The sequence below is a fragment of the Pedobacter sp. GSP4 genome (assembly GCF_051857575.1).
GTDB lineage: Bacteria > Bacteroidota > Bacteroidia > Sphingobacteriales > Sphingobacteriaceae > Pedobacter.
In genome coordinates, this window is record NZ_JBPZIR010000001.1 from 747346 (window position 1) to 862688 (window position 115343).

Consider the following 115343-nt stretch of genomic DNA (forward strand, 5'->3'; position numbering starts at 1 on the left):
TCTGCACCGTTCGAATTTGTGAATGTACTGGATAAAGACATGATCAAAGGGGTTTTTCAAAAATACAAACCTACACAGGTTTACCTTTTAGCAGCCTTATTATCTGCCACGGGCGAACAAAATCCAAAACTAGCATGGGATTTAAATATGAACGGCCTGCTAAACGTATTGGATCTAGCTTTAGAGTATAAAACAGCAAAGGTGTATTGGCCAAGTTCAATCGCAGTTTTTGGACCTAATTCGCCAAAAGATAATACTTCACAATATTGTGTAATGGACCCTAATACGGTTTATGGAATTAGTAAATTGGCTGGTGAGCGTTGGTGCGAATACTACAACCAAAAATACGGATTAGATGTACGCAGTATCCGTTATCCTGGTTTGATTAGCTGGAAAGCTGCTCCGGGTGGTGGAACAACTGATTATGCAATCCATATTTTTCATGATGCGCTGAAAAAAGGAAGTTACCAAAGCTTTTTAAGTGCCGAAACCGAATTGCCGATGATGTACATGGACGATGCCATCCGCGGTACCATCGAATTGATGGATGCACCAGCGGATCAGATTTCGGTACGCAGCAGCTACAATTTTGCCGGCGTAAGTTTTACCCCTGAGGTTTTGGCTGCCGAAATCAGAAAACATATTCCAGATTTTACCTTATCTTACGCAGCTAACGACCCCCGTCAGCAGATTGCAAACAGCTGGCCACGTTCTATCGACGATAATTACGCTGCTAAAGATTGGGGATGGAAACCAGAGTTCGATTTATCGAAACTGACAATTGACATGTTAAATAATTTAAAAAAATAATATTTTGGTTAACTGTTTAAATCGGTTAATTGTTTAAATCGTTGTATGGCGCAGTTAACCGATTTGGACAATTAAACAGTTAACCAATCAGAACTACAAAATGGGAAGAGCATTCGAATTTAGAAAAGAAAGAAAATTTAAGCGTTGGGCCAAAATGGCGGTTCAGTTTACGCGTATTGGTAAAGATATTGTAATGGCGGTTAAGGAGTCTGGGCCTCATCCAGAAACCAACTCGCGTTTGCGTACTGCCATGCAAAATGCGAAAGCCGTAAACATGCCTAAAGATAGGGTAGAGGCTGCTATTAAGCGTGCATCTGATAAATCGTTGGCCAATTACGAAGAAATTGTGTACGAAGGTTATGCGCCGCACGGCGTTGCTGTTTTAATTGAAACGGCTACCGATAATACCAACCGTACCGTAGCAAACGTTCGCAGTTACTTTAACAAAACCAATGGTACTTTGGGTAAAACCGGATCTCTGGATTTTGTTTTCAACCGCAAATCTATTTTCCGTTTCGCACCGGTTGATGGTTTGGATTTGGAAGAACTGGAGTTCGAATTGATTGATGCAGGTTTAGAAGAACTATACGTTGAGGCTGATGAAGAAGGTAACGATATTGCTGTTGCACAGGGTGCTTTCGAAAACTTCGGCTCTTTACAAAAAGCATTGGAAGAAAAAGGCATCGAGTTAAAAAGCTCTAAATTAGAGCGCATTGCCTTATCTCATCACGAAGTTACAGAAGAGCAAGCTGCTGATGTTTTAAAGCTAATTGATAAACTGGAAGAGGATGATGATGTGCAAGCGGTTTACCACAATATGGCTGAGTAATTTTATTTGGCATTTTATAAAAAAGGTCCCGATGTAAAATCGGGACCTTTTTTGTTTAGACCTCGCAGGTTTTTAAAACCTGCGAGGTCTGGATACCTGATATTTGATTTTTCTTAGAATTTATTTAAGTTTAAGCATGATCAAGACAATTCCGTTAGCGTATGAAACTTATTATCATATATACAATAGGGGAAATAATAGTGAGATCATATTCCGGGAAGAATCAAACTACCTATATTTCCTAAAATTATTAAAGAAATATATTTTACCTGTAGCAGATGTTTTTGCCTATTGTTTATTAAATAATCATTTTCATCTTTTAATTAGGGTAAAAGAGGAAGATAAGATTACTGTGAACATAGAAAGAAATTTTTCTAATCTCTTTAATGCCTATGCAAAAGCTTATAATAAAAGGTTTGACCGTAGTGGAAAACTTTTTGAAGAACGTTTTAAAAGGAAGGAAGTAGAGGATGAATCATATATTACCGAACTGACTATTATATTCATTCCAACCCACAAAAGCATGGAGTATTGAAAGATTTCAGGGCTTATGCATACTCTTCCTATGCTGCTATATTGTCAGATAAGCCTACATCTTTAAAAAGAAAAAAAGTTATTGATTGGTTTGGAGGATTGTCTTTCTATGAAGAATATCATGAGAAGAAACATCAACAACTTAATGATAACCTAGAGGGTTAATAAGTATTTGTATTTAGACCTCGCAGGTTTTTAAAACCTGCGAGGTCTAATAAGCTATTTCTTATGCGAAAACAACCAAGGCAACAACTCCGGTTCGGCAAATGTGCTATCCCAGCTATTGTGGTTTGCATTTGGGTAAAGCGTAAATTTCACCTCATAGCCAACAGTTTTTAGGCGTTCGGCAATGGCAATTGAAAATGCCGGATCCACTACATCATCTTTTGCCCCATGGAAAATCCAAAGAGGGGTTTTCTGGTATTTTTTAATATTGTTGGTATTATCGCCTCCACATATGGCTATGGCTGCAGCAAACTTGCGGCGTTCTCTTCTTAACAGCTCGTAAGTGCCCATGCCTCCCATTGATAAGCCACCAACGTAAACCTGATCTTTGTTTACATAAGGTTTTTTGAGGAAATCTTTAACCATTCCCTGCAGGGCATGCATAATTTTGGTCGGCTTGCCACCTTCAACAAAACTGATTTTTCTTTTGCCCTTGGCGTCTTTTTCAAAGTTGGCATTCGCCCAAAAGTCATTTGCGGGACATTGCGGAAAAACAACAATCGCCGGGAAATTCTTGCGCACATCACTTTTCAAGAATAGTTTTCCGCCATGTACCAACTGACTGGCGTTATCATTGCCTCTTTCGCCGCTGCCATGCAAAAAGAATATAATTGGATATTTTTCGTCCGGGTTAAAATTTTCGGGAAATAAGATCCTGTAGTAAATAGAATCTTTGCCTTTGATAAAACTTCCCTTGTCGTATTTTTTAAAATCCTGAGCGTTTAAAAAGAGTACCGAAAAAAGAATGCAAATGGTGAGAAAAATCTTTTTCATTTAACAAAAATAGAAAACCCTGGCTACTTTGCAATAGCACAGGGTTTATAACCAAACCTAATTGTCTTTATTTCAGTGTAAAAGAAGCTTCTTTTACATCGCGCGAATTCGTACCGATAAACACTTTAAAATCGCCAGGTTCTGCCACAAATTTCAAATCTGAATTGTAGAATTTAAGATCGTTCTCCGTGATATTAAAAGTAATCGTTTTGCTTTCGCCAGCTTTTAAACTTACTTTCTGGAAACCTTTTAGCTCTTTAACAGGGCGGGTAATGCTGCCCACTAAATCTCTGATGTACAACTGAACAACTTCTTTACCATCATATTTGCCTGTATTGCTGAGGGTAACAGATGCTGTAATTGATTTTCCTTTAGCTAAGGTATTTGCGCTCAATTTAATATCGCTGTAATTAAAAGTGGTGTAACTTAAACCGAAACCGAAAGGATATAATGGATCGTTGCTTACATCCAAATAGTTGGAGCGGAATTTTTCAAACCATTTTCCATCAGCCAACGGACGGCCGGTATTTTTATGTGCATAATAAAGTGGCACCTGACCAACATTTTGCGGGAAAGTAGCACTCAATTTTCCCGATGGATTAACCTCACCAAAAAGTACATCAGCAATGGCGCTGCCGGCTTCACTGCCTGGAAACCAAACATTTAAAATGGCAGGGATATTTTCTTCTTCCCATTTTAATGCTAACGGACGGCCTGTAAACAGCACCAAAACCACTGGTTTACCCGTTTTAGCCAAAGCTTTTAACAGGTTTTTCTGTGTTTCAGGAATCTGGATATCGGTAACACTGCTGCTTTCTCCGGTAAATTCAGAACTTTCGCCTATGGTAGCTAAAATTACATCCGATTTCTTGGCAACTTCTAAAGCTTCTTTAATCATGTCTGCTTCTGAACGTGAATCGTGCTTGTATGTAGGGTTGTGGATGTTTACATAACGGTGCTCCAAAGCAGAATCGGCTAAGAAGTTCGATCCGCGGGCGGTTAATATTTTGGCATCGTTGCCTAAAGCATTTTTTAAACCTTGAAGTACAGTTACCGATTTATCAAATAAAGCTGCAACACTCCAGGTGCCGTACATATTGGCGGTATTATCGGCCAATGGACCAATTAAACCGATGGTGCCCGATTTTTTAAGCGGTAAAATGTTATTGTTATTTTTTAAGAGTACAAAGCTTTCTGCTGCAATTTGGCGTGCTACCTGGCGGTTTTCTGGACTGAAAACTTCTTTCTCAGCCCTTTGTGCATCGCAGAATTTATATGGATCGGTAAATAGGCCCAATTTATATTTTGCCTGTAGAATTAAGCGACAGGCGCGGTTAATTTGATCAATGTTCACTTTCTTTTCGGCAAGCGATTTTTTTAACGTGCCCAAAAAGCCTTCTCCAACCATATCCATATCTACGCCGGCATTTAAGGCCAGGGCAGAAACGGTTTGCAGATCGCCCATGCCATGTGCAATCATCTCAGGTATACCGGTATAATCGGTTACTACGAAGCCTTTAAAGCCCCATTGGTTGCGTAAAACCTCTGTCATAAGCCACTTACTCCCCGTTGCGGGTATTCCATCAACTTCGTTAAATGAAGCCATAATACTCGCTGCACCGGCATCAACAGCTGCTTTGTAAGGTGGTAAGTACTCATTGTACATCCTCACTTTGCTCATATCTGTTGTGTTGTAATCTCTTCCACCTTCGGCAGCTCCGTATAGGGCATAGTGTTTTACACAGGCTAAAATTTCGTTATTGGCCTGAAGTTTACCTTGATAACCTTTAACCATGGCTGCTGCGATTTTAGAGCCGAGGTAAGCATCTTCTCCGTTTCCTTCCGAAATTCTTCCCCAGCGCGGATCGCGTGAGATATCGACCATAGGAGAGAAGGTCCAGTTAATACCACTGGCACTGGCCTCGATAGCAGCAACCCTTGCCGATTTTTGTACAGCTTCCATATCCCAGGTAGCACTCATGCCCAAAGGGATTGGAAAAACAGTGTTATAGCCATGAATTACATCCATTCCAAATAGCAATGGAATTTTCATCCTGCTGTTTTCTACTGCAACCTTTTGTACCGCCCTTATTTTTTCGACACCCTTGATGTTGAACAAACCGCCCACCTGACCTTCTCTGATCTTTTTACCAATATCACTGCTATTGGCCTGTCCGGTGGTAATATCACCAGAACTGGGCAAATTCAATTGACCAATTTTTTCATCAACCGTCATCTTCGCCATGAGGTTATTGATGAAGGTATTCATCTTGGCCTCATCAGCCGAAACAGGTTTTTTAGTTTGTGCTGATCCGTTCAGTACAAACAGGGTTAAAAAAACAACCAGGATATTCGCTCTATTCATTGTATGTGTATTTTATTCTTTTTTCTTATCGTGTTTTCGTTACAAACGATTAACTATTTCCACGCGCGTTAGAAACGCCCGTGAGCTATTTATTTTAATCAACTTTTTTTACTTCGGTTTTAGCCGAAACGCCATTCTCATTTATGGCCTCGATAGTGAAATAATATGGTTTTTGGCTATCCATTGCCTTAAACCAGTATTCGTTAAAATCGTGGATCATAATGCAGTTGTAAAGTTTATCGGCAGCTGTTCCGTAATACAGGTTGTAGGCAAATGCATTATCAACAGGCTGCCATTTGATATAGGCACTGCGCTTGTCTTTTTCGGTTCGCAATACAATTAGGTTTTTTACCTGCCCAGGCTTTTCTCCATTTCCATTGCCAAAAACACGCAGGCCACTAATGGCAAATTTTCCTGTTGGCATATGGATATTTACCATTTTGATGAACCTGGTTTTTACAGCCTTCGGAAGCTCGATATAATCGTGCGGTACATCCGTTTTATTCTGACTTTTATCAACCAAAACCGTCCATTTTTTACCATCAGTAGAGGAAAGGATTTTATATTGATGAAAAATACCTATCTGCTTACCAATAAATTCGGCATCCTGATCTGCATAATTGATCTGAATCGCATTAACAGTGGCCAAGCTGCCCAAATCGGTTTGTATCCATTCGCCATTGTTTGCTGTTTTAGCGCTCCAATAGGTTTTTATGCTTTCGTCAACTGCATTGTTGGCCTGAAAACCGCCCAGTGTTGAAGAAACGGTTACCGGTTTTTTGTAATTGATTAACATCCAGCCTGGTCCTGCGGGCCCATTTTCTTTCCTTTCGGAAGGTAGGTAAAGTGGATAATCCCCAAATGCGGTATTGGTCCACATTACATCATCTTTATCGAAACCTGTTGGCCAAATGCCCATTCTACGTTCCCACGTGTTTTTTACGCAGATAATACTGGTAGAAATGTGCCAATAGTTTTTGCTATTATCCTGAAAGGTTGCCCCATGACCAGCTCCGCGAGAAAATCCTCCGCCCTTATAACTCAAGGGATCGGATTGCGGTGTAGCCTGAATACCATCAAAAAGCGGCTTACTGCCAACCACAACCCCGTCAGCATAGCCACTGAACTCGGTTCCGGGTGCGCCATACTGGAAATAGTACTTGTTGTTGTGCTTGGTCATCCAGGCGCCTTCGGCAAAGGGATCGAGAAAAGTATCGTCCATGTATTCGCCAAAGCGTTGCCAGCCATACCGCCAGCTTTGCAGCAGGTACATTGGGGTACGTGTTCCTTTGGGCTTAAAGGTTTTCCTATCCAGCTCTACACCGTACATAGGGTAGTTGTTGCTACTTCCGTTGTACATGTAAAACCTTCCATCATCATCGGTAAAAAAAGAAGGATCCCAACCACCAATTTCTAGCGAATCGACCAGTGGGAACCATTTGTTACCTTTTGGATCGGTACTGCCCCAAAGCGTAAAGTTTTTGGTGTAAGTACTGCCAAAAACCACCATCGTATCCCCAACAATGCCCACGCCTGGCGCGCAGAGTTCATCTTTGGTTTTGTTCCATGGGCGGAGAAATTTTCTTTCCACAAATTTCCAGTTCAACATATCTGGGCTGTGCCAGTAACCCCATTGATTGGTGCTGAACAGATAAAAATCTCCTTTATAATTTACAATTACCGGATCGGCAGTGGCGCGGTGTTTTCCCCATTCGGTAAAAGATTCGAAAGGTGTATAACCATAATCCACATTAATCGGGTTGCAATAGGTTTTTTGCTGGCCCGAAGCCCCTAATGCCATGCAACTTAATATGATGAGTAAAATATGCTTCATGTGTATGTTGTTAGGAATCAGTTTAATGATCCTGATAATTTTTAGCGTTCAATCTGCCCAAAGCTTTATTTATCTGTGCTTTTTTCAAATCCAAGTTTGGTTAAACCCTTTTGAACATCGGTGTTGCTCATAAATAACTTCCAAAGTAACCTCGATCTATAATTTTCGATCATAACAACCATTGGCCCCTGATCTATTCCTAAATATCTTTTTGGGTACCAGTTGTCTGTTTCAGAAAAAGCATCGTAGAAACCATATTTCCCCCAAACTTTATCGCCCAGGTTTTCGTATAAATGGCGGATCACTTTCATGGATTCTTTTGGTGTATAGGGGATTGATGAGATGGCCGCAGTTGGAGAAATTACGCCAAAATCTTCCTGTGGATTATGCGCTGCGTAGCCTTTAACTGAATAACTGGCAGTTAAGCCCCAGTTGTTTTCGCCGTAACCTTTAAATCCTTTAGGGTTGGCCACACAATAATCGTGGATGGCCAGTGTATGGTTTACATTGTTTTGCCAGTAATCGGCATAACGGTCTTTTAAGCCCTTTGGGTTTAACCCCAAGTACGAGTAATGCGCCCAGAATAATGGACCAACTGAGTTTTTCTGTCCTTGATAGTCTAACGTGAAGGGATGACCATAAACTTCGAACTTGGTTTTAATTTCACCATTTCTGGCCCAGCCCTGATGGTAAACTTCGGCCGGAACGGTATGTGTTGGAGAGGAGGCCGCCAAAACATACATGATTAGACATTCGTTATAACCTTTAACGGGGAAATTCATTTCCCATTTATATTCTGGCGACCAGTGCCAGTACAATACGTTTTGACCTCCATTGCGGTACCAGTTAAAATCGATTCCTTTCCAAAGTTCATCTGCTTTTTTGGCCACAGCTTTTTCTGCTGCGGTTCCGTTTTTATAATACGCATCAATGCAGATTAGGGCCTGTGCAACAAACGAAGTTTCTACTAAATCGCCACCATTATCTTTTCGGCCAAAAGGGCGTACTTTTCCGGTTTCGCCATATATCCAATGCGACCATGCTCCATGAAAGCGGTCTGCTTTAGCCAAGAAATCAAGTATTTTGTTTAACCTATTCAGTCCATCCTTTTTAGTTACATAGCCCCTGTCAATTCCGCTTAAAATGGCCATTAAGCCAAAGCCGGTAGCTCCTGTAGCCACCGTACTTTTATCGTTTTCGGGATAAACATTATCAACATGGTAACGCTCTCTACCTGCTCCGGATGTTGGTTCTGCACCATCCCAGAAATATTGAAAGGTTTGTTTTTGTACCAGATCCAAAAGCTGATCGTCAGTTAAATTTTTCTTAATGCTGAGATCGGGGTTATAGGATTGCTTTTCTTCCTGGGCACAGGATGTACATGAAATCAGTACCAGCGAAAAAAGAAATATGTGTTGAAATTTAAACTTCATTTGTGTGTTGTAATGTTAAAGGTTTGGACCGCTAAAACCGAGGCCTTTCATACCGGATTTAATTTCGGGGGCACTCATAAATAAGTTCCAGATCAGTTTGGTTCTATAATTTTCAATCATCACCACAATCGGCCCTTGGTCTATCGCTAGGGTAGAAGAGGCAAACCACTGGTCTTTTAAAGAAAAAGCATCGTAAAAGCCGTAATCGCCCCAGGTTTTATTGCCCAGTTTATAATAAAAATATCTAAGTGCCTGCATCGATTCGGTTGGGGTATAAGCCATAGAAGATAATGCAGCAGTTGGTGCAATTACACCAACATCGTTACCAGGCGAACTGGCCGTATATCCGTTTGGAATGTCGCTTGCCGTTAAACCCCAGCAGTTTTCGCCGTAACCATAATTGCCTAATGGGTTGGCTTTACAATAGTTATAATTGATTAAGCTATGTGCCTTGGTCTGCGTTTCGTAATTGGCATAGGCATCGGTTAAACCTGTTGGATTAATGCCCATAAAAGAATAATGGGAGAAAAATAAAGGTCCGCTATTGGCCGTACCCAATGGCAGTTGAACGCCATAATAACTGTTGCCGTTTTTCATGGCGCCGTTTTGTGCCCAACCGTTATCGTAAACAGTTTTAGGAATGGAGAAAGTAGGAGAGGCGGCGGCCATTACATAGGTAATTAAGCATTCGTTCCAGCCTTTAATGGGTAAATTCATATCCCAGTTATAGTTTGGGCTCCAATGCCAGTACAGGGTATTGCTGTTGTCTTTACGGTACCAGCTCCACTCAACACCGTTGTAGATGTTGTTAATATCAGTTCTTAATGTCGTTTCGGCAGCATCTGCTCCATTAAAATATTGCCTAGCAGTAATTAAACCAGCCATTAAAAAAGAAGTTTCTACCAAGTCGCCGCCATTATCTTTTACACTGAACGGAATTACTTTGCCGGTATTTCCATCCAACCAGTGTGGGTAAGCCCCATGAAAACGCTCAGCTGTTTTTAAGAAAGATACCATTTTCTGTATCCTGGCCAATCCATCGGCCCTACTGATAAAATTACGGCTGATGCCAGTTATCAGGGCCATAATTCCAAAGCCCGAGCCACCAGAAGTAACGGTATTTCCTGAGGTGTTTCTTTCTCTTGCCAGGCCGCTTGTAGGGTGGCCAAAATCCCAGAAATATTTAAAGGTTTGTTTTTGAACAAGGGTTAGCAGCTCATCGTCGCTAATGCGGGCAAATTTATCGGTATCGTCTAATCCAATGCCCAGGCTAATGGTTACAGGATTAATCAACTTTCCATTTGTTGAAGATTTTAGGGCTCCACTGATAATTAAAGTATATGTTGCAAAGGATGAAAGTGCAGTTTTAGGGACAATTACAATTGTTTTATCGGAGTTTTGCAATTGTTGGTTGTAGGGAATAGCTATTCCGTTAGCGTCGGTTAATTTAACCGCTTCAGCTATGGTTGAACCATTAACAGGTTCAGTAAGGTTAATTTTTACTTCTGGTAAATTATTTAAACCATTATAAATTAATGTGCCATTATATTTATCATTAACGGTAAATGATAGGCTTGTATCATTTACGCTTGGAGATACGTTACCGTTTTTTTTGCAACTGAAAATTAAAAGCATTGCAATGGCTGCCGGCAGATAAAAAAGTTTTGCTTTGAGCGAATTGTTAAGTAGCTGTGTTTTTAACATTGATAGATTTTTGAATAAGCACATGGCAAAATACCATGTGCTTATATGAAGAATTATTTTCCGGCAAGGCCTAAATTGTACAAAGTGTTAATGTAGGCTTGTGGTAGAACAGTATTGTAAACCCTAACCTCATCTATAGAGCCGGTCATAGCACCAAAACTGGTATCTGTGCTTACGGTTTTTCCAGCAATTAGGTTATAATTTGCGCCCATTATTACCTCACTTGGCTCAAATGAATTGAAAAGGCTGGTTCCTGTTCCCCTATTTGGGTAATTTCCAATCTTAACTGCATTTGCCCAAAGGTCAAACACTCCTGAAGAACCATCGTAGGTAATGAGCAGGTGTACCCATTTAGTAGCGCCAATTTTAGGCGAAAGGTTAGCGGCACCGAAATTATTAACATTATCCTGGCGACCACCGCTTACACTCGTAAAATAAGGATGTATCTGTATATAGTCGGTATTGGTTGCAGGGTTTGCATTTGTTTCTAAAATGAAATCCACATTACCATTAAACATTCCCGGCCTTGCGATTTGAAACAGCATGGTTTTTTTAGATCCATTATTTAAAATCTGAACCCATTCGCTTATGGTAAAGCTTTTTAGTGCTGCAGTTTTTAAAGCATCGAATTGTTTGCCGTAATATAAATAACCAGCACTTAAGCCTAAGGCCTGTCCTCTAACACCACCCGGAATAAATGAATCATTTAAAGTTGATGTTGGTGCCGAACTGCTTTTCAGTTCGTTTTTAGTTCCATCAAAAGACCAATAAGCCACTAAATTTTTAGGATAAATTTCATCTGAAGAACTGAAACCATCAATTTTTCCTTCATAAGCAGACGGATCTACATCAGGAAGGTTATTTGGATTATCACTCTTTTTGCAAGATGAAAATATTGCAGAGCAAACAGCTATGCCGAATGCTAAGCGTTTTATATTTAAAGTTGAAACTTTCATTGTTTAATTTTTATGGTTTAATAACCAGAGTTTTGAGTTAAAACGCCTTTACTTAAATCTATCTGAGCTTGAGGAATCGGCAATAAATTATCGCGCGAAGCAATAAAATTGGTTTTTCCAGCGCTCGGTAAAACTGATCCAGAGATCCCCCATCTTACTAAGTCCAAGAAACGGTCGTGCTCCATAGCAAGTTCAATCCTTCTTTCTTTTCTGATGGCTTCTCTTAAAACGGCTTGATCTGTAGTTACAACATCAGGTAAAGTACCTGCCACGGCTCCGATTCTTGCTCTTGCACGCACGCTGTTCAATGCCGCTAGCGCTGCAGTAATGTTTCCTGCTCCGCCAACTTCGTTTGCAGCTTCGGCATACATAAGCACTACATCAGCGTACCTCAATAAGCGGATATTCATCCATCTACCGGCACGGTTATTATATAATGCCCTAAAAGCTGGGTTGGTGTAAACTTTGTGGTTGTATATCGGGTTTTCCCAAGTCGTTGCGGTAGCTTCGCCATAAACAGTCCTATATGTGGTGGCCGCTGTACTTCTATATAAAAAGGTTCTAGCTTTTCTTGGATCGTTGGGCTCGTAAGCATTTTCAAGGTTGGTATTTGGAACATTCCATCCATAACCTAGGTTCCAATCGCCAGCTGCCCTTACACCTTGCCATTGGGTAAATTCAGCACCATTATCGTTAGGTACGCTTGCACTGGCTGTAGCTTGAACTTCAAAAATTGATTCTTTGCTGTTTTCTCCTGATTCTCCGAAGATTTTATCATAAGAAGTGCTCAAATCATATTGACCAGAAGTCATTACCAGATTGGCTGCACCCATTGCTGCTGCCCATTTTTGCTGTGTTAAATAAACTTTTGCCAACAGGCCGTTTGCCATCCCTTTTGATGATCTGCCAACAAATTTTTTATCCCAGCTTACTGGTAGGTTGGCCGCTGCAAACTGTAAATCGGCCTCAATAAAGGCATAGATTTGTGCTGGCGAGCTTTGTGGCACATTATATTGATCAACGGCCAATACCTTATCAATTAATGGAACCCTACCATAAAACCTAACCAAATTGAAGTAGGCATATGCCCTTAAAAATCTAGCTTCTGCCTGCGCCTGTATTTTTTGCGCATCCGTGGCAACGATATCGGTGTTGTTGGCTACTTTATCAAGTACAGTATTACATTTGCTGATGAACGTGTAATAAGCTGTCCACATGCCATTACTAAAACCATTGCTCGGCGAAACTGGAAAGTTATCCATCGTTATCGCATCTGCTCCACCATCTGTAGGAGAACTCCCTTTATCTGCATCATCGCTTCTTACGCTTGTAGCCAAAAAGAAACCAGTGCAATGCACACCGAACGATCTTAAATCGTTATAGGCTGCATAAAGAAATACATCATACGGGCCTGAACCAGATGGATAAGGATAATCTTCAGTAGTGTATTCGCCCTGTCTTTGTGTATCTAAAAACTTTCTACATCCTGTTGAGGAAAATATCATTAATGCAGCTAGTGTAATAACAATACCTTTACGGGTGTTAATATTCTTTTTCATTTTATATTGATTAAATGATTTTTATTTAAAATGTTACGTTTAACCCAACAGAGTATACTGCAGGAATCGGATATACCCCATTATCTGCACCGCCGCCAAGTATATTGCCTACCTGTGGCTCAGGAGAATATCCGGTAGCCTTACTCCAGGTTTTAACATTTTGACCGCTTACAAATAATCTTAATTTTTGGATGCCAACTTTATTAAAGATTTGGTTGTTAAAGGTATAACCCAACTGGATGTTACGTAAACGGAAGAAACTGCCAGACTCCAAGAAATATGAGCTAAATAATAAGTTATTACTCCTCGATGCAATAATAGGTTCTACATTTGAGGTGCCAGGACCAGTCCATGCATTTAACCTGTTGCTTTCGTAGTTAAACTGTGCAAAGTTTGCAGTACGGCGTTGCGTGTAAATTTTATTTCCTGCAACTCCCTGTCCTTGTACAGTGGCATCAAATCCCTTGTAACCAAAAGATATACTTAAACCATAACTGTATGGAGGGAATGGCGTACCTAAATAAGTCCTATCTGCAGGTGTAATTACACCATCGCCATTAAGATCTTCGTAAGCAATATCGCCTGGTAATGAATTGGAAAGGGCTGGTTGTCTGCCTAAATCGGCTGTTGATTGATAGATGCCTACTTGTCTGTAACCATAGAAATACCCTATAGAATTTCCTGTTTCAGTTAAGTTAACACCTCCATTACCTGTAATTTGGAAGTTGCTGGTGTTACCGATCGAGTTAACTATGTTTTTATTGTAGCTAAAGTTTCCAGAGATATTATATGTAAGCTCTTCCCCAATTTTATCGTTCCAGCCTAAGGTAAGCTCCCAACCTTTATTTGTTAATTTACCCAGGTTGGTAAAATAGGTCTTGTTTTCGCCCGGTAAAACAAAGCTGGTTAAGATACCATCGGTGGTTTTGTTGTAATAGTTAAGCTCGGCACTTAATCTATTGTTTAGTGCCCTTAAATCTAAACCAATATCAAAACCTTCAACAATTTCGAAATGTAAGTTTGGATCAGGAATATAAGTAAAATCTACGGCAGGATAAACGTTCTCGCCGAATACTGCAGTTGATGCCTGCGAAACTGTTTGCTGATAAAGATTTGGATCTACACCTTTTGAATTACCTAAGCGGCCCCAAGCCGTTCTGATTTTCAAGAAATCTATTCCCTTAATGTTGTTTTTGAAAAAATCCTCATCACTTAAAACCCAGCCTAAACCAACACTACCAAATGTTCCCCATCTGTTTTGCGGTGCAAATCTAGAGCTACCGTCTCTTCTGATGGTTGCATTTAACAGGTATTTATTTTTATAAGAATAGCTTACACGGCCAAAAACACCTGCATTCGATTCTTCTGCACCGCCACCGCCATTAGTGGTAATGTTATCTCTGGCAATCGCATCTAAGTACCATAAATTTGAATCAAACGGAACTTTTAAAGTCGAATCCGTTCTAGATCCGCTTAATGATGTGCTCGAGGTGAAAATTGAGGTAAAACCAATCATGGCGTTAATCCTGTGGTCATCTTTAATTACTTTATCGTAATTTAAGGTGTGATCTTGCTGATATTTACGGCCTTCAAATGTGTTTTGGTTTATTGTAGTCCGGGCTGTTGCATCCAAGAATGTAGATGTAGGTGTTGTACCTTCACCAATGTTAACCACACGGTATGGAAGTGGGGTATAACTTCTTACATTGTTGAATCCTAAATCAGTGTAGAAGGTAGATTTTAAGGTGAAATCTTTCAAGAATTTGATTTCTGCATATAAACTACCATTAAACCTGTAACCTCTATTGATAGATGTTCTGTTATTTCGATCGATCGCGTAAACCGGATTACCTACCTGTGCCCTCTGAAAAGATGGCATGGTGTTGTATAAACCTGCGCCATTATCAACAGGAACAATTGGGACAGCTCTAATCGCTGTATTCAAAACATCGGCAGTTGGCTGGTTTCTGAAATGGAAACCGGTAAGGTCTGCGCCAATTTTAATGTTATCCGTAATTCTGATCTCTTCGTTTAAACGGGCAATAAATTTTTGGTAATTATTATACTTTATAACACCATCCTGATTATTGTAGCCCAAACTAACCAAGGTTGTGCTTTTCTCGTTATTGTTAGAAATACTCAATGAATTGGTGTTTATTGCCGCATTTCTAAGGATCTGGTTTTGCCAATTCGTATCGCCAGTATAATTGGTAAAATCGAATGGAGCAGCGCCAGCATTGGCCAAAGCAGCCGAATATAGCTTTTTGAAACCTGCCGCATCAACAACATCAATTAAATTATTAACGTGTTGTATACCGTATGTAGTTTGAAAATTAACGGTGGTTTTTCCTCTTGCTGCCCTTTTGGTGGTAATGGCAATTACCCCATTGGCACCTCTTAAACCGTAAATTGCGGTAGAAGATGCATCACGTAATACATCAATGGTTTCAATGTCGTTAGGGTTTAGGTAATCGATGTTATCCTGCAATAGCCCATCCACTACATATAAGGGATCAGCATCTTTAGTACTGGCAATACCTCTTAATCGCACGGTTGGTGCACTGCCAGGCGAACCGGCATTCGAAATCGTCATCCCCGGAACCTTACCTTGCAAAGCTGCAACAGGGTTGGTTACCGCAAACTTTTCTATTTCTTCGCCTTTAACGCTTGAGATGGATCCTGTAACATCCTTTTTCCTTTGTGTACCATATCCAACTACCACCACCTGCTCTAATTCTTTGGATGATGAAACTAATACTACGTTAATTGTTGTACGGTTGTTAACTGGTATCTCTTGGGTAACATACCCAATAAATGTAAATACCAGGGTTGCATTAGCAGGTGCAGAAATGCTGAACGCCCCTGTGGCGTCTGTTTGTGTGCCTGTTTGTGTACCTTTTACCAACACGCTCACACTTGGAATGGTAGACTTGTCGCCTCCATCAGTTACGGTGCCTTTAATGGTAATGTTTTGCGCAAATGCTACGTTAATTGCGAGTAAACAAATTCCGGCCAGAACAGAAATTCTTGTAAAGATTCTTTTCATGCTTGATTATATTTAGTTAATTGTTAGTTAAATGTGAGGTTGTTTTTGCTGATGTGCAAGTGTGATTACCTCTACATTAATACATCATCAGAGCTTGTGGGGTATCTCAGTCAAATAAACCAAATGCGATTTTAGCCCAAAAACGCAGTTTTTTGAATTTTAACATTATATTAACATCTACACAAGTGTAAAATGAACACTAAGTGTTTTGTGGGGCTAATAAAAACGTGATGAGAGGTAATGATGTAGTACCTGTTGGGGCTTGTAGAAGAAAAATGACCGAAAAAGCAGTTTTTATGCAAACGTTCCCGACTGCATTTGAGCGGTAATTTTTATGATTTAGACTATATGTCAGGACGGTTAGAGCTCCATTAAAAACTCTGTTAAATTTTTGTCGTGCGGTACTTCCAGTTTTTTACGCAAGCGGTACCTGCGGATTTCTACACCTCTTAAACTGATGTTCAACAGCGACGACATTTCTTTACTGCTCATGTTCATCCTTAAGTAAGCGCACAACTTTAAATCGTTTGGAACCAGATCCGGATGTTGGGCCTTCAGCTTTTTAAAGAAACTTTCGTGCGCCTCATTAAAACTGTTTTCGAATAAATGCCAATCGCGCTCATCGTTCATCCCATCGTTAATTACCTTCTGGATTTTGCGTGTCTGATCTTCCGAAAGCTTCTTGCCATTTTCATCTTTCAATTTGGTAATATCATCACTCAGTTTTTGGAGAAGCTCGTTTTTATACACCAAGGTCATCGCAGAATTGGCCAGCTCTCTGTTTTTCGAAGCCAGTTCTGCCTGTAATTTCTCGGTTTGCAGTTTAATAATCTGCTTCTCACTGGTTTCGGCTTCTTTCCTTAGTCTTTCTTCCTGCTCAGCCTGCAAGCGGTCGGTAATTTTCTGGCTGTCCCTTTGCAGTTTTCTTTCGTATATTTTTTTGCCCATAATTAAAACCACTACAAATAAAATGGCATAAAACAGGATGGCCCAGTTGTTCAGGTACCAGGGGCGCAGTATGGTAAAGGTGTAAACGGTTTCCCCACTGGCTGTATTATTATCTATTTTGGCCCGAACTTTAAAGGTATAGGTGCCCGAACTTAAATTGGTAAAATCTTTTTGGGTGGCATAACTCCAGTCCGACCAGCTTTTGGAGTACCCTTCAAGGTAGAATTGGTATTTTACCTTGGCCTGCCTATAGTAAGGCAGTGCATAAGAAATCCGGATGTTGTTTCTGCTGTTCTGTATCTCTGTAATTTCATCGGTATTGCCTGCTTCACTGATCAGCGAAAATTTATCGGTAATGTCTTCAACCCGCCTGATCAGGACAGCTGGTAATTTTTGTTTTTGATTATTGAGTTCGGCTGTTGGGTTATAAATTACGAAGCCATCATCAACACTGATGAGGTAGATCGAATTGCTGATTCGGCTGATGTTTTCGTAATACTGAACCATCCTGCCATCCAGAATACTAAACTGGTTCGAATCGATTTCTACTTTTCCAGGTTCGCTAAAGTTAACCAGAGCAGTTTTGCCATGATTGATAAACCAATATTTTTTAGCCCCTGCACTGATAATTTTATTGGAGGTTTCAAAAGAGCCCAGGTTTTTGTTCAGCGCTTCGTATTTGGTAAACTTGTTGCTCAGTTCATCGTATGTATAAAAACCGGCATCGGATGAAAAGACAATTTTATTTTCTAAGTTAAAGATATTGATATTGTAATTGCCCGGAAGCCCATTCTTTTCGTCAAAATATTTGGTGCTGGTTACACCGGTATAATCTGGACTTAGGGTTAATTTAAATAAGCCCTTGTAAGCGTGTGCCACCCAAATATCGCCTTTATTATCCTGTTCAACATATCTGGATGGAGCATTAAAGCCTGCAATTTTGGTTACAAATTTTAAACCGGCACCTGCCGATTCTGTAAATAAGGATAAACCTGTATAAGTACCCTGTACAAGATAATTGGGGTTCGAATTTAGCTTTTTCATGGTCCATCCGCCTGTAGTGCGCGATACCCACTCAATTTTATCGCCAATAACTTTAAATGTGCCGTTATTGTGCCCACAGATCAGCTCATTATCAATAACTGCTAGCTCCCAAACCTGGCCCTGCGAGTTGGGTATGAGGCGGAAATTAAAGGGCAGAAGGTTGGTTGGCGACCATTCGCTGTAAAATAAGCCTTGGTTTGTGCCGAGATAGATTTTGTTATTGAAAATGATACTGGAATAAACCGTACCGAACTGGCCGGTTTTATCGAAGTAAAAGTAAAGTGGAGAGTTAAGCTCAATCCGATCTATCCCGTTGTCAAGCCCTGTCCACAAATTCTGTTCATTATCAGCATATAAGCTCAAAATGGTATTGTTCTGTAAACCGCTGGATTTATTGATGCGCTGCACTACCCTGCCATTTTCATCAATAATAATCAGGCCGTTTAAAATGGTACCATAAGCATAGTATCTGCCCAATAAACTTACACCATTGTTAAGCTGGTACGTTTTTAGGTAACTGTTTGCCGGGGTATTTAATGGTGCAAAATCTTTCCCATCGTAAGTAAATAGCCCATTTTTACTGGTGCCGATAATGAGTCCGGCGGTTTTATAAGGAAGGATGGAAAGGATGCCCTCTTTGCCCAGTTTCTCGCTATTTGGCAGGTGGATCAATTTATTGCCCACAAGTTCAAATAAGCCCTTTTCCAGCACTTCAATCAAATACCTATTGTTAACTTTATGGAGGAACAGAAAAGAAGAAGGGGATTTTACCACCTCAATTTTCTGGTTTTTATAAATGAAGATTTTGGAGAACGACTGAAAGATTACCCGGTCGCGGTCTACATAAATTTTCCAGATCTCGTCATCTATTTTAATCCCATTGGGCAGAAGTTTGGTAAGTGAATTATAGCTTAATTTATTGTTTTTAATTGCCCAGTATCCAAATTCTCCAAATCCTCCGGTATAAATATTACCACTATCATCAGTTGCAACCGATCTAACAATCTGCCTGTTTGGCATCTGGTATTTTTGCCAGTAACGGCCATCAAAAGTTAACAAACCTTCTGCATTACCAAAGTACATTACCCCGTTTTTGTCTTTGGCTATGCTCCAGTTTTGGTTTCCGGACGAATAAACAGACTTCGGATAATTTTCGATATAAGGTACACCTATACTTTTAATGTCAGCAGCAAAAATACGAGTAGAGGTACAAACGACAAGCAAGAAAAGGATACGCAGAAGTTTTTGCATGTAATGCTAAGTTAGGATGCTGTTAAAATACAAATTAAATAAAAAAAAGAGAATTGATTAACTTGTTGATCAACTGAAACAAAAAAGCAGATGCCGTATGAGTGTTTCATACTGCATCTGCTTTATATAAAGTTTGAAGTAAGTTTTAAACTAAACTGATTTTCCCAACCGGCTGCGGTACTTTTACATAATAACCAGTTCCATCATAAGGGCGCTTGCGGGGGTTAGTGGTACACTCAACCGAGCAACAGCCCTGAAGCTGCTCACCACAGGCATCGCATTGGGTAATGTGCTCATTACATTCTGGATTGGCGCAATTGATCATTTTAGGAGTGGTAACACCGCAATTGTAGCAAACAGAAACTACAGTTGGGTTTACTTCATTTACATCAACAGCAATGCGGTTGTCAAAAACATAACATTTGCCTTCAAAATCCTTACCGCCTGCTTCTTTTCCGTATTTGATAATACCACCGTGCAATTGGTAAACATCATTAAAGCCGTGGTGCAAAAGCAGGGCCGATGCCTTTTCGCATTTAATACCTCCGGTGCAATAAGTTAATATTTTCTTGTCTTTATACTGGGCAAGCTGGTTAATCTGCTCAGGGAAATCGCGGAAATTCTCGATATCGAGCGTCACCGCATTTTTAAACTTACCCAGGTTGTGCTCGTAATTTGAACGTACATCCAAAATAACCACATCATCATCATCTTTCATTTTCATGAAATCAACCGGCTCCAAATGTTTGCCCGTTTTTTCGTTCGGATTAATGATCGATTTATCCCTTAACCCCGAGTGCACAATTTCCGATTTATAGCGGCAATGCATTTTGATGAAAGAAGGCTCTTCCACATCATCAATTTTGAATTCTGTTTTGGCAAACCTTTCATCGGCATGTATGGCTTCCATGTAAGCTTTACATGCTTCCGGACTGCCCGAAACAGTTCCATTTAAGCCTTCGTCTGCAACGATAATACGGCCTACCAGACCTAGAGATTTACAAAATTTGAGGTGATCGGCAGCAAATTGTTCTGCATCCGCTATGTAACTATAGCAATAGTAAAGTAATGTCTGATATTTTTTCATAACGCTATTGATACCGTTGCAAACGGCGTTTAAAGCGGGGCAAAGATAATAAAAAAGGTTGAAGGCTAAAAGGTTTAAGGTATAAGGTTTTGTAATCTTTAAATCAAAGCCCTACCATTTTAGGGGAGGGGTGCGAGGGGTTATAGTCCATAAGAAATTCTAAATCCTTGCGTTAACTTACGTCCGCCATCGTAGGCAAAACCATAGCTGGCCCTTAATACGAGGCGCTGTATACCGAAATAAAATTCTTTATAATTTCTTTTTTCAGGAGAAGACAGGTAGCCGCCGCCAATAAATTCTTCGAGCTTCGCTTTGCGCAACAGTGGAATTTTGTTCATAAAGAAGCCAGCAAAATTATGTTCCAGGTGGGCCTCAAAATATTGCTGGTTGGTGCTGAACTGGTAAAAATCCAAATATTGGAATTTCCTGATATTGGGCGGAAAAATGGTAGAAATGTTACCCGAAAAATGCTTAAAATCAGGGTAGTACATTTTACTGTTGTTTACAAACTTACCTGCGCCTACCAAAAAAGAGGTATAGCCCAATAGGCCCAAACCAATTCTATCTTGATACACTTCCGCTTTTATGAAATCATAATCTACATCGCTGCTCAGCACGTTTTTAAATCCTTTTTTATACAAAACTGTAATCCTAGGGTATTTGGATTCGGTATAAAACTTGCCATCCGGGCGGGTAATGTATTTTTGCCCTACTGTATAGGTTAAGCTTGCAGAAGCACTGAAAGAATTATATACCGGGAAAAGTGGTATTTCTTCGGTGGGTGTAAAAGGGTTATTGGAGGTAAATTCGCGGTCTTTCGCATCAAAGAATTTAAAGGTAGAGCTATTGGCCAAACTCTTGTTCCGGCTGTAATCTACACTTGCACTTCCCTGCAGGCCGGTTGCCAGCTCTCTTGTAGTGTTAATATTTGCGAAAGTTTTTTCATAATATTTAGGAAAATTCTTTTCGTAAATTAAAGAGTTGATGGTATTGCCCAAGGCGGTCATGGAGCCTAAGTTGTTGAGGTCGAAAATTCCATTCCCGAATGATGCACCTACGCTGGCCCTTTTAAGCGGGTTGTAGTAATAGCTTCCCGTTAAACTTCCGGTTAATTTTTGGTTGGCAAAACCATACCTCAGTTCCGGCCGGATAGAGTACGATCTCCTGTTTTCAAAATCTTTCCGGTAAGTAACACCGTATTTAATGGCAAAACCTTCTACGGTGTTGTAAAATATAGCCCGCAGAACCGGGTCGAAATGCCAATATTCCTTGTCGTACCTATCGTTAATACTTACCCCTCTAAGCAATAGTTTTCCGATCCCAAATTTGTTGTTTTCTCTTTCTAACGAATCGAGGTACTTTTTAGATTCTTTTAATTTGGCTACACTGTCTTTCTTCACATAGTTTACCTTTTCGTCTTCCGTAAGCGGAACAGGCCTGTTGTTTGTCCAATAAGCGGAGTCTTTTTTGTTAACCATTTCCGTTATTTTCAGTATTTCGCCGTTGAAGAAATTTTTAGGAAAATTGGGCTCGATATCATAGTTGCTGTAGACCCCCACAAAATAACCTGCAATTTTAAAGCCCAAAACATTGCCCGCAAACTGGAAATTGATGTTGGTAGGCATGTAAACATCTTTAACCTTGGTAAACTGCTGATTGATATTTAACGTATCGATAAAGTTGATGCCCGCATTTTTGGTTAAGTACAAATCGGTATTGTAAATTCTCCAGCTGTCGTCTATAATGTAGATAATGCCCCTAAATACAGGGTCGTTTTCACGGCGGGGAATTACCTGTATTTTATGGATCAGTTCTCCGTTTTCCCTGTTTTCGCCCAGCAGTTTATATTTGTAATAGAACATCGCATTATCGGCAATGGGCGAAATAAATCCCCGGGCGCTTAATTTGTTTTCCATCAGGTAATTGTCGTAAAAATTGATTACCAGGTCTGATGCCTTATTAAAACTAAAAGCATTGTTCCTGCCGGCAACCTTTGATGAGATCATCTCTTCATGGATATCGTTTGGCCTCCTAAAACTGAACCTGCTCTGCGATTCTGAAAGGTAAATGATGCCCCTGCGGTTAGTATCGAGTTCCAAAACCTTTTGTATATCCTGCCCGAAAAACTTTTTAGGCGCTCCTTTTAAACGCTGAACACCTTTGATGTAAACATCACAGTTAAAGCCCTTAACTTCGTTTAGGTGTACTTTTCGTTGTTTAATGGCCTTTCGGATAATGGCAAAGGCCGGATCTTCTGCATTGGCCCTTATGTTTACATTTTCTAGCGTATAGCTTTCTGAAGTTAACGTTACATTTAAAGCAAAATCATCAGAAAGGTTGATAATATGGTCCTGTTGTTTATACCCCACCGCCCTAAAGCTCAGGGTCTGCTCTCCGCTTTTTAGTTTTATAGAATACTTGCCATCAACATTTGCCGATGTTCCTGTTGTGGTATTCTTTAAATAAACTGAGGCAAATGGTACGGGCTGTCCATTGGTATCTTTAACAGTGCCTGTTATTGTAAATTGTTGAGCAGATACAATCGTAGTGAAACCACATAACAATAGGAGCGCGCAAATTCTTATCATAAGTTAGATTAGTAAACTATAAATATCGAATAACTTTTAAGACTATACACATACCCATGTGTTAAAGTTTGTTAAGTTGTTAAAAAAAGCAACAATGCCAATTTTGCCGAAAGTACGGCCTATGCAATATGGGATATCCCATACATCAAACGTTTGTCTCATTGATGTAGCGTAAAAATTGCCATTTTAATAGTGTAAGCAGTTTTTTTTATAACTTTGGACGCAAAAATCAACCATATTAAAGGCCATGTATAAAACATTACAACCAGTTCTGCAAAAAGAACTTGAAGAAATAGAAAACGCTGGATTATTTAAACGCGAACGCATTATTATTACCCCTCAGGGTGCCGACATTAAAGTAAGTGGTGGGGCAGAGGTGATTAATTTTTGTGCAAATAACTATTTAGGGCTCTCTTCTCATCCTAAAGTAATAGAAGCAGCTAAAAAAGCGATCGATGATCATGGCTATGGTATGTCTTCAGTACGTTTTATCTGCGGAACACAAGATGTACATAAAGAATTGGAAGCTAAAATTTCTAAATTTTTGGGTACTGAGGATACGATTTTATATGCTGCCGCATTTGATGCCAATGGCGGTGTTTTTGAGCCCCTTTTCAATGCAGAAGATGCAATTATTTCGGATGAGCTGAACCACGCCTCTATTATTGATGGGGTGCGTTTGTGTAAAGCACAGCGTTTCCGTTATAAAAATGCCGATATGGAAGATCTGGAGAAACAATTAATTGCGGCGAAAGATTGCAGACACAGGATTATTGTTACCGATGGTGCTTTCTCTATGGATGGTTCGGTTGCTCCTTTGGATAAAATTGCTGATCTGGCTGATAAATATGAAGCGTTGATCATGATCGACGAATCTCACTGTACCGGTTTTATCGGTAAAAATGGCCGCGGAACCCACGAACATTTTAATGTGATGGATCGTATTGATATTATTACAGGTACTTTAGGTAAAGCATTGGGTGGTGCATCTGGTGGTTTTACTTCAGGGAAAAAAGAAATTATCGATATGCTGCGCCAGCGTTCGCGTCCATACCTTTTCTCTAATACGCTTGCCCCGGCCATCGCTGGCGCATCTATAGCTGTATTGGATATGTTGAGCGAAACTACCGCGTTAAGAGATAAATTGGAGTCGAATACTAAATATTTCCGTGAAAAAATGACTGAGGCCGGTTTTGATATCAAACCAGGCTTCCATCCAATTGTTCCGGTAATGCTTTACGATGCAAAAATTGCACAGCAATTTGCGGCAAAAATGCTTGATGAAGGTATTTATGTGATCGGATTTTTCTATCCGGTTGTGCCTCAGGGCAAAGCAAGGATCCGCGTGCAGTTATCGGCAGGGCACGAGCAGCACCATTTAGATAAAGCTATTGCTGCATTTACCAAAGTAGGTAAAGAACTGGGCGTTATTTAAGCCCTTACATTTATACAGAATTTAAAAGCCGCTTTATGCGGCTTTTTTTGTTTCGGGTTCATTTTCTTTTATAATGCTATTGTAAACTGATTATTTGAACCGGTCAACCCTAAAAATTTTGGATAATTTGCTGTATATTTGAAGCCATGTTACAGGATAAAATAACACAGTATACCGATAAAATCAATGCTTTCGTTACCGAAAAGGCCGACGAGTTAGAGCAGTTCCGCATTAAATATTTAGGAAGTAAAGGCGTAATCAAAGAAATTTTCGACGAATTTAAATCTGTTTCTGTTGAAGAGAAAAAATCGTTGGGTAAAGTTTTAAACGAATTTAAGCAACTGGCTGAAGCGAAATACCTAAGCTTAAAAGAATCTACTGAAAGTGCTGCACCGAAAACTGAAAGCGCACAGCTCGATTTAACTTTGCCTGGCGAAGGTTTCGAAATCGGCTCTCGCCATCCTTTGGCTTTGGTACGTAGGGAAATAGTGGAGATTTTTGCCAAACTTGGCTTTACTGTGGCCGAAGGACCTGAAATTGAAGACGATTGGCATAACTTCTCGGCGCTTAATTTTCCTGAAGAACATCCTGCAAGAGATATGCAAGATACCTTCTTCATTAAAAAAGGTGGAGAAAAGGGAGATATCGCTTTGCGTACCCATACCTCTTCTGTACAGGTGCGCATGATGGAGCAGGGACAGCCGCCTTTCAGGGCAATTATGCCGGGCCGCGTTTATCGTAATGAAGCCATTTCTGCAAGGGCACACTGTTTTTTTCACCAGGTAGAAGGTCTGTATGTAGATGAAAATGTATCATTTGCTGATTTAAAGCAAACCTTGTTCTATTTTGTTCAGGAATTGTACGGAGAAGGTACCAAAGTACGCTTCCGTCCATCATATTTTCCATTTACCGAACCTTCTGCAGAGATGGATATCTCATGTACCATCTGTAAAGGTGCAGGCTGCCCACTTTGTAAATACAGTGGCTGGGTAGAAATTTTAGGCTGCGGTATGGTAGATCCCAATGTTTTGGAAAACTGTGGTATCGACTCGAAAAAGTATAGCGGCTTTGCATTTGGAATGGGTATCGAACGTATTACCAACCTAAAATACGAAATCAAAGATCTGCGCTTGTTCTCAGAAAATGATTCACGTTTCTTAAAGCAATTTAAATCTGCTTTAATTTAATAATGAAGTATTTATACAGCATATTGTTTGTTTTGGTTTTTGCGGCAGGCTGCGGCAAAGATGAAGGTTACATTCCGGATGTGGCGGTAAACTATAATGTTACGTTAACCGAGTTTAGTTTAAAAGCGGTAAATAATGTGCTGGTTGTACCAAATTACGGTGTTGGCGGATTGTTGATCGTAAAAACACCACTTGGTACTTATGTGGCTTTTGATCGCTGCAGTACTGTAAATCCGGAGAAAATATGCAAGGTAGCACCTGATGACAGCGGGGTTACAGCAACAGATGCCTGTTCTGGAGCTAAGTTTTCACTGTTGGATGGAAGTCCGCAAAAGGCGCCTGCTGAAAGAAGCCTGAAAGCCTATAATGTTTCATTGCAGGGCAATACACTATTACACGTAAGCAATTAAAATGGAAGCTGAAAAAATAAAAGAAACAGTAAAAAAGGCTGCCAAAGAACTATTTAGAAAATACGGTTACCATAAAACCAGTGTAAACGAAATTGCCAAAAAAGCGCGTATAGCTAAAGCAACAATTTACAAGTATTTTGAAAGTAAAGAGCAGGTTTTAGATAGTATCTTAATGGATTATCTGGATCAGAACCTGCACGAAATACTGCACAATAAAGTGAGTTATGCCTCAGAGGAGGAGCATTTAAAGGCGCTGGTAATGAAAACCAGCCGTTTATCTTTTACTGCATGTAACGAATTTATCGGTTGGGATTTTGTACGCGAAAATGCCAACTCGCAAGAGTTTTTAAAACACCTTTCTGATCAGCTTGAAGCATTATTGTTGGCGGCGTATCTGCAATTGGATAATTTTAAAAATAACCCGGCCAGGAGAGAGGGCTTGGCATTTCTGTTAAAAGCAAGTAAAAGCATTGTATTCTCTTTTGCCTTTACATCCGTTAGCGATTCGGATGTGCGCAAAAATTTTGTGAGTTTCCAAAAAGAAATACTGCCATTTTTGGTTAAGGCAGCGCTTTAATTTCATTAAGCACTATTTGGTCTTAGCTTCCCGGTAAGAAACTAAAAAATAAACTTATAGGTATGTCGTAGCGAGAAGCTGCCACTAGAACAGGTGGTCGTCATGCTGAATTTATTTCAGCATCTTTGATGGAAGATAGACCCTGAAATAAATCCGTGTTTATCTGTGTGCAGCTGTGGTTAATGTAACCTTGGTTACTGATTATAATAATCTTTCATCTTGAATTTCTGTACCGTTCTCTTTATTTTACCATCAACAAGTTTTTGTGTAATAACGGTAACATTATCTGCAATACTCGAATCTTCAATTACCGATGAATCTTCGTAAAGGCTGTTCTTCGCATCAAATTTATAATTAATGGTTTTATCGAAACAGCAGCCGTCTTTTTGATGGATTGCCAGCTGCTTTGCTTTTTTATCGATATCGAACATACCCAAATTGCTGCTGGCCAGTTTGGTCAGCTCGGTATTCAGGGTAAATTTGCTATCCTTTGACAGGTAAATATCGTATGATGGACTGGAATAGGCACCATTATTTCCGTTTCTAACCGCAATATCTTCAAAGCCGTCAAAATTAAAATCACCAAAAATTAAAGGTGTTTGGTATTTACCCAGATCGAGCCATCCCAATTTGGCATTCTGGTTTTCTGTTAAACCAAAATCGAGGTCTGCCGAGTGGAAAGTAAATATTTCTTTATCAGATATTTGATCGTATAAAATAACAGTTGCTTTTCCGCTGCAAGAGTTGCCCTCGCACTTATCAACAAAAATTTTGGCCTTATATTGATTAGAGCTGTTATTGGCGGTGAATTTAAACTGCGCTTCAGAAGTGCTGGCAATCAATAAAATACTGCAAAGAATGATCAGGATTTTCATTAAATTTTTTCGGTAAAATTACATCAATATCCTGGGGCAAAAAGTTAAAAAAAGTTAACGTTTCCTTTTGCGTGTTTGGATATAGCTCTTCACTGCCGATTTGGTGGTAAGCCAATCTTTTCCGTCTTTATAGGCATCTATTTTGCCCTGACGGGCCAATAAACTAACATATTCCTGCCCATAGGGTACATCGGGTTCGGCCACAATTGTTGATATGGGTTCGTAATCTCCGTAGCTGTTTCCGGGCAATGCATTAATGTACATGTTTAAAGAGCGCTCTAAAGCCTGCAACATTAACAGGCAAAGCTTATTGTAATTGCCTTTATTGGCTTGATTTAATGATTCGTAATGCTTTTTCCGGTCTGCTTTTAAAATAATAGCAGGTGGAAAGCCCTTTCTCATTAGTAACAGGTTCATGGCGAGCCTTACAGTACGCCCGTTCCCATCAAAAAAAGGGTGTATCCAAACCAGTTTGTGGTGAAAAATTGTACTGAGCACAATGTCGTTTAAACCTAAAGGATTATCGTTTACAAAAGTTATAAGCTCATCAAGTAAATAAGAGACCTTATTGGCATTTGGCGGGGTAAAATTGGCTCCAACGATGCGCACGCCACCATTTCTTAAACGGCCGGCATAATCATCTTCAATGCTCCGCAGTACCAGGCCATGTAGTGATAATATATCGATGCTTCTGAGTAGGTAACTTTCTTTAACCAGTGTGTAAAGGTAATCGATTGCTTTTTCGTGGTTAAAAGCCTCAAAATGTTCTCTTAACGATTTGCCCTTAACAGTAATACCTTCCTGCAAAACCATCTGGGTTTCTTGTAGGGTTAAGGTATTTCCTTCTATACTGTTAGAGTTGTATGTCCACTCCAGGCTGAGATCGGTTTTGATACGGTGCAGGGCACTATTGAGCAGTGGCCTTGATGAATCAAGGCGTGCTTTTTTCTCATACAACCGATCGATGGTGGGTTGGAGTTCTGCTAAATTATTTAAATCTAAGTTCCACACACCCAAATATACTAATATCGTTTTGGATTAAAAAATCACCAAACCGATATTAAAACGCAAAAAATAAGGGTTTATCATAAGTTGATATCCATCCAGATTTGTCACATTGAGCTCGAAGCGCCACGCAAGACTTTTATGCAAGTCCTTCGACAGGCTCAGGATGACAGGTATTCATTTATGAGACAGCCTTAGATGGTTGAATTTGAATTACTCCCACTTAAATACTTTAACAGCAACGGCATAGATTCCGATTCCCCAAAGCAACAGGATCATAATCTGAAATTTTACATCCCAGAGCCCTGAGCCTTCAAAAGCCACCTTGCGCATGGCATCGTTTAAATAGGTGAGGGGCAATGCCCTGCTTATCGGCTGTAGCCAATTCGGAAAAGCCTCGATTGAAAAGAATGTTCCCGATAATAAGAACTGCGGTAAGGTTACAATATTCGAAATTGGAGGTACCATACTTTCGTTCTTGGCAATGCCAGAGATAATGAACCCGAAGCCCATAAAAACAATTACACCCATGGTTGCCAATAAAAGCATATTAATTACCGTAATGGGGCCATGTATTAAGGTAAAGCCAAAAAAGAAATGGCCAATAAGTATAATAAATAATGCACCCAGCAATGCAAAGCCAATCCGGGCAATTGCCTCGCCAATTACAATGCTCGAGCGTTTTACCGGCGTGGCAAAAAAGCGTTTAATTACGAGTGTTTGGCGCAGACTTAAAAATACAAATGCAGTTCCGAAAACACCGGTGCTCAATAAAGAGAAACCCAATTGCCCAGGAAGGATAAAATCGATGGTTTTATACTCTCGGCCAGTTACTGTGCTTTCTCTTATCTCTGCTACAGAAGGCTTTAATGTTTTATCGTAAAAGAGGTTATTCAGTACTGATTTTAATATTCCGCCCTTATCTCTTGATGCAGAAGTGTAAACCACATTTACCGAGTAGGCCGCTGTATTTACTTTTCTGTGCACATCAATCATGGCATCCACATTTCCTTTTTCCAGCAGTTTATCAAAATCGGCTTTCGATTTATCTTTAACCAGGCGGATCATTCCAGTTTTTTCGAGCATCGCCACAACAGGATTATTCACATCCGAGCCTGGGGTTATGCCCACATCGATACGTGTGCCGCCGCCGCCCAAAAAGCCAAAAACGAGGATAAATATTAGCGGGAAAGCCAGCGTGAAAATCACTGCCGAAGGACTTCTCATAATCGACCGGAAACTCGCTTTGGCCAAGGCTAGGGTAGCCTTGGTATTGCTGTAGCCCTTGGTTTTTAAAGGTAAATTCGAGTTTTGATCGTGTATATCTTTTTGCATAATCGTTCTGCTAGATTGTATTTTTCAATAATATTTTTAAGCCTGGAGATCTCCTTGCGAACAGTTGGGTTACTCTCTCCACTCTTGACCGGTAAGATGAATGAAAACATCTTCCAGGTTTGCTTTTTTAACTTCTTTTTTGCGTTCAAAACCGCTGCTAACCAATTGATCGATCAGATTGTCAGGTGTATCCAAGGCAATAATCTGCCCGCGCTCTACAAAGGCAACACGGTCGCAAAGCTGTTCGGCTTCGTCCATGTAGTGGGTGGTAATTACAACTGTGGTCCCAGCATTGCGTATCTGGATAATCAAATCCCATAAATTTCTCCTTGCCTGTGGGTCCAAACCAGTTGTAGGCTCATCAAGAAATATAATTTTAGGCTGGTTAATTAATGTGGTGGCAATAGAAAAGCGTTGCTTTTGGCCGCCTGAAAGTGCCTTGTATTTGGCTTTGGCTTTGTCCTGCAGATTTACCTTCTCCAGCATCTCCATAGGTTTGATGTCGGCTCCATAAAGTCCTGCAAATAGCTCAATTAATTCAACCAGGTTTAAATTGGGGTAATAGCCGGCAGCCTGTAGCTGAACGCCAATGATCTGCTTAATATCATGAGCCTGTTTATCAACCGAATAGCCATCTACAATAATTTCTCCTGAAGTTTTATCCCTTAGGGTTTCGATAATTTCGAGTGTAGTGGTTTTGCCTGCGCCATTGGGGCCGAGCAGACCAAAAATTTCATTTTCATAAACTTCAAAGCTGAGGCCTTGAACGGCCACAAAATCATCATACTTTTTTACCAGGTTTTTTACGCTGATAATGGCTTTGTTTGTATCCATGCTGCGAAGTTAAGGAGCTTTAAATGAATTAGTAATGAATTTTGTTTCTTCTAGGTTAAAATGTCGGTAAAATGATGTTTTAAGCAGGCGAAAATAGCCTATAAAAGAAATCTGCGGATCAACAGCCTGTTTTTGCCGTAGATCCGCAGATCGTATTGTTGTTTATTGGGTTAACAGGTTAATTGTTTAACTGTTCTGTCCAGTCTAACTCCAAATTTGTTCATTGGCTAATGGTTCATTGGTGCTTCTCCTTTTCCCTTTGATCCTTCCGCCTTCCAGCCTTCTACCTCTCTTTAGTCTTCTACCTTATGCCTACCAAACCAATTCGCCTTTTATTACATCAACAAAATCGTCGAATAAGTAACGCGAATCGTGTGGGCCTGGTGATGATTCAGGGTGGTATTGAACTGAAAATGCTTTTTTACCTTTGACACGGATACCTTCGATAGATTTATCGTTTAGGTTAATGTGGGTAATTTCTACTTTATCCGAGTTTCTAACCTCATCTGGAATTACGCCAAAACCATGGTTTTGAGAAGTAACTTCACAGTGGTTTTTAATGATATTCTTAACTGGGTGGTTTAGTCCGCGGTGACCGTTAAACATTTTCATGGTACCGATGCCGTTGGCTTCTGCCAATAACTGGTGACCTAAACAGATACCGAACAATGGTTTATCAACCGCTAAAATTTCTTTGATGGTTTCTACTGCGTAAGGCATAACCGACGGATCGCCAGGGCCGTTTGAAATGAAATAACCATCAGGGTTAAATTTCTCCATCTCGGCAAAGGTAGTTTTAGCAGGGAAAACCTGAACATAAATATCACGGTTCTCGAAATTGCGCAGGATGTTCTTCTTGATGCCCAGATCCAGTGCAGCCACTTTTAAGCTTGCTTCCGGATTACCATAGAAATAAGGTTCAGTTGTACTTACTTTAGAAGAAAGCTCTAAACCTTCCATTGATGGAACATCAGCTAATTTTTGCTTCAATTCTTCCAGATCAGTAATTTCTGAAGAAATAATAGCATTCATGGCGCCTTTATCCCTGATGTGTCGAACCAAAGCACGCGTATCGATATCAGAAATGGCAACTAAATTATCATTCTGGAAATAGTCCTGAATAGATTCTGTGGCCTGTTTGCGGCTATACACAATGTTGTAATTTTTACAAACTAAACCTGCAATTTTAATCGAACCCGATTCGATCTCATCTTTTTGGATACCGTAATTACCAATATGAGAATTGGTGGTAACCATTATCTGTCCAAAATAACTTGGGTCGGTAAAAATTTCCTGGTAACCTGTCATCCCGGTATTAAAACAAATTTCGCCAGTAGTGGTGCCAATTTTTCCGGCCGCTTTGCCGTAAAAAACTGTGCCATCGGCCAGTAATAAAATCGCAGGTAACTTGGTGTAGTTAGTCATGGTAATTACAATATGGATTTTGATTTAAAAAAGAGTTGAAAAAAGAATGGCTTTCGGCATTAAAGCCGTTTTTGCGGGGTGCAAAAAAAGATGAATATATCCCTTCCATTTCGGGGTACAAAGATAGGGTTTTAGATTGGAAATGTAAAAAGAAAAATGAAATAAGGTAAGTTGAAGGACTAAAGCTAAAAGCAGAAAGACTAAGGCTGAAAGCAGTGATCCGCAATTTGTGTAAAAAATGATTTTAGTCTGAGATTGCTTTGGTCTTTTAGCTTTGGTCTTTCGGCTTAATTAAAGAAAAAACAATACTTTTGGCAACACAAAACAAATCCAATGTCGGTACATAAAGAAATCAAACGTGTTACCACGCACACTTTACAGGAAATGAAACAGCGTGGTGAAAAAATATCCATGCTAACTGCCTACGATTATTCTATGGCCACGATTTTAGATGATGCAGGTTTGGATGTTTTATTGGTAGGCGATTCAGCATCTAACGTAATGGCAGGGCACGAAACCACATTGCCAATTACCCTCGATCAGATGATTTATCATGCGGCTTCGGTAATCAGGGCGGTTAAACGTGCCTTTGTTGTAGTCGATCTGCCTTTCGGTTCGTACCAGGGAAATTCGAAAGAAGCTTTAAATTCTGCCATCAGGATTATGAAAGAATCGGGTGCCCATGGTGTTAAACTAGAAGGTGGAGAAGAGATCATTGAATCAGTGCAGCGTATTATTACTGCTGGAATACCGGTAATGGGGCATTTAGGATTAACACCACAATCTATATATAAATTCGGTACCTACACTGTACGGGCAAAAGAAGAAGAAGAAGCCAATAAGTTAAAAACCGATGTACTTGCCTTGCAGGCTGCAGGTTGTTTTGCTATTGTTTTAGAAAAAATACCTGCTTCGTTGGGTAAATTGGTAACCGAAAGCTTGGATATCCCAACCATAGGTATTGGTGCCGGGCAACATTGCGACGGACAGGTATTGGTTGTAAATGATATGATCGGTTTAACAAAAGGCTTTAAACCACGCTTTTTACGTCAGTACATTAATTTATACGATGAAATTTTAGGTGCAGCACAAGCGTATATCCGTGATGTAAAAGCAAATGATTTCCCGAACGAGAAAGAACAGTATTAACCCCAAACCCCTAAAGGGGCTTGGAGTTTTGAGTAAGAGTTTTGATTCAACAATTTAAGCAATTGAACGCTCCACTATTCTCAATTAACCAGTTTAAACGATTAACCAGTTAACCCAATAAACTAATGACTAATAAACCAATGAACTAACAAATGCCGATTACCGATAACGACATACTTTTTGAAGATAACCACTTAATTGCCATTAATAAAAGGGCAGGCGATATTGTACAGGTGGATGAAACCGGCGATGAACCTTTGGATGAGCAGGTTAAAAAGTATATTGCTAAAAAATACAATAAACCCAATGGCGCCTTTTTAGGGGTAGTACACCGTTTAGATAGGCCAGTAAGTGGGGTAATCTTATTTGCTAAAACCAGTAAGGCTCTAGAGCGGATGAATGCTGTTTTTAAAAATAGGGAGGTAAAAAAGACCTATTGGGCAGTAGTAAAGAACAAACCAGAAAAAGAATCGGCCACTTTGGTTCACTGGCTGGTTAAAAATCCGCAAAAAAACGTAGTTTCTTATTACAATACAGAAGTTACGGGCAGTCAGCGGTCTGAGCTTTCTTATCAAGTAAAGGCTAAAGTTGGCGATTATTATTTATTGGAGGTAAATCCTTTAACAGGTCGTTCGCACCAGATCAGGGTTCAGCTTTCCTCAATGGGCTGCCCCATTATGGGCGATAATAAGTATGGTTATCCACGCGGGAGCAGAAAAGGAAGTATCTGTTTGCATGCACGCCGCTTACAGTTTATCCATCCCGTAAAAAAGGAGCCTGTAAATATTTTTGCCAAGCTGCCGGTTGATGGTTTTTGGGAGAGATTTGAAGATTTATAAGGCGATTACATTCTTACAACCTCAACTCGATTAGTATTTATTTATTCTTAGAGATCAATTTTTTGATTCATTGACTCACGCGATCGTCATTGTGACCCTGTTTTATTAGTTGTTTTATTGTTTTCAAAGGTCTAATAGCTACTTCGTGGTTAGCATTATTCCTGGTAGATAGACCCTGAAATAAATCCGATAGCTATTGGATGAGGGTAACGAAATGAATTAAAAATCTAGAGGAAATGCAGTAACAAGGCATTTTATCAATATAATTGGATATCCCGCCAAAATATTTAACTATTTGACGGGATTTTTTATGATTTGGCATCATATTTAGACTTTTCATAATTAAAACCAGATCCATTATGAAAAACACCATCTTATCAGTCGCGGCAGTAGGATTGCTGGCCACAGCGTTAGTTTCTTGCGATAGCACCAAAAAAACAGAAACGACCAAAGATTCGACCGCAATTTCTGCAAAAGGAGACACTATTACAAAAGTAACCACCACTACAACCGAAACAGTCAAAACCGATATCCCAACTTTTTCAAGCGAAGAGGTTAATAAAGGTTTGGCAGAGTATAGCAAATTAAAGGATGAGTATATTGCTGCGGTAAAAAGCAAAAATGCTACTGAAATTAAAGCCATTAAAGAGAAATACACCGCTTGGGCAAATCAGGCAACCGGCTGGGCGGCCAAATTAAAACCAGATGAAATTCAAAAATATTCTGAATATGTACTTAAGCTGAGCGAGGAGTGGACGGCCGCGGCAAAAGAAGCGGTGAGTAAATAGAAACAAGGAATTCGTCATTGCCAGAAGGCTTTTCAGTTCCTCCTAGCAATGACGATTTTTTTAAAATTCTATTTACAATCAATTTTACCAAATGCGATTGATCCATCAAATTTCAGCTTGTTCACATCCTTGTATTTGGTTTCGCCTTTAACCTCCCGTATATCTCCAAAACCTTCAATTAACTGATTTTCTTTTTTTAAGAAAACAACTTCCCTAACCGATGTTTGACCTTCAGATTGGAAAGTATAGTTGGCAATAATAGTATCGCCTTTAACCACTCCGGCAATTGTACCTGCATTTTTATCTTTCTCGTATAAATTATAACCTAATGTACCGGTTACTTTATTATCATCACTTTTGAACGAAAGGGTAGCAGTATCGCGGTTTTTAATGTATTGGTAACACTCAACCGAATTGGGTGCGGCTTCGGCGTTGGTTACAATGGTCGAATCTATTTTAGCCTGTGTTTTTTTAGCGGTGCCGCCCTGGCACGAGGCCATTAACAAAGCTGCAAGGCCTAATACTGGGATGATGTTTTTCATTTTTTTATAGGATTGATTTGCTTTTGTTAAGCAAAGGGCCTGCCAAAAAGAATTTGTTGTAGTTCACAATGCCGACATTTCGAGCGGAGTCGATAAATTCTTCCGTGTTTTCCGTGAATCCGTGGCAAAAACTAAAGTGCTATCGATAAGCTAACAAAATTAGACTGTGGATTACAAATCCACAATTCGAAGGTCGGGATTGCAAATCCCGACCAACCTAGGGCATCTTTTTTGCATGATAGACCCTGAAATAAATTCAGGGTGACGATCGGATTAGGGGAATGAACTAATACTAACCGAATCTAGCCCATAAACCAGAAAGCCCCGCAATGCAGGACTAACTAAACAATTAAACTATAAATTTTTCTACCAAACGTAAGTACCTACCGCGCCTTTATCTAGGCTGCTGCTTACTGTTTTGCCATTGTATTTAATGTTAAATGAAGTTTCTGTACTGTTGTTGTTGCAAACAATCAATACATTTTTGCCTTCGGGTGTTTTAAAAGCTACGTTTTGAAGGTTATTGGTAATATTTGATGCAATACGTACAGAACCCGGTTTTACAAATTTTGAAGCATGTGCAATTACATAATAGGCAACATTTCTGCTTACCGCAGGTGCAATGGTTATGGCACCCAAACAGGTAGTGCAACCACCTTTATCGGTATGTGGATTGTAATTTGGATCGGCGGCTAAGTTCCACTCTAAAACATTGCGGCTCCAGTTGCGGGTTGCACCAACTATCAAAGTAGATACATGCCATTTTAAGTCTTCGCTAAAGTTGCCTGGCCCGCCTACCCACTGTTCGGTAAAGTAAACATTGCGGTCTGGATGTGCATTGTGTACCTCTGTTAAGGCCGAAATCGGACCTGCGTATAAATGAAACGCCGAACCATCTACATATTTCTTGGCATCAGCATCATTTAAAATCGTAATCGGATAATCAGGCTTGTCGGCATTATGATCGTACACGATAATTTTGGTTTTAATACCATTGCTTTGAAAAATTGGCCCTAATGCTGTTTTAATAAACGCTGCCTGATCTAAAGCAGCCATATACATGCTTGGGTTGTTGCCCGGGTGCAATGGCTCATTTTGAGGCGTTATGGCATCTATCACAATCCCTTCAGCTTTCATGGCCTGGATATATTTAACCAGGTATTTAGCATAGGTTTGGTAATATTCTGGTTTTAAACTGCCACCTATAAAACTTTTATTTGTTTTCATCCAGATTGGGGCTGTCCATGGTGAGCCTAAAATTTTGATTGATGGATTGATGGCAACAATCTTTTTCAATACCGGTATTAAATCTGTTTGCTCTTTGGCAATGGAGAATTTGGCTAAATTATCGTCTGTTTCGCCATCAGCAAGATCATTGTAGGTAAATGGATAAGCGCTTAAATCGGATGCACCAATGCTTATTCTGAGATAACTTACCGCAATCGCATTTTCGGTACCGGCAAACAGCTCGTTTAACAGTTTATCCTGCTCGGCGGCCGGTAAAGCATTAATTAAGCTAGCACTTCCACCGGTTAAGGTATATCCAAAACCATCAATAGTTTGAAAAGTGGTGGCTGGATCTACTTCAATTGTTGGGTAATTATTGGTTGCCACCGAAAAGTTTAAGGCAACATTCTGTTTTTTTAACAGTTGCGATTGATCACCTTTGGTTAGCCAAAAGTCAACTTCTGTTTTAACAGGCTCCGTTGGCACTGGATTTTCAGTAGTCTGGCTGCCTGCCTTTGGACTTTTGCTACATGCACAGGCAACAATTAAGATGCCCAGCGCAGTGCCCAGGTTGTAAAATGGTTTCATAATTATGGTTTTGGTTAGGGTTTTCAGGGTATTTCGCATAGTATAAATTGATGTGGTAATTAAAAAAAGACAGTATCATAAACAATTCTCATCCTGAGCTTGTAGAAGAACACGCTACAGCTTATGATACTGTCTTATCTGTAAAAAACAGGCTTGGTTTAATTGGTGTAATTAAAGTTTATTTTCTGATCGCCTATCTGGATTTTGAACTCGCCAGCTTCAGTTACCTTTTTGCCTGCCAAGTTTACCACAGCAATATCTTCAGGTTTTAAGGTAAAGGTTACGGTTTTGGTTTCACCTGCCTTTAGGTCAATTTTTTCAAAGCCCCTCAAACGCTTAACATCAGGTGTAATTACGCTGGCAACAAGATCGGAAGTAAAAAGCAGCACACTTTCTTTACCGGCCATTTTACCGGTGTTGCTCACATCAATAGAAATGGTTAATGCTTCACCTGCTTTTAAGGTATTGCTACTTAATTTCAGGTTGGCGTATTTATAAGTGGTGTAACTTAAGCCCTGACCAAAAACATATTGTGGGTTAAAATCCGAATCGTAGTTGTACACACCTTCTACCGTTTCGCGTGCTTCGGATGGTTTATGGTAATAGGTAAATAGCGCATTTGGAAACTGCGGATAGGTATAAGGCAGTTTACCCGATGGGTTTACCTCTCCGAAAAGAATATCGGCCAATGCATCGGCACCATAGTTGCCTGGCAGGTAAGTTTGCACAACAGCGCTCATGCTTTTTTCAAATTTGCTGATGATTCTTGGCCGGCCTTCGTTCAACACCAAAATAACAGGTTTGCCTGTTGCCGCAATTTTCTTCGCCAGTTCGATCTGCAGATCTGAAATATATAAATCGCTTAAATTACCCGGCGATTCTGTATAGGTATTTTCTCCCAAACACAATACTACTGCGTCTGCATTTTTAGCCGCGGCAATGGTTTCGTCCATTTTATCTGCAAAATCTTCAAAGTACTTACCATCCATTTTATAGCTTACGCCAGGTAGGTAGGTAATGTTTGCTGCACCGTTTTTATTTTGCAGCGCCTCTAAAATGGTATGGTAATCTTTGGCAAATTCTTCAACCTTTTCACCCTGCCAGCTGTACGTCCACGCGCCGTTTAGGGTACGCATAGAATTTGCATTTGGCCCGGTAACCAATAATTTGGTTCCTTTTTTCAAAGGTAGGATACTATTGTTGTTTTTTAATAAGGTAATCGATTCTGCAGCGGTATTGTAAGCTGCAGTTTGAAATTCTTTGCTTGCAAATTTTGGATAATCTGTTGGATTGGTAGTTGGTTTTTCAAAAAGGCCGGTGGCAAATTTTACCCTTAAAATCCTTCGTACAGAATCATCAATCCTTTCTTGCTTCACTTTTCCTTCTTTTACCAAGGCAATTAAATTATCGCAGAAAACCTCATAGTTATAGGCAATCATACTCATATCTATCCCTGCATTGATGGCCAGCATAATTGCTTCTTTATCATCCTTGGCAATGTGGTCTCTTTTAAAAAGATTTTCAATATCGCCCCAATCAGTTACCACCAAACCTTTAAAGCCCAGTTCTTCTTTCAATAACCCAGTTACAATGTTGTAATTAGAATGTACAGGAACACCGTTAATAATACCTGAGTTAATCATTACTGTATGGGCACCAGCTTCTACAGCAGCCTTAAATTGTGGTAAATGATATTCCCTTAAAGCCTGATCTGAAATAAACGCTGGCGTTCTGTCTTTTCCTGTGGTAGGTACCTGATAGCCTAAAAAGTGCTTTAAAGAAGTTGCTACTTTGTATGGATTGGCTACATTATTGTCATCGCCTTCATAACCTTTTACTGCGGCTTTTCCCAATTCGGTAATAACAAAGGGATCTTCACCGAAACTTTCCCATTGGCGCGGAAAACGAGGATCTGCACCTAGATCTAGAATAGGGGCGAAGTTCCAAGGAATAGAGCTTGCACGCGTTTCGTATGCGGTAATGGATGCTCCGTTTTTTACCAAACTGCGGTTAAATGTTGCGGCCTGGCCAATTTGCTGTGGAAACATGGTTGCACCTGCTGTGTAAGTTGCGCCATGGACTTCATCAACACCATATATTACCGGGATTTTGTTTTTACCCTTTTTAATGGCTACATCCTGAATTTCACTGATAATTTTATACCAAACCTGCGGGGTACGGGCCCTGTTGTTTGATGTATTGAGCACCGAACCTACATGGTATTGGATTAAAGCCTTATCCATTGCAGCTTTGTCTAAAGTAAAAGGTTCATCGCTCTCAAAGCGGCTTTTTCCTTTACCGATTACATCAAGCGTAATCTGTGCCATCTGACCTACTTTTTCCTCGAGCGTCATTTTGCTTAACAGCGCATCAATTTTTGCCTGGTATTTATCTTTATTTTGGGCATGTGCGCTGATTACGCTACCTAATGCCAGGAGTGAGAGCAAGGTTTTTTTAAACATCATAAAAAGATAAGTTATAAAACAAAGGCGGCCTTGGCCGCCTCTGTTTGTAATAAAGAAATTAACGTACGTTCGGATTTTTGTCTATCTCATCCTGAGGGATAGGGAAGAGTATTTTTGCCGTACTGATGTTATAGTTCAGGTTAGCACCTGTGCCATCAGTTTGTGCATTCATTACGGTAACCGCCCTGTTTGTTCTTACCAGGTCGAACCAACGGTGACCTTCGAAAGCCAGCTCTAAACGGCGTTCTTTTTCGATAGCCAGGCGCATGCTTGCCTGATCGTTGGCTGTTGTATTGCCCAAACTTACACGTGTACGGATTGTATTTACGATTGAAGCTGCTGCAGACCAACCGCCGGCACTCAGTTCGTTTAAGGCTTCAGCTTTTAAAAGCATGATATCGGCCAATCTTAAAATGTAATTGTCAGATTTATCATCCGCGCGGAATTTGTTGATGTATGGATAGTTGGCTTTTGACCAATACGAATCGCTCCAGCCTTCTGATAGCACATTGTTGAATTTAATGCTCGATGCTTTACGGATGGCATCTCCTTCATTATCAAAGGCTTTTGCCAGATCGTTGGTCGGGGTATTGAATCTTTTCCATCCTGTTCCAACCAAAACGCTTGGCATCCAGTTGCCGTGTTTACCACCGTAACCATCATACTGCATTTCCCAAATGGCTTCTGTATTGTTTTTATGGTTAGAATCCCATAAGAAATCGTAATTAGATACCAATGAGTATCCTCCACTGATTACCGCGTCGCAATAGGTACTTACCTTTGCCCAATCAGGATTGGTTTTCGTAGCGTAAACTTTGGCTAATAAGGCATTTGCAACGCCTTTGGTCATAACACCTTTGTTTGCTGCTGTAGTTTGTGCATTTGCCGCCCCATATTCTAAATCGGAAATAATCTGGGCATAAATGGCATCAACACTGGCTTTGGCCGGGTAAAAATCAGCATCTTCTGAAGGGATTTTGGTTACCAGTGGAACTGATCCCCAAAGCCTAACCAGATTAAAGTACATATATGCCCTTAAAATACTGGCTTCTGCCAAAATCTGTTTTCTTCTGTTGTTGTTATCCAGATTAGGATCTTTAATGTTCGGAACATTGGTTAAAATCAGGTTACAGTTTTTAATGTCGCTGTAAAGTGCGTTCCAATCTCTTAAAACGTTGCCGTTTGTAGGGGTTACCGTAAACAGATCAATTTGGATGTTTGCCGGGTTATCTCCACCTGCATAAGCATTATCTGCTTTTACATCACCATTGGTCTGGTAATCCCAGATGTGGTAATCGTTATACATCCCATCATATGCACCTTGGATCAGTTTTTCTGCCGCTGCGGCATCTGCAAACGCAGTTTCCGGGCCAACCTGGGTAATTGGTGTTTGATCTAAGAAATCTTTTTTGCAGCTGCTCAATGCCATGGTAAATGTACCGACTGCAATTAATGAATATATTTTAAGTTTCATTTTCGTTTAAATTAAAAGCCTACGTTAACACCAAATAAGAAAGTTCTCGATTGTGGGTAAGTACCGTAATCGATACCCATTGATGGGCCATTAGCAGAGTTCTGGTTAACCTCCGGATCAAAACCGGTGTACTTGGTAAAGGTTAACAGGTTATAGCCGGTAGCATAAACCATCAGTTTGCTCATTTTAAGTTTACCTAAGCTCATTGCGCCAAAATTGTACGATAGGGTAGCGGTTTTAAGCCTTAAATACGATCCATCTTCAACAAAGCGGCTAGAAGTTAGCGTATTGCTGGTATTGTTTCTGATTGCTTTAGGTACATCTGTAATCTGACCAGGTGTTGTCCACCTGTTTAATACCACGGCCGATTGATTTTTTGAATCGTTCATACCTTCTAACTCCATTCTTGAAGCATTGAACATCTGATTGCCCTGTACACCTTGGAACAAGAAGTTTAAACCAAAATTGCCATAGGTAAAAGTGTTGTTTACACCGTAGGTAAAATCTGGCTGTGCCGAACCGATAAATGTTCTGTCGCCTGTATCATCTGCTCCCGTAACTTTATTTCCGTTAAGGTCTGCATAAATGATATTACCTGTTTGCGGATCGACGCCGTTAGAAACATAACCATAAAAGCTGCCCAACGGACGGCCTGTAACCACCCTGATGGCTGCATCGCGTTCGTAAATTCCGCCAAAGGTAATCGAAGAAACACGGTCGCCTAAAGAAGTAACCTTGTTTCTGTTTAACGAAAAGTTAATATCCGTGTTCCAGGTAAATTTCTCGCGGATGAAGTTTTTGGTTGATAAAACAAACTCTAAACCTTTGTTTTCCATTGAACCAACATTACGCGTAATGCTGCTGAAACCGGTTGAGTTTGGAATAGGCTGTTGAATTAACAGGCCATCGGTTTTCTTTAAATAAGCATCGGCAGTAAATATAATGCGGCTGTTGAACATCGATAAATCCAAACCGATATTGGTTTGTGTTGTTTCTTCCCAGCTTAACGTTGGGTTAGCCAATTGAGAGAAATTATATGATCCCTGCGTGGTTGGAGAGTATAATTCAAGGTACGAGTAATCTCCAATACCCTCGTCGTTACCCACTTTACCCCAACTTGCCCTTAATTTTAAATCGTTGATAGATTTGACATCTTTCATAAAGTTTTCGCCCGAAATTCTCCATCCAACTGATGCTGAAGGGAAATAACCGTAGCGGTTTTCTGGCGCAAAACGTGATGAACCATCGGCCCTAAAGTTAGAGCTGAAAAGATATTTACCATCATAAGCATAAGTTAAACGGGCAAGGTAAGAACGTTTGCTCCACTGTGCCGCTGTTGGCAGTTGCGCGGGGATGGAAGTACCATGATCTAACAGTTTACCGCTTGCATCTAAAAAGTTCTGCTCGTTATAACCCAAATAGTAATACTTAGATTCTTGTAAAGTCATACCACCGGTTGCAGTAAAAGCATTTTTACCCCAGTTTTTGGTGTAGTTTAAAATGTTTTCATTTAACCAAACGTGGTCGGTACTGAAATTTGCATTCCTGATCCCTTTTTGTGTTCTGCCATAATCGGTAGAATATGGATCCAAGAAATAAGAATATCTGTTATCGTTGTTGTTTGTACTGATACTCGATTTGAAAGATAAATCCTGGGTGAATTTAACTTCTGCTGCAAAAGAACCTAAAAAACGGAAGTTTCTACTGTTGTTTTTAGCAGCCATCGCATTGGCAACCGGGTTTTCCGATCCACCTTTATAAGGGTTAAAAGCATAAGTTCCATTTGCTGCATACACACCAATTGTTGGCGGTGTAGTTAAGGCCGATAAAATTGTTCCGCCCCTTGCAACGTTGGCATTATCGCTCACATCAATAGAGTTGCTCTGCGTAATGGCGGCATTACCGGTTAATTTTAACCATTTGGTAAGGTTTTGCGAACCATTAAAGTGTATGGTGTATTTATCCAGTTTTGCTGGTGCTACCACACCTTTATCTTGCTGATAGCCGGTAGAAAGCGAGTAAACACCACCTTTAATGCCACCAGAAATAGAAGCCTGGTAGCTGTTCTGTGTTCCGGTGCCAAAAGTAAGGTCTTGCCAATCGGTATTTTCGTTGCCCAAACCATTGGTATCGTAGCCCAATTCTTTCATTAACCCAATGTACTGGTCTCTGTTCAGTACATCCTGTTTTTGCCATAGGTTAGAAAAACCGCTAAAGGCATTAAAAGTTGCACGGATTTTATCAGATGACCCTTTTTTGGTGGTAATCAGAATAACACCATTTGCACCGCTCGAACCGTAAATGGCAGCTGCCGATGCATCTTTTAAAATGGTTAAACTCTCAATATCTGTAGGATTTAAGAAACTTGCATCACGCGAGGTAACGCCATCAATTACATATAACGGACTGTTAGAGGCATTGATTGAGGTATTACCACGTATGGTGATCGAAACGCCAGAACCGGGTTTTCCTGATTGTGAGGTAATCTGCACACCGGCAGCTTTACCCTGAATAGCCTGTAGTGGATTGGTTACCGGCTGGTTTTCGATATCTTTCGAAGATAATGAAACCACAGCCGTAGTTAAATCTTTCTTTGTTGTGGTACCATAGCCAATAACAACCACTTCGTTTAACTGCTGGTTATCATCAGATAGGGTAACATTTACTGTTGTACGGTTATTGATTGCCTCTTCTACTGTTTTGTAACCGATAAAGGTAAACTCTAAAGTAGCATTTGAAGTAGCACTGATCGTGTAAGAACCATTATCTGCCGTAGAAGCACCTTGGTTAGTTCCTTTAACTTTTACAGAAACTCCAGGTAAGGGCAGGCCTTTTTGGTCTTTTACGAAACCCTTTATGGTTATATTCTGTGCCATACCAAACGAGATAATGCACAGCATACATACCATAAGCAATGTAAACTTTTTTCTCATAATTTTGCTCTTGTTAATATTATATGCGGTAAAGTTAACACTCATTTAATGTTAAATACAAGCTTTTGGAGTGTTAATTTTTGTGTAAGTAATTGATTTTTAAGTGTTTGTGTTGATTTCGATACGCTTTAATACCATTGCTGAAAAGCCCCGTTCAGGCTTGATAATCAACGTTTAAGTAGCTTGGTTAAGCTGTATTCCGGTAGCAATTTGATACGCTTAAATACCTATCCGTTTTTTAACTTAAACAGGCTAAAACAAACAAAATTGTGACGAACTAAAGGCTTTATTTACTCAATTACCAATTGGCTCCAGCCATTTTTAGCCGTTTTTTTGAGTGTTTTCTTCTTATCATCCATCACTTTTTTAATGCGGGTGCCAAATGTCCAACAGGTACTTTGCCTAATTGAAAGCAATTCTGATAATTTATGGGATGATATCTTTCCTTTAGAAGAGTAGATCAGGAAGATCATGTAAAACGCTTTATTAATGGGAATGCGGGTATTGTGAAAAATGGTATAGGTAGTTACCGATTCTTCGTAACCACATTTACTGCAGCGGCGGCTGTGTAAAATATGGCCGTTAAAGTAATGGTTGTTGTTGCATTTGCGGCAGTGATAGCCGTTGCTCCACTTCAGTTCGGATAAAAACTCATAGCAGCTTTCTTTATCAGGATAAATTTTACTGAATTCTTCAAAATCAACCTCGGCTGACATTACCCTGTCCCTGGTAACCTTTTCTACACTGGTTTGCAGTTCTTCGTTATCCTGCTCAAGCAGCACATTCATCCTCGAAATTTCTTCTGCCTGCTGCTGTAGCAGAGCATTGGCTTCTTCTAGGGCCTGGTTTTTACTTTCGATGATCAACGATTTGTGGTAAACCTCGCGTGTGCGTTCTTCTACCTTGCTTTCTAACTCTTGGTTAATGCTGTCTTTTAGTTTGGCATTAACCGCCATCTGCCTAATGATTTTTTGTTGTGCCTTATCCTTTTTTACTTTAAGTATACGCACCTTATCCCCAATGGCGAAAGATAAAAAGATCATTTCGAGCACAAAACAAAAACTCAGGCTGTAATAACTTATTGCCCCAAAATTAAGCCAGCCAATGCCCAGCATAATCAGGAATTTTAGCATAAAGCCGGCAAAAAGGAAGCTGTAGCCCAAAACAAAGAAACGCGCAGGCTGATAACCTTGTTTATATATGTAAATGCCGGTAAAAAAAGCAACAGATAGGGGGATAGCTTCTATAAACTTATAACTGAACAGTGTTTGGTCAAAAAGATAGCAATAAGTAAAAAAGATAATCCTGCAGATGATGATACCGATTATGAGCTGATTGAGTTTTGGGGCCTTTGCCTTTACATATAGCAGCTCCCGCGTAAACAGCAAGGCAAAAATACTGGTGGCACAAAGGGCAAAGGCATAAGCCAACTGGTTCCATGCAGGTGCATTTGGCCACAGATACTGGTAGGCAATACCATCAGTACTCATTTCAAAAAAACCTACGCTCAAATTGTATAAAACGTAATACAGATACTGTTTCTGCCTGATGGCAATGTACATGATGAGGTTATAAAAACTAAAAACCAAAATCATTCCGTAAAAAATACCGAAATAGAAATACTCATCCAAGGCATAAGAAATAAACCATTCGGTGGTTCGGAGCACAATAATTACATCTGAAATCTGCGACGAACTGATTTTGAAATAATAGGTCTGCGTTTCGTTACCCTCATTTTGAAGGGGGATTTCGAAATTTTTATGGTGGATTAAGCGCTTGTTAAAATTGTTGGCATCACCTAAATTCTCAACGGTATATTTTTGATTTCCCTGTGGGATATAAGCTGTAATATGATCGATGGTTTGATCGAAAAACTCCAGTATAAAGGGTTTATCGGCCAGCTCATTCTGTTTAATTTTGATCTTAAACCAGTATGTTTTGTTTAACTGCTTGGTTTGTGGGGTACTGTTTAAGCTGGCTTTAAATTTTTGATCGAATGCGCTGCTGCTGATTTCGTTAAAGGTGAGGCTATTTGCGCCATCCTCCAGTACCTCAATTTCTTTAAAGGTAAAAATATGCTGTGCAACAGTATCCTGCATTTCTACAACTTTCTGGGCTTTTACGCCAGGAGCAAAAAACAGCAGAAAGATAACAGTTGAAAAAAATAACCGCTTAAAATGGGATAACATTAAGGCAAAGGTACAAATTAGTATTTATGTGGTATCTATAACGTTATCAGCTGAGTTTCATTTTAAAAATTAGCGAAATCCGTGTGCCTACATGTTCGTCTGATTGGATATCGATATCGATTTTATGGAATTTGGCAATACTCTGAACAATGGCCAAGCCCAGGCCAAAACCATTTTCTTCGCTGTTCCCTCTTTTAAAACGATCGAAAGCATCTTCTACAAGTTCTTTGCTCATACCTAAACCAGTGTCGCCGATGGTAAGGGTATATTGTTCGGGTGTTATTTGATCACTTATGGATATCGATCCACCATCTACATTGTATTTTATGGCGTTATTAATGATATTGATCAATAGCGTATGGATAAGTGCTTTGTTGCCTTTAAAATGATAATCGTTCCTTAAATCCGCTTTAAAATCAATCTTTTTATCGGCAATACGGTCTTCCAGATCCTCGTAAATGTCTTCTATTTCCTGTTTTAAGCTAATTTCTTCTGTTTTAAGGTATTGGTTGTTTTCAACTTTCGAAATCAGCAGCAAACTGTTGATGATCACCTTTAAACGGTTTAATGTTTTTAGCGAAGCATAAATCTTGTTTTCGTGTTCGACCGGAATATCAGGTGTATTGAGCATGTTCTCAAAACGGGTGCTCAGAATAGAAATAGGGGTAAGCAGCTCGTGCGATACGTTGGCTATAAACTGTTTTTCCAATGCAAAAAGTGTATTGATTTTTCGCATCAAAGAGTTTATACTGTTATCGAGGATTTTAAAATCGTCGGTGTTGGTTGGTATATTTTGATAATTGAAATGTGAGGGATCGTTAACAAGGTTGATCTTCTTATCAATAATCAGGTAAAACGGCTTGAGTAAGAAGTTAGAAAAAGTATAATCAGCCACCAGTGTAATAAACAGGGCCGCAACTAATACCACCAACATGTAAAAACGTATCGAATTTTTGATGGATTGAAGCGCCGTCATGGTTTCTCCGATCTCAAGGTTGTACCAGTTGGTATGGTAAGAGAATTTATAGTTCAGAATCCGATAAACCTCAATGTCGCCCTCAATTTCCCTTTTTTCGGTAAATACTTTCGCTGTCGAATCTTTTTGATGATCGGGAATATCGGTTAAAACGATAAATTCTTCCTTTAATATGTTATAATCCGTAAAAGATTGCTCCTTGTTCAGCAGGCTATCGATCTCGTTATCATTTAAATTTTTAATGATTTTGTTTTTCTTCTTAATTAAACGGTTATCGAGCTGATTGTAGGCCAGTTTATCCAAAGAAAACAAGATAATGGCACCCAAAAGCAAAATAATAGCGATTTTGGTTATGGCATTATATAAGGAAAACTTAACCTGTAACTTCATTTATATGGATGATGTTTGATGTAATGTGTAAGATGGATCATTTGGTTAACCGGTTAACTGTTTAATTGGTTAATCAACGCTTGGCGCCAAACGCTTAACCCCAAACGCCCTAACAATTAATTCTATACCCAATACTCCTAACCGTTTCAAACCAATCTGTTGCACTTATTGCTGCCAGTTTTTTACGTAGGTTTTTAACATGAACATCTACAAAGTTCGAATCGGAGTTTACTTCCAAAATATCGCCCCAAACATGTTCGGTTAAACTCATTCGCGATACTACACGGTTTTTGTTCAGCACCAGATAGTTAAAAATCTCGAATTCCTTTTTGGTCAGGTTTAACCTTTCTTCGCCGAAAGAAACGGTTCTGTTTTGAATGTTCAGTAAGAAGTTATGTACATTGATTTCATTTTTTTCCAATTTATGCTTGCGGCGCGTAATGGCATGCATGCGTGCCAAAAGTTCATTCAGCGAAAACGGTTTGGGCAAATAATCATCTGCACCTTCATCAAGTCCTTTAATCCGATCGTCTACAGCGCTGCGGGCGGTCAAAATAATCACAGCGTCATCGCGGTCTTTAATTGCTTTTAACTGTTTGAGTATTTCAAAACCATCGCCATCAGGCAAACCCAGATCCAATAAAATGAAATCGTAGTTGTTAACAAAGATTTTTTCTTCAGCTGATGATTTTTTCCATGCATGCTCAACAATAAAACCTTCTTTGCTCAGAAATTCATCCATTTCTAAGGCCAGGCTTTTTTCATCTTCAATAATTAGTACGTTCATTCAGTTTACAGTTTACAATTTTCAGTTCTTAGTACCTCTAATCGACGTTTTTCTTCTGTCTTTCACTTTGGTCTTTCTGCACAGAAACGGTCTTCTTTTTAGCTCTTGGCTTCACCCTGCAACTAAGTTAATATTTTTTAAGATGATGGCACAAGCTTCTTCAATTTCTTCTTTACTGATGATGAGTGGAGGGGCAATGCGCATAGAATTGCTGCAGTGCAAAAACCAATCGGATAGTACCCCATCCAGGATGCAGGCATCGATTATTTTTTTATTGATTTCGAAGTTTTCAAATTCAATGGCTAGCATGAGGCCTTTTCCCCTTATTTCTTTAATGGCCGGGTGATTTAGCAGTTGCTTAAACAACTGTCCTTTTTCTTCCACTTCATCTACGATGTGGTTGTCAACCAAAGTTCTTAGCGTAGCCAAGCCTGCCGCGCAACATACCGGGTGACCGCCAAAAGTAGTCATATGGCCCAGAATAGGTGTGTGCGATAAAACCGACATAATTTCTAAAGAACTGATAAAGGCACCGATGGGCATACCGCCACCAATTCCCTTGGCCAAAAGCAGTACATCGGGAACAACATTGTAATGCTCAAAAGCGAACATTTTACCACTTCTGCCAAAACCCGATTGAATTTCGTCGAAGATCAGTAAAGTACCTGTTTCCTGGCATTTGGCTTTCAAAGCCTGCATGTAGTTAAGGTCTGCAACCCTGATCCCGGCCTCGCCCTGGATAGGTTCTATAAAAACAGCTGCAATTGCTGTAGTAATTTTTTCTAAATCGGCAATGTTATTGTGCTCAATAAAACTTACATGGGGTAAAAATGGACCGTAGCCAGCAGAATAGAAATCGCTTTCCATTAAACTTTCTGCACCTTGCGTACTCCCATGGTAAGCATTTTTGCAGGCAATAAATCCTTTTCTGCCGGTGTAGCGTTTAGCCAGTTTCATAGCACCCTCTACAGCTTCGGTACCAGAATTTAAAAAGTAAGTACAGCTTAAACTTTCGGGTAAAACATCGGCCAAGGCCTTGGCAAAATTTACCTGCGGTGTTTGCACGTATTCGCCGTATACCATAAGGTGCATGTAGGTTTCTGCCTGCTCTTGAATGGCTTTAACCACAGCAGGATGGCAGTGGCCAACATTGCTTACGCCAATACCGGCAATAAGATCTAAATGTTTTTTGTTGGCAGCATCGTAAATGTAAACACCTTTTGCCCTCACAAATTCGAGCATTAGCGGTTCGGGAGAGGTTTGTGCATTGTGTTGTAAAAACAACTGACGTTGGGTAAGCATGTACAAAAGTACGGAAATGATAGAGTGCTTTAAAACAAAAAAGACCTACATTGCTGTAAGTCTTTTGGTTTATTGTCTTTGTCCGCCTCTATATTTGTTGAGGAGTTCCCTTTTAAAACCTTCCTGGGCCCGGTAAAATTTTCCTACCACTTTAATCGGCAGTGATGATTTAAGTTTGGCGTAGTATTTTTTCTCTAGATTAAGATCACGCTGTCTGAAATCGAATTCGCTGGTAATTAAACTCTGCACCTGCGAATCGGTTAAATTGTCGATTTCATCTACTTTTCTAAATGAAATCATTTTTTGCATGCGTTCTTTGCGGAGTGCATTTTGCTCGCTCTGCATATCGTTATAAATTGGCCAAAAAATCTTGGCTTCTTCGGGCGATAAATCCAGCTTTTGTGTAAAGTATGCTATTTTTAGCGATTCTATTTCCTCTCCCTTTGGCCTTTGTGCCAAAAGTGTAACAGGTAACAGGAACATTAAAGCAGCAAAAAGTAAATTCTTCATTTTATTAATTATTTAATGCCTGAGATAAATCACTCGAAGAGAAATTATTCAGGATATAGTTTTCCATTTCTGTATCTGACGCAGAATTAGTTTTTGATGAGCTGGTGTTTTGAGCTTCCAAATGCTCGATAATTGTACTTTCATCAATATCGTACAATAGCTGTTCGTTTGCTAAATCTGTTAATGGTGTTTGTGCCACAGGGATAGCCGTATTATTTTGATAAAAATATGCACCGAAAGATGCCATAAGCACAAAACAGGCCGCACTTGCATACTTAACAATGTTTCTTCTCCAAAGCGGAATAATTTTCGCTTCCTTTTTAGGCGTTTCGGCCGCAATTCTGTCGTTAATCCTGCTTTGCAACGTATCGAAGTAATTGGCCGGAACGGCAAATGCATTTTCTGGTTTAGTTATTTCAGCCAGTCTGATTTTTGTTTCAATACGTTCCGTTAGCGTTTCAAAATAGTTTTGTGGAACTTCAAAGCTATTCGTATTTGTTTTATCCTTTAAGCCATCAAAAAAAACAGCTGAAAGAACATGCTCCCCAACACTATCAAAATACCCCTCTGGAACGGAAAAAGGATTGCGTTTCCCCATTGCTGCAAGGGCAGGGGCATCGTTCAACCATTCGTTATTTTCTATATTTTCGTTCATCACAGATATATGATACAATTTATGTGAAAAGGTTTAATAGTCTATTTCATCATTTGTAATAAAAGCTTCTATTTTTTTTGCAGCAATGTGAAATGAAGCCTTTAATGCACCAACTGATGTGCCGAGCACTTCCGAAATTTCTTCATATTTCATGTCATCAAAATATTTCATGTTGAAGATAATCCGCTGTTTTTCGGGTAAGGTAAGGATGGCTTTCTGCAGCTTAAGCTCCAGCTTATCGCCATTAAAATAGGAGGTAGCTACCAGATTATCGGCAAGCTCGGATGATACCTCATCTAAAGGTGTATTATTCCGCTGTTTCTGCTTATTTAGAAACGTAATCGATTCGTTGGTGGCAATGCGGTAAATCCAGGTATAAAGTTGGGAATCGCTCCTGAATTTATCCAGGTTTTTCCAAACCTTAACAAATACTTCCTGCAAAAGATCATCGCAATCATCGTGGTTAAGTACCAAGCGCCTGATGTGCCAGTATATTTTTTGCTGATATTTTTTTAGTAACAGGTTAAAGGCTTCATTACGAGTGCGCTCAACGGCAAACATGGCAAGAATTTCTGAATCTTCAACTTGTTTCATTTATGCTAATTATAAAACCACAAAGACACTAATAACACAAAGGTTTGGTTATGCTTGGTGTTGCTGGTGTCTTTGTGGTTAAATTTTTAATTCTATTTTTTCCTGCCGATTACTTTTTGAACCGCCTCAACAATGTTTACAGCATCTAAGCCGTATTTAGACATCAGTTGATCTGGGGTTCCGCTTTCGCCGAAAGTATCATTTGTAGCCACAAACTCTTGTGGAGTAGGCAGTTCGGTAGTTAACAAACGCGCTACACTTTCGCCCAAACCACCAAATTTGTTGTGTTCTTCGCAGGTTACCACGCATCCGGTTTTCTTAACTGATTTTAAGATCGCCTCATCATCCAAAGGTTTAATGGTGTGGATATTTATAATTTCTGCATCGATACCCAGTTCGGCCAATTTCTCGCCAGCTTCAATCGCTTTCCAAACCATGTGGCCGGTAGCAATAATGGTTACATCTGTACCTTCGTTAACCATCCATGCTTTACCGATTTCGAATTTCTGATCTGGATCTGTAAATACTGGGATTACCGGACGGCCGAAACGCAAGTAAACCGGACCTTCGTATTCTGCTATGGCCATAGTTGCTGCTTTGGTCTGGTTATAATCGCAAGGATTAATTACCACCATGCCCGGCAACATTTTCATTAAACCGATATCTTCTAAAATTTGGTGGGTTGCACCATCTTCACCTAAGGTTAAACCTGCGTGTGATGCACAAATTTTCACGTTCTTGTTTGAATACGCTACTGATTGACGGATCTGGTCGTAAACACGGCCAGTAGAAAAGTTGGCAAAAGTACCGGTAAATGGAATTTTACCACCAATTGTCATTCCTGCAGCAATACCAATCATGTTGGCTTCTGCAATACCTACCTGAGTAAAACGCTCTGGAAAATCTTTAATAAAAGCATCCATTTTTAGCGATCCAACTAAATCGGCACATAAGGCAACTACATTTTCGTTTTTCTTTCCTGCTTCATGTAAGCCAGCACCAAATCCCGAACGTGTATCTTTTTTCTCTGTATATGTGTATTTCTTCATACCCCAAACCCCTAAAGGGGCTTTATTTGTAGTTAAAATTAAATGTTATTTACTCCCCCATCAAGGGGATGGGGGGTTAGTAGTCCCCTAAAGTTTCTGGTAATTGTGCTAACGCTGCGGCCAATTGCTCATCATTTGGTGCAGTACCGTGCCATTTGTGCGTACCCATCATATAATCTACACCAGCACCCATCTGCGTACTCATTAAATTTAAGATTGGTTTACCTTTTCCGGTTAAAGTTTTAGCATAGTGCAAACCTTCTACTATAGCCTGCATATCGTTACCATCTGTATTGATTACGTGCCATCCGAAAGCTTCGAATTTTGCCTGTAAGTCATCCAAAGCAAGTACTTTGCTTGTTGGACCATCAATTTGCTGCCCATTGTAATCAACTGATGCAATTAAATGATCTACTTTGTTAAACGGAGCAAACATTGCTGCCTCCCAGTTTTGCCCTTCCTGTAATTCTCCATCACCCAGTAAAGCAAAAATATAAGATTTATCGCCGTTTAATTTTTTCGCTAAAGCTGCACCAATGGCAACTGATAATCCCTGGCCTAATGAACCCGAAGCAATACGGATACCTGGCAAGTGCTCGTGAGTTGTTGGGTGGCCCTGTAATCTAGAATCTAGCTTACGGAAAGTTGCCAGTTCACTTTTATCAAAATAGCCTGCGTGAGCTAAAGTACTGTACCAAACCGGAGAGATATGTCCATTTGATAAGAAAAATAAATCTTCGCCAGCACCTTCCATCGTGAAATCTGTTTTATGGTTCAGTACTTCAAAATATAAAGCGGTAAAAAAATCTGCACAGCCCAGCGAAGCGCCCGGGTGACCAGATTGACATCCGTGAACCATTCTAACGATATCCCGTCTGATCTGCGAGGCAATATCTTCTAGCTCTTTAATTGTATGTTTCATTGAAATAAGAGGTTGTTGTTACATAGCAAAGGTAATATTTTACCCGCTATATTATAATTAGTTATTGATTAAATCGAGTACTTGTTGCGTTGAATTTTTAGTGTCAACCTTTTTAATAATATGGGCAATTTTTCCATCGCCGTTTATGATGAAAGTTGTACGTACCGTGCCCATATATTTTTTGCCGTACATATTTTTTTCTGCCCAAACGCCGTAATCATTTACAATTTTCTGGTCGGTATCGGCCAAAAGTGTAAAAGGTAAGCTATGTTTGGTTGCAAATTTTTGGTGCGATTTTTCATCGTCAACACTTACGCCCAAAACCGCAATGCCTTTTGCCAGTAAACCCTGATAATTGTCCCTAAAATCGCAAGCTTCTGCCGTACATCCCGGCGTATCATCTTTTGGATAAAAATAAAGCACTACAGTTTTGCCTTTATAATCGTTTAGTGAGATATCGTTTCCGTTTTGGTCTTTCGATGAAATTGCAGGTGCTTGATCGCCCTCGGTTAACTCTGCCATGTTTAAATGATTGAATTTTGAATGGTAAAAAATGATTGATTGTGCAATTTAAACAGTTTAACTCATTATAGTGTTCATTACATTATAAAATATGACAGTTAAAAGTCTTTTTATGCCAGATTATTTAATGAATTGGCCTGTTTACCTAAAAAATGTAATGTTATAGCGCCTGGTATTCTCCTTCATGTCAGCCACCACCAGCTCAAAGCTGTGTTTCCCCGTTGAGGTTCTTTCATCGAAACTGTGCCAAAGTGTGGCAGTTTTTGCATCAAATTCCATTAACACCCATTTTCCATCGATATAGCCATTAAAACTTTTAATGCCAGATAGGTTATCACTGATCTTAAATGTCATTTTGGATAATCCGGCCATATTTTTGCCCTCACCAATGTTGATAGGGACAATTCTCGGGGCGATGGTATCGGTGGTGATGTAAAAACTCCCGAAGTTCTTTGGAGTGGTTTTAATATAACCATTGTCAAAAGTTCCGCCCTGCGATGAACCATTGCTGTTGGCAATTAAAGCTTTGCTTCTTAAATTTTCTGGAAGGTTATCGGCTTTAATCCATAAATCGAAGCCAACATGTAAAGGGGTATATCTGTTATGGATCTGGTGCATGGCCGACCATGCGTTGCTTGCTGGTTTAGGCAGTTTTTTGTAGCTGAAGTTTAAATCGCTGTAAAGCGTTCCCATCGGAAAAACCAATATAACATCATCTGCGTTAAATTCGTTTACCTTATTGTAAGGATAAATTATTCCCGAAGCGCCAACTGGAACTGCAATGGGGGCCGATCCGGCATTAACAGTGAAAGGCAGAACCGACGAATTGCCTTTCGAATCGGTAACGATGTAGCGCAGTTGGTGCGAAACACCGTCATTAAAATTAATCCTGCCACTGTTTACCAGTCCACTATAAATTTTTAACGGATTTCCGGGTTCAACAAAACTCTTTTGGATGCTCCTCTTGGTATTTAAATAGGTTGGGTAATCAATATGCGAATTAATTGCTTTACTATCCTCGAAAGCAAAGCGCTCTAAGGCAGAGGTATATACTTTTTTGCCATCAACTTCCAATTGGATGGAATATACGCCATTGGTGCCAGATAAACCATTGTGCCTATCGGTTACCACAATGCCGAAACCAACCTCGCCGGTTAAACTAATAGGCGCTGTGGTTTTATAACTGCCGTTTGCTCCACTAATGGCAATGGCCTGTTTTGGCGTAAATTCGTTAAAGGTTTTTCCATTTAGGCGGTAAGCATATAGGCCATGTATAACCGGAGGGATATTATCGGGGATAATGATGCCGAAAAACTGGGGATTTATGGTTTCTTCGGTTTTGGTATCCCTGATTTCGAAGTGCAGGTGTGGGCCGCCAGAACTGCCACGGTTGCCCGACCAGGCAATAACCTCGCCTTTGTGTACCGGAATTAACGTAGCATCTGGAAATTCATCGATCTCAAAAGATTTTTTTTCGTATTCCAGGTTTTTTACAACAGTAGCAATTTTAGGTGCAAAACGTTGTAAATGGCCGTAAACGGTGGTATAACTATTTGGATGATTAATATAAAGCGCCTGGCCAAAACCACTGTTCTGAACCCTTAACCTCGAAATGTAACCATCGGCTACGGCATAAACCGGATAACCCTCGCGCTGGTTGGTGCGGAAATCAATTCCCGAGTGAAAATGGTTGCCGCGGATTTCGCCAAAAGAGCCTGCAAGTGCGGGCGGGGTAATATCTAAAGGCTGCCTAAAATCGGTTATCGGATACTTATTGGTGCTGAAAATCTGTTGGGCAAGCGCAAAATTAAATGTGAATAAAAATAGAATAGAAAACGCGGTAAAACTGGGGATCGGATTTTTAATCATTCGTTATTTAACATCAAAATTTAAAAGTTGTTTGCCTTCCAGCCAAGCTTCTAACTTGTCGCCGCGGTTTGTTTTGCCAACGCCCTCTGGTGTTCCCGTGAAAATTAAATCGCCCTTTTTTAAAGTGATGTACTGGGAAACAAAGCTGATTATCTTCTCGAACGAGAATAATAAATCTTTAGTATAGCCTTTTTGGCGGCTTTCGCCATTTACCTTTAATTCAAAATTTAGGTTATACAAATCTTCAAAATTGCTTTTAGGGGCAAAAATGCTGATAGGAGCAGAGTTATCAAAGGCTTTGGCCAGTTCCCAGGGCAATCCTTTTTCTTTGTGCTTGCTTTGGATGTCTCGCGCTGTAAAATCGATTCCCAACCCTATTTCATCATAGTAATTGGCTGCAAACTTTTCGGCAATATGTTTACCTTCTTTGCAGATCTTTAACACTACCTCAAGTTCATAATGTACATCATCTGAAAAATCGGGCAGATAAAAAGGTTTATTGTCTTTTAAAACTGCTGTATCGGGTTTCAGGAAAATTACTGGAGTGGTTGGAACCGGATTGTTCAGTTCTTTGGCATGTTCGGCATAATTTCTGCCAATAGCAATGATTTTCATGTGTAAAAATATGTATATGATAAATTGTATGGGCCAAACCCATATCAATCAAAAATAGAAAAGAAAATGGTGTTATAAAACTGAGATCCGTTTTACCTGACTTTCTGAACCGGCAATAACCCTTAAAAAGTATATTCCTGGATTAATACGGCTGGGAATAATGAAGCTTTTGGTCTGCTCGCCCGCATTTAAACGCTCATTTGATAAGGTGGCGACTTCGTTACCCAATAAATCAATTATTTTGATGGCTGTTTGCGTGCCGTCCTTTCCGATTGAAAGAATAATGTTCAGCTGATCTTCAACCGGGTTAGGGTAGATTTTTACGATGGTTAACAGCTTATCTTTGGCAGCTACGGTTGCACTTTTGGGAGTGGTAGAGTAGGTATTAAACATTCCAGCTCCGCCTAACGACATGTAAAGCGGCTTATATGGGGTAATATTGGCTTTAATTTCGGGAACTCTACTTACTTTTTTGGTTCTGTTTTTTAAGCTAATCTTAATACTATCAGCTTGTTGTGCCCAAGAATTTACGCTGCACAGCAATGCGATGCACAATGTGCACGCAATTTTGGTGAGTAACGTTATCTTAGTGTAGAGTTTCATCAAATTATAAAAGCAAATGTATTAATTTAAAACAAAGAAATTAAACATTTTGTTTAAAAGCCATAATTTAACACAATTTAACAATAATATTTAATTTTCATAGTGTTAAAAATACACAATAATTTGGTTGTTAAATTGTTATAGTTAGTTTACTTTTGCCGCACTAAAATAATCAACGAAGTGTCAAATCATAAAAATGTCAACGCGTTAACCGCCGGCGGGGTTCTAATTAGTTTAGGAATTGTGTTCGGAGATATTGGTACATCACCTCTGTATACCTTAAATGCAATCTTCACCAGTATTTTGGGTTTAAAAGATGGTGTTATCGAAAATCCTGGATCCATTACCACAGATGTTGTTCTTGGTGTTCTATCTTGCATCATCTGGACACTTACCCTGCAAACCACCATTAAGTATGTTATTATTACCCTAAGGGCCGATAACAAAGGTGAAGGCGGTATTTTCTCCCTGTTTTCACTGGTCAGAAAAAAGGCAAAATGGTTAATTATACCTGCTATTGTTGGGGGCTGCGCGCTCCTGGCCGATGGGGTGATTACGCCGAGTATTACCGTAACATCAGCCATTGAAGGATTAACAAACAGATTTGATGTTCCTGTCGTTCCGGTGGTGATTGCCATTTTAACAATTCTTTTTATAATACAGCAATTTGGAACCAACTTGGTGGGCAAGCTTTTTGGCCCGGTAATGTTTGTGTGGTTTACCGTTTTGGGAATAGCCGGATTGTTATTCATCGTTAAGGATATTACGATATTAAAGGCACTTAACCCTTATTATGCGGTAAGCTTATTAATCAGTAATAGCAAGGCATTTGTGATTTTGGGTGGGGTCTTTCTTTGTACCACAGGAGCCGAGGCCTTATATTCTGATTTGGGCCACTGCGGACGGAACAATATCCGCATCAGCTGGATTTTTGTAAAAGTAACCTTGATTTTGAATTATTTAGGTCAGGGGGTATGGATCTTGCAAAATGAGCAAACCTTCATCCCGGGCTCTAAAATGAATCCTTTTTTTCAGATTGTATCCAGCCATTTTCAGGTGCCGATGGTAATTTTGGCCACTATGGCTGCCGTTATAGCGAGTCAGGCTTTAATTAGTGGTTCTTTCACCTTAATATCGGAGGCTGTACGCTTAAACCTTTGGCCGAAGATCAAGATTATTTATCCATCAGTTTCAAAAGGTCAGCTGTACGTGCCTTCTATCAACTGGATGCTTTGGCTGGGCTGTTGTAGCATTGTTTTCTTCTGGCAGGAATCTTCTAAAATGGATGCGGCTTATGGCCTTTCCATCACGATAGCGATGTTAATGACCACCATTTTGGTGAGTGTTTATTTACGGAGTAAACGCTTTCCTAAATACCTCATTGCCATTTTTATTTCTGTTTATGTGCTGATTGAGGGTACTTTTCTTTTCAGTAACCTGCACAAATTTTCAGAAGGTGGTTGGTTAACGGTATTGATCGGTTCGGCGCTGTTTACGGTAATGTGGAGCTGGTTTGTGGCCCGTAAGATCAAAAACAGATTCGTGAAGTATGTAGAAATTGAAGATTATTACCAGATTTTAAGCGAGCTGAGCAGTGATGAATCCGTGCCTAAATATTCTTCTCAACTGGTTTACCTTACCAGTGCCAACTTTAAAACAGAAATAGAATCGAAAATTATTTATTCGATTATCCAAAAAGAGCCTAAGAGGGCCGATGTATATTGGTTGGTGCACGTAGATGTAATGGACGAACCTTATACCATGGATTACAAAGTTGAATTTTTAATCCCTGGTAAATTAATCCGCATCGATTTTAAACTGGGTTTCAGGGTAGAGCAGCGCGTTAATCTGTTATACCGTAAAGTAATTGAAGATTTGGTTAAAAATGGCGAGGTTGATATTACCAGTCAGTATAAATCATTAAACAAACATAAAATTGCCGGCGATTTTAGGTTTGTACTTTTAGAGAAACACCTTTCTAAATTTACAAAGCTGAGTTTCTACGAACGTACCATTATGGATTATTACTTCATCCTTAAAAGGCTAAGTTTATCAGAAGAGCGCAGTTTTGGTTTGGATAGCAGCTATGTTGACGTAGAAAAGGTTCCATTGATTTTTGTTACGCCAGATGATATTGAATTAAATAGGCTACCTGTTTAAACAATGAGGTTAGCTATTTTAATATTGGGTATTGTGCTTTTCGTAGCAGGTCCTGCAGCCAAAATATACCAATTGGATCATGCAAATAATTACATGATTGCCTCAGGCCTGGGGCTGGTAATGATTACCGCGATGGCTTTTATCAAAAAGAAATAAATAAGATCCCCTTTCTTAACTGGAAGGGGATTTTTGTATTAGAGATGAAATTTATCATCATTCCATTTTTTTGGATTATTGATGATATAGTCCGATATATTCTGGTAGGCTCTTGCATCACGGATGATATGTTCGTAATAGTTCCTTTGCCAAAGCTTTCCCATTGTTTTATTTTGCGATTTGCATAATTGTAGACATGCATTTGAAACAATCGATTTGTAAGCTCCAACGATGTCAGAAATTGTCGGGGCGACCCTTGCGGTCGCCCGGTTTACCGTATCTTCTTCTTGGGCAACCGCAAGGGTTGCCCCGACGGTTGTTTCAATATCAGACAAGACGATGATGCCATGCATATGATTGGGCATGATCTGAAAAACATCAAGTTCGAAGTTTGAAAATCTATCAGTTAAATTAATCCACTCATTGTAAGCAATAGCTCCGAATTCATTTAAGATCATTTCACCGTCTGAAACGTTTCCGAATCTATGTAGTCTATCTTCACAGCAGATTGTGATAAAATAAGCTCCTGTTTTTGAGTAATCGTAACTCTTTAATCTGATCGATCTTCGATGATGGATTAAAGGATTGTATTTCATGTGATATGCTTGTTATTACTCCCTTATCCTTAGAAGTCCACCATAATTTTGACCCTTCTAAACCTCCGGATTTGCCAGCTTACTGTGCTTATAACCATAGGCAAAATAAACAATTAAGCCTACAACCAACCAGATACCGAAGCCGATCCAGTTTGAAATTCCCAGCTCGCACATCATGTATAAACAGCTGATCAATCCTAAAACCGGAATTAATGATAAATTCTTGGTAATGCAGTAAAAGGTAATCAGCACGCAGATGATCAGGAAAATCCACATCGGTATTTTATGTTTAAATAAGCCCCAACCACTTTCGTACTTCTTTTCGACAGATACTTTTGATGATGCAATAAACTGCTCGTAACGATCAGCCGGTAAAGCGCTCAGGTAAGATTCGGCATCAACCTTTTCGGCCAGGATAATCTGTGGGGCCGCATTTTTAACAATCTCTTCTTTTACGATTTTAAGTTCATCACCGCTTAAAGAGGTTACAAAACTTACCGTTTCAATGGTTTTAGGCGAATTGAAGAAGAAAGCCTTCGTTTCTTTTCCATATTGGGTAAAGGCAAAAATAATGCTGGCCACAAAAGCAATGGGAACAATAAATTTGCTGTTTACATAAGGGATTTTAAATTTACCACGTTGCACATCTGGCCTGTTCTGCAGTACCAGTACGCCTGCACAAACCAATACAAAGGCAAACAAAGTACCAATAGAACAGAGATCGGTAACGATGGTGAGGTTCATAAATAAAGATGGAACCGCAACTACGAAACCCACAACAATGGTGGCAAAAGATGGTGTTTTATATTTCGGGTGGATTTTTGAAAAAGATTTCGGTAATAATCCATCCCTGCTCATACTCATCCAAATACGTGGCTGACCCATTTGAAAAACCAAAAGCACACTTGCCATGGCAAATACAGCACTAACGGCAATAATACCGCTCATAAGTTTTAAATTAATCTGATCAAAAACAAAGGCCAGTGGATCGCCAACGGCTAATGTATCTGATTTTACAATACCGGTTAATACCAGCGCAATGGCCACATAAAGTATGGTACATATAATAATGGCCCACATCATGCCGCGGGGTAAATCGCGCTGGGGGTTTTTACATTCTTCGGCAGTAGTAGAAATGGCGTCGAAGCCGATATAGGCAAAGAATACAGCCGAAACACCTTTTAATATTCCTGATACACCGTTAGGTGCAAAAGGATTCCAGTTTTTGGTATCTACATAAAAAATACCAACTGCTAAAACCAAAAGGATTACCGCCAGTTTAACCACTACCATGGCATTACTGGCATTGCGGCTCTCTTTCATACCGCGGTAAATTAACCAGGTAATTAAAATGATGATGCCGAGTGCAGGAATATCTGCAACCAGGTGAAAGGTGCCAATTTGTGGCGCAGTAAGCCAGGCGTTGTTGGCCAGGGCGGTAGCTGCATCCAGATCGGCCAGGTTTTTGCCGGCAGCAAGTAAAGCTTCCGCATGTTTATGTCCGTTATAGGCACTTAGGTAATCCATGGTCATCCAATCGGGTACGTGGATGCCATCTATGCCTAAAAAGGGTATTTTTATGGTGGAGAGTAGTCCTGTGAAGTAATCAGACCAGGATATGGCTACGGTTATGTTGCCGATGGAGTATTCCATAATTAACGACCAGCCGATGATCCAGGCAACCAGTTCGCCAAAGGCTACATAAGAATAAGTGTATGCACTGCCCGAAACCGGAACCATAGATGCGAATTCTGCATAGGCAAAGGCTGCAAAACTACAGGCAACAGCTGTAAAAATGAACAAAAAAATTACCGCCGGACCACCATCTGCACTCGCTTTTCCTATTGTACTAAAAATACCAGCACCAATAATTGCTGCAATACCAAAAGCTGTTAAATCGCGAACACCGAGTGTTTTATGTAAAGTATTTTCGTGGTCTCCGTAGCCTTTTGCTGCATCTTGTAATATCTTGGAAATGGATTTCTTTCTGAATAGCTTTTCGAACATCTTTTGCTTGGTTGTTTCTTCAAACTTATAAAAAGTTTGGCTAAAAACGTTTAAAGCAGGATATAATTTTCATTACACAACATTTAGGCATGAAACTGCCTTTTAAACTAGCCGATTTATTGGATTGATGTAAAAAAATGCAATTATTTGGCTTGAATAATCCTTTGTTTGATTTGCATAATTTTTAGCATGCTATAAATCCTAATTTTGTTGCTCCAATTCAACCACACTGAAAAAACAGCTGTTTGCATTGTTTGATTTAAATATTAATAAATACAATTATACCCATGAATGCCAATACTGCACCTATAAAGTATATTGAAGAACGCCATCAGGGCCTGGCCACTTTACTGGCCTTTGCGCTCATTCCGCTTTCGGGCTTCGCAACTGATATTTATATTCCATCGTTGCCTACCATGGCCGGCGAAATGCAGGCGAGCAATGTTCAGGTTCAGCTTACATTAAGCATCTTTTTAATCAGCTATGGTGTTGCCCAACTTTTTATAGGCAGTGTACTGGATAGTTTTGGCCGTTATAAAATCGGATTATACTCGCTGCTCATTTTTGCTGCAGCCAGCATCATCATTGCTACCACACATAATATTTATATCATTTACCTTATGCGCGTTATACACGGGCTTACTGTAGGTGCTATTGTTGTGGCCAAAAGAGCCTATTTTGTCGATCTCTTTGAGGGCGACCAACTGAAGCATTACCTCAGTATGTTTTCGATTATCTGGTCTACAGGGCCAATTGTTGCCCCATTTATAGGCGGCTATCTCCAAACTGCTTTTGGCTGGGAGTCTAACTTTTATTTTTTGGCGGGTTTTGCCCTGGTTTTTGCCTTTTTAGAATATTTTTTCAGTGGTGAAACCTTAAAGCACTTTACCGATTTTCAGTTAAAGAAAATAGCAGGTATTTATGCTACCATGGTTAAAACCACAAGTTTTACTTTGGGTATTGTAATGCTTGGTTTAGCTTATTGTATGGTAATGGTGTACAACATGACAGGCCCTTTCATTATCGAACACCACTTACAGCTATCGCCTGTAATTGCAGGTTATAGCTCTTTAATATTGGGTTTTGCCTGGATGGTTGGCGGATTTATAGGTAAAGCAACCATTAACCGCCCGTTTTTTAAAAGATTGGCCATTAATTCGGTTCTACAACTGGTATTTGTGGTTTTAATGATGTTAAGCTTAAACTTCATCAGTAACCTTTACTCGCTAATTTTCTTTGCTTTTTTGATACACATTGGAGCTGGTTTTACCTTTAACAACTATTTTACTTTTTGTTTAAGCAAATTTCCTAAAAATGCGGGCATTGCAGGTGGCTTAACCGGTGGCATTACCTATGTGATTGTTTCTTTTTTAAGCTATGGTATTGTAAATATTGTGCCTGCCAAAGACGAACGTAACCTAAGCTATAGTTATTTGATTATGATAGTTTTATCGCTGGTGATTATGTTCTTTATTTTGAGGCTTAGAAAAAAGGAAACAGTAAATTAAAAAACTGTATTTTCAGAATTAATCATCATAAATAAATTTGTATCATCAACACAGATTGTCATCCTGAATTTAAATTTAATTTATAAAATCAATATATCGACAGTCACTTAGTAGTCGTCATTTCGAGCGGAGTGCAACGTAGTCGAGAAATCTATCGCTATAGATTTCTCCATTCCGCTGCCAGTAAAAAACCAGCTGGCTCCAGTCGAAATGACGATTCTTCTACTAGGTCTGTAAATGATAGCCCGTCGAAGAACCTGCGTAATACATTGCGGGCGTTTCGACAGGCTCAACGGTACAGACTTCCGGAGAAGCCGAGATTTATATTATGGCCTTTTTGTTCTTTAATGGGCAAACCTTGCTCTAGGCCTTTAGACCATTTACCTTAACTCAGTTTCTCCAGTTCGGTTTTTACAAAATTGGCCAGCTCTTTAACATATTCGGCACTGAAATCAAATTTGATTCCGGCGGTTTCATAAATCTCGTTCATGGGTTTGGTATAACCTAAAGAAAGGGCAGCCAGGTACTGATCCAAAGCTTTCGCTGGATTTTCTTTGTAATTTTTCCAAACCGCTATGGCACCCAATTGGGCAATGGCATATTCGATGTAGTAAAAGGGAACTTCGAATAAGTGCAGCTGTTTTTGCCAGATGTTTCCAAATTGCTGCTCCAGATCGTCCCAGTTTGCAAAACCTGCGCCAAAACGGTTATAAATCTGTTTAAAGGTTTCTTCTCTATCAGCTGCAGTATGGTTGGGGTTGGTATAAATCCAGTGCTGAAACTGATCGATTACGGCCACCCAAGGCAAAGTTTTTAACACATCGGCCAACTGTTCTTTTTTGGCCCTGTTTAAATCTTCTTCATTATCAAAATAAACATCCCAATTATCCATTGAGATAAGTTCCATACTCATTGATGCGAGTTCGGCAACTTCGGATGGACAGTGTTTAAAGTCGTTTAACTCTAAATCGGCGGTTAAGAAAGTGTGTACGGCATGTCCACCCTCATGTACCATTGTGGTCAAATCGCGCAGGGAATTGGCAGAGTTCATAAAAATAAATGGCGCACCTGTCTCCGCCAGCGGGTAATTATAACCGCCCGGTGCTTTGCCTTTCCTGCTTTCTACGTCGAAAAGGTTATTGGCTTTCATGGTAGCTAGTTTAGCGCCAAGTTTTTCATCAATGGCATTAAAACAGGCAATACTTTTATCAATTAATTCTGCGCCGTTGTTAAAAGGTTTTAAGGCTGGCTTACCGCTTACGCTTACCTCTAAATCCCATGGTTTTAAGGTGGCTAAACCTAAAGCCTCCCTCCGTTTTTCGGCCTGCTCTTTCAGTATTGGAACAATTTCTTTTTCTATGGCATTTGCAAAATCATAGCAATCCTGCGGGGTATAATCAAAACGGCCCAATGCCTGGAACATGTAATCGCGGTAGTTTTCAAAACCTGCATTTAGGGCAACCTGGTTTCGCAGGCGGATCAGCTCATCAAATAGGATGTTCAAATCATCTTTATCAACCAAGCGGCGTTGCTGAATGGTTTTCCATGCATTTTCGCGTACTTCACGGTTAAGGTCTTTTACCAGGATAGAAGCTTGCTCGAGTGTATATTCCTGTCCGTTAATTTCGACACTCATGGCGCCGGTAATGCCCTGGTATTTTTGCTGTTTAACCTGTAATTCGGTAAACAGTTCAATGTTTTCTTCGCGGAATAATTCCAGGTCTTTCTTAATTGCCCTGTTGTAAACGAAATATTTCTCTTTGTTCAGTTCGTCCATAAAAGGGCTATCCACAAATTTCTTGTTCAATTCGTTGGATAGGGGAGAAATCTTTGGTGAAATTTCGGTAGCAAAATACTGGAAATTCTTAACCAGTTCCTCATTGGCTGTATCGCAGCTCATTTTGATATATCTCCAGGCAAAATCTTCTTCTAAAGCCGCTTCAAGCTCTGAGCGGTCTTTTAGCCATTGCTCAAGACCAGCAACATTTTCAATTTGACGGTTTTGCAGTTCGGTAAAAATGGGCTCAAGGCTTTCCCAGGTAATGGTTAAATCCTGTGGAATATATGTTCTTGGTTTTTTAGTTATGATCATGTTTAGTTTTAATTATTGAATGATGGATTGACTGAATGAGAGAATGGGATTAGTGATGCCAATATTCAATCCTTCAAAATTCTATCCTTCGCTCATTTATATTTATTGCATGATGGAATGAGTGATTGAGAGAATGTTTTAAGCGTAATGCAAACAATTTAATCCTTCAAAATTCAATCCTTCACTTATTTATATTCCTTCAGTCCTTCAAAATTCACTCATTTCTATTTATGTCTCAAATACGCATCTATTAAAAAGCATACGGCAAATATTACCGATGCATAACCATTTAAGGTTTGAAATGCCCTGTTTACTTTACTGATATCGTTCGGTTTTACAAGTAAGTGCTGGTAAACCAACATCGAACAGAAAAACACAATACCTACGTAATACACCCAACTAAAGGATGTGAAAAAAACTGGTAAAATTACGCAGGTGGCCGATAATACATGTAAAAGTACCGAAACATTTAAAGCATTTTTTATGCCAAGTGCCGAGGGGATAGAATGTAATTTTTCTTCACGGTCAAATGCTTCATCCTGTAAAGCATAAATAATATCGAAGCCGCTTACCCAAAAAAGTACCGTTAGCGAATACAGTACTGGAACAAGTGCAAAATGACCGGTTACAGCAATATAAGCACCAATTGGGGCCAATGATAAGCCTAAGCCCAATACCAAATGGCAGAGCGCCGTAAACCTTTTGGTATAACTGTAAAATAAAACCACAAATAAGGCCACTGGCGATAAATAAAAGCACAATGGATTGATAAAATAGGTTGTTACCGCAAACAGTACACAGTTGGCTATCACAAATATAAAGGCCTCGTTTGCAGAAACTTTACCGGCAGGGATGTCGCGCATTTTGGTACGTGGGTTTTTGGCATCAATGTTCCTATCCAGATACCTGTTAAAAGCCATGGCCGAGTTGCGGGCAAAAACCATGCACAGCAAAACCAAAATTAATTTGTACCAAGAAAATGGATTTTCGGTGGTGGTTACCCCCAAAAAGAAACCAATCATGGCGAATGGCAGGGCAAATACCGAGTGTGCGAATAATACGAGTGAAAAGTATTTTTTCATTTACGGAAAAAGGTTAACTGTTTAAATTGGTTAACTGGTTAATGTTTTCGGTGTTAATAGTCGATGATTTATAGTTATTATAATTAATGGCATATTGTCGATTACTAATGAACCAATGAACTAATGGCCAATGAACTAATAAACCATTGAACCTGTTAAAATTTCTTATAATCTTTCGGGACAACAAAATCCTTATTCACCTCATTGATGAAATTCAGAACGTCGTCTTTTCCAGTAGCTTTTTCGGCCGAGGTAATAAAAGTAGCCGGAATTTCTTCAAAAAACTCGCCAAGCTTTTTCTTAAATGCCGCTACATTTTTTTGTGTGGTTGTCATTCCCTGTTTATCTGCTTTGGTAAAAATCAAAGAAAAAGGAATCTGTTTTTCGCCGAGCCAATAGCAAAACTCAATATCAATCTGTTGCGGGTCTAATCTGCTGTCGATCAAAACAAAAACACATTGTAAACTCTCCCTTTTGGTAATATAGGCACGGATAAATTTTTCCCATTTCTCTCTGCTGGTTTTTGAAACCTTGGCGTAACCATAGCCAGGTAAATCTACAATGTACCAGGCATCATTAACCAGAAAGTGATTGATTAACTGAGTTTTTCCCGGGCGCTGAGAAGTTTTTGCCAGGCCATGCTGATTAACCAACATGTTGATTAAAGAAGATTTACCTACGTTAGAGCGGCCAATAAAAGCATACTCGGGCATTGTTGGTACCGGCAGAGCCGAAACCTGGGTGTTGCTGCAAACAAATGTTGCCGTTTTGATAACCATAGCGCAAAGGTAACAATTAGTTTTGAGTTGGGAGTTTGCCGTTGAGGGTAGAATAGCTGCCGTCGTCAGAGATTGGTAAAGATTAAAACGAATGCTAAACTGCAGACTCTAAACTCCCAACTGCAAACTCTTTTATATATCTTTGCCCCATATCATGAATCAGAATATCACTCCATACCAGGTAGAAGATGCCACTAAAAAAGAGCAGGTTGCTACCATGTTTAACAATATTTCGGGCACCTACGATTTTTTAAACCATTTTCTCTCGTTGGGTATCGATGTGCTTTGGCGAAAAAAAGCAATAAAAGAACTGGTTTCTATACATCCGCGTACCATGCTCGATGTGGCCACCGGAACAGGCGATTTTGCTTTCGAGGCCATTAAAAAGCTTCATCCCGAAAAAGTAATCGGTGTAGATATTTCTGAAGGCATGTTGGAGGTAGCCAAAAAGAAAATCAACGAGCGGAGCCTGAACGAAACCTTTACCGTGCAGGTAGGCGACTCGGAAGGTCTGCATTTTGAAGATAACACCTTCGATGCCATTACCTGTGCCTATGGCGTGCGTAATTTCGAAAACCTCGAAAAAGGATTAACCGATATGTACCGCGTGTTAAAACCAGATGGAAAAATGGTGGTGCTTGAATTTTCAAAGCCCAAAGTTTTTCCGGTAAAACAGCTGTACAGTTTTTATTTTAAACAGGTAACGCCTTTCTTTGGAAAACTGTTTTCTAAAGATCACCGTGCCTACACTTATCTGCCGGAATCGGTAGCTGCTTTTCCTGATGGCGAAGATTTTACTGCCTTGATGGAAAAAGTTGGTTTTAAAAGTACCAAACATAAAAGTTTAACGTTTGGAATAAGTTCGATATATACCGGAACTAAATGATTAAAAAATTAAGCCTCATCCTTTCACTCTCTGCTATTGCTGTAGCTGCCTCTGCTCAAAACTGGGGCGGTGGAATAGATGATGAGGACTGGAGTTTTGGTTTTAATTTTCAATATATTTCTGCTGAGTACAAAATCCTTAAAAAACAAAACTGGAGGTCGCCTTTTTACGAAGTGCCCGATGGCAATGGGGTTTCTTACGATCCGTCATCAGGTACCATGGTTACCAATTCTTTGAATGCCATTTCCAGCAAGCCATCGCAGGGTTTTGGACTGGGTTTTGTAATGAACCGGAACATTTCTGACAATTTCGATATCCGATCTACACCCTCGCTGATTTTTAGCGATAGAACGGTAAGCTATGAATATGAACCAACCGACCCAATTGACGTAGGTAACGGACAGACCAAGCACTTTCAAACTTTGGTTGATAAGAAAGTTCAGGCCACCATGTTCGAATTTCCACTGGGCATTAAAATTAAATCGAACCGGTTAAATAATTTCAGGGCCTATTGGCTGGGCGGGGCAAAGTATTCGATAGATATTGCATCGAAAAAGAAAACTTTTGATGAAGGGGAAACTGCCGTGAACAAGCTGCTCAAAAACGAACGGAGTTATTTCTCTTACGAAACCGGGATTGGTTTTGATATTTATTTCGAATATTTCAAAATGTCGCCCGAGCTAAAGCTATCCTATTCAACCAGCGATCTGCTCAAGCACGATAATACAGCCTATGCCAATCCGATTGATAAGTTGAAATTGCGTCAATTCACCTTCAGTTTGATTTTTCAGTAGTCCTTACAATCCAAAAAACTTACCTTTGCCTCAACAGGTAAATCCTAAGGTACTGTTCCAAGAGATTTACCAGGACTTAAATTCATAAATATGTCTAAAACCGCATTAATTACAGGTGCAACTTCTGGTATTGGCGAAGCTTGTGCGCATACCTTTGCCCAACAAGGTTATAATTTGGTGTTGTTGGCCCGCCGTGAAGATAGGTTGGCTAAAATAGCACATCATTTGGCAGATAAATATGGTATTGCAATTAAACAGGTTTTTGCCGATGTTAGAGATAAAGAAAGTTTAACTGCCGCTTTAAACGTTTTGCCTGAGGATTGGAAAAAAATCGATGTGTTGATCAACAATGCTGGCTTAAGCCAGGGCTTAGATCCGATTGATAAAGGAAATACTGATGATTGGGACACCATGATTGATACCAATGTAAAAGGACTGCTTTACGTAACCAAAATTGTTTCAAACTGGATGATCCCCAACCGTTCCGGGCATATCATCAACATCGGTTCTATAGCAGGTAAAGAAGTTTACCCGAACGGCAACGTATACTGTGCCAGTAAACACGCTGTTGATGCCCTGAGTAAGGGGATGCGCATTGATCTTCTTCCGCACGGGATTAAGGTTACCGAAATTAATCCGGGCATGGTAGAAACAGAATTTTCGGTGGTGCGCTTCAAAGGAGATGAAGACCGGGCAAAAAAAGTTTACGAAAACCTCGAACCCCTGATTGCCGATGATATAGCCGATGCAATATGGTATGTGGTAAGCAGGCCTAAGCACGTAAATATTAACGACATGCTGATTATGCCAACTGCACAGGCAACAGCAACAATTATAAACAGAGGTTAATTGTTTAAATTGTATAAACTGGTTAACTGTTTTGCGCTTGCCTTGAGTGAGGCGATTTGCGTTTAACATCGAGAAATTAAACAATATATTAATAGAACGATTAAAACATTAACCAGTTAACCATGCTTAGCTTTTAGCTAACAATTAACCAATTATACTTATCGAACAGTTAACCGATTTGTACAATTAACCAATTTAAACAGTTAACCGATTAACCCAAAAAAGATGATATCAACAACCATAGATCAAGAGATTAAAAAAGCCATGTTGGCTAAAAATAATGCACAGTTAAGAGGTTTAAGGGCTATAAAGGCTGCTTTGCTTTTGGCTAAAACAGAAAAAGGATCTTCAGAGGAAATTACAGAAGAAACCGAACTTAAAATTCTTCAGAAACTGATTAAGCAACGCCGCGAATCTGCTGATATTTATAAACAGCAAAACCGCGAAGATCTATATCAGGTAGAAGAAGAAGAAATTGAAGTGATTAACCAGTTTTTGCCAAAACAGTTGGATAGGGCAGAGGTTGCGGTAATTATCGAAGGCGTAATCAAACAATCTGGAGCCACATCGGTTAAAGATATGGGTAAGGTAATGGGATTGGCCAATAAAGAACTTGCCGGCAAAGCAGATGGGAAGTTAATTGCCGAAATAGTAAAAGAAAAATTAGCATAGGGAAATCAAAGCGGAAAGTATAGAGGCAAAGGCTGAAAGCTGAAAAACTAAAGTTGAAAGACTGAATCATGAAGCTTATTAAACGGCTATTGAGATCCTTATACTAGAGGCTTAAAGTACATGATACTCGTTTCTTGGTGCTCAAATTAGGTTTTTAGACCGTTTTCGATTTTATTTCAGAAAAATGGCAAAGAAATGCAAAAATTTAATTTTACTCTACTAACTTAGTAGCACAGTACCATCTTAAAATATATATGACATACCAGATAATAGAAGAAGACGGATTTAAATACATTGAAGCTGGACAAGGCGAGACACTGGTATTGCTGCACGGCCTGATGGGCGAATTGAGCAATTGGGAGCTGGTAATAGAACAGTTTAAAGATCGCTACCGTGTAATTATCCCTATTTTGCCAATTTACGATCTGCCGATTTTAACACTGGGTGTAAAAGCACTTTCGAGGTACCTGCACCGCTTTTTAAAGTTTAAAGGTTTAAATCAGGTAGTTCTTGTTGGTAATTCGTTAGGTGGGCATGTAGGACTTGTATTTACAGTGGCCCATCAAGAATTTGTGAAGGCACTGGTATTAACAGGAAGCTCAGGCTTATACGAAAATGCTTTTGGTGGTTCTTTTCCGCGCAGGGAGAGCTACGATTATATAAAGGAAAAAGTAGAATTTACATTTTACGATCCTGCAACAGCAACCAAAGAACTGGTTGATGATGTATTTAAAACCGTTAATGACCGCTCGAGGGTAATCAGGATCTTAACCATGGCAAAATCGGCAATCCGACACAACATGGCCAAAGAACTATCTAAAATTACCATTCCGGTTTCATTGATATGGGGAAAAAATGATAAAGTTACCCCTCCAGAAGTAGCAGAAGAGTTTCACGAGCTTTTGCCTAATTCTGAATTAAACTGGGTAGATAAATGTGGGCATGCACCCATGATGGAACATCCTGAAATATTTAACGCTTATTTAGAGAAATTTTTAGATAGAATATTGCTGAAATAATGTTTGCTGCAGAAATCATATCGAATGTTATACCAACCTTAAGGGCCGATGACACGGTGCAAAAAGCTTTAGATCGTATGAACGAATTTAAACTAAAGCATATGCCGGTGGTTAATGAAGCTGCTTTTTTGGGTATAGTTGCTGAAGATGATTTGTTGAACATACACAATCACGATACGCTTTTAAACGATGCATCGGTAAATATGCTGAATGTTTTTGTGCTCAGCGATGCACATACCTACGATGTAATCAGGCTGTTGAGCCAGCTAAAACTTACTGCAGTTCCGGTTTTAGACCAGCAGAAAAATTATGTTGGCCTAATTGCGATCAATAACATTGTTGATGCCGTTGCGCAGCAATATGCAGTAAACGAACCCGGCGGTATTATTGTTCTGGAAATCAGCAACCGTGATAATTCGCTGGCGCACATTGCGCAGATTGTAGAGGCCGATAATGCACAGATCCTTTCCTCTTACGTTAATTCTTTCGAAGATTCTACCCGTTTAGAGGTTACCCTAAAAGTAAATAAAACTGAAATTACTTCGTTAGTAGCTTCTTTCGAACGGTATGATTATCAGGTAAAAGAAGTATACAACAACACACAGATTGATGATGGATCGCAGGAGCGTTACGATTCTTTCATGAACTATTTAAATGTATAAACCTGTTTTATGAGGATTGCAATTTACGGCAGGGATTTTAATGATACAGTTTTGCCCTATGTGCAAGAGGTTTTTAATCACCTGGCCGATCATCATATCCAACCGGTTTTATATTCGAAATTTAAAACATCCCTACACGGCAAAATCAAGCTTCCGGCAAATACCGTTATTTTTCATAACCATAGCGAATTAAAAGAACATGCCGATGTATTGCTAAGTTTAGGGGGCGATGGTACGCTATTGGATACCTTATCCCTGATCCGCAATTCAGGCATCCCTGTAATCGGGATCAATTTTGGGAGGTTGGGCTTTTTGGCCAGTATCAACAAAAATGAAATCGGTTCGGCGCTTAATGCCCTGATCAATAAGGAATATACTTTGGATACCCGTTCGCTGCTTACCCTCGAATCGGATAACGGCCTGTTTGGTGAAGAAAACTTTGCATTGAATGATATTACCATCCACCGCAGGGACAATTCGGCCATGATGATTATCCATGCCTCTATGAATGATGAGTTTATCAATTCTTATTGGGCCGATGGATTAATTATAGCCACCCCAACCGGATCAACTGCTTATTCGTTAAGCTGCGGTGGACCAATTATTTACCCCGATTCGAAAAATTTTGTAGTTACCCCCATTGCACCGCATAACTTAAACGTGCGGCCGGTAGTGGTGCCCGATAGCAACAAACTTTCTTTTGAGGTAGAAGCAAGGGAATCGAAATTTTTGGTTTCTTGCGATAGCCGCACCGTAACCGTAGAGCGTTCGGTAAAAATTGCCATAAAAAAAGCCGATTTTTGTGTAAATCTTATCCGCCTTAACAATGAAACGTATTTAAACACGTTAAGGAATAAATTATTATGGGGCATTGATACCCGTAACTACTAAGTATGACGCCAAATAAACGCCTTTTAATTCTCCTCTTTTTTATCTTAAGCGGGCAGCTTGTCCGTGCACAACGTGCAATGATAGGCGAACCCTCATGGGAGCTTGGATTAATGGCGGGCGGTGCAGGTTACATGGGCGATCTTAATCTCAATAATCCCTTGCAGATCAGTGGCCTATCCGGTGGTGCGTACGTAAAGCGCAATTTTAACCAATACCTGGGCCTACGTTTAAATTATACGCTGGGGCAGGTAAAAGCCGATGATGCAAATTCAAGTAACGAACAGCTCCGCGAAAGGAACCTGCGTTTTAAAACTACCCTGAACGAATTTAGCGGAATAATAGATTTCAATTTTTTTAATTTCAACCTTGGCGGCGGAACCAGGCAGTTTACACCTTACCTGTTTGCAGGTGCAGGTTTGGTTATTTTTAAGCCAACTGTAAAAGTAGACGGGGAAAAATACAGGTTGGATAGGTTAGCTACCGAAGGACAGGAAAATGGCTATAAAAATGTGGTACTAACCATTCCATACGGTTTAGGTTTACGGTATAACTACAAAGATACCTGGAGCGTTTTTACCGAATTGGGTTACAGAACCCCCTCAACTGATTATATTGACGATGTAAGCGGAAGGTACCCAGTTAACCAGGTATTTAGGGGAAATGGCCAAAATCAGGTCAATTTATCCGATCCTTCCCTTAAACATATCGGACAGCCAGGGACCCAAAGAGGCGATTTTCGAAAAAGGGACACTTATCTATTTGTTAGTGTTGGCATATCTTTTACCTTTGTATCCTCAAAATGCTATTCCTTTTAAGCTGATTTTGATATAATTAATGGGATTTAAAGAACAAATAGACTATAGCCGCCTGCCAAAGCACATTGCCGTAATTATGGATGGCAATGGAAGATGGGCAAAGGGCCAGGGTAAAGTGCGGGTTTTCGGACATGAGCAGGGTGTACTTTCGGTAAAAGATATTGTAGAAGGCTGCGTAGAGGTGGGTATTGAGTACCTTACCCTGTATGCTTTTTCTACTGAAAACTGGAACAGGCCAAAAGAAGAGGTAGATGCATTGATGCAGATCCTGATTTCTACCATCAACAAAGAAACCGAAACACTTAATAAAAATAATATTAAGCTTAATGCCATCGGCAATATTGCATCTTTGCCACAAGAGTGCATAGATGATTTAAAAGAAGCCATGGCCAAAACTGCCCATAACGAGAAATGTACCTTAACACTTGCGCTGAGTTATAGTGCAAAATGGGAAATTATAGAAGCAGCCAAGAAAATTGCTGCGGCAGTAAAAGATAATGCCATTTCGTTGGATGATATAGGCGAGGACCTATTTTCGTCGAAACTGACAACAGTAAATATGCCCGATCCTGAGCTGATGATCAGAACCAGTGGCGAGCACCGGATAAGCAATTACCTGCTATGGCAAATGGCCTATACCGAGTTTTATTTTACTGATGTTTTATGGCCGGATTTCAGACGTGAAGATCTTTTTGAGGCTATTGTAGACTATCAAAAACGCGAACGCCGTTTTGGTAAAATTAGCGAACAATTAAACTAATTTTTCTTTTAACACTTTTTAACAAGCGTTTAAACTAACTTAGCACCACTTTTATACGATAAATGAAACCATAAGAAGGCAACACTTTAAAGAAATTTTTGCTTTAAAAACATTGTTGAACTTGTGGCCATTACTGAACAAATTATTTTAATGAAAAGAATATTTCAAGTTTTAATCCTACTAGTTTTAGCCGCTCCGGCCTTTGCTCAAGTACGTCCACAAGGTCAGGCACCGGCAACCCCTTCTTTAAAGGTTGGTGGCTTAGATCTCGATTATTTTAGTCCAAAAGAATATATCATTGGTGGTACCACAGTTATCGGAACGCAATATTTAGATAAAGAGGTTTTAATTACCTTATCTAAACTAACCAAGGGGGATAAGATTGTTCTTCCTGGCGAAGCTACATCTGATGCGATTAAAACGCTTTGGGCACAGGGCTTGTTCGATGATGTGAAGATCAATGTCGAAAAATTTGTTCAGGATTCGGTTTACTTCGAAATTGAAGTGGTTGAGCGCCCTCGTTTAAGTTCAATCGATTTAAAAGGGATCAGCAAATCGCAGAGAACTGCCATTCAGGAAAAACTAAACGATAAAACAGGTAAAATCGTAAACGATAACCTTTACAATACCACATCGGCCATTGTTAAAAAATACATGTTGGATAAAGGCTTTTTCTTTACCACCATCGATTATAAAACCCGTAAAGACCCAAATGCCGAAAACAGTGTGGTGTTAGAGGCAAATATCGATAAAGGAAGCCGTGTAAAGGTGCAGCATATCGACTTTACCGGTAATAAAGATTTCAGATCGGCCAAGCTCAGAAAATTCCTTAAAAACCCTAAGCAGTTTGCATGGTGGCGCTTTTGGGGTTCCGGTAAATTCTCGAAAGAGAAATACGAAGAGAACAAGGTGAAAATGATTGCCAAAATGCACGAAAAAGGATACCGTGATGCTGAGCTGTTAAAAGATACCATTTACCAATACAACAAGAAACGCGTAAATATCAGAATGGATCTTTACGAAGGTAAAAAATACTATTTCGGTAACATTACCTGGGCTGGTAATGCCATTTATCCCGACAGTATTCTGCAAAAAGTATTAACCATTGAAAAAGGTGATGTTTTTAGCGAAGAGAAATTAAATAAAAAATTAAACGGTGGTGGCGAAAACGGTGGCGACATTAACAGTATGTACACCGATAACGGATATTTAACATTCAACATCGATCCGGTACAGACTAAAATTTATGGCGATACGGTTGATGTGGAAATGCGCATGTACGAAGGACCACAGTATACCAACAACCGGATTACTTTAAAAGGTAACACCATTACCAATGATAAAGTTGTTTTACGGGAGATCCGTACCAAACCGGGACAGAAATTTAACAAAAGTGATCTGATCCGTACCATCCGTGAGATTGGTCAGTTGGGTAACTTTGACGAATCAAAAACGGTTCCAACCCCGCGCCCTAACCCGGCCGATGGTACTGTGGATATTGAGTATGCAGTAGAAGAAAAACCTTCCGATCAGATTGAGCTATCGGGTGGTTTTGGTGGTGGCCGTATTATCGGTACTTTAGGTTTAACCTTTAACAACTTCTCTTTACGTAACCTGTTTAATCTAAAAGCTTATAAACCATTACCAAAAGGTGATGGACAGAAATTAAGCTTACGTGGACAAACCAACGGTAAATATTACCAATCATACAGTTTCTCTTTCTCTCAACCTTGGTTTGGTGGCGAGAAACCGGTAAGTTTTGGTATCAGTGCATTTACTTCATTACAATCAAACGGATTGAGCTCGGATAATGCACAGTTTCAGAAAATCCGTTTAAATGGTGTTACCGTAAGTTTGGGCAGAAGGTTAAACTGGCCTGATAACTATTTCCAGTTAAGCCATGCGGTGAACTTGCAACAGTATATCTTAAATAATTATTCAGGTTATTTATTCAGCACTGGTACATCATATAACTTAAACTTATCACAAGAGATTAGCCGCGATTCAAGAGATTCGCCAATTTTCCCTAAATCAGGTTCGTATCTGCGTTTCACAATTCAGGCAACGCCGCCATATTCATTGTTTAACAAAGTAAACTATGCAACGGCTTCTGATAAACAGAAATACCGCTTTACCGAATACCACAAATGGAAATTCGATTCGCAATGGTACCAACGTGTTGCAGGTAACCTGGTTATTAAAGCTCAGGCACAGTTTGGTTTCTTAGGTCAGTACAACAAAGCCGTAGGCCAATCAGCATTCGAGCGTTTTAAACTGGGTGGTGATGGTATGCAGGGCTTCGATTTCTTACAGGGATCTGAGTTAATTGCCATGCGTGGTTATTCAAACAATACCGTTATCCCGGTAGGTTCTGATCCAAATATCGCGCAGCAATCTGGTAGCCCGATTTATACCAAATATGTATTAGAGGCACGTTACCCGGTTATTGCGAGCCAGCAGGCAACAGCGTTTGTTTTGGCTTTTGCTGAGGGCGGTAATACCTGGAACAGGTTTAACGATTTTAATCCGTTCAATATCAGAAGATCAGTTGGTGTGGGTGCCCGTATCTTCTTGCCGATATTTGGTTTATTGGGTATTGATTATGGTTATGGTTTTGATGCAATACCTGGCCTGCCAGATGCGAACAAAGGACAGTTCCACTTTAGTATCGCACAACAATTAGGTGGATTTTAATTGATAAAGAATAAAAAATTAACTAATTATGCAATAAATCATTGCAAGTTGAGTTTAAACAAAACTTAGGTTATTAACGATATCATTAAACACACACACAAATGAAAAAGTATCTTTTTATCGCATTCCTACTTTGCGCATCCTTTGGTGCCTTTGCACAAAAGTTTGCTTATGTAGACACCGAGTATATTTTGAAGCATTTGCCAGAATATAAATCGGCACTGAGCCAGTTGGAGGTAGCCTCTAAACAATGGCAACAGCAGGTTGATCAGAACTTTTCTGAAATAGACCGCATGTACAAAGCTTACCAGGCAGATCAGGTTTTGTTAACCGATGATATGCGCAAGCGCCGCGAGAACGAAATTATCGAAAAAGAAAAACAGGCCAAAGAATTTCAACGTGCCAAGTTTGGCCCAGATGGCGATCTTTTTCAGAGCAGGAGTAAATTAATTAAGCCGATACAGGATAAAGTTGCCGATGCCATTAAACAGATTGCAAAATCTAAGTATCTTGATTTTATCTTCGACAAGAGCAGCGAGGCAACTATGATGATTTATGCAAGCAGCAGTTACGATGTTAGTAATGATGTAATTGTAAAATTAGGTTACAAGCCGGGAACTGTAAATAATTAGTATATTCGGCCCTCGATTTTAAGGAAAAACAATTAGAAAAAATAAAAAAAGTAAAATAGAACGATGAGAAAGTTAATTAACGTATTCTTTGTAGCAGCAGGTTTATTGTTTACAGCGAATATGGCAAGTGCACAACAAAAATTAGGGCACATTAATTCTGAAGAGGTATTTGCAAATTTACCAGAGGCTAAAACGGCACAAACAACTTTAGAAACCTTGGGTAAACAAAAACAGGCTGATATTGATGCAATGATCAAAGAATATCAGACCAAATTGAAAAACGCACAGGAAAAAGAAAAAACTTTAAGCGAGGCAAACAAAGAAACTGTAGGTAAAGAATTACAGGTTGCTGGCCAGGAATTACAGGATTTAGAAAAACGTATCACTGATGCCCGTACCAAAGCTTCACAAGATATAGGTACTAAACAAGGTGAGTTATTCCAACCTATCCAAGCTAAAGTGGCAACTGCAATTTCTGCTGTAGCTAAAGAAAAAGGTTTGGCATATGTTTTCGACATTGCTAACGGACAAGGTGGCAACAATTTGGTTTTCTGGGAAGGTGGTGATGATATCACTGGCGCAGTTAAAACTAAATTAGGCATTACAGCAACTGCTGCAAAACCAGCTGCACCTAAAAAGTAGTCCAGAGTTGGGAGTCTAAAGTCTCCTATCCTGTTCAAAATACAAAGCGGAATTAAGTTTAACTTAGTTCCGCTTTTTTTTGCCTATTTTAAGGTTGGTAAGTTTTAAAGTTGCTGTTCAGGTTGTGGTAAAACAATTCAATGTTTCAACATCGTAACTTCCAAACTTTACAATTAACTTTACAACGTAAACGTCAATTAACCAGTTAACCGATTTAACCAATTAACCTTTAAATAAGTATGCAGGTATCCCCGATAGGTATTTTCGATTCAGGTTATGGCGGGCTTACCGTTTTTAGATCTATTGCCGACCGACTGCCACAGTACAATTATATCTATCTGGGCGATAATGCCCGCTCGCCCTACGGCGATCATTCTTTTGATACCATTTATAAATATACTTTAGAATGTGTGGAGTGGCTATTTGCAAAAGGCTGCCAGTTGGTTATCCTGGCCTGCAATACGGCCTCTGCAAAAGCACTCAGAACCATACAACAGCGCGATCTGCCGGCCAAATATCCTGATAGGAGGGTATTGGGCGTAATCAGGCCCACTGCCGAAGTTATAAATCAATACACCAGTACCAAACAGGTTGGCGTAATGGGTACCCGTGGCACGGTAAATTCCCAATCTTATCTGTTAGAAATCAATAAGTTTTTTCCTGATATCAAAGTTTTTCAGCAGAGCTGCCCAATGTGGGTGCCGCTTATCGAAAACAACGAACATTTACAATCAGGAGCCGATTTCTTTATCAACGAATATTGCAGTCAGCTGTTGGCACAATCTGATGCCATAGATTGTGTATTGTTGGCCTGCACGCATTACCCATTGTTAATGCCAAAACTAAAACAGGTATTTCCCGATCATATAAGTGTTTTGGCGCAAGGCGATATCGTAGCCGATAGTTTGGTTGATTATTTGGGAAGACATCCTGAAATCGAAGAAAAACTGGCTAAGCAAGGCGAAAGGCATTTCTATACCAGTGGCGATCCGGCAGCTTTTGATGAACATGCCTCGATATTTTTTGGAGAAGCGCTGAAATCGGGTAAGATGTAGTTCGATAGTTCATTTGTTCAATGGTCATTTGTTCATTGGTAACTGCAAACTGAATATGTTTAACAGAGGGAAAGGGTTAATCACTTGGATACTCCCAACTCCAAGCTCGCAACTCCCAACTCTTTTACTTGATTTGCCACTGCGCACGGTGGGAAGGTTTCATAGCCCTTAGATGTGTTCCCGCCCAGGGGATGAAGGTTGCATGAGCAATAGATTCGTTGCTCCCTGGGGGATGAAGCTTTCTACATTACTCATTCCATTTAAGCAACTAACTGACTAAAGATTATAGACTCGATACTAAGGACTGATAACTATAGTCTGTCAAGCAACTCAAAACTCCAGGCTCAGCACTCCAAACTCACTTACTGCGGTAACTTTTCAACCCTCACCAATACCGTTGGCGATGATAAAGCTTCTAAAAAGGCAACTACTGCATCCTTTTCGGCAATGCTCAGTTTTAAACCTTTTAACAACTTATCGTTTTTTGGTAATAAAGGATCATTTACCTGTTCAGGTTTAACACGCTGGTTCGGCATACCCACATTGTACATGTTCATTACGCCATCCATATCGGGGAAAAGGCCATTGTGGAACCATGGTGCAGTTTTCATCACATTTCTTAAACCAGGTGTTTTAAATTTACCCACGTCTTCGGCTTTCTTTGTTACATTGTACAGGCCAAGGTCTTCATATTTACGGCCATAATAGGTTAAACCATCGTTATGAAACTCGTTATCGGTAAAAAATGGCCCGTTGTGGCAATTAATGCAGCGTGCTTTGGTGCGGAACAGGTGCAGGCCCACCAATTGCTGATCGGTTAAGGCTTTTTTATCTTTCGCCAAAAAGCGGTCGAAAGGGGTTCTACGGCTCACAATGCTGCGCTGAAAAGTTGCCAGACTCTCGAAAACCCTTTTATTGGTAATTTCTCTCGAGCCAAATGCAGCGGTAAAGTAAGGCTGGTATCCCTTAATCTTGCTTAGTTTTTTAGGCAAAGCTTTCATATCCTGGTGCATTTCGTTGTGTGCCGCCACCGGACTACCGGCCTGCTCCTCCAAGCTGTTTGCCCGGCCATCCCAAAATAAGCGCTTGTAAAACCAAACATTCTCTAATGATGGCGCATTGCGGATATTGCTTAAATGATCATGCCCAATTGATACCTGGCGGCCATCTGTCCAATGTAAATCTGGTGCATGGCAGCTGGAGCACGAAATCTGGTTGGAGCCCGATAAACGTGGATCGAAGAATAAAATTTTACCCAGCTCTACCACTTGCTTTACCGAGTCGTTTTTTAAATCAACCGGAGAAGGAGGGAGTTCGCCAAGTTCCTGAAAAACCGCACCCTGATCTACCGTAGGTTTTGGCCATTGATCGGTAGGTTTTGAATATACTTTGCGCAGGCTATCTATACTCAGTTCATCATCATCATTAAAATCAGCCGATTGAAAAGAAAATAAGATTAATCCGGCGAGAACGATGGTAAGCGCAGCAAAAACTCTATTCATGGGATCAAAAATAAAGATTTAAGCTGATATTGGAAGAAAAACGGTCTTTGCCGGGAGTATTAAAGATCGTTCTTTGAAGATCCACATAATTTCCAACACGCTGTATATAATTTCCTGAAAGTTTAATGGAAGTCTGTATACCCTTATATGTTGGAAATGAATAATCTGCTGCAAGCCCAATTCCGTAGTTGTTCGAAGTATTGAATTGATAATCGGGGTATATTACATAGTTGTAAAATATATTTTCATTTTCAATTGGCGCAAAGAAACTGGACGCTGATTTTAAGCTATAACTCGCAGAAAGAGATGCTCCAAAGCTACGGTTTTTGCTAAATTGCTTATTTATTCCCCAGCCTGCATTAAAGTTTATTCTACTATAATCAATGTCAACTAAATAGTTCCCATCTTTTTTTATGTCTTCAGCATGTTGAATACCAAAATTTATATTATTAATTAATCCATTTTTGCCTTTCAAGGTATAAAACAGATTGAAGCCATAATTTTCTCTGTCATCAATGTAATTTATGCCTGCAAGTGCATTATCATAAGCTTCACCCTCATCATAATTATAGCTAACGGCCAAGTTAATTTGATCTTTTTCAGTATTTCTGTGCCAAATCAAATTTGCGCTGGTACTTTTAATATCATAGGTCATAAAAGCATTATATCCAATAGCATTAGTTAAATTTCTTTTAAAAAGCTGAGATTCCTTGCCTTTTTTTAAAGATAGAATGAGGTTATCTTTAGAACTAAGCATATATTTAGCGAAGAATTTGGCGTACTGTCTATCTTGGTTATTATCATATGACAGTAGGTTTTTCTGCTGAAACTGTTGGGCTCCGCTATAACCTGTCATTAAGTAATTAACATAATTGTCGGCAACAGTATTTTCAGTATAGGTGCTGTTTTTATACCCAACTTTTATTTGTTCCCTTCCATATCCGTACTGATAACCAACACCAACCAATAGCGACTTAGTTATCTCGTATCCAATAGATGGATTTAGGTTTAACTGGAAATCCCTAACATCGCTCCTTGGATCATTATTGCTAAAATGGTTTCCTATCCTGTAATCTAAACCTAAGGCTAGAGGTAAATTATTACCTATCATTGATCTGCTTACTGCTGCATTGATTTTGTAAACGGAGCGTTCATAATGATTGTTCTTTATTGAGCCAAAATAATATGGAGAGCTATTGCTAAATCTTGATTGATGTGACCAACGGGTACTATCTTCGGTACTTTTTAAATAGTTGAAAGCCCCATAAAGATGAAACCTTTCTAAAGTTGTTTTACCTTCACTAAATAATGATATGGATTCAATTTTAGAAGCACCTTGTACGGGAATATAGTGACCTTTATCCAAATCATATCTTATAGTTAGGTTATTATATTTATTAGGCATCATTTTTCCCATAAATATTGGGTTCTCTTTCGAAAATTGGTATAGTTGAGTTAATGCTGAGTCGATTGAGTAGCTTTTGCTCAATAATGATTGATCACTGGCAACATCCTTTTTTGTTTGTGAAAAAAGATTGGACATTGAAGTGATCGTTAATATTGATATAAGGATGAGTTTTCTCATGTAATTTAATGGTACGTTGTTGGTATATGTTATTTGAAAGCTCTGGGTAAAGCGATGTCTAAAAAGTCGAAATCTTCTGTAGAGTTATTCGTATCTTTTAATATTACCCTCCCATTTTCTATTTTTTCTGTTTTACGGATAACAGACTGGGATGTGTAAGCTCCTTTAGGAACAAATGCAAACCCAGCATCAAGATCAGCACCGAGTTTTTTAGGTAATCTGGATGAAGCTACGTTAGGCTGTATTTCCATTGCATCGATGATATATTTCGACGGGATTTGATAATACTTACGCGCTGTTGATGACGGTGTAGTTTTACTAGGCTCATTATACATTGGCCAGTTTTTTACATTTTGTGTCCCATCCACTTTAAAAATAGCAATACCAGTTCTTCCTGTATTATCCAAAATCATATCAGTACCAGTGTATGAAAGCACTTCAACATTTGGGACCAAAGGATTGTCGATATCGGAATCGAGTGGTCGGGGTACGAAAGAGCCATAATAGGCTTCAAAGTCTGCTTTACTTAAATCTACTGTCAATTCTGGATTGCGAACAGAAATAGTTACACCATCAGTGCCTGTAAATGGAGATTTATGATTTAATGCCGTTTGAGCTAATACAATACTCTCCCCAGGCTTAACGGGATAGGCTTTGCCATTTCCAGGGATCATACATAGTGTTTTTGCATAAATAAAATCAGTATTTGGATCCCCATTAGTTGTAATCATATTTAAAGATTTAGACCAATCATATTGCCCGTTAGTTTGTAGATTATATGTTGTATTGGTAGTGCTTTGTCTTCCCCAGATTTCGGTTATGTATAAACTGTCGGCATACATAACCTCATTTGTATTGTTATAAATTTCTATAAACTGATCTCTATACAAGGCACCCAAAGTTCTGTCCGAACCTGCATAATACACCTGTTTAACCAGCCAATTGCCAATGTTACCAGCTTTTAGATTTAGGGTCAGCTCAGCAGTATTATCTTTATTTACCAACTTGTTTTTTTCTGCTGCATTAAAAATTACCGGCTTTGTTGTAATTATACCTGTGATTGCAGTATAGTCAGCTGCAGATACAGTATAACTCACATCTACATCGTATCGCCCCGCTGGTAAATCATTGAAAGTACCTAAGCCTTTATTATTTGTAATAAGAGATCGATACCTGCCAGAAATTAGGCTTTTGATTCTAATTGTAATATTTTCGACCGGAAATGTGTAACCACTATTTGCTAAATCGAAAGTGACTTTTACATTTAAATCAGTTGGTAAAACATTTGGTTGATTGTCTTTTTTGCAGGCAATCATCAACCCAATGATTATAATTAGTGCAATTTTTTTCATCATGATTAAAGTTTTAAAGATAACTCAATACCGAATGTTGGGGATCCATTTGGAGATACGACAGTAATGGTACCTGGCCTTTGATATCTAGGTTGGTAATTCAGGAAATTATAAGCATTGAAAGCAAATTTAAAGCGCTTTTTAATTTCCTTTGCCAAACTTAAATGGTAATTGGAATATATTCTATATTGATTATCAGATATAAGCTCATTTTCTGGTATGAATAAATGACCATACACAGTATTTTTTGGATCTGGGTTTGTTATTTCAACATAACGTATATCTCTTGTGTAATAGGCAATAGGAACACCGTCGTTGTCGTTGTAAATGGTTTTATTTAAGAAACTAAATTCGGCTGTTAGTTGTATAATCAAACTAATAGCTGGGATGTGAGTTGATGATGTGATTCTTCCTGAGCTAAAATAGGTGGTTTTTTTACGGGGAGCATAAAGACCCGTAATTGGATAATCAGGTGATGTAGTGTCTTCCGCAGTAGGAGCTACCGCTCTCGGAGCTGTTTCGCGATAATCCGATCTGAACAATCCACCGCTAACGCTAAAAGAAGTCGAAATAGCATCAAATTTTGGCGTATTTAAGATAATGTCAAAACCTTGATTATTGGATCTTAAATCATTATTAAATTCATTATGGGCTAGTAAAAATCTCTTTTCTCCAGATACTGTTAGTGTAGGTTTATTTCCAGGCACAAATACTGCTGTATACTGAGGAAGAGTAACAATTTCTCTTTCTACAACTGTATTATAACCCTGTGTATTGAGTTTATGAAATAATGAAAAAGATAATTGATAGTCCTTTATTTTGTATAATCCGGAGAGCTCAAAAGTCTGTCCTTTAGATGACTTTAATTTGCTGCCATCAGGATCATATCTTCGTACATAATAAATACTGGCGCTTTCATTTGCGTTTCCATTATAAGCATTAATTAAAGGTACATCAACAAATGTTGGCCCTGGATATCTCTGACCTAATCCCGGTGATTTTACGGAAAGACCATAGGCAAAACCAAGTCTAAAGTCTTCAGTCAATTGGTAGTTAATATTTGTCCGGGGCGACAAGGTTACAAGGCCATTTTGTCCATCCAATCGTAATCCCCCTCTAAAATTTAAATCGCGGCCATTAACTTTTATTGAAAATACATCTTCAGCATATAAACCGAAATCTTTTTGAGCATAGGCCAGCGAAAAATCATAATATCTTTCAGAAGGTCCACTTGATAGGTTATTGCCTGTAGTGTTATATCCTGGTCTTGACCTTGCGGGATCTGAGAGCCTACCTAAGCCTTTGTTCGCTGCATAAGAAAAATTCGCGCCAAAATTTAAGTAATGAGTAAGACTACCGGTTTTATACTCTGAGTTAAAATCAATTTGAGCAGATGCTGTAATAGGTCGTCCATCAACATCGCTGATTGCAGTATAGATTCCCTTATCATAAATTCCGCTAACTAATCCTGTTTCTGTTGCATTATTGTATAAAATGTATGGGCTGTTTACAAATTGTTCTGTATAACTACGCTGGTGAGAAGCTCCATATCTCAAATTCAATCCAATATTTTTAAGAAAGCTGCCACTCAATCGGTAATTGGTACGATTACTTACACTCATGTTCCAACTATTAAAATTTACAATTCTGCTAGTTGGATCATCATCATCTTTTTTTATTCCATCTAAGTTTCTTCCGTAATCAAATGTTAAAGTGTTTTTTATTCTTTTATCACGACCGAAACTGTTGGTCCACATGGCGTTTGTATTAATTCGTTTATATGCTTTTATTTTATCTCTATTATCAGCATAGGAATTAACATAATTTATACCCACATTGAAACTTCCTAATTTTGGACTAATTACATAACCTTTTGAGAAATTATAAGAGGTAGCATTATCTCGAACTTGCATACGTATATAAGCAGGAGATTTTCCAGCTTGTCTTTCTATAATAACGGCGCCATCAGAAAGGTCACCATATTTGACTGAAGGAACACCTGCTATAACCTCAATGCTTTCAATATTATCTGCTGGTATCTGTCTTAAATCGGTTCCCCCATATGCAAAATCACCAGTGTAAGAACTTGTAGATGTAGTACCTGTCAATCCATAATCATTACTGCTAATACTTGTTGAGCCTAATCCTCTTAAGCCCGGGTTATAACCCTGCATATTGGCATTATTACTAATATTATTACCATCAAGAATAATAGCAACACCGAAAGAATTATTTAATGCGAAAGGATTTGCTGCGGTACTTGGTTCAAATGCTGAACGGAGTGTTAAATTTTGAACATTTTGTAATGATGGTGCAGTAATTTTCCTGTTCGGAATCTGATTTAACAAATCGTTTACACTCAATGCCGGTGTTTGTTCGATTAGATCTCGGGTAATAATCAGCGATGAGTTGGTAGAACCCGAATAATTCCTTTTGGCATTAATCTCGATGTTTTCTAAGCTTAAATCCAAAACCTTTAAGCTTATGTTGCCAATATTGGTTTCTCCGGCTTTAACGGTTACCGTTCGGCTTAACTTCTGGTAACCGATGTACGAAAACTCGAGGGTTAAGATGTTGTTCGTTTCCGATCCATTAACCCTGAATGTGCCATACTTATCGGTAATGGCATACTGGTTGGTTTCTACAATTTTGATATTGACAAGCTCCAAAGGCTTATTCTGCGGGTCGACCACTTTTCCGGTAACCACATTCTTGATCTGTGCCAATGCTGTGAAACAAATCAGGAAAAAAAATAGGGATGTGTAAAGTTTCTTCAATTTAGACTAAATCTTAATAATGATGCAAAAGTGTGAATTTTACACTTACTATGCAAGTTATTTAGAAATGTTCTAATTAATAATATGTGATTTTGAATAAGGGAGACAAAATCAGATTACTTTTAGCTTTGGTAATATCGTGCAGAAATAATTTTTCAACCCCCAAGCTCTGAGAATTGCTATTTTATATAAAATATTAAATATAATTGAAAATATCCATCATTAATAGGCCGTTTCTTTTGGCCTATTAATGATGGATTTTTAGTGAGTAAAAATTAATAACGATTTGTTTCCACTATCCAACCAATTGGATCTACTCCTATAGCAGATCTAAGAGAATGTATACGATTTTCAAATTGTTCATCACCATTTAATTTAAAAGAACCCATGTCCGCTCCAAACCATACTGTGCTACCTTTTGAAACATTTATACGGCCTGAAGTTAATACCCAAGCAACTTCATTTAAGGAAATTAAACCAAAATCTGCATATTCGTTGGAGTCATCAACAATGTTAGGCGCCTGCACTTGCATATCACCAGATTGAATGGATTCATAAGAACTAAATTCGAAGACTGGTCCTCTACCAGGAAGATTAGCTGTTGCATTATTGTTCACTAATAATGTTGAGTTTTCTTTTGAATTGTAATAAGCGGTTATCTTATTATCATCAAGATTTTGTCTGTCTAACTGTTTTAGACCAATTTCATTATTTTTTACCAATTCGTATCCAAATTTTTCTGGGGCTTTGACAATTTCTTCAGGGCTGGGTTTCTCTTTAAATTCATTGTCTTTTTTACATGAATAAAAGCAACCAATGATAATGATTGCGATAAGGGCTGTTAATCTAAAGTTTCTTTTCATAGTTTTTAGGTTTTTATAAATTAATATCTGAATTGCAATTATAACTAGTATTGTAGTTAATAGCAAATTATTTTGAATAATTCTAAATAGCGGGTTTAGTTATATGGTTTCAAATTAACCCCCTTGTGACAAAAGAAAGCATTTTTGTTTAGGTAGTAATGTTTTAAAAGGATAACTTTGCGGCTTCAAACCCACACAATGAGTGATCAGATAAAACACGAATGCGGAATCGCTTTTATTCGCCTGTTAAAACCACTTTCTTACTACCAGCAAAAGTACGGTACAGCACTTTACGGCCTTAACAAATTATACCTTTTAATGGAAAAACAGCATAACCGGGGCCAGGATGGCGCAGGTATTGCCACCATTAAACTGGATATGAAACCGGGCAGTAGGTACATTAGCCGATACCGGAGCATGGCATCTAATGCGGTAGCTGATATTTTCGAATATGTACAGAACAAATTTGTCGATATCCAAGAAAACACTCCTGAACTAATGCAGGATACAGAATGGCTCAAAAACAACGTAAGCTTTATCGGCGAGGTGTTAATGGGCCATTTGCGTTATGGTACACATGGTAAAAACAGTATTGAAAACTGCCACCCTTTTTTAAGGCAGAACAACTGGATGACCCGTAACCTCGTTATTGCCGGTAACTTTAACATGACCAATGTTGATGAATTATTAGAGCAATTGTACGAATTAGGTCAGCACCCGAAAGAAAAAGCAGATACCGTAACGGTACTGGAAAAAATCGGCCACTTTTTGGACGATGAAAACCAGGAGCTTTTCGATCAGTATAAAAAAGAAGGGCACGACAACGTTGCAATTACCCACAAAATATCTGATAATTTAGATATTGCAAATATTCTTCGCCGCTCGGCCAAAACATGGGATGGAGGTTATTCTATCTGTGGTATGGTGGGTAATGGCGATTCGTTCATCATGCGCGATCCAGCGGGTATCCGTCCGGCTTATTACTATTACGATGATGAGATTGTTGTAGCTGCTTCTGAACGACCAGCTTTGCAAACTGCATTTAATATCCAATTCAAAGATGTTAAAGAGATCGATCCAGGTCATGCTTTAATCATAAAGAAAAACGGTGAGGTAAGCATGGAGCAGTTCCGGGAGCCTACCGAAAGGTTATCTTGCTCGTTCGAGCGCATCTATTTCTCAAAAGGAAGTGATGTAGAAATTTACCGCGAACGTAAACAGCTTGGCCGTTTATTGAGCGATAAAATTTTGAAGGCCGTAAATTACGACTTGAAAAATACAGTATTCTCGTTCATACCCAATACTGCTGAAGTAGCCTTTTTTGGTATGGTTGATGGTGTGCAGCGTTATGTACGTAACCACCAGAAAGAAACCCTTTTACATAAAAAAGAGCAATTAAGCGATGAGCAATTGGATGAATTGTTATCCCTTGCACCAAGAGTAGAAAAACTGGCGGTAAAAGATGTAAAACTGAGAACTTTTATTACCCAGGATGCTGACCGCAGTGAAATGGTAGCTCACGTTTATGATACCACTTATGGTATTATCAACAACCACCAAGATACTTTAGTGGCTTTGGATGATTCGATTGTTCGTGGTACAACATTGAAACAGAGTATCATCAAAATTGTAGACCGCTTACATCCGAAGAAAATCATTATAGTTTCTTCTGCACCTCAAATCCGTTACCCTGATTGTTATGGTATTGATATGAGCCGTATGGGACAGTTTGTGGCTTTTGATGCAGCTATCCAATTGTTAACCGAACGTGGCATGTGGCAGGTAATTGAAGATGTTTATACGAAATGTAAGGCATCGTTACTTTTACCTAAAGAGGAAATTGTAAATCATGTTAAGGAGATTTATAAACCATTTACACCAGAAGAAATTTCGGCTAAAATTGCACAGATTATTACCCCTAAAGGTACTGTTGCAGAGGTTGAGGTAATTTATCAAAGTTTAGAGAACCTGCATGAGGCTTGTCCGAAAAATAAAGGCGACTGGTATTTTTCAGGTAACTATCCAACACCGGGTGGTAACAAGGTGGTAAATAAGGCCTTTGTTAACTGGAAAGAAGGAAACAACCAAAGGGCTTACTAGCACTTCAAAATCTCCTGATGGAGACTTAAAATAACGAATAGCTCATATCGCTGATATGGGCTATTTTTTTTGGTAACAGGCCAATTAGCCACTGAGGACATCGCGTTTTCACAGCTTAAAAGAGTAATCTTTCATACTGTAAGTATTATTAAAGCTTTAAGGTAATAGATAGCATATCTACATAATGCTAACCATTAAGTCGCAAAGGCACAAAGTAGATTTCGAACAATTGCTGCTGTCGTATTGAGTTTACATTACTGCTTTTTCGCATCTAAACCTGACATACGCGGAAAGCCCGCAGCCCGGTTTTTCACCGGGTGAGGACTTGTAGCATTGGCAGGACTAACGCTTAATAGTAACACTGACATTGCTTTTCAAAAAATAATATTAACCACTAAGGCACAAACGACACCAGGCAGTATGAATATGCCAGGGCTGTTAATTTTTTATGCGTAAAATTTCAGGTAGGTTTTGATAATGAGCCAGAAGGCAAAAAAGATGATTACAACCCCTGCAATTTTATTTAGCTTTTTAAGGGCATCTTCTTTAATCTTATAGCGGAGTTTACTTGAATAAAAGCTCTTTGCACCATCAATGCTCAACTGGGTGGCCATGGCAATGAAGAAACACACTAGTTTTTCGTTTAGCATATTATTCAGTTTCACCGAAATAATACCGCTCACAATAATCCAGAACATTAGGGTTGAAGGTGTGAGGATGCACATTAAAAAACCTTTGATTACATAACCACGCTTGCTTACCTTTTGCAAGGTTGTATTATCGTAATGCACGGTAATTTTAGAAACCAGGTAATAAATACCAACAGCAAGCAGAAATACACCGCCAATACTGCCTACATATTTATCAAACTCTGCTTTGTAATCGAAAAACTGACTGCCAAAAAGAACGAGGGCAATTAGAATAATATCACTGATAATAACCCCAACAGCTAAAGAAAAACCAGCTTTAAAGCCTCTTTCTATGCTGGTTTTGATCATTGCAAAAAATACCGGCCCTGTTAAAAACGACGAAATAATCCCTGCACCTATACCTAATAAAATGGCTTCAAACATGCGTTTTTGTATTTACGATTTGCGAATATGCAATTTATAGTTAAACAAATAAGAATAAATTGATCTATTTTTTTAACACCATAATTGTTATTTTTTTATAATTACTTTTTATAAAACACCAATCACCAAGCTAATTTGATCAAAATAAATGGTGATAAAAAAAACTTGTACACCCGCTAAGTTGAATAAACATTTAACACCAGATTGAGGCTTTGACGCTAACCCGGTTTCTCTGTTTTATAACATAGTGTTTAAAGTACACTTATTTTGCCGATATGGTTTGTTTATTGTTTTTTTTATTTATGTTTAGACCCACTAAAACTAAATTATAATATGAGTTCAGAACAAACGCAAACCAAATGGGCCCAGTTTATCCCCTTGGTCACTGTATTCTTTTTTTGGGGCTTTGTAGCCGCCAGTAACGACATTTTAATACCGGTATTTAAAAAAGCCTTTGATCTGTCACAGTTTCAAAGTCAGTTGGTATCATTTGCATTTTACATTGCATATACCGTGGGCGCTTTAATCTATAACGGTATTTCTGTGGTAATAGGACAGGATATTGTAAACAAACTGGGCTATAAAAATTCGTTGGCACTGGGTTTGGTTATTTCTGCTGTGGGTACACTTTTATTTTATCCAGCGGCAAATTTAGGGTCGTTCCCTTTAATGTTATCTGGCTTGTTCATTGTAGCCTTGGGTTTCTCTTTACAGCAAACGGTTGCCAATCCTTTGGCTATTGCATTGGGGCCGATTAAAACTGGCTCGCAACGTTTAACACTTGCTGGCGGTATCAATAACTTTGGTACTACTATTGGTCCACTGATTGTAAGTTATGCCATTTTTGGTTCAATTACAGCGGCCAGCGATAGTGTAAGCATTGAAAGTGTGAAAATTCCTTATCTGATTTTAGGCGTAGCTTTTATTGCAGTGGCTATTTTCTTAAAAATGTCATCATTACCTGATAGACCTACTTTGGTAGAAGCCTCAGCTGATGATGCTAAATCGATTAAGGGCTCTGCGTTGCGTTACCCACAATTGGTTTTAGGCATGATTGCCATTTTTGTTTATGTAGGCGTTGAGGTATCTACTGCAAGTAATTTACCGGCTTATATGGAGAAAGATTTAGGTTTTGCCATTAAAGATATTGCGCCATATGTATCGCTTTATTGGGCGAGTATGATGATCGGTAGGTGGACAGGAGCTGTGGAGGCCTTTACCGATAATGTAAGTACTCAAAAAATATTGCGTTTTATTGCACCTTATTTAGCTTTTGCTATATTTTTAGGTGTTAATGCAATTTTTCACCATGATTTAGCTCCTTTTTATGTATACGGCTTAATTATATTAGTACTGATTGTTGCTGATATGGCCAGTAAAGGAAATCCTGCAAGGATGCTGTTGATCTTTTCAGGTATCGGAATTTTGGCTACTTTAATCGGGATGTTCACTTCGGGTATGGTAAGTGTTTATGCCTTTACCAGTGTAGGTTTATTCTGTAGTACACTTTGGCCTTGTATATTTACCTTAGCTGTAAGCGGTTTGGGCAAACATACCAGTCAAGGCAGTAGTTTCCTGATCATGATGATTATGGGTGGTGGTATTATCAGTTTATTACAAGGTTATATTTCTGATTTTGTAGGTATTCAGCACAGTTATATTGTTGGTGTTTTATGTTTTGCCTATTTGGCATTTTACGCCATAAGGGTTGCCGGAATCTTAAGATCTCAGGGCATTAACTTCGATCAGAAAATTTCTGGCGGACATTAACTTTAATAAAGTAATTTTGCAGCCACAGGAATTGATTTTCCTGTGGCTTTTTTGATTTTATAATACATGACAGATAAACCCAGTTTCGATTCGATATTTATGAACCTTGCCACCGATTTGGCAGCCCGTTCGCATTGTGTACGTGCGCATGTTGGTGCGGTTTTAACGAAAGATACCCGCATTATTTCTATCGGTTACAATGGTCCGCCGGCTGGTACTCACAATTGTGATGAGGAATGGCCAGAGCATGGTTGTGCCCGGGATAGTAAGGGGAGCTGCTCGCTGGCCTTACACGCTGAGGAAAATGCGATTCTTTACGCCTCTAAAAACGGATCGAAGATCGAAGGTTGTACGTTGTATACTACTTTGTCGCCCTGTATAGCTTGCGCCAGATTGATTTTATCATCAGGTATTAAATTGGTGTATTATTCCAAATCTTATGCCGCATATAAAGGCCTGCCCAGCGATGAAGGTGTAGATTTTTTAAGGAAATTTGGGGTGGAAGTAGTTTTGATGGAATCTTAGGGGGTCATTTGTTCATTGGTAACTACAAAGTGCAAAATGAAAACTGTTAATTGGTTAACTTTTAGAGATTTTGAGGCTAGACTTAGGACTATATTCTGGATAATCAAATGTCCTCCGCCTCGCGCTAAACGCTGATCTCCATGCCTTCTACCCTCAAACCCTCTACCGCAAAAAATCTTAAATCTCTGGTCCCAAATCTCATATGTAATTGGTACCTTTGCGGATGCAAGAAAAAATCATTATCGTCGATTTTGGTTCGCAATTTACACAACTCATTGCCCGTAGGGTTCGCGAACTAAATATTTACTGTGAAATATATCCATATAACAATCTTCCTGAGGTTACACCTGATGTAAAAGGAGTTATATTTTCGGGTAGTCCGTATTCTGTTCGTCAGGAAGACGCCCCTCAAATCGATTTATCGAAATACCATTTAAAATATCCATTATTGGCCGTTTGCTACGGAGCACAATACATTGCCCAGCATTCTGGCGGTGTCGTTCAGCCTTCTTCAACACGCGAATATGGCCGCGCAAACTTAAACTTTGTAAATCAGGAAAATAAATTATTCAAAGGCATTAACATCAATTCGCAAGTTTGGATGAGCCATGGCGATACCATAACCGATATCCCTGAAAATTTTGAACTGATTGCCAGTACTGATAGTGTAAAGGTTGCCGCCTATCACATCAAACATTCTGATACCTATGCCATCCAGTTTCACCCTGAGGTAACCCACAGTATTGATGGAAAAATCCTTTTGGAAAATTTCTTGGTTGATATCTGCGGATGTAGCCAGGATTGGACTTCGGCAGCTTTTGTTGAAACCACCATTGCTGATATTAAAGCTACAGTTGGAAACGATAAGGTTGTTTTAGCCCTTTCGGGTGGTGTGGATAGTAGTGTTGCTGCAGTGTTATTGCATAAAGCCATCGGTACTAACCTGCACTGTATATTTGTGGATAATGGTTTATTGCGCAAAAATGAATATGAAAGTGTTTTAGAACAGTACAAAGATTTTGGCTTAAACATTAAAGGTGTAGATGCAAAGGATAAATTCTTAGGTCAGTTGGCTGGTGTAGAAGATCCGGAGCAAAAACGCAAAATTATTGGCCGCGTGTTTATCGAGGTTTTCGATGAAGAATCGCACCTGATACAAGATGTTAAATGGTTGGCTCAGGGAACAATCTATCCTGATATTATCGAATCTGTTTCGGTTAAAGGTCCATCGGCAACCATAAAATCGCATCATAACGTTGGCGGTTTGCCTGATTTTATGAAACTTAAAGTAGTAGAACCACTTAAAACTTTGTTTAAAGATGAAGTAAGGAGAGTAGGTACAACTTTAGGTTTAGAATCGTTTATTTTAGGCCGTCACCCTTTTCCGGGGCCAGGTTTAGGAATCCGTATTATTGGCGAGGTTACTGCAGAAAAAGTAGCCATTTTACAGGATGCCGATAAGATTTATATCGATAACTTAAAAGAAGCCGGTCTTTACGATCAGGTTTGGCAGGCAGGAGCAATCTTTTTACCGGTTAGATCGGTAGGGGTAATGGGCGATGAACGTACCTACGAAAATGTAATTGCATTAAGAGCAGTTGAATCTCTTGATGGTATGACCGCAGATTGGTGCCACTTGCCTTATCCGGTTCTAGCCAAAATCTCTAATGAGATCATCAATAAAGTGAAAGGTATCAACAGGGTTGTTTACGATATCAGCTCAAAACCGCCTGCAACTATCGAGTGGGAATAGCATTTAGTCTGGAGTCCCTGAGCCTTCAGTCAGGAGTCTTTATGTAAATAATATGATTATGCTAGCAAGGTGGAATAAACTTTGCTAGCATATTTTGTTAAAAAGAATAGGTATGAATTTTAAGCAGGTTTATTGCGCACTGGTTTTGTTTACTTTGTTTTTGGCGGCGTGTTCGCCTAAAATTAAAACCCCTAAACCTGAGGTGGCCAAACCTGCCGAAAAAGAAAAACCGGTTGAAAAAAAGCCCATTAAAAAATTTGCTCAGGCCAGCGTTTCCCTGCTTGTTCCCTTTAAGCTGAGTGATATTAATTTAAAAACAGCTACAAAATCTGATATCGAAAAATATGCCATGCCTATCGATTTTTATCAGGGTTTTAAACTGGGCTTAGATTCTGCAGCGGCACAGGGCTTAAATTTTACCCTCAACGTTTTCGATACTGAAGATGATAATGCACGCATTTCTTCGCTATATAAAAATGAGCGGTTTAAGCAGAGTAATTTAATTATCGGCCCTGTTTTTCCAGATGGGTTGAAATACATATCGGCCTATTCGAAAGAGAATAACGTAATGGTGGTTTCTCCTTTAGCTGCGTCGCAACCGGCCGATATCAACAATCCAAACCTGATTTCTGTAGTAAACAATATCGATTTACATGGGAAAAAGATAGCCAACTATATTGCCAAGAGCTTTAGTCCTGCCAATACCATTGTAGTGCTCATTAACCCCAGAAAAACAGAAGATGAGGCTTTTGCTGCCCCAATTAGAACTTACCTACAGGCCAACACTAAATTTATTGTGCAGGAATACGCATCTGCCTACACCTTTGAAACTAAAATGATCAAAGGAAAACAATACGCGGTTGTAGTAGCCTCATCCGATAGGGCTTTTGTAGTGCCTACAGTAGAAAAACTCTATAAATTAAAGCATCTTCCAACTGGCGGCTATAATATTTCACTTTTTGGCCATCCCAACTGGGTTAAACAGAATTATCCTACCGATAAGCTGCAAGATCTTAATGCGATTATCAGCTCATCGTATAAAATAGATTATAAAAACAGTGGGGTAGTAACTTTTATTAAAAAATACCGCTATAAGTATGGTTTCGAACCAGGCGAATACGCCTTTAAAGGGTTTGATATTGGATATTATTTTGGTAGGCTTTTGGTTACCTATGGCGAAGATTACAGGGATTATATTGTAAAAGACCGCTACAAAGGACTTCATAATAATTTTTCATTTATACATGATGAAAAATTAGGTTATATTAACACCAGTTTAATGCTGCTGAAGTTTAAAAACTTTACCTTAAGCCTTGTTGAATAACCCTTTTCTTCCATTTTTAATTATTGCATGAGAGTAGATCATCAGATAAGAGCCTTCGAACAGATTTTAAATAGTTACGATGGAAGTTTGCCCTTGCATCGGTTTTTGCCGGTTTATTTCAAGCAGAATAAGCAGATGGGTTCTTCCGATAGGAGGTGGGCAACGCGGCACCTGTACAGTTTTTTCCGCTTAGGCAAGGCGCTACCGCTGCTCAGTAGAGAAGAGCGTTTAAGTATTGGTGATTTTCTGTGCCAAGATACTTTAAGCCTAATTGTAGAGAAGAACCTACCGAGCCTGACCGGGCATATTGCACTGTCTTTAGACGAAAAATTAGCACTGATTAAGGACATGTATGCTGCTTTTGATGAAGAAGAAGTATATCCCTTTCATGCTGCACTTTCTGGCGATATAGATAAGCATGCGTTTTTTACTTCCTTCTTTAAACAGCCCGATCTATTTATCAGGGTAGCTGCGGCTGATTCAGCCAGTATCGTATCAAAATTGGCCGACGAAAATATCGCTGTTAAGGCTATTTCTGAAACAGCTTTGGCACTGCCCAATGGCACCAAGCTCGAAACTATTTTAAAAGAGGGAAGTTATCAGGTGCAGGATCTTTCTTCGCAACACACCGGCGAATATTTTAAGCCCAACAAATGGGATAAATGGTGGGATTGCTGTGCGGCTTCGGGCGGTAAAACCCTGCTTTTGCATAGCTTGGAACCTGTTATTGAGCTGCTTGTTTCTGATTTGCGGGAAAGTGTACTCACCAACCTCGATGAACGTTTCCGTTTGGCAGGAATAAAAAAATACCACAAAAAGGAACTGGATCTGCTGCGCAACAACGATCAGGTATTGCACCATTATCAATTTGACGGGATCATTTTAGATGCACCTTGTACGGGTTCTGGTACCTGGGGGCGCACACCCGAAATGTTGAGCTTTTTTGATGAGCGTAAAATTAACCAGTTTTCAGTTATTCAGAAAGGAATTGTTCAAAATATAGTGAAGTATCTGAAACCCGGAAAGCCATTGGTTTATATTACCTGCTCTGCATTTGCCGATGAAAATGAAGCAGTTGTAAAGCATATTACCGATACGCTGCCTCTAACACTCGAAAGCATGGAACTGATAAAGGGTTACGAAAATAATGCCGATACCATGTTTGTGGCAAGGTTGATTAAGCATATCCAAGATTAAATGACTGTTAGATTTCAGGATAAGTGATTGTAATTATCGGTCGTTATTCCCATGCAAGTGGGAATTGTAAGGCTTTAAGATATCCATCCAATAGCTAGCGGATCAAGTTGGAAATGAAGAATCTATTAAAAATCGCTTGAACGCATGCTAAGTATGTTCAAACCACGATTTGAAACTTCGTTTGAAATACTTAACCGCTTCGATTAGTACGGCCAAGGCTCCAATAATTAAGGTATATTCTTCAAAGCTTTTCATAAAATGAGCTTTATGTTTAGATGAATATACGGAATTTTTGTTACAGTTTGATAAGTGAAATGTCATTTACATAATTCGCATCATCTTTCGGTTACCGCTATGCTATTACTAATTCGGAAACAGCAACTTTCCAGCATAATTAGACCCTGAAATAAATTCAGGGTTACGGATTGTTAAAAGGACATCTAAAGCCTTATTGGAATGAAGACTTAAGGTGCATCATGGAACTAATCTCCATCATCCATTTCACATTTTCCATACTAAAGCCCTGTATTATTCCTAAAGAGTTTAATGGCTATGGCCAATAAGATTACGCCAAAGGCTTTACGCAGAATATTTAAACCAGTTTTTCCGAAAAGTTTCTCTAAACGGTTGGTGTTTTTTAGCACGAAATAAACAAATAGCATGTTTAATATAATGCCCACCAATATGTTTTGGGTATGGTACTCGGTTTTTAGCGAAAGTAATGTAGTCATTGTTCCAGCTCCGGCAATTAATGGAAAGGCCAGCGGCACAATAGAAACAGTTTCTGGAGCTTCTTCTTTAAAAATGGTTAGGCCTAAAACCATTTCCATGGCGATAAAGAAAATTACAAATGAACCAGCTATGGCGAACGATTCTACATCAAGCCCGATTACTTTTAATAGAGATTCGCCGAGAAAAAGAAAAAGGATCATTAAACCTGCAGCTACCAGCGAGGCTTTTTCCGATTCGATATGCCCCGCTTTCCTACGCAGTTCTATTACAACCGGAATGGCACCTAAAATATCGATAATAGCAAAAAGCACCATCGTAGTGGATAGGATCTGGCTTAAGTCGAACTTCATAAAATCGAATTTCATAGCGGAACAATTTTAAGCAAAGGTAGCGCAATTTGTATTAAATCTCTGTTTATCAAATTATTTATTAGAAATAGAACTGTGTTCTTAGTGTTAACACATTGTCTTTTCTATCGGCAGTATAGCCCGAAATCTGAGTGCTTTCATTTTTAATGATATCGTAGTACAACACTGCTTTAAAATGCGGGTTAAAGTGGTGCAAAAACCCGAAACCAAAAGTGTCGAAGCGGATATCGGCAGCAGAAAGACCACGGTCTCCCACAATATCAAGACCTTTTACTTTAGCATTGGGATCATACCAATCATATTTTAAAATAATCTGGTTATCCGTGCTGTTTAACGTTTGTACAAAGGTAAAGTAGGCACCATTAAATGTGCGGGTGTAAAAAGGCAAAGCGATTGCTTTATTATCAACCGGGTAAGAGCCGGGGGTGGTAGAAGTGGTTGAAGTACCCGTTTGCAAGCCCGATATTACTTCGGCCCTAAGCTCCGATTTCCAGCTTTTGGTTTTGGTGGCCAATTGGATATCGGCGCCATAATACCTTCTTGGAGCCACTTTGTTTACGGTTGCTGCTGATGAATCTTTAACCATTTTCCACATATTATTGGTCTGCTCCATTTTGTAGCTTACCGGCAAGCGGTGATCTAAACCTCCCTGTATCGTGCTTATTCCACCGGCAATGGTAAAGTTTTTAAAGGCATAGGTTTTATGGCTTAACCTAAAAATAAAATCTTTGCTGTTATCGAATTCGCCGTTACCGGCTAAACCCTGACCGTTGTAAATCCCGAAATCGAATACCAGGTTTTTAAGCTTGGCATCTTTCCAGCGTGGATTTAATGTAAAGGTAACGCCAAGGTCCCGTTCTGTCCTCATTAAAATCTGCGACATTCTGCCGCGCTCCGGTGCTTCCCTAACCGATGATGACAGTTGAAGTTCATTTCCGAATGGCCGGCCCGATAAGCCCAGGGTTACAGCTAAAATTTTCCATGTATTTTCGTAATAACGTCCCCAGAAATCTCTAATGGCCACACCTTGCTCCGTACCGTCAAACTGTAATACAAAATAGGTAGATGGACTTCCGTCGTCTGTTAGCATCATATAATCGGCCCTTAAACGGCCCCTTCTTAACCTAAACCTGTTATTGGTAAAATCGCCAAAATTTCCGCCCTGGTATTCGGCCTGTGTACCTTTCGATTGGGCCAACTGGAACTGTGGCTGCAGATAACCGCTAAAAGATAATGAACCGTATTTTTTGGAGATAATGAGGAGGTGGTTTACCGTTGTCGAATCCATTACATCGTTAATCGTTCTCTGCGCATAGCCGATGGAAGAAATTAATAACAAGATGATAATAATTGGAAAACAAATGCTTTTAAATGGGGCAGACTGACCGTTCATGTTAACTTTTTTTGCAAAGTTAATTTTATTAACAATTATTTAATATAAAAAAAGCCCCGATGTGCATCGGGGCTTCAAAATTCTTAGCAGAATATTTATTTAGAATCCTTTAGGTGCGAATTCTTTTTGCTGTATCCAAAGTAAATGATAAAACCTAAAGCTAACCATCCGAATAACCTTAACCAGTTGGTCCAACCTAATCCAAGGATCATTAAACCACAGGCCACAACACCTAAAATTGGAATTAAAGGTACCCAAGGTGTTCTGAACTGACGTGGAAGATCCGGATCAGTTTTTCTTAAGATGATTACCGCAACACAAACCAGCATAAATGCAAACAATGTTCCGATACTGGTCATATCACCAACAACATCACCAGGGATAAATGCAGCAAATAAGCCTACAATTACCAAAATTACCAAGTTTGCTTTGTAAGGCGTTTTAAATTTCGGGTGTAGTTCACTGAACATTTTAGGTAATAAACCATCTTTACTCATCGAGTAAAATACACGGCTTTGGCCTAACAACATTACTAAAATTACAGAAGAGAAACCGGCCAAAATAGCAACGGTAACCAATTTAGCCAACCAGCTATAACCGGTCATATATTCGCTAATTGCAGCTACTACAGATGCTTCACCGCCTTTAGTTCTGAAAAATTCAACTGGTGCAATTCCTGTTAAAACGTGTGCGAACAAGATATACAATACAGTACAAACCGCTAATGAACCTAAAATACCGATAGGCATTGCAGTTTTAGGGTTTTTTGTTTCCTGAGCAGCAGTACTTACCGCATCAAAACCGATAAAGGCAAAGAAAACAGTTCCGGCAGCACCAATAACCCCCCAGAAACCACCAAAACTATGGCTAATACCTGCATGATCTACATAGGTAGTTGCAGCTGGAATGTATGGATGGTGATTTGCTTCGTGGATAAAGCCCCAGCCTAAAACGATGATCAAGATTACAATACTCACCTTGGTGATTACGATAAGTCCGTTTACGAAGGCCGATTCAGATGTTCCTTTAATTAAAAGCAAGCTTAATAAAGCTACTATAAATAAGGCAGGTAAATTGATAATACCATTTACAGTACCATCAGGGTGCGATTGGAAAGGGGAGTGGCACCACTCGTAGGGTATGGGCGACATATGCAGCACTTCTACCAGTAATTTATTCAGGTATTCACTCCATGCAATACCTACAGTTGCAGCTCCAACTGCATATTCAAGTACTAAATCCCAACCGATAACCCAAGCCATAAGCTCGCCCATGGTAGCATAAGTATAAGTGTACGCACTACCAGAGATTGGAATAGATGAAGATAATTCGGCATAACATAAACCGGCCAAGGCACAGCCTATTGCGGCTATTATAAATCCGATAGTTACTGATGGCCCTGCATTTTGTGCAGCAGCAGCAGCGGTACGAACAAATAGACCGGCACCAATGATAGCTCCAACTCCTAATGCTACTAATGCACCTGCACTAAGTGTACGCTTTAAGCCCTTGCCTGAATCGCCTGCTTCTTCAAGCAATAGATGCATTGGCTTTTTAGTAAATAAACCCATATTATAGTTTTTGTTTAGATTAATTCAGCTCCAAACGTAATTAAAAATTACGGAAAAGTAAAAGGGATTTTGGTTAAAAATCCCTTTTGCGTTTATTATATCTATGTTTTTACAACTAATGTCTCAAAGTATCGGTTGTATTGGTCAAAGTATCGGTAATTGTGTTGCCCAAACTATCAGTTTTTTGCTCAATTCTGATTTCTTTGCGAACTTCCGTTCTATGTTCGCCGGCAATTGCCTTAACTGCAATGTAAGGAGCAATAACTAGTGAAACGATAGACATTAATTTGATCAAAATGTTCATCGATGGGCCAGATGTATCCTTGAAAGGGTCTCCAACGGTATCTCCGGTTACCGAAGCCTTGTGTGGTTCCGATTTTTTATAGCACATTTCGCCATTAATCATTACGCCTTGCTCGAAAGATTTCTTTGCATTATCCCAGGCACCGCCAGCGTTGCTCTGGAAAATCCCCATCAATACACCTGTTACCGTTACGCCAGCCAATAAACCGCCTAAAACCTCTGGTCCAAAGGTAAAGCCTACAATTACCGGAGTAATTAGCGCAATCGCGCCAGGCATCATCATTTCCCTGATGGATGCTTTGGTAGAAATGGCTACACATTTTTCGTATTCAGGTTTGGCTTTGTATTCCATTATGCCCGGAATTTCCCTAAACTGACGGCGAACTTCCTGTACCATATCCATTGCTGCTTTACCTACAGCCTGTATACATAAGGCAGAGAAAATAAAAGGGATCATACCGCCCACAAACAATCCGGCCAGTACTGGTGCTTTATAAATATCAATGGCCGAAATGCCTGCAATACCTACAAAGGCCGCAAATAAAGCTAATGAGGTTAAAGCTGCAGATGCAATGGCGAATCCTTTTCCTGTAGCTGCGGTAGTATTTCCAACGGCATCTAAATTATCTGTACGCTCGCGCACTTCAGGTGGCAACTGGCTCATTTCGGCAATACCGCCCGCATTATCGGCAATAGGCCCAAAAGCATCAATAGCCAGCTGCATGGCGGTGGTAGCCATCATTCCAGCGGCAGCAATGGCTACGCCATACAAACCGGCAAAATGGTATGATGCCATGATTCCTCCGGCCAAAACCAAAATTGGGATCACGGTTGATTTCATCCCAACGGATAAACCCGCAATAATATTGGTTGCATGCCCGGTAGAAGATTGTTGGATAATTGAGTTAACAGGACCTTTGCCCATAGCAGTGAAATACTCGGTAACAATACTCATAATGGTACCAACCACTAAACCTACAATAATAGCGTAGAAAACATTAATGCTCGAAAACTCATAACCGCGTAGGTTAAGTGTTTCTGGCAGCATCCATTTTACGATAAAGAAGGAGGCAACCGCTGTAATTACGATAGATGACCAGTTGCCAAGGTTCAATGCATTTTGAACATTCGACTTTTCATCTTTAATTGTTACAAACCAGGTTCCGATGATAGAAAAGATGATGCCTAAACCACATATCACCATCGGTAAAAGGATGGGAGACATGCCCCCGAAATTATCCTTAACATCAATTTCCTGTCCTAAAACCATTGTAGCCAATATGGTTGCCACGTAAGAACCGAATAAATCGGCGCCCATTCCGGCAACATCGCCCACGTTATCGCCTACGTTATCGGCAATGGTTGCGGGGTTACGTACATCATCTTCAGGTATTCCAGCTTCAACCTTGCCCACTAAATCTGCACCAACATCGGCAGCTTTGGTATAAATACCGCCACCAACACGGGCAAATAAAGCGATTGATTCTGCTCCCAAAGAAAATCCGGTTAAAACTTCTATAGCGGTTTTCATTTCAACGCTGTTCACTGATACTACGTTGAAATGTTTTAGAAATACAATAAATAGGCCGCCTAAGCCAAGTACAGCTAAGCCAGCAACGCCAAGTCCCATTACCGTACCACCAGTAAATGATACTTTTAAAGCTTGTTTTAAACTGGTTCTGGCAGCTTGTGTGGTTCTTACGTTAGCTTTTGTGGCTGCTTTCATTCCGATATAACCTGCTGTTGCAGAAAATACGGCTCCGATAATAAAGGAGATGGAGATAATCCAGCTGGAGTGCATTGGCACACCTTTAATTTCGGTAATGGTACCGGAGTAGGCCAGTAGTGCGGCTGTAAAAACGGCAAAAATGCTTAATACCTTCCATTCTGCTTTTAAAAAAGCCATCGCACCGTCGGCTATGTAACCGGCAAGCTCCTGCATATTTTTATCGCCAGCATCCTGTTTGCTTACCCAGGCACTTTTAATCATCATAACTATAATCCCAACTAGGCCCAGCGCCGGGATACAGTAAATTAAATTGTTTTGTAAAAAATCCATAGTTAATAATTGGTTTTATATTTGGTTATTGTTGTTTTGTATTTATTGGTTAATTGGTTAATTGTTTAAATCGGTTAACTGTTTTACGAGCATAATTGTTTAATTGCAGGATTGTTAAATTGCTAAAGCAAATTGCCAACTCAAAACTGATCAATTGGTTAATCGGTTAATTGTTCAAATTGGTTAACTGTCGCGAGGCGTATATCGCTAAACGCCAACTGCCACTCGCTAACCCTCTTTTTTAACACGCCTTGTTGTTCCAACATTCCAACTTTTTCACCAAACTTTCTGCTCGAAGATTATCAAATCCGGTTTACTTTCGCCTAACGCTTAACGCCTAACGCTCCGCTGCTAACCTCCGCATGCCCAACGTTCTAGCAAGATAACAAAATATTCTTGTGGTTAAAATTTTACAAGCGCTGTGAATAAAATTTTGGCGTCACAAAATAATATCCTACAATTTCTTTTTTTTAAATAAATTAGGCCCAAACTAAACACAACAAAAATGGAAATTCAAAAGGAAGGAGCGCCTTCTAAAAGAAAATTAAGCCTTTTCGATGCCACAATGCTGGTAATGGGGTCAATGATCGGGAGCGGTATCTTTATTGTAAGTGCCGATATCATGAGAAATCTAGGCTCTGGTTATTGGTTAATCGTGGTTTGGGTAATCACCGGGGTAATGACAATTGCTGCGGCAATTTCTTATGGCGAGCTTTCTTCTATGTTTCCTAAAGCCGGCGGGCAATACACTTACCTGAAAGAAATTTTCGGTAAAATGATGGGGTTCCTTTATGGCTGGGGTTTGTTTACGGTCATCCAAACCGGTACAATAGCTGCGGTTGCTGTAGCTTTTGGTAAATTTACCGCCTATTTAATACCTGCTTTAAACGATGCTGCCCCAATTTTTCAAAGTGGCAGTTATAAAATTACCTGGATACAGATTCTGGCTATCGGCATCATCCTGCTTTTAACCTATATCAATACTAAAGGGGTTGAAAGTGGTAAAATATTGCAGAACATTTTCACCGGATCTAAAATTATCGCTTTAATCGGACTAATTGTTTTGGGTTTTCTTTTGGTTAAAAACAGTTTTTGGAGCAGCAATATGGGCTTTGGCTGGAGTGCCTTCAATAACCTCAAGACCGATGCCGGCGGAAATTTCCTCAAGTCGGGCTGGGAGTCAATCTCCGGAGTTACCATAGTGGGCGGCATTGCAGCTGCGATGGTGGGCTCGGTGTTTTCGAGTGTGGCCTGGGAGAATGTAACCTTTGTTTCTGGAGAAATCGATAATCCAAGAAAAAATGTAGTGCGCTCAATGGTTTTGGGCACCACGGCCGTAATGATCCTTTATTTATTGGTTAACTTTGTGTACCTCAATACGTTGAATAGGGATAGTATTGCTTTTGCATTAAATGATAGGGTTGCTGTTGTAGCTTCTGAGCAGATTTTCGGTAGTGGAATAGGTACAATTATAATTGCGGTACTGGTGATGATTTCTACATTCGGTTGCGTTAACGGGATCGTATTGGCTGGTGCAAGGGTTTTTCAGAGCATGGCAGAAGACGGCATGTTTTTTAAAGCAGCACTTCAAAACAATAAAAACGGAGTGCCCGAAAAATCGTTATGGATGCAGGGAATCTGGGCTTCTGCCTTATGTTTAAGTGGGCAGTATGGCAACCTTTTAGATATGATTTCTTTTGTGATTGTGCTTTTTTATATGATTACCGTTTTTGGTGTGATTTATTTAAGGATAAAAAAGCCAAACATTGAAAGACCTTATAAAACCTGGTTGTATCCAATTACACCGGTAATTTATTTATTGATAGGCGCAGCATTTTGCATTCTGCTTTTAATTTATAAACAACAGTATACTTGGCCTGGATTGGTGATTGTTCTGCTTGGGTTACCTGTTTATTTCTTTATTAATAGAAAAAGTAATGGTTAGTTCATTTTAAAGATTAATCAGTTCAAAGAAAGACCGCAGATTTTTAAAACCTGCGGTTTTTTTATTTCATAGGTAGAAATTTTTCCGTTAGGCCCTAATGTTTGCGAAATCTCACATCCCACCGCTAATGGCGCAAGGCTAATTCTTATCTCAAACAAAAACTGTATTTTTGCAGACAATGGGAACACTAGTAGATTCAGGTATAAAGGGATATAAAAATTACGGAACACATTTGCGCGAAAAATATAAAGGGCAACGTGTTTTTAAAGTAATTGTAGATGGTGGTTTTACCTGCCCCAATCGTGATGGAAGTAAAGGTTATGGCGGCTGCACGTATTGTAATGTAGATTCTTTTACGCCAGAGCCATCCAGAAAAAACCCAAATATTAAAGATCAGCTTGCTGAGGGGATGTTGAGGGCCAAAACCTCGTATAAGGCCGATAAGTATATTGTATATTTTCAGCCCAATACCAATACCTATGCACCGGTACATTATTTAAAAATGATGTATGATGAAGCTTTGTCTGTTAATACCGAAGATATTGTTGGTTTTGCTGTGGGTACGCGCCCCGATTGTATTGATGCTGAAAAAGTGGCTTTGTTAGAAAGTTATACCGATCGTTTCGATGTGGATTTAGAAATGGGAATGGAATCGATATACGATGAAACGTTAGATCAGATTAATAGGGGCTGTAGCCATGGTGAGTTTGTAGAAGCGGTAAAGCTGTTGGAGAATAGCAAGCTCGACCTGTGTGTACATACTATATTTGGCTTTCCGTGGGAAACAAGGGAACAGATGTATGGTTATATCCACGAAATTAACCGTTTCCCTCAAATTAAGTTTGTTAAGTTCCATCACCTTCACGTTGTAGAGGGATCAATAATGGGGGCGAAATATAAAAAAGAACCATTTAAGCTATTTACCTTAGAAGAATATACAGACCTCCTTTGCGAATTAATCCCTTTACTCCGTCCTGATATTGTGATTCAACGGCTTTTTGGTATTTCGGATTGGGATTTGTTGATTGCGCCAAACTGGGGGCTTAATAAATCGGCAATTCAGACCTATATGGATAAAGAAATTGAAAAAAGAGGCGTAATTCAAGGTTCTGCGTATTTAAAGTAGAAAATCTATTTTTATTGACGATTTTTATAAAAACCCATGAAATTTCATGGGTTTTTTGGTTATTTGCATATTTTTTTAGTCAATTTTATATAAATTTTGGATAAAATGATATAAAAGTTGAGTATTGGTGCATTTTGTTTTTATTAAAAACTCATATTAAAATGGTGTATATTTTTTGTTATTTTTATTTTTAGTAGTAATTTTTGTGTTGTTTAATAAAAATCAATCATTTTTATTAAAATATTTCAATTTAATGGTGTAAAAACTACATTATCTCGTATTTTTATAAAAATAAATCAAGCATAATTCAAATATTTAAACAATACAAACAAATTAAACTAAAAACTATGAGTAAATTCTCCTTTAAACAGTATGCGCCTTTTGCGATATTGATGATTGTCGCAATTTTCGCTCTATTTATTCCACTTCTTCCTAATTTTGATGAAGGTAAGTATAGTGCACCAGACATTGCATTTATATTAATTGCTGCTGCGCTTGTATTTTTAATGACACCGGGTCTTGCATTCTTTTACGGTGGTATGGTTCACCGCAAAAATGTATTATCTACCATGATTAAAAGTGTTGTAGCTGCTGGTGTAATTACAGTTTTATGGACAGTTGTTGGTTTTAGTTTAGCTTTTGGAGATACAATTGGTGGTTTCATCGGAAATCCATCAACATTTTTGTTCTTTAAAGGAGTAAACTCTGGTGCGCCTCACCTTCAAGGCGGTGCAGATTTAACAATACCACTTTCTTTATTTGCGGTATTCCAGTTAATGTTTGCCATTATTACCCCAGGTTTGGTAGTTGGTGCAGTTGCAGAACGTATCCGTTTTACTTCTTACATTTTATTTATTGTTTTATTCGCCATATTCGTTTATTCACCATTGGCGCACTGGACATGGCACCCACAAGGTTTCTTGTTTAAAATGGGTGTATTGGATTTTGCCGGAGGTACTGTAGTTCACATTTCTGCTGGTATGGCCGCATTAGCTGGTGCATTGGTTTTAAAACGCAGAAAATCTCACTTAGAGCATAAAGAAGTTCCACCTGCCAATATTCCTTATGTATTAATCGGTACAGGTTTACTTTGGTTCGGATGGTTCGGTTTCAATGCCGGTTCTGCTTTAAGCGCAGGCAGTTTAGCCGTTTCTGCTTTCTTAACCACTAACACTGCTGCTGGTGCCGCTGGTTTATCATGGATGTTCTTTGATGTTGCCAGAGGTAAAAAACCTTCAGTATTAGGTTTCTGTATCGGTGCAGTAGTTGGTTTAGTAGCCATTACGCCGGGTGCTGGTTTTGTAAGTATTTCAGCTAGTATATTTATTGGTGCTATTGCCGCTGTTATTTCTAACCTGGTAGTTTCGTGGAAACAAAAAACAAGTTTAGATGATACTTTGGATGTTTTCCCTTGTCACGGTGTAGGTGGTATTGTGGGTATGTTATTAACTGGTGTTTTCGCTACCAAAACGGTAAATGCCGCTGGTGCTGATGGATTGTTTTATGGTAACCCAGCTTTCTTTGTAACACAATTAAAAGGTGCACTTATTGTAATCATTTTCAGTTTCGTAGTATCGTTTGTGATTTTCAAATTGGTAAACCTTATTAATCCAATCAGGGTTTCTGACGAAGAAGAAGAAATGGGACTTGATGCTTCTCAACATGATGAAAAATACTCTCAAGGTACATTGTTAGTTGAAGAGAGAGCCATCTACATTGAAAAAAATAGCCCTTTAACAGAACCAATTTCTTAAAGATTTTATAATATCTAAACTCAAAACAAAGCTCAAACATGAAGAAACTTTTAACCGCTATTTTCGCAATGGCCAGCACTACGTGTGCCCTGGCTCAAGAGACCGCCACATCACCACTTGAAATTTCAGGATCGGTAGATACGTACTTTAAATATGATTTTGCTAAGCAGCCAACCAACGGTAAAACATCTTTTGTAACCGATCATAATTCCGTTTCATTGGGGATGATCGATATCGCGCTGAAGAAAAAAACAGGTAAAGCCTCATTTGTTGGTGAGCTTTCTTTTGGCCCAAGAGGACAATCGCAGTCTATTCCTGATGCTGCCGCTGCTGGTTCATCTTTCAATATCCAAAACCTATATGTAAACTACGATTTTACTGATCAGTTTAGCATGACAGCAGGTTATATGGGTACATTTATCGGTTACGAAGTGATTTCTCCAGTTGGTAATTTCAACTATTCTACTTCTTATTTATTTACAAATGGTCCGTTCCAAAATGCAGGTATTAAGGCTACTTACAAATTCTCGGATAAAGTAAGTTTAATGGCTGGAGTATTTAACGATTGGAATGTGTACAGTGCAACTCGCGGTGTATCTGCAGTTGGTGGGCAGCTGATGGTGGCGCCAGTAGAAGGTTGGACAGCTTACATCAACGCCCTATCTGGTGCTGGTTTTGGTGGCTATGGCACAATTATCGATTTAACTACTTCGTATCAGATTACTGAAAAGTTTAAATTAGGTTTAAATGCCGCTAACTATGATATCAAAGATAGTTCAGTTCCGGGAAGCTATGCAGGTGCTGCTTTGTATCCTCAATATGCCGTTGCAGATGCGGTAACTTTAGGTTTAAGAGGCGAATATTTTAAATACAAAGCCGCAGGTGCTGTTCCGGCTACAGCCTTTACCGCTGTAACATTAACAGCTAACATTAAATCTGGAGGCTTAACATTTATTCCTGAGGTAAGATTAGACCACAATAGCGACAAACCATTCTTAAAAGAAAACGGATTGGCTGCACCTAATGGAGGTCAGTTCTCTTTAGCAGCCGTATACGCTTTCTAAGGAAAATAAATTATGCATATTAAGCCGTCCCGATTTTACAACGGGGCGGCTTTTTAGTAACTTTAAAAATTAGCTCAGCCCATTAACCCATTCAAATGAAATATATTCTTTTTATTGTACTTGTTGCACTCTCCGTTAATCTATCTGCCCAGCAAAAACAATTTACCAAAGATGAAAGCGGTAAATTTATTTACTACAAAGTGGTCGATTCTCAGTTGGTTAACAAAGATACCTTATTGCAAAGGGCCAGAAATTTCGTAAGTGCGGTTAATAAAAAATCGATGAAGGAAGAGGTTAGTACCGATTCGTCTATATTGGCTAAAGGTAAACTGGTAATTGATAAAACAATCCTGGTTGCAGGGCATCCGAGTGGCGAAGTGAGTTATAATTTTGTATTTGAAGCGCGCAATGGAAAATACCGGTTCTGGTTAACCGATTTGGCCTACATTCCTTACCAAAGAGACCGTTATGGCAATTTTGTAGCTACAACGACTTTTGGTACACCTTTAGAACGAACACCAGATAAACTCAGTGCGGGTGCTTGGAAAGATATATTAAACAGTGCTTATAGTAAAGTAGAGAAATTTGGCGATGAGTTTAAAAAATACCTGGCAACCAGCCGGGTAGAGAAAAGCAGAAAGAAGCCAGAGACTATTTCTACAAAAAAATGGTAAGATCCTAATTATTAGGAGTTGGGTGGCATTTTACCAAATAAAGCCTCTACCTTTTGGTACCTGAATTTAAAAATGCCGTTTATTTTATTGTTTACTACAATTGCATTTGCAATGGCGCCAATCGGGCCCCACCCAATGCTGTAATGTAAAATATCGTGCATTAAAATTCCACCGTTTATTTCTTCGAAATGATGCTGATGGTGCCAAAAAGCAAAAGGGCCAAAACGCTGTTCATCTATAAAATACTTCTTATCATCCACGTGTGTAATCTCGGTCATCCAGTTTAATTTAATTCCAAACAATGGGGCAACTTTGTAGGTAATAATTAAGCCAGGGTACATTTTGGTAGCTGCCATATTTGGCGAGGTTACATCAAAAGTCATGTCCTGCGGCGTAATTTCTGCAAGGTTCAATGGTGAGGAAAAAAAATCCCATGCGGTATCTAAATCGACCGGGAGTTTTTGGGTAAATTCTAAGCGGTATGTTTTCAAATTCTTGTTTTAAAAAGACAACAGCAAAGATGCGGTTTTGTTAGGAGCTAACCTTAAAATAGGTAATAAAAAGGCGCAGAAGGATTATCACCCACCTAAAAAGAAGAGGTATGAAGAGATATTAAAAACCTCTCAGGTTTCAAAAACCTGAGAGGTTTTTTCTTAATGTACCATTTTATCGGCACAGGTAGAGCTAGCGAAGGCTTCGGGCTTGGCTTTAAAAATAAAACCCATGCTTAAAATGTAACCCATTGCATCGTTAAGGGCCTTGTTCGATTTAAATGAAGGATTGGTATTGATATCGGCATGTACTTCAAGCGCCACATCATAAATGTCAAGTAAATCACAAATAGAATAAGCCGTTTCTATCGATTTTTGAACTTCCATTAACATTCTCTCTTTAATGCTGACCTGTTGCGTGCTTTTCTCCTGGTGGATGTACATAAAGCCACCATGATGTTCTCTTAATAAAACAATTACGGTTGCAAAATCGGTTGTTGCACCCTTAACCTGCGAGTCGGTACCGATGCAAACTTTTAGCTTAAAACCGTTTTCGCTTTCTCTGATAATTGCTTTTTCTACTTCTTCGAGGATTGAAGATTGGATAATTTCACCACTGAATTTTTTCCACGTCATACATTGTGTGTTTTTGAGGTTAACAAATGGTAATCAGGTTTTTATAAAAATAGGCGCTAAAAATTAAATATGTGTTAAGGCTAGATTGTTTATTTGCTAACAAAAAGTTAGTTATCAACAAGTTAATAATTATTATTTGCTTTGTAGGCCTGTTTTTGAAACAATTGCTAATTCGTGCCGTTATATTTACACCACCAATATTTTTTTATTATGAAAGCAGAATTAATTCAGGAGTTACAGTTATTGCAGAACTGTAGGGCCAATAAATTTGCCGATGATATGGCCGATAGGATTTTATCATCAGTTGATGCCGTTAATGAAAAGCTGTCTTCAACCTTGTCTTTGCGCGGCAGCATGTTAATGATGTTAGAGAAAAGATTAAATTTTGCCACCCTCCGAAAACTGAGGGCACGTTTTTTTAAACCCTAACGCCGCGAATAGATTTAGCCGTAAACAGAAATGATTACCTTTATGGCGGAATGATAGAAAATGCCCTAAAAAAATTAAATATACCTGCACTTAACGAGATGCAGGAAACCGCTGTAAAAGCTACCCGTACCGGTAGGGATGTAATATTAATTGCACCAACGGGTTCGGGGAAAACCCTTGCTTTTTTACTGCCTTTGCTTGCCAATTTAAAACCGGAAGTAAAAGGGGTACAGGCTTTGGTCTTGGTTCCTTCAAGAGAGCTGGCTCTGCAGATTGAGCAGGTTTTTAAACAGATGGGCACATCTTTTAAGGTAAACTGCTGTTATGGGGGGCATGCTGTAAGGATAGAAAAAAACAATCTGGCGCATCCGCCTGCGGTTTTAATCGGAACACCGGGCAGGGTAGCTTATCACCTCGAACATCAGAATTTCGACGAATCTTTTATTGAAACTTTAATCTTGGATGAATTTGATAAATCGCTCGAATTTGGCTTTGAAAACGACATGTCGTACATTATCGGTACTTTACTTTCGTTAAAGCAAAGGATATTGACCTCTGCCACAAAAATGGAAGAAATACCAGCTTTTGTTAAGATCAATACACCTGTAGTTGTAGATTTTTCTAAAAATGCAGAAGCAAAACCAGATTTAAAACTCAAAAAAATAACGGTTCCTGCTGCGGATAAGCTCGAATATCTTTTTAGGCTGCTCAGTAAAATTGGCGGCAAAAATACATTGGTTTTCTGTAACCACAGAGAAACTGTTGATCGGATCAGCGATCTGCTTTTTGAGCATGGTTTAGGGCATGATGTTTTTCACGGTGGCATGGAACAGTTTGATCGCGAAAAAGCGCTTTTGAAATTTAGGAACGGAAGCCACCGGATTCTGATTACCACCGATCTGGCTGCACGCGGGCTCGATATTCCGGAAGTAGAGCACATAGTTCACTATCAGCTACCTTATACCGAAGATGCCTACATTCACCGCAATGGCCGTACCGCCCGCATGCATGCAAAAGGAACAGCCTATGCCATTTTAACCACAGAAGAAAACTATAAATACCTGCCCGATGATGTGGAGGAAGAAGTTCTATTGGATAAATATACACTGCCAGAGGCTAGTGATTGGGTAACTTTATACCTGGCCCACGGTAAGAAAGATAAGATAAACAAAATTGATATTGTTGGCTTATTTTTGCAAAAGGGGAATTTAACAAAAGAGGATCTGGGTTTAATTGAAGTTAAAGATACAAGCAGTTACATAGCGGTAAAACGCAGCAAAGTAGAAAAACTGTTAAAAGTTTTAAGCGGCGAGAAAATTAAAGGAAAGAAACTTAAATTAGAAGTAGCGAGCTAGAATTGAGTTTGGCGTTGATATTTCGGAATTGGGAATTAATATTAGGCTTTTAAACCTTTAACCTTCCAACATTATAACATTTAACAACATTCTATCATTCAATCATTCAATCACGCTATCATTCAACAATTAAAAAGACATGAGCAACAACGATATTATAAAAAAACTAAGAGTAGCATTATCACTTAAAACCGAAGATATAATTACCATTTGCGATTTGGTTGGTTTTAAGGTTACCAAAGCCGAACTGGGCGATATTTTTAGAAACGAAGACCATGAGAATTTTAAGCCGTGTGGCGATCAGATCCTGCGTAATTTTTTAAATGGTCTTGTCATTTACAAAAGAGGTCCGAGGGATGAGAAAAAGCAGTAATTTATGCTTTTTGTTACTTTTTATACTGATCACTTTCTCTTTTAACGCGCTCGCTCAGTCTCAGTTTAAAATCAGTGGGCAGATAACCGATTCTTTAAAAAAGCCCATCGAGGGTGTAAGTATCCGGTTAATCACCGATAAAGATACCCTCCGTTCAAATACAAACGGAAAGGGGAATTTCTCTTTCTCAAAAGTGAATAACAGCAAGTTCTATCTTGTTGTAAAGGCTTTGGGCTATAAGTCCTTTGCCTCTGTATATGAAATTGACCCTTCCATAAAAAATCAGGTACTCGATCCTATAGTGCTTAAAACCAAAACCATACACCTTGATGATGTGGAGGTAAAAGTAAAGGTTGATCCGATTAAAATTAAGAAAGATACCATTGAATACAATGCCGGTGCTTATACCGTGCGCGAAAATGATAAAGTAGAAGACCTGTTAAAACAGCTTCAGGGTATAGAGGTAGATGAAAAAGGAGCAGTTACGGCCATGGGAAAAAAAATGACCAAGCTGCGCGTAAACGGCGAAGATTTTTTTACCAGCAATGTGGAAGATTACATTAGGCAGTTACCGGCCGACATGGTAGCCAAGCTACAGGTAATTGATGATTATGGTGATGAGGCTAATTTTACCGGCATAAAAACGGGTACGCCACAAAAAATGTTAAACCTGGTAACCAAACCCGGAATGGATAAAGGTGTTTTTGGCGGGCTAAACGTAAGTTCTTCTACCAATAATGCCCATAATTTGGGACTTAATGGCAGCATATGGAAAAAAACTAAGCAGATTGGTTTCGGTGGCCGTTACGGAATTACCGATAACGAATTTACCAAATTGAACAACCGGGGCTTAAATGGAAACATCAGAGATAAAATTTCGAAAGAATTTACACTTACGGCAGGGTATAACCTTAACAATGTTAGCAACAATTCGATACAGAGCACTTACCTCGAAACCTTTAACCCTCAGGGAACAATATACGATTTAAGGGAAAGTGCCAATAACTCCAGCTCGCTTAACAATAACATTAACCTGGGGTTTAACGGGGCAACAAAGAAGAATTATTTTAACGCCTCCCTTACCGGTGCATTGGCCAACGGTAAAAATGATGCTTTTTCTACTTCAAATAAAACAGGTTTTATTAGGCAGGATCTTATTTCCAGTTCAGGTTCGAAAAACAACAGCCCCAATATTAATGGAAACCTTAATTGGTCGAGGCGTTTATCCAATAATAAGAAATCGCTTTCAATGGGTTTCAATTTTGGTAGTAGCGATGGCCGTTCAAATAGTACTATTAATGATATCATCAGGTATTATAACGAAACTACGAACGTTTTGGTCAAAGATTCGCTTTTAAACCGATTGGTCGAAAACAATACCAAGAATTCTAATTTGGGGGGGAATATCCAGTTTTCCAACGCTTTAAAGCGCGCAAGCGA

92 protein-coding genes (2 of these 92 only partly in view) are annotated in these 115343 nt (G+C 39.3%); 41 read left to right on the top strand and 51 right to left on the bottom strand.

The features are described from left to right. The 3 genes from ACS5PU_RS03050 to ACS5PU_RS03060 all read left to right on the top strand — a co-directional run. Nucleotides 1-810 carry the 3' portion of an NAD-dependent epimerase/dehydratase family protein gene (locus tag ACS5PU_RS03050; protein WP_439457792.1) on the top strand. The gene continues 135 nt to the left of window position 1, outside the view, so the window shows 810 of its 945 coding nt (coding positions 136-945); the start codon falls outside the window, past its left edge; it ends in the stop codon at nucleotides 808-810. 100 nt (nucleotides 811-910) lie between these two features. Then, a complete protein-coding gene (locus tag ACS5PU_RS03055) occupies nucleotides 911-1639 on the top strand; it encodes a YebC/PmpR family DNA-binding transcriptional regulator (RefSeq protein ID WP_439457793.1) in 729 nt (242 codons plus the stop codon). A 136-nt stretch (nucleotides 1640-1775) separates the two neighbouring features. Beyond that, on the top strand, nucleotides 1776-2174 hold the full coding sequence (locus tag ACS5PU_RS03060) for a transposase (RefSeq protein WP_439457794.1): 399 nt from the start codon (nucleotides 1776-1778) through the stop codon (nucleotides 2172-2174). Between the two features lie 218 nt (nucleotides 2175-2392). Here the strand turns inward: ACS5PU_RS03060 and ACS5PU_RS03065 are convergent, their stop codons facing one another. The 11 genes from ACS5PU_RS03065 to ACS5PU_RS03115 form a co-directional block, all read right to left on the bottom strand. Continuing rightward, nucleotides 2393-3172, bottom strand: a complete 780-nt coding sequence (locus tag ACS5PU_RS03065) for a prolyl oligopeptidase family serine peptidase (protein ID WP_439457795.1) — start codon at nucleotides 3170-3172, stop codon at nucleotides 2393-2395. 67 nt (nucleotides 3173-3239) lie between these two features. After that, the gene (bglX, locus tag ACS5PU_RS03070) at nucleotides 3240-5537 is read right to left on the bottom strand and encodes a beta-glucosidase BglX (RefSeq protein WP_439457796.1); all 2298 of its coding nucleotides are present in this window, start codon (nucleotides 5535-5537) and stop codon (nucleotides 3240-3242) included. A gap of 94 nt (nucleotides 5538-5631) precedes the next feature. Beyond that, nucleotides 5632-7371: a family 43 glycosylhydrolase gene (locus ACS5PU_RS03075; protein WP_439457797.1), complete on the bottom strand. Its 1740-nt coding sequence runs from the start codon at nucleotides 7369-7371 to the stop codon at nucleotides 5632-5634. Between the two features lie 65 nt (nucleotides 7372-7436). Continuing rightward, entirely contained in the window at nucleotides 7437-8804 is a 1368-nt protein-coding gene (locus ACS5PU_RS03080) for a glucoamylase family protein (RefSeq protein WP_439457798.1), read from the bottom strand. 15 nt (nucleotides 8805-8819) lie between these two features. After that, nucleotides 8820-10508 carry a glucoamylase family protein gene (locus ACS5PU_RS03085; protein ID WP_439457799.1) on the bottom strand — a complete coding sequence of 563 codons (1689 nt, stop codon included), beginning with the start codon at nucleotides 10506-10508 and terminating at the stop codon, nucleotides 8820-8822. 53 nt (nucleotides 10509-10561) lie between these two features. Then, complete coding sequence (locus ACS5PU_RS03090) at nucleotides 10562-11464, bottom strand: LamG-like jellyroll fold domain-containing protein (protein ID WP_439457800.1); 903 nt, start codon at nucleotides 11462-11464, stop codon at nucleotides 10562-10564. Nucleotides 11465-11481: 17 nt separating this feature from the next. After that, a complete protein-coding gene (locus ACS5PU_RS03095) occupies nucleotides 11482-13023 on the bottom strand; it encodes a RagB/SusD family nutrient uptake outer membrane protein (RefSeq protein WP_439457801.1) in 1542 nt (513 codons plus the stop codon). 25 nt (nucleotides 13024-13048) lie between these two features. Then, on the bottom strand, nucleotides 13049-16069 hold the full coding sequence (locus tag ACS5PU_RS03100) for a SusC/RagA family TonB-linked outer membrane protein (protein ID WP_439457802.1): 3021 nt from the start codon (nucleotides 16067-16069) through the stop codon (nucleotides 13049-13051). 360 nt (nucleotides 16070-16429) lie between these two features. Next, nucleotides 16430-19312, bottom strand: coding sequence for a triple tyrosine motif-containing protein (locus ACS5PU_RS03105; protein WP_439457803.1), 2883 nt, complete (start codon nucleotides 19310-19312; stop codon nucleotides 16430-16432). 145 nt (nucleotides 19313-19457) lie between these two features. Beyond that, the gene (trhO, locus tag ACS5PU_RS03110; protein ID WP_439457804.1) at nucleotides 19458-20399 is read right to left on the bottom strand and encodes an oxygen-dependent tRNA uridine(34) hydroxylase TrhO; all 942 of its coding nucleotides are present in this window, start codon (nucleotides 20397-20399) and stop codon (nucleotides 19458-19460) included. A gap of 140 nt (nucleotides 20400-20539) precedes the next feature. After that, nucleotides 20540-22987 (bottom strand): DUF5686 and carboxypeptidase regulatory-like domain-containing protein, encoded by a 2448-nt coding sequence (locus tag ACS5PU_RS03115; RefSeq protein ID WP_439457805.1) that lies wholly within the window; start codon nucleotides 22985-22987, stop codon nucleotides 20540-20542. Nucleotides 22988-23234: 247 nt separating this feature from the next. Between ACS5PU_RS03115 and kbl the strand changes: the two genes are divergently transcribed. The 4 genes from kbl (at nucleotide 23235) to ACS5PU_RS03135 (ending at nucleotide 26596) form a co-directional block, all read left to right on the top strand. Then, nucleotides 23235-24422 (top strand): glycine C-acetyltransferase, encoded by a 1188-nt coding sequence (gene kbl, locus ACS5PU_RS03120; protein WP_439457806.1) that lies wholly within the window; start codon nucleotides 23235-23237, stop codon nucleotides 24420-24422. A gap of 146 nt (nucleotides 24423-24568) precedes the next feature. After that, nucleotides 24569-25609: a phenylalanine--tRNA ligase subunit alpha gene (gene pheS / locus ACS5PU_RS03125; protein WP_439457807.1), complete on the top strand. Its 1041-nt coding sequence runs from the start codon at nucleotides 24569-24571 to the stop codon at nucleotides 25607-25609. A 2-nt stretch (nucleotides 25610-25611) separates the two neighbouring features. Further along, a complete protein-coding gene (locus tag ACS5PU_RS03130) occupies nucleotides 25612-26019 on the top strand; it encodes a hypothetical protein (RefSeq protein ID WP_439457808.1) in 408 nt (135 codons plus the stop codon). Nucleotide 26020: 1 nt separating this feature from the next. Further along, the gene (locus tag ACS5PU_RS03135; protein ID WP_113950607.1) at nucleotides 26021-26596 is read left to right on the top strand and encodes a TetR/AcrR family transcriptional regulator; all 576 of its coding nucleotides are present in this window, start codon (nucleotides 26021-26023) and stop codon (nucleotides 26594-26596) included. 194 nt (nucleotides 26597-26790) lie between these two features. Here the strand turns inward: ACS5PU_RS03135 and ACS5PU_RS03140 are convergent, their stop codons facing one another. From ACS5PU_RS03140 to carA, 5 genes are all read right to left on the bottom strand, one after another. Then, the gene (locus ACS5PU_RS03140; protein ID WP_439457809.1) at nucleotides 26791-27471 is read right to left on the bottom strand and encodes an XAC2610-related protein; all 681 of its coding nucleotides are present in this window, start codon (nucleotides 27469-27471) and stop codon (nucleotides 26791-26793) included. Between the two features lie 54 nt (nucleotides 27472-27525). After that, nucleotides 27526-28482, bottom strand: a complete 957-nt coding sequence (locus ACS5PU_RS03145; RefSeq protein WP_439457810.1) for a Fic family protein — start codon at nucleotides 28480-28482, stop codon at nucleotides 27526-27528. A gap of 207 nt (nucleotides 28483-28689) precedes the next feature. After that, a complete protein-coding gene (locus tag ACS5PU_RS03150) occupies nucleotides 28690-29811 on the bottom strand; it encodes an ABC transporter permease (protein WP_439457811.1) in 1122 nt (373 codons plus the stop codon). Nucleotides 29812-29880: 69 nt separating this feature from the next. Then, nucleotides 29881-30645 carry an ABC transporter ATP-binding protein gene (locus ACS5PU_RS03155; protein ID WP_439457812.1) on the bottom strand — a complete coding sequence of 255 codons (765 nt, stop codon included), beginning with the start codon at nucleotides 30643-30645 and terminating at the stop codon, nucleotides 29881-29883. Nucleotides 30646-30957: 312 nt separating this feature from the next. Further along, complete coding sequence (gene carA, locus ACS5PU_RS03160) at nucleotides 30958-32070, bottom strand: glutamine-hydrolyzing carbamoyl-phosphate synthase small subunit (RefSeq protein ID WP_439457813.1); 1113 nt, start codon at nucleotides 32068-32070, stop codon at nucleotides 30958-30960. A gap of 333 nt (nucleotides 32071-32403) precedes the next feature. Here carA and panB point away from each other — a divergent pair, with 333 nt between their 5' ends. The 3 genes from panB to ACS5PU_RS03175 all read left to right on the top strand — a co-directional run bounded on the left by panB (nucleotide 32404) and on the right by ACS5PU_RS03175 (nucleotide 34846). After that, the gene (panB, locus tag ACS5PU_RS03165; RefSeq protein ID WP_439457814.1) at nucleotides 32404-33219 is read left to right on the top strand and encodes a 3-methyl-2-oxobutanoate hydroxymethyltransferase; all 816 of its coding nucleotides are present in this window, start codon (nucleotides 32404-32406) and stop codon (nucleotides 33217-33219) included. Between the two features lie 152 nt (nucleotides 33220-33371). Then, complete coding sequence (locus ACS5PU_RS03170; protein ID WP_439457815.1) at nucleotides 33372-34058, top strand: RluA family pseudouridine synthase; 687 nt, start codon at nucleotides 33372-33374, stop codon at nucleotides 34056-34058. 359 nt (nucleotides 34059-34417) lie between these two features. Further along, a complete protein-coding gene (locus tag ACS5PU_RS03175; protein WP_439457816.1) occupies nucleotides 34418-34846 on the top strand; it encodes a hypothetical protein in 429 nt (142 codons plus the stop codon). Between the two features lie 68 nt (nucleotides 34847-34914). Here ACS5PU_RS03175 and ACS5PU_RS03180 read toward each other — a convergent pair whose 3' ends face one another. From ACS5PU_RS03180 to ACS5PU_RS03265, 18 genes are all read right to left on the bottom strand, one after another. After that, nucleotides 34915-35388 carry a hypothetical protein gene (locus ACS5PU_RS03180; protein ID WP_439457817.1) on the bottom strand — a complete coding sequence of 158 codons (474 nt, stop codon included), beginning with the start codon at nucleotides 35386-35388 and terminating at the stop codon, nucleotides 34915-34917. Between the two features lie 366 nt (nucleotides 35389-35754). Then, the gene (locus tag ACS5PU_RS03185) at nucleotides 35755-37203 is read right to left on the bottom strand and encodes a glycoside hydrolase family 30 protein (protein WP_439457818.1); all 1449 of its coding nucleotides are present in this window, start codon (nucleotides 37201-37203) and stop codon (nucleotides 35755-35757) included. A 158-nt stretch (nucleotides 37204-37361) separates the two neighbouring features. Continuing rightward, complete coding sequence (locus ACS5PU_RS03190; protein ID WP_439457819.1) at nucleotides 37362-39668, bottom strand: glycoside hydrolase family 3 N-terminal domain-containing protein; 2307 nt, start codon at nucleotides 39666-39668, stop codon at nucleotides 37362-37364. A gap of 58 nt (nucleotides 39669-39726) precedes the next feature. After that, nucleotides 39727-41142 (bottom strand): RagB/SusD family nutrient uptake outer membrane protein, encoded by a 1416-nt coding sequence (locus ACS5PU_RS03195; protein ID WP_439457820.1) that lies wholly within the window; start codon nucleotides 41140-41142, stop codon nucleotides 39727-39729. Nucleotides 41143-41153: 11 nt separating this feature from the next. Continuing rightward, entirely contained in the window at nucleotides 41154-44018 is a 2865-nt protein-coding gene (locus ACS5PU_RS03200) for a SusC/RagA family TonB-linked outer membrane protein (RefSeq protein ID WP_439457821.1), read from the bottom strand. A gap of 347 nt (nucleotides 44019-44365) precedes the next feature. Further along, nucleotides 44366-46264, bottom strand: a complete 1899-nt coding sequence (locus ACS5PU_RS03205) for a 7TM diverse intracellular signaling domain-containing protein (protein ID WP_439457822.1) — start codon at nucleotides 46262-46264, stop codon at nucleotides 44366-44368. 46 nt (nucleotides 46265-46310) lie between these two features. Further along, nucleotides 46311-47630: a sensor histidine kinase gene (locus tag ACS5PU_RS03210; protein ID WP_439457823.1), complete on the bottom strand. Its 1320-nt coding sequence runs from the start codon at nucleotides 47628-47630 to the stop codon at nucleotides 46311-46313. 109 nt (nucleotides 47631-47739) lie between these two features. Continuing rightward, on the bottom strand, nucleotides 47740-48417 hold the full coding sequence (locus tag ACS5PU_RS03215; RefSeq protein ID WP_439457824.1) for a response regulator transcription factor: 678 nt from the start codon (nucleotides 48415-48417) through the stop codon (nucleotides 47740-47742). Between the two features lie 111 nt (nucleotides 48418-48528). Beyond that, entirely contained in the window at nucleotides 48529-49719 is a 1191-nt protein-coding gene (locus tag ACS5PU_RS03220; RefSeq protein ID WP_439457825.1) for an aspartate aminotransferase family protein, read from the bottom strand. 69 nt (nucleotides 49720-49788) lie between these two features. Next, on the bottom strand, nucleotides 49789-50229 hold the full coding sequence (locus ACS5PU_RS03225; RefSeq protein WP_439457826.1) for a hypothetical protein: 441 nt from the start codon (nucleotides 50227-50229) through the stop codon (nucleotides 49789-49791). A 4-nt stretch (nucleotides 50230-50233) separates the two neighbouring features. Continuing rightward, nucleotides 50234-50884 (bottom strand): hypothetical protein, encoded by a 651-nt coding sequence (locus tag ACS5PU_RS03230; protein WP_439457827.1) that lies wholly within the window; start codon nucleotides 50882-50884, stop codon nucleotides 50234-50236. A gap of 33 nt (nucleotides 50885-50917) precedes the next feature. Further along, nucleotides 50918-51478 (bottom strand): RNA polymerase sigma factor, encoded by a 561-nt coding sequence (locus ACS5PU_RS03235; protein WP_439457828.1) that lies wholly within the window; start codon nucleotides 51476-51478, stop codon nucleotides 50918-50920. A gap of 92 nt (nucleotides 51479-51570) precedes the next feature. Further along, complete coding sequence (locus tag ACS5PU_RS03240; RefSeq protein WP_029274068.1) at nucleotides 51571-52527, bottom strand: transketolase family protein; 957 nt, start codon at nucleotides 52525-52527, stop codon at nucleotides 51571-51573. A 76-nt stretch (nucleotides 52528-52603) separates the two neighbouring features. Then, complete coding sequence (locus ACS5PU_RS03245; protein ID WP_439457829.1) at nucleotides 52604-53449, bottom strand: transketolase; 846 nt, start codon at nucleotides 53447-53449, stop codon at nucleotides 52604-52606. A 57-nt stretch (nucleotides 53450-53506) separates the two neighbouring features. Next, on the bottom strand, nucleotides 53507-53971 hold the full coding sequence (bcp, locus tag ACS5PU_RS03250; RefSeq protein WP_439457830.1) for a thioredoxin-dependent thiol peroxidase: 465 nt from the start codon (nucleotides 53969-53971) through the stop codon (nucleotides 53507-53509). 141 nt (nucleotides 53972-54112) lie between these two features. Further along, complete coding sequence (locus ACS5PU_RS03255) at nucleotides 54113-55840, bottom strand: M23 family metallopeptidase (RefSeq protein ID WP_439457831.1); 1728 nt, start codon at nucleotides 55838-55840, stop codon at nucleotides 54113-54115. 3 nt (nucleotides 55841-55843) lie between these two features. Continuing rightward, complete coding sequence (locus ACS5PU_RS03260; RefSeq protein WP_439457832.1) at nucleotides 55844-56455, bottom strand: fumarylacetoacetate hydrolase family protein; 612 nt, start codon at nucleotides 56453-56455, stop codon at nucleotides 55844-55846. 72 nt (nucleotides 56456-56527) lie between these two features. Continuing rightward, a complete protein-coding gene (locus ACS5PU_RS03265; RefSeq protein WP_439457833.1) occupies nucleotides 56528-57058 on the bottom strand; it encodes a T9SS type A sorting domain-containing protein in 531 nt (176 codons plus the stop codon). 180 nt (nucleotides 57059-57238) lie between these two features. Here ACS5PU_RS03265 and ACS5PU_RS03270 point away from each other — a divergent pair, with 180 nt between their 5' ends. Together ACS5PU_RS03270 and ACS5PU_RS03275 are read left to right on the top strand one after the other, a co-directional pair. Continuing rightward, nucleotides 57239-59218 (top strand): KUP/HAK/KT family potassium transporter, encoded by a 1980-nt coding sequence (locus ACS5PU_RS03270; protein WP_439457834.1) that lies wholly within the window; start codon nucleotides 57239-57241, stop codon nucleotides 59216-59218. A gap of 3 nt (nucleotides 59219-59221) precedes the next feature. Next, nucleotides 59222-59374 carry a hypothetical protein gene (locus ACS5PU_RS03275; RefSeq protein ID WP_439457835.1) on the top strand — a complete coding sequence of 51 codons (153 nt, stop codon included), beginning with the start codon at nucleotides 59222-59224 and terminating at the stop codon, nucleotides 59372-59374. Between the two features lie 38 nt (nucleotides 59375-59412). Here ACS5PU_RS03275 and ACS5PU_RS03280 read toward each other — a convergent pair whose 3' ends face one another. Next, entirely contained in the window at nucleotides 59413-59970 is a 558-nt protein-coding gene (locus ACS5PU_RS03280) for a transposase (RefSeq protein ID WP_439457836.1), read from the bottom strand. Nucleotides 59971-60027: 57 nt separating this feature from the next. Then, nucleotides 60028-61977, bottom strand: coding sequence for an amino acid permease (locus tag ACS5PU_RS03285; RefSeq protein WP_439457837.1), 1950 nt, complete (start codon nucleotides 61975-61977; stop codon nucleotides 60028-60030). 287 nt (nucleotides 61978-62264) lie between these two features. Here ACS5PU_RS03285 and ACS5PU_RS03290 point away from each other — a divergent pair, with 287 nt between their 5' ends. After that, nucleotides 62265-63485, top strand: a complete 1221-nt coding sequence (locus ACS5PU_RS03290; RefSeq protein WP_439457838.1) for an MFS transporter — start codon at nucleotides 62265-62267, stop codon at nucleotides 63483-63485. Between the two features lie 385 nt (nucleotides 63486-63870). Here the strand turns inward: ACS5PU_RS03290 and ACS5PU_RS03295 are convergent, their stop codons facing one another. From ACS5PU_RS03295 to yihA, 3 genes are all read right to left on the bottom strand, one after another. Next, nucleotides 63871-65577, bottom strand: coding sequence for a M3 family oligoendopeptidase (locus tag ACS5PU_RS03295; RefSeq protein ID WP_439457839.1), 1707 nt, complete (start codon nucleotides 65575-65577; stop codon nucleotides 63871-63873). A 224-nt stretch (nucleotides 65578-65801) separates the two neighbouring features. Further along, nucleotides 65802-66659 carry a UbiA-like polyprenyltransferase gene (locus tag ACS5PU_RS03300; protein WP_439457840.1) on the bottom strand — a complete coding sequence of 286 codons (858 nt, stop codon included), beginning with the start codon at nucleotides 66657-66659 and terminating at the stop codon, nucleotides 65802-65804. A 155-nt stretch (nucleotides 66660-66814) separates the two neighbouring features. Continuing rightward, on the bottom strand, nucleotides 66815-67438 hold the full coding sequence (gene yihA / locus ACS5PU_RS03305; protein WP_439457841.1) for a ribosome biogenesis GTP-binding protein YihA/YsxC: 624 nt from the start codon (nucleotides 67436-67438) through the stop codon (nucleotides 66815-66817). 154 nt (nucleotides 67439-67592) lie between these two features. Between yihA and ubiE the strand changes: the two genes are divergently transcribed. From ubiE to murI, 13 genes are all read left to right on the top strand, one after another. Next, a complete protein-coding gene (gene ubiE, locus ACS5PU_RS03310) occupies nucleotides 67593-68324 on the top strand; it encodes a bifunctional demethylmenaquinone methyltransferase/2-methoxy-6-polyprenyl-1,4-benzoquinol methylase UbiE (protein WP_439457842.1) in 732 nt (243 codons plus the stop codon). Then, nucleotides 68321-69118, top strand: a complete 798-nt coding sequence (locus ACS5PU_RS03315) for an outer membrane beta-barrel protein (protein WP_439457843.1) — start codon at nucleotides 68321-68323, stop codon at nucleotides 69116-69118. The genes ubiE and ACS5PU_RS03315 overlap by 4 nt, the downstream gene beginning before the upstream one ends. A gap of 90 nt (nucleotides 69119-69208) precedes the next feature. Next, the gene (locus ACS5PU_RS03320; RefSeq protein WP_439457844.1) at nucleotides 69209-69967 is read left to right on the top strand and encodes an SDR family oxidoreductase; all 759 of its coding nucleotides are present in this window, start codon (nucleotides 69209-69211) and stop codon (nucleotides 69965-69967) included. Nucleotides 69968-70192: 225 nt separating this feature from the next. After that, nucleotides 70193-70639: a GatB/YqeY domain-containing protein gene (locus ACS5PU_RS03325; protein ID WP_439457845.1), complete on the top strand. Its 447-nt coding sequence runs from the start codon at nucleotides 70193-70195 to the stop codon at nucleotides 70637-70639. 254 nt (nucleotides 70640-70893) lie between these two features. Next, a complete protein-coding gene (locus ACS5PU_RS03330; protein ID WP_439457846.1) occupies nucleotides 70894-71658 on the top strand; it encodes an alpha/beta fold hydrolase in 765 nt (254 codons plus the stop codon). After that, nucleotides 71658-72320, top strand: coding sequence for a CBS domain-containing protein (locus tag ACS5PU_RS03335; RefSeq protein ID WP_439457847.1), 663 nt, complete (start codon nucleotides 71658-71660; stop codon nucleotides 72318-72320). Before ACS5PU_RS03330 ends, ACS5PU_RS03335 begins: the two co-directional genes overlap by 1 nt. Before the next feature lie 9 nt (nucleotides 72321-72329). Next, nucleotides 72330-73211: an NAD kinase gene (locus tag ACS5PU_RS03340; RefSeq protein ID WP_439457848.1), complete on the top strand. Its 882-nt coding sequence runs from the start codon at nucleotides 72330-72332 to the stop codon at nucleotides 73209-73211. A 2-nt stretch (nucleotides 73212-73213) separates the two neighbouring features. Continuing rightward, entirely contained in the window at nucleotides 73214-74026 is an 813-nt protein-coding gene (locus ACS5PU_RS03345) for a DUF6089 family protein (RefSeq protein ID WP_439457849.1), read from the top strand. Between the two features lie 19 nt (nucleotides 74027-74045). Next, nucleotides 74046-74786, top strand: a complete 741-nt coding sequence (locus ACS5PU_RS03350) for an isoprenyl transferase (protein WP_439457850.1) — start codon at nucleotides 74046-74048, stop codon at nucleotides 74784-74786. Between the two features lie 150 nt (nucleotides 74787-74936). Continuing rightward, complete coding sequence (gene bamA, locus ACS5PU_RS03355) at nucleotides 74937-77480, top strand: outer membrane protein assembly factor BamA (protein WP_439457851.1); 2544 nt, start codon at nucleotides 74937-74939, stop codon at nucleotides 77478-77480. 101 nt (nucleotides 77481-77581) lie between these two features. Continuing rightward, the gene (locus ACS5PU_RS03360) at nucleotides 77582-78112 is read left to right on the top strand and encodes an OmpH family outer membrane protein (protein WP_439457852.1); all 531 of its coding nucleotides are present in this window, start codon (nucleotides 77582-77584) and stop codon (nucleotides 78110-78112) included. A gap of 63 nt (nucleotides 78113-78175) precedes the next feature. Continuing rightward, complete coding sequence (locus ACS5PU_RS03365) at nucleotides 78176-78754, top strand: OmpH family outer membrane protein (RefSeq protein WP_439457853.1); 579 nt, start codon at nucleotides 78176-78178, stop codon at nucleotides 78752-78754. A 239-nt stretch (nucleotides 78755-78993) separates the two neighbouring features. Continuing rightward, nucleotides 78994-79809, top strand: a complete 816-nt coding sequence (gene murI, locus ACS5PU_RS03370; RefSeq protein WP_439457854.1) for a glutamate racemase — start codon at nucleotides 78994-78996, stop codon at nucleotides 79807-79809. A gap of 362 nt (nucleotides 79810-80171) precedes the next feature. On the opposite strand, the gene ACS5PU_RS03375 is transcribed toward murI, so the two are convergent. The 5 genes from ACS5PU_RS03375 to ACS5PU_RS03395 all read right to left on the bottom strand — a co-directional run bounded on the left by ACS5PU_RS03375 (nucleotide 80172) and on the right by ACS5PU_RS03395 (nucleotide 87888). Beyond that, nucleotides 80172-81311, bottom strand: a complete 1140-nt coding sequence (locus ACS5PU_RS03375) for a cytochrome-c peroxidase (protein WP_439457855.1) — start codon at nucleotides 81309-81311, stop codon at nucleotides 80172-80174. 4 nt (nucleotides 81312-81315) lie between these two features. Next, complete coding sequence (locus ACS5PU_RS03380; RefSeq protein WP_439457856.1) at nucleotides 81316-82896, bottom strand: DUF6850 family outer membrane beta-barrel protein; 1581 nt, start codon at nucleotides 82894-82896, stop codon at nucleotides 81316-81318. 29 nt (nucleotides 82897-82925) lie between these two features. Continuing rightward, complete coding sequence (locus ACS5PU_RS03385) at nucleotides 82926-84251, bottom strand: DUF4876 domain-containing protein (protein ID WP_439457857.1); 1326 nt, start codon at nucleotides 84249-84251, stop codon at nucleotides 82926-82928. 2 nt (nucleotides 84252-84253) lie between these two features. Next, nucleotides 84254-87025 (bottom strand): TonB-dependent receptor, encoded by a 2772-nt coding sequence (locus ACS5PU_RS03390; RefSeq protein ID WP_439457858.1) that lies wholly within the window; start codon nucleotides 87023-87025, stop codon nucleotides 84254-84256. Between the two features lie 275 nt (nucleotides 87026-87300). Next, nucleotides 87301-87888 carry a hypothetical protein gene (locus ACS5PU_RS03395; RefSeq protein WP_439457859.1) on the bottom strand — a complete coding sequence of 196 codons (588 nt, stop codon included), beginning with the start codon at nucleotides 87886-87888 and terminating at the stop codon, nucleotides 87301-87303. A gap of 198 nt (nucleotides 87889-88086) precedes the next feature. On the opposite strand from ACS5PU_RS03395, the gene ACS5PU_RS03400 reads away from it, so the two are divergent. After that, on the top strand, nucleotides 88087-89988 hold the full coding sequence (locus tag ACS5PU_RS03400) for an amidophosphoribosyltransferase (RefSeq protein ID WP_439457860.1): 1902 nt from the start codon (nucleotides 88087-88089) through the stop codon (nucleotides 89986-89988). 446 nt (nucleotides 89989-90434) lie between these two features. Here the strand turns inward: ACS5PU_RS03400 and ACS5PU_RS03405 are convergent, their stop codons facing one another. After that, nucleotides 90435-91061: a LysE family translocator gene (locus ACS5PU_RS03405; RefSeq protein WP_439457861.1), complete on the bottom strand. Its 627-nt coding sequence runs from the start codon at nucleotides 91059-91061 to the stop codon at nucleotides 90435-90437. A gap of 333 nt (nucleotides 91062-91394) precedes the next feature. On the opposite strand from ACS5PU_RS03405, the gene ACS5PU_RS03410 reads away from it, so the two are divergent. The 5 genes from ACS5PU_RS03410 to ACS5PU_RS03430 all read left to right on the top strand — a co-directional run bounded on the left by ACS5PU_RS03410 (nucleotide 91395) and on the right by ACS5PU_RS03430 (nucleotide 97630). Then, a complete protein-coding gene (locus ACS5PU_RS03410; protein ID WP_439457862.1) occupies nucleotides 91395-92831 on the top strand; it encodes an MFS transporter in 1437 nt (478 codons plus the stop codon). Nucleotides 92832-92897: 66 nt separating this feature from the next. Then, a complete protein-coding gene (locus ACS5PU_RS03415; protein WP_131530401.1) occupies nucleotides 92898-93356 on the top strand; it encodes a deoxycytidylate deaminase in 459 nt (152 codons plus the stop codon). 223 nt (nucleotides 93357-93579) lie between these two features. Next, nucleotides 93580-95109, top strand: coding sequence for a glutamine-hydrolyzing GMP synthase (gene guaA, locus ACS5PU_RS03420; RefSeq protein WP_439457863.1), 1530 nt, complete (start codon nucleotides 93580-93582; stop codon nucleotides 95107-95109). A gap of 112 nt (nucleotides 95110-95221) precedes the next feature. Beyond that, nucleotides 95222-96433, top strand: coding sequence for an ABC transporter substrate-binding protein (locus ACS5PU_RS03425; protein WP_439457864.1), 1212 nt, complete (start codon nucleotides 95222-95224; stop codon nucleotides 96431-96433). A 27-nt stretch (nucleotides 96434-96460) separates the two neighbouring features. Further along, nucleotides 96461-97630, top strand: coding sequence for an RsmB/NOP family class I SAM-dependent RNA methyltransferase (locus ACS5PU_RS03430; RefSeq protein WP_439457865.1), 1170 nt, complete (start codon nucleotides 96461-96463; stop codon nucleotides 97628-97630). A 515-nt stretch (nucleotides 97631-98145) separates the two neighbouring features. Here the strand turns inward: ACS5PU_RS03430 and ACS5PU_RS03435 are convergent. From ACS5PU_RS03435 to ACS5PU_RS03450, 4 genes are all read right to left on the bottom strand, one after another. Continuing rightward, the gene (locus ACS5PU_RS03435) at nucleotides 98146-98712 is read right to left on the bottom strand and encodes a MarC family protein (protein WP_439457908.1); all 567 of its coding nucleotides are present in this window, start codon (nucleotides 98710-98712) and stop codon (nucleotides 98146-98148) included. 79 nt (nucleotides 98713-98791) lie between these two features. Next, entirely contained in the window at nucleotides 98792-100123 is a 1332-nt protein-coding gene (locus tag ACS5PU_RS03440) for a porin (protein WP_439457866.1), read from the bottom strand. 95 nt (nucleotides 100124-100218) lie between these two features. Continuing rightward, nucleotides 100219-101694 carry an amino acid permease gene (locus ACS5PU_RS03445; protein ID WP_439457867.1) on the bottom strand — a complete coding sequence of 492 codons (1476 nt, stop codon included), beginning with the start codon at nucleotides 101692-101694 and terminating at the stop codon, nucleotides 100219-100221. Between the two features lie 115 nt (nucleotides 101695-101809). Further along, nucleotides 101810-104056 (bottom strand): sodium-translocating pyrophosphatase, encoded by a 2247-nt coding sequence (locus ACS5PU_RS03450; protein ID WP_439457868.1) that lies wholly within the window; start codon nucleotides 104054-104056, stop codon nucleotides 101810-101812. A 505-nt stretch (nucleotides 104057-104561) separates the two neighbouring features. Here ACS5PU_RS03450 and ACS5PU_RS03455 point away from each other — a divergent pair. The 5 genes from ACS5PU_RS03455 (at nucleotide 104562) to ACS5PU_RS03475 (ending at nucleotide 110619) form a co-directional block, all read left to right on the top strand. Further along, entirely contained in the window at nucleotides 104562-106001 is a 1440-nt protein-coding gene (locus ACS5PU_RS03455) for an APC family permease (protein WP_439457869.1), read from the top strand. A 178-nt stretch (nucleotides 106002-106179) separates the two neighbouring features. Further along, nucleotides 106180-107127: a TIGR01212 family radical SAM protein gene (locus tag ACS5PU_RS03460; RefSeq protein WP_439457870.1), complete on the top strand. Its 948-nt coding sequence runs from the start codon at nucleotides 106180-106182 to the stop codon at nucleotides 107125-107127. 347 nt (nucleotides 107128-107474) lie between these two features. Further along, nucleotides 107475-108881 (top strand): ammonium transporter, encoded by a 1407-nt coding sequence (locus ACS5PU_RS03465; RefSeq protein ID WP_439457871.1) that lies wholly within the window; start codon nucleotides 107475-107477, stop codon nucleotides 108879-108881. Nucleotides 108882-108919: 38 nt separating this feature from the next. Then, nucleotides 108920-109945 (top strand): porin, encoded by a 1026-nt coding sequence (locus ACS5PU_RS03470; protein ID WP_439457872.1) that lies wholly within the window; start codon nucleotides 108920-108922, stop codon nucleotides 109943-109945. A gap of 95 nt (nucleotides 109946-110040) precedes the next feature. Then, on the top strand, nucleotides 110041-110619 hold the full coding sequence (locus ACS5PU_RS03475) for a DUF4468 domain-containing protein (protein ID WP_439457873.1): 579 nt from the start codon (nucleotides 110041-110043) through the stop codon (nucleotides 110617-110619). Between the two features lie 11 nt (nucleotides 110620-110630). Here ACS5PU_RS03475 and ACS5PU_RS03480 read toward each other — a convergent pair whose 3' ends face one another. Both ACS5PU_RS03480 and ACS5PU_RS03485 read right to left on the bottom strand, forming a co-directional pair. Then, on the bottom strand, nucleotides 110631-111110 hold the full coding sequence (locus tag ACS5PU_RS03480; protein WP_439457874.1) for an SRPBCC family protein: 480 nt from the start codon (nucleotides 111108-111110) through the stop codon (nucleotides 110631-110633). 162 nt (nucleotides 111111-111272) lie between these two features. Next, on the bottom strand, nucleotides 111273-111746 hold the full coding sequence (locus ACS5PU_RS03485) for a ribonuclease H-like YkuK family protein (protein ID WP_439457875.1): 474 nt from the start codon (nucleotides 111744-111746) through the stop codon (nucleotides 111273-111275). Nucleotides 111747-111956: 210 nt separating this feature from the next. Between ACS5PU_RS03485 and ACS5PU_RS03490 the strand changes: the two genes are divergently transcribed. The 4 genes from ACS5PU_RS03490 to ACS5PU_RS03505 all read left to right on the top strand — a co-directional run. Further along, nucleotides 111957-112175, top strand: coding sequence for a hypothetical protein (locus ACS5PU_RS03490; protein ID WP_439457876.1), 219 nt, complete (start codon nucleotides 111957-111959; stop codon nucleotides 112173-112175). Between the two features lie 50 nt (nucleotides 112176-112225). Next, on the top strand, nucleotides 112226-113530 hold the full coding sequence (locus tag ACS5PU_RS03495) for a DEAD/DEAH box helicase (protein ID WP_439457877.1): 1305 nt from the start codon (nucleotides 112226-112228) through the stop codon (nucleotides 113528-113530). A 139-nt stretch (nucleotides 113531-113669) separates the two neighbouring features. Further along, entirely contained in the window at nucleotides 113670-113903 is a 234-nt protein-coding gene (locus ACS5PU_RS03500) for a DUF1456 family protein (protein WP_439457878.1), read from the top strand. Beyond that, a protein-coding gene (locus ACS5PU_RS03505; protein ID WP_439457879.1) for an outer membrane beta-barrel protein crosses the window boundary here: on the top strand, nucleotides 113887-115343 show its 5' portion. 1243 nt of this gene lie beyond the right edge of the window; only the first 1457 of its 2700 coding nucleotides appear in the window; it begins with the start codon at nucleotides 113887-113889; the stop codon falls past the right edge of the window. Before ACS5PU_RS03500 ends, ACS5PU_RS03505 begins: the two co-directional genes overlap by 17 nt.

What these genes read in the sequence shown, in the direction of transcription:
- ACS5PU_RS03135 (WP_113950607.1), top strand. Translation starts at nt 26,021, where the DNA reads ATGGAAGCTGAAAAAATAAAAGAAACAGTAAAAAAGGCTGCCAAAGAA.
- ACS5PU_RS03090 (WP_439457800.1), bottom strand. Translation starts at nt 11,464, where the DNA reads ATGAAAGTTTCAACTTTAAATATAAAACGCTTAGCATTCGGCATAGCT.
- ACS5PU_RS03195 (WP_439457820.1), bottom strand. Translation starts at nt 41,142, where the DNA reads ATGAAACTTAAAATATATTCATTAATTGCAGTCGGTACATTTACCATG.
- murI (WP_439457854.1), top strand. Translation starts at nt 78,994, where the DNA reads ATGCAGGTATCCCCGATAGGTATTTTCGATTCAGGTTATGGCGGGCTT.
- bamA (WP_439457851.1), top strand. Translation starts at nt 74,937, where the DNA reads ATGAAAAGAATATTTCAAGTTTTAATCCTACTAGTTTTAGCCGCTCCG.
- ACS5PU_RS03155 (WP_439457812.1), bottom strand. Translation starts at nt 30,645, where the DNA reads ATGGATACAAACAAAGCCATTATCAGCGTAAAAAACCTGGTAAAAAAG.
- ACS5PU_RS03380 (WP_439457856.1), bottom strand. Translation starts at nt 82,896, where the DNA reads ATGAGAAAACTCATCCTTATATCAATATTAACGATCACTTCAATGTCC.
- ACS5PU_RS03325 (WP_439457845.1), top strand. Translation starts at nt 70,193, where the DNA reads ATGATATCAACAACCATAGATCAAGAGATTAAAAAAGCCATGTTGGCT.
- ACS5PU_RS03095 (WP_439457801.1), bottom strand. Translation starts at nt 13,023, where the DNA reads ATGAAAAAGAATATTAACACCCGTAAAGGTATTGTTATTACACTAGCT.
- ACS5PU_RS03130 (WP_439457808.1), top strand. Translation starts at nt 25,612, where the DNA reads ATGAAGTATTTATACAGCATATTGTTTGTTTTGGTTTTTGCGGCAGGC.
- ACS5PU_RS03360 (WP_439457852.1), top strand. Translation starts at nt 77,582, where the DNA reads ATGAAAAAGTATCTTTTTATCGCATTCCTACTTTGCGCATCCTTTGGT.
- ACS5PU_RS03440 (WP_439457866.1), bottom strand. Translation starts at nt 100,123, where the DNA reads ATGAACGGTCAGTCTGCCCCATTTAAAAGCATTTGTTTTCCAATTATT.
- ACS5PU_RS03415 (WP_131530401.1), top strand. Translation starts at nt 92,898, where the DNA reads ATGACAGATAAACCCAGTTTCGATTCGATATTTATGAACCTTGCCACC.
- guaA (WP_439457863.1), top strand. Translation starts at nt 93,580, where the DNA reads ATGCAAGAAAAAATCATTATCGTCGATTTTGGTTCGCAATTTACACAA.
- ACS5PU_RS03230 (WP_439457827.1), bottom strand. Translation starts at nt 50,884, where the DNA reads ATGAACGAAAATATAGAAAATAACGAATGGTTGAACGATGCCCCTGCC.
- ACS5PU_RS03410 (WP_439457862.1), top strand. Translation starts at nt 91,395, where the DNA reads ATGAGTTCAGAACAAACGCAAACCAAATGGGCCCAGTTTATCCCCTTG.
- ACS5PU_RS03260 (WP_439457832.1), bottom strand. Translation starts at nt 56,455, where the DNA reads ATGAAAATCATTGCTATTGGCAGAAATTATGCCGAACATGCCAAAGAA.
- ACS5PU_RS03265 (WP_439457833.1), bottom strand. Translation starts at nt 57,058, where the DNA reads ATGAAACTCTACACTAAGATAACGTTACTCACCAAAATTGCGTGCACA.
- ACS5PU_RS03065 (WP_439457795.1), bottom strand. Translation starts at nt 3,172, where the DNA reads ATGAAAAAGATTTTTCTCACCATTTGCATTCTTTTTTCGGTACTCTTT.
- ACS5PU_RS03240 (WP_029274068.1), bottom strand. Translation starts at nt 52,527, where the DNA reads ATGAAGAAATACACATATACAGAGAAAAAAGATACACGTTCGGGATTT.
- ACS5PU_RS03445 (WP_439457867.1), bottom strand. Translation starts at nt 101,694, where the DNA reads ATGGGTTTATTTACTAAAAAGCCAATGCATCTATTGCTTGAAGAAGCA.
- ACS5PU_RS03085 (WP_439457799.1), bottom strand. Translation starts at nt 10,508, where the DNA reads ATGTTAAAAACACAGCTACTTAACAATTCGCTCAAAGCAAAACTTTTT.
- ACS5PU_RS03060 (WP_439457794.1), top strand. Translation starts at nt 1,776, where the DNA reads ATGATCAAGACAATTCCGTTAGCGTATGAAACTTATTATCATATATAC.
- ACS5PU_RS03425 (WP_439457864.1), top strand. Translation starts at nt 95,222, where the DNA reads ATGAATTTTAAGCAGGTTTATTGCGCACTGGTTTTGTTTACTTTGTTT.
- ACS5PU_RS03350 (WP_439457850.1), top strand. Translation starts at nt 74,046, where the DNA reads ATGGGATTTAAAGAACAAATAGACTATAGCCGCCTGCCAAAGCACATT.
- ACS5PU_RS03345 (WP_439457849.1), top strand. Translation starts at nt 73,214, where the DNA reads ATGACGCCAAATAAACGCCTTTTAATTCTCCTCTTTTTTATCTTAAGC.
- ACS5PU_RS03300 (WP_439457840.1), bottom strand. Translation starts at nt 66,659, where the DNA reads ATGAAAAAATACTTTTCACTCGTATTATTCGCACACTCGGTATTTGCC.
- ACS5PU_RS03180 (WP_439457817.1), bottom strand. Translation starts at nt 35,388, where the DNA reads ATGAAAAACATCATCCCAGTATTAGGCCTTGCAGCTTTGTTAATGGCC.
- ACS5PU_RS03225 (WP_439457826.1), bottom strand. Translation starts at nt 50,229, where the DNA reads ATGAAGAATTTACTTTTTGCTGCTTTAATGTTCCTGTTACCTGTTACA.
- ACS5PU_RS03205 (WP_439457822.1), bottom strand. Translation starts at nt 46,264, where the DNA reads ATGTTATCCCATTTTAAGCGGTTATTTTTTTCAACTGTTATCTTTCTG.
- ACS5PU_RS03150 (WP_439457811.1), bottom strand. Translation starts at nt 29,811, where the DNA reads ATGCAAAAAGATATACACGATCAAAACTCGAATTTACCTTTAAAAACC.
- ACS5PU_RS03430 (WP_439457865.1), top strand. Translation starts at nt 96,461, where the DNA reads ATGAGAGTAGATCATCAGATAAGAGCCTTCGAACAGATTTTAAATAGT.
- bcp (WP_439457830.1), bottom strand. Translation starts at nt 53,971, where the DNA reads ATGGCAGAGTTAACCGAGGGCGATCAAGCACCTGCAATTTCATCGAAA.
- ACS5PU_RS03140 (WP_439457809.1), bottom strand. Translation starts at nt 27,471, where the DNA reads ATGAAAATCCTGATCATTCTTTGCAGTATTTTATTGATTGCCAGCACT.
- ACS5PU_RS03280 (WP_439457836.1), bottom strand. Translation starts at nt 59,970, where the DNA reads ATGAAATACAATCCTTTAATCCATCATCGAAGATCGATCAGATTAAAG.
- ACS5PU_RS03275 (WP_439457835.1), top strand. Translation starts at nt 59,222, where the DNA reads ATGAGGTTAGCTATTTTAATATTGGGTATTGTGCTTTTCGTAGCAGGT.
- ACS5PU_RS03075 (WP_439457797.1), bottom strand. Translation starts at nt 7,371, where the DNA reads ATGAAGCATATTTTACTCATCATATTAAGTTGCATGGCATTAGGGGCT.
- ACS5PU_RS03235 (WP_439457828.1), bottom strand. Translation starts at nt 51,478, where the DNA reads ATGAAACAAGTTGAAGATTCAGAAATTCTTGCCATGTTTGCCGTTGAG.
- ACS5PU_RS03055 (WP_439457793.1), top strand. Translation starts at nt 911, where the DNA reads ATGGGAAGAGCATTCGAATTTAGAAAAGAAAGAAAATTTAAGCGTTGG.
- carA (WP_439457813.1), bottom strand. Translation starts at nt 32,070, where the DNA reads ATGACTAACTACACCAAGTTACCTGCGATTTTATTACTGGCCGATGGC.
- ACS5PU_RS03475 (WP_439457873.1), top strand. Translation starts at nt 110,041, where the DNA reads ATGAAATATATTCTTTTTATTGTACTTGTTGCACTCTCCGTTAATCTA.
- ACS5PU_RS03405 (WP_439457861.1), bottom strand. Translation starts at nt 91,061, where the DNA reads ATGTTTGAAGCCATTTTATTAGGTATAGGTGCAGGGATTATTTCGTCG.
- ACS5PU_RS03385 (WP_439457857.1), bottom strand. Translation starts at nt 84,251, where the DNA reads ATGATGAAAAAAATTGCACTAATTATAATCATTGGGTTGATGATTGCC.
- ACS5PU_RS03215 (WP_439457824.1), bottom strand. Translation starts at nt 48,417, where the DNA reads ATGAACGTACTAATTATTGAAGATGAAAAAAGCCTGGCCTTAGAAATG.
- ACS5PU_RS03220 (WP_439457825.1), bottom strand. Translation starts at nt 49,719, where the DNA reads ATGCTTACCCAACGTCAGTTGTTTTTACAACACAATGCACAAACCTCT.
- ACS5PU_RS03245 (WP_439457829.1), bottom strand. Translation starts at nt 53,449, where the DNA reads ATGAAACATACAATTAAAGAGCTAGAAGATATTGCCTCGCAGATCAGA.
- ACS5PU_RS03105 (WP_439457803.1), bottom strand. Translation starts at nt 19,312, where the DNA reads ATGCAAAAACTTCTGCGTATCCTTTTCTTGCTTGTCGTTTGTACCTCT.
- ACS5PU_RS03400 (WP_439457860.1), top strand. Translation starts at nt 88,087, where the DNA reads ATGAGTGATCAGATAAAACACGAATGCGGAATCGCTTTTATTCGCCTG.
- ACS5PU_RS03435 (WP_439457908.1), bottom strand. Translation starts at nt 98,712, where the DNA reads ATGAAGTTCGACTTAAGCCAGATCCTATCCACTACGATGGTGCTTTTT.
- ACS5PU_RS03365 (WP_439457853.1), top strand. Translation starts at nt 78,176, where the DNA reads ATGAGAAAGTTAATTAACGTATTCTTTGTAGCAGCAGGTTTATTGTTT.
- ACS5PU_RS03485 (WP_439457875.1), bottom strand. Translation starts at nt 111,746, where the DNA reads ATGACGTGGAAAAAATTCAGTGGTGAAATTATCCAATCTTCAATCCTC.
- ACS5PU_RS03315 (WP_439457843.1), top strand. Translation starts at nt 68,321, where the DNA reads ATGATTAAAAAATTAAGCCTCATCCTTTCACTCTCTGCTATTGCTGTA.
- ACS5PU_RS03375 (WP_439457855.1), bottom strand. Translation starts at nt 81,311, where the DNA reads ATGAATAGAGTTTTTGCTGCGCTTACCATCGTTCTCGCCGGATTAATC.
- ACS5PU_RS03290 (WP_439457838.1), top strand. Translation starts at nt 62,265, where the DNA reads ATGAATGCCAATACTGCACCTATAAAGTATATTGAAGAACGCCATCAG.
- ubiE (WP_439457842.1), top strand. Translation starts at nt 67,593, where the DNA reads ATGAATCAGAATATCACTCCATACCAGGTAGAAGATGCCACTAAAAAA.
- ACS5PU_RS03285 (WP_439457837.1), bottom strand. Translation starts at nt 61,977, where the DNA reads ATGTTCGAAAAGCTATTCAGAAAGAAATCCATTTCCAAGATATTACAA.
- ACS5PU_RS03295 (WP_439457839.1), bottom strand. Translation starts at nt 65,577, where the DNA reads ATGATCATAACTAAAAAACCAAGAACATATATTCCACAGGATTTAACC.
- ACS5PU_RS03395 (WP_439457859.1), bottom strand. Translation starts at nt 87,888, where the DNA reads ATGAAAAGAAACTTTAGATTAACAGCCCTTATCGCAATCATTATCATT.
- ACS5PU_RS03500 (WP_439457878.1), top strand. Translation starts at nt 113,670, where the DNA reads ATGAGCAACAACGATATTATAAAAAAACTAAGAGTAGCATTATCACTT.
- trhO (WP_439457804.1), bottom strand. Translation starts at nt 20,399, where the DNA reads ATGAAAAAATATCAGACATTACTTTACTATTGCTATAGTTACATAGCG.
- ACS5PU_RS03115 (WP_439457805.1), bottom strand. Translation starts at nt 22,987, where the DNA reads ATGATAAGAATTTGCGCGCTCCTATTGTTATGTGGTTTCACTACGATT.
- pheS (WP_439457807.1), top strand. Translation starts at nt 24,569, where the DNA reads ATGTTACAGGATAAAATAACACAGTATACCGATAAAATCAATGCTTTC.
- ACS5PU_RS03210 (WP_439457823.1), bottom strand. Translation starts at nt 47,630, where the DNA reads ATGAAGTTACAGGTTAAGTTTTCCTTATATAATGCCATAACCAAAATC.
- ACS5PU_RS03320 (WP_439457844.1), top strand. Translation starts at nt 69,209, where the DNA reads ATGTCTAAAACCGCATTAATTACAGGTGCAACTTCTGGTATTGGCGAA.
- ACS5PU_RS03340 (WP_439457848.1), top strand. Translation starts at nt 72,330, where the DNA reads ATGAGGATTGCAATTTACGGCAGGGATTTTAATGATACAGTTTTGCCC.
- ACS5PU_RS03335 (WP_439457847.1), top strand. Translation starts at nt 71,658, where the DNA reads ATGTTTGCTGCAGAAATCATATCGAATGTTATACCAACCTTAAGGGCC.
- ACS5PU_RS03200 (WP_439457821.1), bottom strand. Translation starts at nt 44,018, where the DNA reads ATGGCACAGAATATAACCATAAAGGGTTTCGTAAAAGACCAAAAAGGC.
- ACS5PU_RS03465 (WP_439457871.1), top strand. Translation starts at nt 107,475, where the DNA reads ATGAGTAAATTCTCCTTTAAACAGTATGCGCCTTTTGCGATATTGATG.
- ACS5PU_RS03490 (WP_439457876.1), top strand. Translation starts at nt 111,957, where the DNA reads ATGAAAGCAGAATTAATTCAGGAGTTACAGTTATTGCAGAACTGTAGG.
- yihA (WP_439457841.1), bottom strand. Translation starts at nt 67,438, where the DNA reads ATGGTTATCAAAACGGCAACATTTGTTTGCAGCAACACCCAGGTTTCG.
- ACS5PU_RS03080 (WP_439457798.1), bottom strand. Translation starts at nt 8,804, where the DNA reads ATGAAGTTTAAATTTCAACACATATTTCTTTTTTCGCTGGTACTGATT.
- ACS5PU_RS03455 (WP_439457869.1), top strand. Translation starts at nt 104,562, where the DNA reads ATGGAAATTCAAAAGGAAGGAGCGCCTTCTAAAAGAAAATTAAGCCTT.
- ACS5PU_RS03495 (WP_439457877.1), top strand. Translation starts at nt 112,226, where the DNA reads ATGATAGAAAATGCCCTAAAAAAATTAAATATACCTGCACTTAACGAG.
- ACS5PU_RS03470 (WP_439457872.1), top strand. Translation starts at nt 108,920, where the DNA reads ATGAAGAAACTTTTAACCGCTATTTTCGCAATGGCCAGCACTACGTGT.
- ACS5PU_RS03255 (WP_439457831.1), bottom strand. Translation starts at nt 55,840, where the DNA reads ATGATTAAAAATCCGATCCCCAGTTTTACCGCGTTTTCTATTCTATTT.
- ACS5PU_RS03175 (WP_439457816.1), top strand. Translation starts at nt 34,418, where the DNA reads ATGAAAAACACCATCTTATCAGTCGCGGCAGTAGGATTGCTGGCCACA.
- ACS5PU_RS03450 (WP_439457868.1), bottom strand. Translation starts at nt 104,056, where the DNA reads ATGGATTTTTTACAAAACAATTTAATTTACTGTATCCCGGCGCTGGGC.
- kbl (WP_439457806.1), top strand. Translation starts at nt 23,235, where the DNA reads ATGTATAAAACATTACAACCAGTTCTGCAAAAAGAACTTGAAGAAATA.
- panB (WP_439457814.1), top strand. Translation starts at nt 32,404, where the DNA reads ATGTCGGTACATAAAGAAATCAAACGTGTTACCACGCACACTTTACAG.
- ACS5PU_RS03100 (WP_439457802.1), bottom strand. Translation starts at nt 16,069, where the DNA reads ATGAAAAGAATCTTTACAAGAATTTCTGTTCTGGCCGGAATTTGTTTA.
- ACS5PU_RS03185 (WP_439457818.1), bottom strand. Translation starts at nt 37,203, where the DNA reads ATGAAACCATTTTACAACCTGGGCACTGCGCTGGGCATCTTAATTGTT.
- ACS5PU_RS03170 (WP_439457815.1), top strand. Translation starts at nt 33,372, where the DNA reads ATGCCGATTACCGATAACGACATACTTTTTGAAGATAACCACTTAATT.
- ACS5PU_RS03460 (WP_439457870.1), top strand. Translation starts at nt 106,180, where the DNA reads ATGGGAACACTAGTAGATTCAGGTATAAAGGGATATAAAAATTACGGA.
- bglX (WP_439457796.1), bottom strand. Translation starts at nt 5,537, where the DNA reads ATGAATAGAGCGAATATCCTGGTTGTTTTTTTAACCCTGTTTGTACTG.
- ACS5PU_RS03330 (WP_439457846.1), top strand. Translation starts at nt 70,894, where the DNA reads ATGACATACCAGATAATAGAAGAAGACGGATTTAAATACATTGAAGCT.
- ACS5PU_RS03190 (WP_439457819.1), bottom strand. Translation starts at nt 39,668, where the DNA reads ATGATGTTTAAAAAAACCTTGCTCTCACTCCTGGCATTAGGTAGCGTA.